Below are 87,205 nucleotides of genomic sequence, written 5' to 3'. Positions count from 1 at the left end.
CTCTGCTCAATGGGGAAAGGAACCCCGATGCGTTTGCACCGGCAGACAGCACAGAAACGTCCATCATGGAAATCATAATGCTTTACATTGAAGACCATTACAGCAAAGAATTGGACCGTGAGCATCTCAGGACGCCCCGGCCCAACGCTTGTCACAACCGGCACATGTTCGGGGATAACGCCAAAAAATGCAAGCGCCGATTGCAGACTCACATATGATCCCCGCTGAAGTTTGTTGGCAACAAGAAAGGGGTGCGGTTCCACCTTGCGCCATACAGGCGCAAGTGCATAAAGACCACGCCGAAGCTGTATCAGCCGGCCTGTCTGCACCCAGCGCGTCAGCTGCAAGCGCACCTGTGCGGCTGACACCCTGCCGGACAGCAACAAGGCTGATGAGAAAACCGCCTCATGGCCGACAATGGCAAGAAGACCTTCCCATTTCATGCTATCAAAATATCATAAATGATAAGTTAATGCAAAGATATTATTATTTGGGCCGGTTCAAGGTTTTTTTTCTTCTTCCCATCACGCAAATACGAATATTGTCTTTCCAAGGGGATGTATTACACTACCGGCCCGGATTTCTGCTCCTGCATGGGTGCGAGAAAGAACGTGACAAAAACGTGAAAGAATATATCTAAAACGGTAGAAATATATCGAACTATAAGCAAATAAAAAAAGGGGACAAGCCATTGTTTGGTAATGATAATTCAGTATTTTCAAGCACTTGTAAAATCCCTTTTTTACGAATGGCATTCAAGAGGTCGTCCCGACTTCTGTCGGGATCAGCTCTACCATAATCAATCAGAAAAAATGCTTTTTTCTTCTTGAAGTCGTGAAAGATTAGAACATCAACCCTATTTGCCCGCCGAATCTCCAGTTGTTGAAATCAACATCAGTATTTTTGAAATGCTCAGTCTGCTGATATTTTGCGTTGATGCCCATAAAGAACCTGTTAATTTTATAGTTACAATCCACAAAGAATTGCAGACCCCAAACCCAATCGTTGCCAAAGTGCTCTTCTTCAGCATAATTGTAAGACCCCCCTGCGCCTATGTCGATGATAAAATCAGGAGCAGCCATTATGGCATATTTGATGTTTAACTCAATCGGAATGAAAATATCCGGCTCACTGACAGAATCAGAGTAACCGATTTCCCCGCCGAGATATAAATTGGGTCTGATTTCACCATATCCTTCAAGTCCTGTATAGACGCCTGTATCTTCATCTTCAGTAAAGCTGATATAATTCAGCTTTACTGCGATATTTCCTGGGCCGAGAAGAGAATTATGCGCTGCACAGATTGAGGAAAATGAGAACACAAATGCCATGACTAATAACAAAATAATCGCCTTTTTCATATGCCTGCCTCCGTATTCCATGATTTAATCTAGATTAACCTATTTTTTTTATAACAATTATTTCCCGGAACCAGCGATAAATAACTCAAACGTTTGGTAAACAGGTCAATGCGTTTCGCTGGATTTGGGTTTATATGGATGGATTTTTGGAAATAAATGTATTTCCCCCCAATTGTTTTCAGCCTGAACGTGATATCCGTTTCTGATGACTTTATACCCCTGCATATGGATGAGTTTTTTTCTCAAGTGATAGCCTTAATCTACACATATATTGCGCTAAGGTCAAGCAAAATCTCCTTTTATCCGGAATCCGGCAATGTCAATTATTTCCATTCTCCGTCTTTCCATTTTCTCCCGTACTTATTTAACATAATGAACCCGAGCCAGAGTTTTTCCATGCTGTCAAAACCGTCAAAATATAAAGAATTGTCACTCATAAGGAGGTTGCTGAATGCTATGGCAAGATCCCATGGTGTGGCATGGTTTTCCATTACCATTTCCTGCAACTGGTCCTGTCTCGGGAGCCACACGGCTTTCAGGGTTTTCAGGTATGACAGCTGCGTTTCAAGGTCACTGCAAACAGTCTGGCAGGGAGAAGGGATATCCAGAGACATTGAGACATAGAAGTCCCCGAAATCAGGTCGCCACTGCCCCTGTATCTCGGCAGCACCCCCGCACATCCTGATATAACCGGGTGATATGTCCATACTATCCCCTCTAATGCATACTATATACCACATATTGGCAATCTCTGGAATTTCCAGTATGCTACAATTGAGAGAAATCTGACAGATTACAAATCATGAAGGCAGTGAATTATGATGAATCAGCAAAAGGATTTTGCACTGTGGATCATGCCCGAAGGAGCAGTCTATGACAGACTGAGAGGGCTGATTAAGGACCTGAGCGAGGAATTTTCCACACCCTTTTTTGAACCCCATGTGACCGTGTTGGGCAGAATAGCCGGAGACGAAACAGAGATGACTGACCGCATTGTTCGACTGGGCAGGCTCATAACGCCTTTTCGCATCCGCCTTTCTACCCTTGATTACACAGATGCATATTTCAAATGTCTTTTCATAAAGGTGGAAAAAAGCAAGGAACTGGCATTGCTGCATGAAACTGCAAGAGAGGTGTTCTGCGTGCATGACACTACCCCGTATATGCCTCATCTCAGCCTGATATACGGGAATCTGAATCCGGACAAAAAAAAGAAAATTGTCATGGAAACAGGAAGTGAATTTGCGTGTGAACTCGGCGTCAGGACATTACACCTGTTCCTTGCTTCGGTAAACACAGACCCAGGGGAATGGTGCAGCGTAAAGGAAATCCCTCTTGCCGGCGCCTGAAAATTTCGTGGCAATGGAACTTCAGGACATCGCAAAATTTCTGATTAATCCTGTCCTTTATCTCTTTATCGGGCTCGTGATTCTCTTGCTGACAAAAAAGCAGGGAAGAAAGCAGATACTTTTCCTGATGCTCTTCCTCTATACCATCAGTATTCCCTTTACGGGACATCTCTTTTCGAAAGTCTGGAAGGTCAATGATACTTTGTCTCCTCAGAAAACGTATGATGCGGTTGTGGTGCTCTCGGGAGTAAGTGATTCAACGTGGCACCTTGAACGTGCAGATATCCCCTATATTCCGGAAGATTTCTTTGCATCTCACGATGGTACTGACCGGATTCTTGCCGGGATATATTTTGTCCAATCAGGAAAGGCCGGTCTTTTGCTGATCGGTGATTCTGTTCGTGTATCGCACAAATACGGCATCTCCAGAATATACCGTGAAGGAAGATATGCGAAGAAACTGGCAGCCGATATGGGACTGAAAGAACGGCAGATTCATATTTACGGCGAGGTAAGAAAAACGTTAAACGAAGCGGAGAATGTGCGAAAATATGTACAGGACAACCACATAAAGAGGCTGCTTTTGGTCACATCCGAAATGCATATGCGAAGGGCTCATGCCATGTTCAGAAAGCAGGGAATGGAACCCGACGTTTTCTCTGTCAATAAAGGGAAGAACATTACCCCGGATTCATTTGTTCCGCAGGCACACGGATTCAGAAACACCGAAGAATGTCTTTATGAGCTAGTTGCATACATAAGTTATTTCTTCAAAGGCAACCTGTAAAAAGGAGCACGCATTTGGCGAAAAAGTTCGCCGTTCCATTGGATTCATATGAACAATACAATATGTCCGCACTAAAAGCAAATTATTGATATTAAACGAGAAAAAAGGAAAATATAATTGTTTCAATTATGCCTGAGGCTAGGCTATACTAATGGCAAAATTAGTTAAGTTTCATTGTGCAAAAGGAATAATGAAAACTGAATATTATCCCCGCCTCAAGGAGCTGTTCTGAGTGGAAACCCTGCAGTCCTTTGAAAAGAAATTCCTGATTCTTCAGGAAATATCAAGCATGATTGCTGCAACCAAGGATATTATCTCCCTTGCATATACCATACTTGACCGTGCGATCGAATATACCAATGCGGAAAAAGGCTCGTTAATGCTGAAGAACGAGATGAACGAATTGTATATCCTCGCTGCACGGGGATTCGATCCCCTCTTTATCAGAAATTACAAAATCAGAATCGGAGAGGGTATTGCGGGGATAATAGCGCAGGATCATGATGCGGTACTCGTGAAGGACATCGAGAAGGATGAGCGGTTCAGGCGGGCAAAAAGGGACCGGTATAAAACCAAATCGTTTATCTCATGTTCCATTGTCAGCGGGGAAAGCCTCCTGGGAGTCATTAACATCAACGACAAGACTGACGGCATGGATTTTACGGAAGATGAACTCAGACTGCTGAAAGCCATCGCATATCAGGCTGCCATAGCTTTTGAAAATGCCTTTCTTATCAGTCAGCTCAGAAAAAAGGCGGCTGAACTTGAAGATATCAACCGCAGGCTGATAGAAACCGACATGGATAAGAACGAATTTATTACCCGTATTTCCCATGAACTGCGTTCTCCTCTCAATTCAATCAAGGGATCGGTATATTTCCTTCTCCATTCGGAAAAATTGCACAGGAACAAAATTGACGAGTTCTGCAATATCATTCTCGATGAGACAAACGGCCTGGTGTCTATTGTGGAAAACCTCATTGATTTTCTCAGACTCGAAAATGAGGCGATGGTAATGAAAAAGTCCCTGATCAATCTCTCTGGATTACTTGATGACATAACAAAATCAAAGGGTCTCAATATTATCCTGAAAGAGAAGAATATCGACTTCAGGCTGAATGTCGACCGGCACATTCAGGACATCACGGGTGACAAAATCAAGGTAAGCAGTCTGTTTATCAATCTGCTGGAGGGAGTGTCGCATTATCTTGAAAACGGCGATTCGATTGAGATGTCAGTCAGCGATGACACGGTGTTGCATATTTCATTGTCTGCTTCGAGAAACATCTCTGAGGACGTGATAGCCAATTTGTCAAAATCCAAGTATTTCTTTTACAAGGAATGGTCTTTTGACGAAATGAGGCTGTACATCGCCAAAAAGTCCGCAGAGGCACACGGCTGGACATTTGAAGCAAAGAATTCCGCAGACAACTTTCTGGTGGTGATCAGGATTCCGAAGAGCATGCAGGAGACCGTCGAAACGTCTGTCAACATGATTATGGATCTCTTTGCGGATTTTGTTTCAGAACTGCTGAGCATCAATATATGCTCTATCATGCTCAAAGATGAGCTGACCTCTGATCTTACGATAAGGGGCGCGAAAGGACTGGATGATGAGATAGTCCGTCATACCAGAATCAATGTCGGAGAGCAGATTGCCGGATGGGTGGCAGCAGAGGGGAAGCCGCTCCTGGTGGAAGATGTTGAAAAACTTGACCTGAAGAGGAGGCATATCCCTCAGTATAATACGAAATCTCTTCTCTCTCTTCCGCTGAAGATCAATGATAAAGTCATTGGTATCCTGAACCTGAACAACAAGAAAACTTCCGAGGTATTCGACAAGAAGGATCTTTATATCGGTCAGGTCATTGCGGAAAGGATATCAGGCCTGCTCGCAAAGCTGTATTCCGGTGATTACAATCCTGATGAGCTGAACCGCATGATCGCATCCTTTGGAAATCTTGTTGATGTGACAAAAAAGTATTATAAAAAGGAGAAGCTTCTGTCTGATTTAGTATTTGGAATCATGGATAAACTCGGGGCAAGTGAGGCAGAAAAGCAAAAAGCCATGTACATCTCGATGGTCTATGATCTTGGACTGGTGAGCATGGATGACAGCCTTCTTGCCAAAAGGGAGCTTCTGAGCTCTGACCTGCAATCCCTGAGGCAGCATCCCTCCATGACAGTGGAACTGCTGGATGCTTTTGAGGGATCGGAAGAAATGAAGAAGGCGATTCTGCACCACCATGAACGATATGACGGCGCGGGATATCCTTCAGGGCTCAAGGGTGCGGAAATACCCTTGATTTCAAGGGTTATCTCAGTGGTGGATTCGTATCGTGCCATGATTTCCGAAAAGCCCTATCGCCGGTCTTTTTCTCCTGAAGAAGCTTTGCAGGATATAAAAACCGGAGCCGGTTCACGGTATGATCCTGATATTGTGAGGGCTTTTGAAGAGGTATTGAAGGAAGAGTTTCTTTAGGCATATTGGTCACTTAGGGGTTTCACGGGGAATTATTGCTCTTTCCGGCTTTTTCTTTCTTCAGGCATCCGCGCCTTTTAAAGGTTTGGAACGATTCTTGAAAATACAATACGGGGTAAGGAATTCTCCCCCTAAAAAACATTTATAATATATTGGAACCCTGTAAATCATGCCTGGCACCGGTTTAAAAAAATGAGACTGACGATATTCTCGAAACTTGTCATTGGATACATTGTAATCTTCATGATCACAATTGTCATGATCGTGTATATAAACATGCAGTTCAACAGGCTGGGGAAGATCACGAATTCGATAGTTTCTGTTCACAATCGTATTACGAACCAGAATAAGAAGATGATCGAAATGTTACTGACACTCGTGAACTACGAAAAAAAATACGTTATTATGAAAGATAAAGATATCTATGATCTTTTTCTCGGCACCAGAAACGATTTTGAAAAAACCCTGCGGGAAATGGCAACAATTGCAGGTGGAGAGGAATTCAGGAAACCACTGGAACTCATAAGCCGTTCCTATCAGAGTTATCTGGATATTTTTGAAAAGGAAGCTGAATTCCTTAAAAAGGGCAGTCGTTATCCTCATGACCTCTATGCCGGGGAAAAAGAGAAGGCTGTTGCAGACATAATAACCGGCCTGAGAGAACTGAGGAATCAGAATGAGAACAGCATCTATGAAAAACTTGTCAGGCTGGAAAAGTCGGATATCAATGCCCGCAAGGTAGTGCTGCTGGTAACGGTGTTGTCAGTGGCATGCTGCATAATCCTTTCGATTATCATCACAAGGAGCATCACCAGGCCTCTTGCGGTAATGAGAAAAAAGACGAAGGAGATAGCAGGAGGACATTACAGGGGAGGCGACATGCGAATCTCCTCGTCTTCAGAAATAGATGAACTGGTACAGGATTTCAATATGATGTGCCATAAACTGAGAGAGACGGATAAGATAAAGACCGATTTTTTTGCGTTCATGTCGCATGAACTGCGGACTCCCGTCACCTCAATAAGAGAGGGGACGAATCTCCTTCTCGACGGGATAGGCGGAGAAGCAAGCGAGAAGCAGAAAAGGATTCTGAAAATAATCGCTGCTGAAAGCAACCGGCTGATAGATCTGATCAATTCCATTATGGACCTTTCCAAAATGGAAGCCGGCAAGATGCAGTATCATTTTGTGGAGAGCGACATTGCGCCCCTCCTGCAAAGGGCTATTATTGAAATAGAGCCACTTGCAAAATCGAAAAACATCAGGACAGAACTGCATATTGAAGAGAATGTTCCACATATCAGAATGGACATTGACAAGTTACTGCAGGCATTAAGGAATCTGCTCGGAAACGCGGTCAAATATTCGCCTGAAGGAGGTCTTGTCAGAGTTTTCGCGCGGTCAAACAACAGTCACTTGGAAGTGGCTGTTTCAGATGAGGGGCCCGGCATCCCCAGAGAAAACCTTGGATCAGTGTTTGACAAATTCCGCAGCACGCATAAGGGAACGGGTCTGGGACTTGCTATCGTAAAGAGCATTATTCGAAGCCATGGGGGAAAGGTATGGGCAGAAAACAACTCCGGACAGGGAAGTACATTTATTTTTTTGTTGCCTGCCTGATGTGGGCAGGTTTGAGCGGTTGCGCGATTGAACAGGGTTTGAGAAAAGAGGCTTTGCACCGGGAACAGGCCTCTGAACAGCTTGCAGCTGCAAAAAAAATGCTGGAGAAAGGGAATTACGAGCGTGCCATGGAATTCGGCAACGCAGTGCTTGAAATATATCCGGAGATGCCCCTTGCGGATGAAGCATTGTTCAACCTGGGACTTGCTGCTGCGCATTTCAGGAATCCGAAAAAGGACTACCGGAAATCCCGTCTTTTTTTTGAGAGACTGCTGCGCGAGTATCCTGCAAGTCATCTGGCAGAACAGGCAAGGATATGGATAGGTGTCCTTGTAGTCATAGAGAGGTCAAAAGAGGTTGATGTGAAGATCCAGGAGATGAAGAAAGAGTTGCTCCGGTAGGAGGGATAAGCCTGTGTCCCGTCAGAAAATACTTGTCGTAGACGATGATGTAAACCTCCTGGAATTGCTGAAGATACGCCTTGAATCGTCAGATTACGAGGTTGTGACAGCTTCTGATGAAGAAAAGGCACTGAACAGGATGAGAGAGCATATCATCAATCTTGCGGTGGTCGATCTTCAGTTGGACAGCAGGGACGGTATAGTGCTTATGAAAGAGTTGCATGCAATAAACCCCGAAATGCCGGTTATCATTCTCACGGCGTACGGGAGTATCGACAGCGCTGTGGAGGCGATAAAAATGGGAGCGTATAATTACTTAACAAAACCCTTTGATCACCGCGAGCTCCTGCTGCAAATAGAAAATGCCCTGAAAAATACGATGCTTGCCAGGGAAATCAAGAGGCTCCAGGGACTTCTCTCCGAGAAGTATGATTTCAGGAATATCATCGGCAAGAGTGCAAAAATGCACAGCGTTCTGGAACAGGTATCTCTTGTCTCGCAGACTGACTCGACTGTTTTTATCCATGGAGAAAGCGGAACAGGGAAAGAACTGATTGCGAAAACCATTCACCTTGCAAGCTCCCGGAAAGATCAACCGTTTCTTGCCATAAACTGCGCGGCAATACCGGAGACACTTCTTGAAAGCGAGCTCTTCGGATATGAGAAGGGGGCATTCACCGGAGCATTCAAGAGTTCAGGGGGATTGTTGCTCCAGGCAGACAAGGGGAGTGTTTTTCTGGATGAGATCGGAGACATGCCGCTTGCGACACAGGTTAAACTGCTGAGGTTTCTGCAGGAGCGGCAGTTCTATCCTGTCGGCAGTCTGATACCGGTGGAAGTGGATGTCCGCGTTATTGTTGCAACAAATAAGGATCTGAAAGCAATGATGGAGGAGGGTACATTCCGGGAGGATCTTTTCTACCGGATTCATGTGATTCCTATTCTGATACCGCCTCTCAGAGAAAGAAAAGAGGATATCCCGATGCTCGTTGAGCATTTCCTGAAAAAATTCAGTCAGCAGACGAACAAGGCAATACAGGGCGTGAGCCATCCTGCCATGCAGAAGCTTATGCTTCATGACTGGCCGGGAAATATACGGGAACTTGAAAATACCATTGAATATGCAGTTGCTATGAGCAGGCACGATATTCTTACTGAAGAGCTGGTTCTGCCTTCAAGTCCTTCAGAACCGCTGCAGCCTCTCAGAGAGTCAAAGGCGAAATTTGAGAGGAAATACCTCATCAGCCTTCTTGAACTGACCAGGGGCAATGTCAGCAAGGCAGCGCAACTTGCAGGAAAATACCGGGCTGACCTCTATAACCTTCTGAAAAAATATAATATCAGACCCGAAGATTTCAAGAAATTCTAAGCCCTCATCTGTATCTGTGTCTTATTTATACACAGGTGTATGGATTATCATACATGTATTAATCTGTCTTTCCTTCTCTTCATAATTTTATAAATACTCTTAATCTCAAGTCCAGCGATACACATAGTCACTGTGAGTATAGCAAAGCAATCTTGTCTTATCATCTGAGATTGCCGCGCACCTTTCAGGTACTCGCAATGACCTGTTTGCCAAACGTTTGAGTTGTTTATGGCGGGATCTGGGATTATAGTGTATTCATGTTTCGTAGGTATTTCCATACAGTTCATTGTGTGTCAAAAGGACGCAAATCTCTCACACGAAATAATATCATTATAAATCAAATTGTTAAATCCGATATAGGTATGTGGTATGTATCTTGCTATTCTATTCCGGATGATTGTTTTATGAAAAAAACATGAGGATGGGTATAACAGGTATTGCATACACGACATAAGGGGTTCCTCACTGCATGTGCTTTAGTATTCATTTATTTGCTTGGTACAAGTGCCGCCTTTGCAGGCAGTACAACCCTTTCCTGGCATCCCCCGACTGTCAATGAAGACGGCACACCTCTGACTGACCTTGCGGGATACAAGATCTATTACGGAACTGTATCACGCAGCTATTCCCAAAGCATAGATGTCGGCAACAACACAATGAAGACAGTTTCCGGTCTTTCTGAGGGAGCAACCTACTATTTTGCGGTTACCGCCTACAATACTTCACAAAAAGAGAGCAAATATTCGAATGAAATCGGCAGGACGATTACTGGGCCGAATCCACCGCAGCCTCCACCGCCTTCAACAAATTTACTGACAGTCAGCAAAAGCGGAACCGGTTCAGGCTCGGTGAACTCCTCTCCTGCCGGCATCTCCTGCGGCTCTGACTGTTCGGAGATATACCTTGCGGCAGCTTCTGTAACCCTTTCTGCATCGCCAGATCCGGGTTCTTTCTTCACCGGATGGTCCGGGGCGTGCACCGGAACCGGCAGTTGTACTGTGACAATGGAAACGGCAAAGAGTGTTACGGCAAAATTCATAATCAAGACATATACCATTAAGGCCTCTGCAGGAAAAGGAGGAAGCATTGCACCCTCCGGCGCTGTTGCGGTCACCCACGGGTCAACGCAGGTATTCAGCATAACTGCAGATGTCGGATATTCGATAGCAAAAATCATAGTAGACGATACCCCTGCAGGAACTGCGGGCACCTATACTTTTTCCAGTGTTGCCGCCGGTCATACCATACGTGCATATTTCCTGAATATGTCTGACGGGACTATCGCAGACAGTTATTTTTCATTTTTGCCCGCAACAGGACAGACAGAAAGTTCTGCATCCGGTGATGACGGGGATATCAGGGCGGGAATTGAATGGCCTGAGCCGAGGTTCATTAATCACAAGGACGGCACAGTAACGGATACACTTACCGGGCTTATGTGGCTGAGGGACGGAGGGTGTCTCAAGAGAAAGAAATGGAGCGATGCAGTTGATGCAATTGCGCGTCTGAACAGTAATCCTGGAACGTATTCATGTACCGGGTACAGCGCCCAGTATGCTGACTGGAGAATGCCGAATATCAAGGAGATGAACAGTCTCCTGCATTATGGAGAGACTGATACCACTGCATGGCTGAACAGCACGGGATTCAGCAATATGCAAAAATCCTGGTACTGGTCGTCTACTACACACTCCGGAGCGATCCAGGCAAGAATGCTACATCTCGCCCACGGAATTGAAACCTCTTCCAGAAAATCGAAAAAGAACTACACCATGGCAGTACGCAGCACAACCCAGGGGAGTCCGTACGAAATACCCGTAACCGGACAGACCGAAAGTTTTGCCTTTGGCGATGACGGAGATATTGTGCCAGGGACCGCATGGCCCGAGCCGCGTTTTGTTGACAACGGCGACGGGACGATTACCGATTCACTCACCGGTCTGATGTGGATGAAGGACTGGGGCTGCTTACACAAAGAGAATTGGAGCGGAGCCCTGATTACCATAACAGAAATGAATGAAAACCCGGGCAGGTATAATTGCCTTGAATACAGTGCTCACTATACCGACTGGAGACTCCCGAATATCGTGGAGCTTGACAGCCTCATGCACTACGGGGAGACAGATACATCAGCATGGCTGGACAGGATGGGCTTCAGAAATATGAGCAATTCCTGGCACTGGTCATCGACCTCAAAGGCAGGGAAGGAAAAGACCGCTTATGGGGTACATATGAAAAAGGTCCGGAGAGCGGTCAGTCACAAAAAGAAAAAATTTTCCACGGTTCCGGTGCGGGGGATGGCAGTATCTGAAACAGAATAAGAAAATGCAATATTTGTGATACAAATCACAGAAATGATGCTACACATCATATACAATGTAGGCAAAAGAGCAGACATGCTCTGGAGATCTTTCTAAAGAGACATAAGAGAACTAAGGTTTCCGAAAGGGTAAACCCCGGGTAACCGGGGGGCACAAAGCCGCGGGTCCTGAAAGATTTTGATAAGGACAGCCGGGCTGCCGAAGAAACAGCGCTTTTCGAACCGAAGAAGCCTGTTTCCCTTTGAGGAAACAGGCTTTTTTTGTTTGAGCAACGAAAAAGGCAAACAACCCGAAAGGGTTGGACGCAAAGCTGCTGGCCTAAGTTCTGAACGGGATACGGCTGCAGGGCTGCCGGACGGATACAGTATTTCCTGAAACTGCATCTGGGACGGCCGGATAACTAAACAAAGGGAGATACTCTTATGAAAAAACCGTCTGTACTACATGCCGGGACTTGCCGGTCAGGATATTTCAGCATCGTTTTCTCAGTATTGCTTACCATTTTCATTATTCTTGGTTTTTCTGGTGTGGGCAGCGCAGCCCAGACAACACTTCTCTGGAATCCTCCTGCTGCAAACGAGGACGGCACACCGCTTACCGGGCTTGCAGGATATAAAGTCTACTACGGTACTTCCTCACGCAATTATACAAGTAGCATCAATGTCGGCAATGTCACGACCTTTACGGTTCCGAACCTCTCCGACGGGGTAACGTATTACTTTGCGGTTACCGCATTCAATACTTCACAGAAGGAGAGCAAATATTCAAACGAGATCAGCAGGACTATGGCGCAGCCGGCTCCGCCACCACCGCCACCACCGCCACCACCGCCACCACCGCCGCCACCGCCACCGCCGCCACCACCGCCGCCACCACCGCCGCCACCACCGCCGCCACCACCGCCGCCGCCACCGCCGCCACCATCTACACATGTACTTACCGTAAATATTAGTGGGACCGGCACAGGGGTGGTCACCTCATCTCCTTCGGGCATCAGCTGCGGAAGTGACTGCACAGAGGCATATAATTATGGCACAATCGTATCTTTGACGGTTTCGCCGGATCCAGCGTCTCGTTTTACGGCATGGTCAGGGGCATGCACAGGAAACGGTGCGTGTGCTGTTACAATGGATGCAGCAAAGGGCGTAACTGCGACCTTCACAGCAAAGACTTACACAATTAGCGCGACCGCAGATACGGGCGGAAGCATTACCCCATCCGGAGCCGTTGTCGTAACTCATGGGGCCAGTCAGGCATTTGCCATTACGGCATTTTCGGATTACCGGATTGCGGAGGTAATCGTAGACAACCAATCAGTCGGGACGCCAGACAACTATACGTTTTCCGGGGTCACCGCAGATCATACCATAAAGGCAATCTTCAGAAACGTCACCAGTCCCGATATCTCCGTAGCTCCTGCAGCATATGATTTCGGCGATGTCATTATGAATGAGAGTTCCCGGGCTCAAACATTCTCGATTACAAATATGGGGTCCCTTGATCTGTTGATGGGGACCGTCACGATTGCCGGCACAAACAGCACAGAATTTCTTCTCATGGATGACAACTGCTCAGGCCGTGTCCTGCAGCCTGCCGGCAGATGCACAATCGGCACGGTCTTTATTCCGTCATCCGCAGGCGCAAAGAGCGGATATTTGCGTGTCACCTCAAACGACCCTGACACCCCGGTTTTAGACGTTTCGCTCGAAGGCAAGGCTGTCGAGAAAGCAGAAAATATGATTAATCTCCCACAGACTGGTCAGGATACAAGTTATGCGTCCGGCGATGACGGAGATGTGCAGGCGGGGATTGAATGGCCTGACCCGAGGTTTATCGATAACGGTGACGGTACGGTAACGGATATGCTCACCGGCCTCATGTGGCTTCAGGACGGGTCATGCCTGAGCAAGGCGAACTGGGGGAATGCACTTGAAACGGTACAAAGCCTCAACGATGCGCCGATGCAGTACCGCTGCACCGGATATGCCGGAATCTATACTGACTGGAGGGTTCCCGACATCAGGGAGCTCGAGAGTCTCATACATTACGGAGTCGGCGATACCTCCGCATGGCTGAACAGCAGCGGCTTCATCAATATCAGGGCAGGTTCGTACTGGTCATCAACCGCACACCAGAATGAAAAGCAGGCCTGGATGATCAAAATGACGAACGGAACTGAGACCCCCGTATCAAAGGGAAAGAGCAATTACGTAACCGCAGTGCGCACCGCGAATACCGGTGCGGACAATCATTCGTACAGCGTACCAATGAGCGGGCAGACGAACAGAGATGGTGCCCGGAGCAGCGGACAGGTGCAGGCAGGAGCGCAATGGCCGGAGCCGAGATTCCTTGATAATGGAGACGGCACCGTGACTGACACGATGACCGGCCTGATGTGGCTGAAGGACGGTGCATGTCTGAACAGGAAGAACTGGAGCGGTGCCCTGATTACGATCGCGGAGATGAATGAGAATCCCGGCAGGTACAACTGCCTGGGATACACAGCCGACTACCCAGACTGGAGAGTCCCGAATGTCAGGGAACTCGAAAGCATGCTCAACTACGGGGCATACGATTCTTCAGACTGGCTGAATTCGAACGGTTTCCTTAATGTCAAGTCATCCTCGTACTGGACTTCCACTGTTGCGGCGTCAGCCGTTATACAGGGTTGGAAGATAGATATGAAGCAGGCAAAGGTTTTGCCGGTAAAGATGCGCGCGAAACTCTATATATGGCCGGTGCGAAATGCGCAGGCCGGCACTACCCAAACAGGAAAGTAACCCGCAGAAAGGGAAGGGGTACTGGGTATCCCTTTCCCTTTCCGATTCTTTTTCTCTGCTGTCAAAAAGACGCATGTTCAGTATTCCCTGAACACAGCCCACCCCTCCGGGATTCGTCTCAGATATTCCGCAGGTCTCCACAAAATGTGATGACTGTCACCGACAAATGGGGCATCCGCCGATTACACTAAAATCAGACGAACAAATTCTCTCGCACCATGTGAGAGGATATGCAGACAGTGTTTCCGAGAAAGGTAAACCCTGGGTAACCAGGGGGCACAAAGCCACGGGTCCTGCGGGGGGCGCGAACAGGATAGCCGGGTTGCCGAAGAAGCAGGAATCTTGAGAACGGAAAAGGCCTGTTTCTCTGCGGAAACAGGCCTTTTTTATGAACCGAAAAAGGCAAACAACCCGAAAGGGTTGGACGCAAAGCCACTGGCCTAAGTCCCTGAAGGGATAAGGCAGCAGGGTTGCCGGACGATAACAGCACTTCCAGTGCAGTGAATCTCGTGCGGCTTTGAAAATTCAGACAATGGAGGTGCGTTCATGAAGGTACAACGCAACAGAGCAGCAAAATCAAGGAACAGATTTTCTCCGATTCAGGCATTTGTATTTTTCTTCAGTGCACTGTGTATTATCTCGCTGGCAGTCATTGGTTCGAATGCATATCCGGCCCAGACGACTCTGGTCTGGAAAGCGCCCACCGCCAACGAGGACGGAACCCCGATAACCAACCTCGCAGGGTACCGGGTGCACTACGGTACAGCTTCCCGATCCTATGCGCAGAAAATCGACGCGGGTAACGTTACCACGCACACGGTAACTAATTTGGCGGAAGGAACGACCTACTATTTCGCAGTCACTGCGTACAATGTATCAGGCCAGGAGAGCAAATTGTCGAATGAGATCAGCAGGACTATCCCCAAACCGATTCAGCAGTATCTCCTTACGGTCAGCAAAGCCGGAACGGGTTCAGGAATGGTGACCTCTTCTCCTGCCGGGATAAGTTGCGGTTCGGATTGTACCGAATCATATAATTCAGGCGCATCGGTCACATTAACGGCTGCGCCGAATGCGGATTCCACATTCAGCGGATGGGAGGGTGCATGTTCAGGCATGGGTTTATGTACCGTCACTATGAATGCTTCAAGAACGGTTGCGGCGGTGTTTGCGGTAAAGACATATACTATGACGGCCAAAGCCTCGAACGGGGGTATCATATCTCCCTCAGGTACTTCGGTGGTCACGCATGGTGCGAGCAAAACCTACAGCATTTCCGCAAATGATGGATATCTGCTGTCGGATGTGAAAATAGACGGAATCTCCGCAGGGGCGGTTGCTTCCTATACCTTTACCAACATTACCGCACCCCACACCATCGAAGCGGTCTTTGAGAGCGATCCTTACGCCCTGAATGTTGTGGATAACGGAGACCCCGGCACTTCATATACCGGCACGTGGAGCATATCAGGAGGGAAGCATCCGTACGGGGCAGACAGCCTGTGGTCGCGCAACGGTACAACGTATACCTGGCAGATCAATCCCCCGGTACCCGGAATATACGAGGTGATGATGTGGTGGTCCGGCTGGCCATCCAGGGCGGCCAGTGTTCCGGTAACCGTTACCTATCAAGGGGGCACGGAAAGCATTACAGTAAACCAGCAGAAGGATTCAGGAATGTGGAACAGCCTGGGGAAATATTATTTTCAGGGACCCGGGAGTGTAACGGTCACCGCGGCAGACGGCGCAACCGTGAGCACCGCTGCGGATGCAGTGGCATTTCAGTTCATCTCGGATTATGCGGAGGAGATTGTGATAGACAATCGCGACAGCCGAACTTCCATGACAGGCGTATGGGATGTCTCGGGCGGGGCAAGCCCTTATGGAAACGATTCGGTCTGGAGCCGCAACGGGGCCACCTTTTCATGGCATTTCAGTCCGTCCTATACCGGTGCATATGATGTATCGATGTGGTGGACCGCATGGTCGTCAAGAAGCGCAAGCGTCCCTGTGGATATCGAGCATGCAGGCGGGAAAACACGGGTCAGTGTCGACCAGCAGAAGAACGGCGGCGTCTGGAACAATCTGGGGACGTATTACTTTAATGCGGGAGTACGGTATAAGGTAACGGTGCTGTCTCAACCATATCCGACGAGCACCAGTGCAGATGCGGTAAAAGTCACCCTGATTCCGTGAGGAAAAACGGATAGAAACGGTATTTTGTGAACAGGTATGAACAAGTGTACCTGTTCATATCGAAAAAATATCCCAGTCACCCCGGTTCCGGAGGTGATTGGGATATGCAGCACATTCCCATGCACATCTGCGGCAAAAGAACTACTCATCCCTGAAGCACAGACTTTGATTTCATGCCGTTACACATTATCAGTTCTGACCTTTGCGCAGCTTATCGGGCTGCCCTGTTTGAGCACGATGATAAAGGCTGCGGAAAGGATACCAATACCCGCCGGCTAATTAACCAGACCTCAAAAACTCAGAATCCATATCTGTCCAGCAGGTTCCTGAAATATGCGATTGTTTTGTCCAATCCTTTTTCTAATGACGTTTCCGGTTCCCAGAGCAGTTCCTGCTTCGCCTGTGTTATGTCAGGCTGCCTGCGTTGCGGATCATCGGGGGGTAGGGATTTAAAAATAATTTTGGATGAGGAACCGGTTAATCTGATTACTAACTCAGCAAGTGCTATGACGGACACTTCTGCAGGGCTGCCCAAATTAATCGGCCCCGTGAGATTATCAGCACTGCTCATAAGCTTCATTATGCCTTCTATCATATCATCAACATAGCAGAAACACCTTGTCTGCTGTCCGTCGCCGTAAACTGTGATGGGTTCTCCTTTCAGTGCCTGCATTATGAAACTGCTTACCACCCGACCGTCATTAGGGTGCATTCTCGGTCCGTATGTATTAAAAATGCGCGCTATTTTAATCTTCAGTCCATGTTGCCTGTGATAGTCAAAAAAGAGCGTTTCTGCGCAGCGTTTCCCTTCGTCATAGCACGCACGCGTTCCGGTAAAATTCACGTTTCCGGAATAATCTTCAGGCTGCGGGTGAACTTTCGGGTTTCCGTAAACCTCTGAAGTCGATGCCTGAAGAATTTTTGCCCTGAGCCGTTTTGCAAGCCCGAGCATATTAATGGAACCGTGGACGGACGTTTTGGTTGTCTGAATGGGATCAGACTGGTAGTGTATCGGTGAAGCAGGACAGGCGAGGTTGTAAATTTCGTCGACTTCCACATAGAGCGGAAATGTGATGTCATGCCGCATTATTTCAAAAAAGGGATTTACCAGAAGATGGGCAATATTGGATCTCCTCCCTGTGTAAAAGTTGTCGATACACAATACCTCTTCGCCTCCATTTAAAAGTTTCTCACATAAGTGAGACCCGAGGAATCCTGCTCCGCCTGTGACGAGAATTCTTTTGCCCAGGTAGTTTTTCATAATGAAATGGTATCTCTCCTTGAATCAGTAAGATATTTTGCCTGCCTCAGAGCTTTCCGAAAGGCAAATGGGCTCAGAGTCGCTCCCATCAATTCGTTCAGAATTAAACGTCTTGAAAACCCGTTTGGCCGAAGCAGACGGCGAACAATCCACCATCCGAGCCATTCGTAGATCGAAAAATGCAGGAGTGACAGGCGGCTCACGGTGCGATTGCGTGCGCATGTGAGTAAATATGCACCAAAGGCGCAACCGTTGGAATGAATTTGCCTTCTCAAAGATGAATTGGACCGCCTGTGGACATGCCAGACTACCGCGGCAGGCTCATACAACAACGTGTAGCCGTGTGCAAGAATTCTGTGAAACATTTCAATATCACCTCCGCCTTTACTGGGTGTCCCGACATCAAGTGCCACATCGAAGGGATGAATTACTTCGAAGAGTTGACGGCGGAAGGCCATATTGGCGCCGACCCCGAAGTTACTGGACCAGAGCAATTCGCGTGTTGTCAGTCCCTTTCTGTTGAAAATCCGGCGACGGAACCCCTTGCCCATTCCCCCATAGCCGATCTCAAAATTTATTTGCGCCGTGGTCTCCAGTTCAGCAGGGACTACCAAACCGGTTACTGCCATTACGTCTGGTTCGGCAAAAGCTGATGCAATGGCTCGCAGCCAATAGCGATCAGGCATTGCATCATCATCAGTAAAGGCAATAATGCCGTGACGTGCTTCGGAAAGTCCGCGGTTACGTGCCCAGTCGAGGCCGGGATGATCTTCGCGAACATAGCGGACCGGGAGGTCAACTGCCAGTTGAGCGGTTTTTTCATTTGATGGAGCGTTGTCAACTATAATGATCTCATAATCAGGATAGTCAATGGTCATGAGCGACTGAAGGCAGTTTGCAAGCTGGGCAGTTCGATCGCGGGTGCACACAACGACGCTGATCGGCGGAAGCCGGGAATTGTCGGGTGCTTTATAATGCATTTGATCCATTATTGCCGCAAAGCCCATTTTATTCCAGAGTTGCTCAATGATAGTCTCACGGAGGCTTTCTGCAGAGACTGAAGGCTGATGCGTGCCGTTATTGAAGTATAGCCAACTGAAAGGTTTTCCATGATAACGCACTAATATGTGGAGGCATTCGTATCTTTCGATTCCCCAGATTGGCTTCATATCTGCTGACAGCTCGAGATCAAGCACTTTTCTGGGCATTCTCTTCTCCTGAATATTGTCGGTAATGGTGCAACCGCTGACAAGAAGAGTTGTCGGCTCTGCTCATGACCTTCTCAGCGATAAGCGCTTTCAGCAATGGTGCAGCAAGTTCATTTGCCAATATTTGGCGCAGATGTTTGCCGGAAAGCCTTTCAGCACAGGGGTTTGGCGGTATGTGACCTATCGGACGCTTGCCATACAGGATATATGCGTGTTCAGGACGTTCCTGATCAAGTAGCTCCTCTGCTTCCTCAATACCATTGCTGAGATCTATTTCAATGCATGAATAATTTTTATCAGCATAACCCGGCCTGCAATGTGTGAAATTATCAAATGCCTGCACAGTATTTGATTCATCGGAAACTCCCCGCCAATACCAGTAATAATGCTGAATATTATGGAGCTGATGCCATCTGTTCCTCAGCTTCAGCCATTCCAGCAGAGCAGACACGGTCTTCAGTCGTACTGCGAATCTGTCAGCCAATCCTGGTAACCTGAAAGCAATTCTCAAGAGAGTTCTTTTAATAAAAGAGCCGGGCATTCTGAGACCTGAAAAAGGAAGAACAGGAAGGAGATTCGGGTAATAACGTCCGATAAGCACATCTGCGCGTCCTTCTTGATACACACGTGTCAAATGGCGAGACAGGTCAGACGTTTCATGGTGATACCCGATAGCGTTGGGTTCAAAAACAAAAGATGCGTCAATGCTCATCAGGCGTATGCCAAGTTCATAGTCTTCTCGGCACCGAAAATCCTGATTGAATCCATTTGCTTTTCTAAAGAGGTCGGTTTCGAGTGAAAAGTTTCCGCTCAAAAGATCAGAGTAGATAAACCGGTGCCCGGGCGTTTTCATGGATGCTAACTTGTCTTCCCACCATGAACGAAGTCCCATGCTGAATAAGTCGATCGGACCCTCAAGCACGGGGGGCGAATAGCCAATAACAACCTGCCTGGACCGGCCATAATGGCGGAGAGCATGCGTTTCAATCAAAGAAGGCGTTGACTCAATATCATCGTCCAGGAACAGCAATATCTGCCCCATGGCATTTGCTGCGCCATGATTGCGGGCGACAGCGGCACCTTTGGGCGATTGTTCAATAACACGCAGGACAAAAGGAGCTGCGTATCCCCTTAGCAGTTCTATTGTCCCATCAATGCAACCATCTGCGACAACTATTACTTCAAGATTTTTAAGAGGATACGTTTGATTGCAAAGTGCATCGAGTGTGCGCTTTAGCGAGGTTTTGCGATTATGGGTAGGAATAATTATGGAGACCCGGGTATTATTGACCATTGTTTCTGTCTTTTTCATATACTCGTCTGCGCGATGATAAATAAGCAAAAGGACCGGCAATACATCCACGTAATTCACTCAGAATAAGATCCATCGGGAGTCTGTCGGGCCGGAACAGGAAAGCGCGGACCACTCTGTGAATTTGCTCATGCAAAAACCAGTTCCGTGCCAGTCTGAATACGTTAAACTCGCCCCGAAGCAGACAGCTCGTCCAGAAAGCATATACCCCTGCTCCATACCCGTAAAGTGTCCTGCGCAGTTCCTCCATGGTGCGCCGGTGGCGGTGCCAGCAGAGGGCTGCCGGTTCATAGACGATACGATATCCATGACATAGAATTCGCGAAAATATTTCAGTATCGCCTCCCGAATGGGTTGGTGTGCCACAGTCAAGTGCCTCATCAAAAGGGCCAACCAGTTTCAGGATATGTGTGCGCAAAGCCATATTCGCCCCTGCCCCAACCCTTCCAGGCGCAAGAGGGTTTATGTTCGATTTCGTGAATACGGTGCGGCGGAACCCCCGTCCGAAAGGACTGTAACGTTCAAATAATTCTTGTGCTTCGGTGTGAAGCTCCCGTGGCATTGTAAGCCCTGTGACACACATGACTAAAGGATCTGCAAAGTTGCGCAAAAGAGCCCTTAGCCATCGATGATCCGCAACTGCATCGTCGTCGATGAAGGCAACAATTTCATTCTTCGCTTCACGGAGCGCACGGTTACGGGCAACATTGAGCCCAATACGGTCCTCCCTCACATAGCGGATATTGCTGAATCCCTGTACAAGATAATACGTATCGTCTGAGGACGGACAATTATCGACGATCAATATCTCTTGGCCATCGTCCGGTAACCTCATGAGGGACTCTATGCATTGCTGCAGATCTCCGGTACGATTTCTGGTGCAGACTGCAATTGTCGCTGATGGTGGTGCATAGCTTGCTGCATTCAGATTGTCAAATCCTATATAGTCGTTCAGCCAGTATTCCCAAAATGGCCAGTCAGACATGCCCATGAGAGCGTCGCACAGAGTAGTACTGCTGATCTTCCCGTTGATTAGGGGCAGTGAGAGCTGACCGACCGGCTGTCCCTTGAACCGGACAAGCACAAGTGCCCGGCTGTTGGGTTCCAGTCCGGTAATCTCAGGAGGAATCTGTGTGCATTCTATATCAATAACTGCGGTAGGCATAAGAAATTAGCCCAGATTTCATTAAAAAACGGGATGAGGCATTTCAGACAGATATGATTTTATCGCTGTGTGAAAACCCTTTGCAGGTTTCTTCTAATCAGGATCATGCCGACCATCTTGGGTTCACAGAAATTACACCGGTAATATTTGAGGCGTGTTCCTGCTTCTCAACGACGTGCAGGACATGCATCTGCCAGTGGTAGTCATAGACAAAATCCCAATTGCAGGGATAGATACCCACATTTATAAAATACTGTCCTGAAAGCAGGTGAAGTTCCGGTATATGACAAATGAAACGACCATGTTCTTCGGGCGTTCCGAACATGGCACTGGTGGAATTCAATGTCGCCTCAAAACATTTCACATTCTTGGTGCTGTAGATTCCCAGGGTAAGAGCCATGTCAGATACGGGCTTAACAAGTCGGTATTGAAGCTCGAGAGTGAGAGCTTCCCCGCTCAAGATACTGTCGGTTGCGGTACCCGAGTTGTCATAAATATTCACCGCATGTATGAACGCCTCCTGGGTGCCAAGACGGCTTCCCCTTTCCGGTAGAGCATGCTGTCGTATCTCACCGGAGAGGTTCTCTGCTCTTCGCTCAGATCTTTGTCGCATGAGATCATGATAGCAGCTGATGGCACTCTCAGGATCTCCCTGCATGGCAATGCGGCCTTCCTCCAGAACAATCACTTCGTTGCACAAAAAGCGTGCCTGTTCCATGTCATGGGTTGCGATAATGAATGATTTCCCCGCGTCACGGAGTGCGTAGAGACGGTCAAGGCATTTCTGCTGAAAACGGGAATCACCTACTGCCAGAACTTCATCGATGATCAGGTAATCCGGATCGAAATGGATAGCAGTCGAGAAGGCGAGACGAAGATACATTCCGCTGGAGTAGGTTCTGACCGGCTGATCGATGAATTTTTCAAGCTCTGCAAAATGAATTATCTTCTCCTCAACGGCTTTCACCTGTCGTGTGGTGAGGCCGGACAAAAGACCTCCCGTCATGAGGTTTTCACGGCCGGTCATGTCGATATGAAACCCGCTTCCCAGTTCAAGAAGGGTTCCTATATTGCCCGGGCGAAGGATATATCCCCTGGTGGGTTTTCCCAGACCGCAGAGAAGGCGCAGCAGGGTGCTTTTTCCCGCTCCATTATGGCCGATGAGACCTAAAACCGTTCCCTTTTTTACCGAAAAGGTGATATCACGCAGGGCCCAGAGATCGCTGACCGAGTCATGGTATTTATTGAACCTCTGAATTACCGCGTCTCTGATGGTGCGGGGACGGTTTTTTTGGATGCGAAAACATTTTGAAACATTCTCTACAACTAAGCCGTTCTGCATGGTTTGTATTTCAGAATGGTTTTATAATGCATCAAAAATATCAGGAAAACGGCGTTTATAGATGAGGAACCCGAACACGCAGATAATGACACTGATCGCAGCAGACAACAGGAGAGGACCCCATTCGGGAGCAGAGCCATAAAATATCACCGACCGGTAGCTCTGGATAAGAACTGCAATGGGATTCAGGGTAAAGAGCAGTTTAAAGTTGCTGCTAATAGCTTCAGACCGGTAAAATACGGGAGTCAGATAAAACAAAAGCATAACTCCCACGCTCACGATCTGCTGTATATCGCGGTAAAAGACATTCATTGTTGATATGATCATTCCCAGTCCTATTATCAGCAGGCCCTGTATGAGAATCAGCAGGGGAAAATATATGAGAGAGAGGGATACATAATGATCATAAAGGGCGAGCATCAGAAAAAGTACCGGAAGGAATATGAGATATGCGAGCAGATTCGAAAGAGTATCAACAACTATCAGAACCAGCGGGGCGAAGTTCGGCTTTCTTATCAGGTCCCGGTTTGCAATAAACAGGCTTGCAGATGAATTGAGGCAGGAGCTGAACCATACCCAGGGGAGCAGCGCACAAAAAACAAAGGCGGGGTACGCATCTATATTCAGAGGTACGACTTTCCCGAACAGGAACACAAGCACAAGCAGCTGAGAAAGCGGGAAAAGAAGATACCAAAGGATGCCTATAACGGAACCTTTGTAACGGAGATGGAAACTGCGTTTTACGAGATGCAGCACCAAATCAGCATTGTATTCAAGTGATCTCATGCCCCCCCGGTTTCTCTGATTAAGAACTGCACAATATTATTAACTGCTGTTATCCCGAATCAATGCAGAGAGATAATGTTTCATTCTTCTTATTCTTGAAAAATTGGCTTCGCCGCAAAGGGCGGAGCCAAGAAAAAAATAATTTCTTAATATGAAGGGATCAGCCCTGACAGCCTTTTTCAGCAATTTTATCCCGTTTTTCATGTCTCCAAGGATGCATAGCTGAACTCCGAGGGGCAGCAGACTGTTCCGATAGAAGGTATTGTTCAGAATGAAGTCGTTCCCGTATTTTTTTGTCAAATCCTCTATTCCCTTTGCCCTGAGCGGAGTATTGTTTGTGATCCTGTTCAGATGGACGTTATACCTTACAAGGCTCTCCCCTATGTAATCAAAATGAAAAAACTGTGCAATTCTTATCCACATATCATGATCCAGCCCGTACGCGATATCCTCATCAAATAACCCCACTTTTTCAATGCAGGCTCTTCTGATCAGCACGGTCGACGGAGTTCCAATGAAGTTTCTGCGTATGATGTCTTCATAGACGACACCCTTGTTGGAAGGAAGTTTGATCGACAGAACATTCTGACTATTTTTTTCTATGACCGAATAGCCGGTGTAGACAAGGCCGACGTTATCTGCAGCATTATCAAGAAGATCAACCTGCTTGGATAATTTCTCCGGCGACCATTCATCGTCATCATCAAGGAATGCGATATAGATGCCCTTGGCCTGCATTACCCCGGAGTTCCTGGAGAATGCCTCCCCTTTGTTTTTTTTGTGATTTACATAAATCAGCCTCTTCTCTTTAAACCCCTCTGTGATATCTCGTGTCGCATCAGTTGAAGCATCGTCAACTACAATTATTTCAAAATCCTGAAACGTCTGGGCTAAGACACTTGATATTGCCGAGTAAAGAAAGTCGGCACGATTATAGGTAGGTATAATTACGCTGACCTTTGGCATAGCATTTCTTGAGATACGATATTATTATTGTTCCCGGGAATAGAGAAAAGTTACCTGTCCTTGCAGTGCAATATCATGCAAAAAATCGGCTTGCACGTGCGCTTCAGACGGTAGCGTAAAAATGCCTTCTTGATCTTGGCGGAACGGGATAAATCTGCCTCTTAATGAAAAAAAATGGTAAGTAACCGATTATATAAAAAAATCATTCGGATGTCTGAATGACTCAACTCCTCACTCAGACATCCGGTGTGATCTGTTAGGGCAATAACTGGGGAGACCCTGGCGGAGGTACAGGTGCAGGATCAGGGGGTGGTGGTGGGGGTGGCGCCGGGGTGGGTGTGACACAATTTGGGCATACTGCACAATCACTGCACACAGGTTCCACAACTCTGAGTTTATTGAGTGGTATGGCACTTATGTCTCCAATTTGAGTACCCCAGGAACTCGAGATTTCTGCGAAAACATAATTATATCCAGGCCCGGTATTTTCAACAAAAATCATTCCATATGCCTGCAAAGCCTTACAAATTCTTTTTCCAAAAACAGTCAAATTCAGTGAATTGCAATCAACAGAAGGATCTAATTGTAATCGTTCCCCCAGTTTCATTGCATAGATTCTTGCGCTTATGCCCTTCCTATAATTTCCGCTAGGATAGATAGTCATATGATCTTTATCAGTTTCGGCATTATAGGAAAAAGCCAGTGCATGATTGATTGTATCTGTAGAAACTTCTTGATAGGTCAGTAGACCATGTAAAAGAGGGACCGATGCTGCTCTTTGGGAACTGCGATTATCAAATGGATAATTTATTCCATTCCCCTGCAAATCCCATTTTCTCATGGTTTTTGTTGACCATTTCCCATTGCAATAAGAAGCCCCAAAAAATTCCCATGACCATTTATTATCGCTGCTAATGACAACCATATGTCCATCCCGATATTGCCCAGCACAAGTGGCAGAATTGCCTGCTGGCATACAACCTTGAGGAATAGGAACCTTATCCCATCCCTGAGAACGAATATACTCACCATGTAGTGTGCTCTTAACCTCAACTGCAATAATTGGGGTATTCGCTGCTGCATAGCAGACGGGAACACTCCAATCCTGTCCCTGATTAACATACATTGTCGATGCATTCAAGAGAATATCTTTGACAATGTTTGCAGAATCTTTATTAAGGATTGGATTCGAAGGTACTTTTTCATGCCAGGTATTCTGAGTTTTAAAAAATTGCTCAGCGTATATTTCTTTGCCCGGAAGTATTATTAATAGAGCAAAAAACACTGCATAACATACTTTCAGAGCATTCATCCTATGGTATTTCTTTTTCATATAACCCTCCTTGGAAAAAACCTTATAAATATGTTATCAGAAATCCATGTAAATGCAATGTGATTATGCTCACACGGCTATTCATCACTCGAAACGAAAATAATTTAGCCCAATTTTCTGATTATTGCGAGATGGTGTGTACAAAGAATTGGCAGTTTTTCAAGAATATGGCAGAACGTTAATGAGACGGGGGCAAGAAGCCTTACCAGCGGGGGTGCTAATGTCAGGAAATATATCTGAATATCATACCCTTTGAAAAGACTGCGAACCTCCTGCTGCTTCACACCCCTTACATTCGGATTTCGGGGATTGTTTACAAAAAAATCATACCAGACAATGATGCCCTCATGCTTCAAGACCCTTTTCATCTCGTCGGCAATATTCTTTTTCATGTCTTGATCGAAGATAGAGGTGAATACTGTATATTGTAATACAATATCGAAAATTGCATCCTTAAACGGTAGACTCGATGCATCTCCGCATGTAAAATGGAGATTCGGAGATAGTCTGGAGGCTTGTTGGATTCTGTCAGGAAGGAGGTCTATCCCGAAGCAATTTTCTGGCGATGCTCCATATTGAATGAAATTCCTCAGTGTGTTGCCGTCTCCACATCCTATATCAAGTATCTTTTTATCTTTCAGGTCTGAGAATCCTTTCGATTTAAGTGTTTTCAATACTGCCTGCTCCCTGCTCTGTACGATAAAAAGATGCGAGGGCGAGAAATATGAATATCGATCAGGAGAAATCTCTTCTTTTCTGCGCGCATACGTTTTTTTGATACGATCGATTTCCTGCCGGGTCTCCATATGATTACCTTGACAGGGACATGTCCTTCAGCCTGTTCGCACGGTGTTTTTTCAATAGGATGAAATCCATAATTCCTTTGAGGTACCCCCATCCATAACTCAAATGGATCGCAAGAAACACAAATGGAAGAACTATCAGATAAACTATGCCTTTTTTGGTTGCGATTGATGCGGAAAAGAATATGTTGCAAATCAGATGGATAAGAAAAATCGACAAGAACACATAAAAGAAAAATATATGCACAAATGAGAGTGCACCGAAAGTAATCAGGCTCAGCATAAAAGCAGGTGGTACCAACTGCCTCAGGGTGAAAATTTTCCCAATTTTTTTTGCCGCCAGAGGCTTAAAGTACCCATATTGAAAAAACATTTTTGCAATTTTTCGGAGAGAATCCCGTGCATGATAGAAAGAGATTATATCGGGAGCAAGAAGTATCTTCCCCCCGTTCGCGATGAGTCTTGCATTGAATTCATCGTCCTGATTCCGGATCAGATCCTCGTCAAAAAGGCCGATTCTGTCAAATACCTCTTTCTTGTAGCATCCGAAAGGAACAGTGTCTACAAGTTCAGGTTTTTTTACGCCTAATCTGTAGTATGCGTTGCCTGCGCCAAAAGGGTGTGTGAGTGCCAAAGCGATTGATCGGGCAATAACAGTATCTGCACCGGGTAAGGTAATCCAGATGCCGCCTACATTATCGACATCGTATTCCTTCAGATATCGAACACTTTTTGAAATATAATCACTGTTATATATATTGTGGGCATCCATTCTGATGATTATTCTGCCCAATGCATGTCTGATGCCGATATTCATAGCCGATGGGACAATTTTCCGGTGGTTATCGAACACCCTGATAAAGGAGAACTTTTCCATATAAGTCTTTAACGCGGATTTGGTAGCATCTTCACTCATCCCATCTATCACGAGAATATCCAATTTATCCTTCGGGTAATCGTTTGCGAGAATCGAGTCAAGACATTTGCCGATAAACCTTGATTCATTTCTGCATGGAATGACGATAGATACTAAAGGGATATCCATAAAAGTGCCGTAATCAATTGATATTAAACAATATTGAATAATTACTTCTCATCTCAATACGCTCATCAAGCCGAACAACCAAAATAGCTTTACCCTGAGGGGTTTTTGGAATTTCCTGAACCTCAATTATATCTATAGCGAATTTCCCCACTCTTTCCGTAATGTCGGCTCGGACAGCTTCGGCGTCTGCAGACTTGTACTTTGATCCGGGACGCACAAGAAGGAAGGCATGCCCTGGTTTATCCTGAACAAGCTGCGCAGAATGAATGGAAGGACTTCTCCTGAATGCAGACAGCCGGCCAACTTTTCTGCCGTCGGCGGTGATAAGATAGTCATCCACGCGTCCTGTTAAATCAGTAATTATCGGGTTGGGATTCCCACATGAACAATGTTGATCCTCTGCCCATGCTGCGTAATCTCCTACGCGGTAACGGATTAACGGCATTGCGTCATTTAAAAGGCCTGTTGCGACAACTTCTCCAATCTCTCCGGGTTGGCAATATGATCCGTCTTGCCTCAGAATTTCTATAATCCCGATCATCGGAATGACATGTTTGCGACCGCTTGGGCATTCCATCGCCATTGCCACTCCTTCGCACTGTCCATAATGGTCGAAGCATCTGCATTGAAAATATTTTTCGATACTGTGGCGCATTCCAGGCAAAAGTGTGTCACCGCTCACTATAACCGCTTTGAGAGGATACGGCTCCAGACCCCTTTCCAGAGCGTTTTCAGCCAGCGCCGCAATCGCCGAGCCGTAGCCTGTTATCCATTGACTCTCATATTTTCTTAATGCGTCAATATAAGCCTGCGAAGATTTTTTTGAAATATGATAACTGGACAAATACAGTTGCTTCCAGTTTTTGTTATAACGCCAGTACGGAGGCTTGCATGTTTCGCCTTTTACAATAGGACGCCCCCCCATCATTGCACGTGGAATTTCCTGCGATACACCTGCAACATGTCTGACCATGAGTTCTATAATGGCCCACCATTGTGCAACCATCGACATCGGCCAATATATTCTGAGCGCTGTCCCGGTTGTCCCACTGGTTTTCTCCAGCCAGAGCGATTTGGGCGTGAGACCATTGGCGAGAAAATTCATCTCATTCTGCCTGATCGACTGCTTTTCCAGTAAGGGCAGCAGATAGAGATTATCTTTAGACTGCACGATATCCGTGTTATGATGCTTGTAACTTTCCCTGTAGAATGGTACTTTGCTGCTAATGGATTGAAGAATATAACGCACCCGATCATTCTGCCACGATTCAATCTCGGGAAAAGGAAGATTTCTAAAATCTGTCAGCCATTGTTTCCACGTATGATATTCGTGACCATAGTAGATTCTGTCCAGATGCTTTGCATATATGCTCAGCACCTTTTCCTGGAGGAATACCGGGAACCGCCAGTATAATTCCATTTTCCAATCGCGTAGCATTGCTCAATGGATCGAAGAGAAACTGATCAAAATTACACCTGAAGCATTCAAAATGCTTTTGAAGGAATCACTCATAAGCGCATTTAACTCAATTTCCCTTTCGAATACATATTCACCCAAAAAGCTGCTGTTCTCGTCGACATATCCGGGATGCACAACGATTTCAAGAATTCCCTGTGGCAAATCCTTAAATATCTGTTGAAGCTTCCTTAAGGCCGTATCATGATCAAGACCGAAAGATATTAATGAATCATATCTGTCAGCCAGATTAAAGCCGGATCGTCTGAGTCCTTTTTTCTGCACAAAGAGGTAGAGAGATATCAATGTTTTTCTGGGACTGAGCAGGCGGGAAAAGTCAAATTTCCTCTGCAGAAAGGACCGGAATGATTTTATGCCAAATTCCTGAGCTATTTCCACACCTATGTTTTTAAAAAAAGGATATTTGAGAAATGACTCGTGAGAGTTGATATGATCCGGCTGTATCCCCATATCAAGAAGACGGCTGATTTGAGCTCGAAGTTCAAAAGCCACCTCCTGTTTGGATACAGACCGGAGGTTCATTCGTCTTATCAGTTCCGGTAAGGGATGAAAATTGCCATTTTTATTGATGAGTGTTGGGATTTTGGCGGGCTCTGCAACCGGTTTCGCGAGAGTTAGGTTCAAATGTATTCCTACCCCTACCGTATCTCTGAGTTCAGTGATATCGGTATAATAGGGCATATTGCACATAACGGAAGTACTTGTGATGATTCCGGCCCCTGCAAGCCGGAATATGGCTTTGTTTACTCCATCGGTAATGCCGAAATCGTCAGCATTGATGATAACCCTGGGAGAAGATCGTGTACTTTTGCGATTCATGTGTATATCAGTTCATTGTAGAGCTTCAGGAGTTTCTCTTCTTCCTTATCCCAATTATATTTATTCAACACAAGGGATTGTCCTTTCATTCCCATCTCCTCAGCTCTGACCGGGTTGTCCAGCAGAAAAACAATCGCGTCTGCATATTTCCCGACATTGTCCGGCTCGACAGGGATCGCGCAATCCTCGCCTATAATGAATTGCCGGGAAGGTGGAAGGTCAGACAATACGACCGGAAGTTTACATCCCATGAATTCAAACAGTTTCAATGGAATATTCTTCATAAATTTCTCATATGGCGGGAGAGGAATGATGCCAATCCGTGCATTCATTAAATAATCATATATATTCAGGTAATCGGTATAGGGCAAAAAGTCGAAATTCGACGTTAATTTTCTCTTCATCAATGCCGCTCTCGCCCATTCCTTGACCGGTCCGTCTTTGGCAACAATCCCCCATTTGTTCGGAATATTGTCTGTAGTAAGCTTTTCTGCGATATTCATCATTCTTTCAAAATGGTATTGTGGCAAAGTGCCGTGATAGAAAAGATCATATTTTCTTTCTTTCCACGGAATCCTGTTGCCATCTTTAAAAAAATCCAGTGTGGGAAAGTTGAAGACAGTGATGTTATTTTTATGCCGGAAGCTCTCGGCAATATAATTATCATTGGGAATGATACCGTCGAAGAATTTCACAGCAGAATGCTCCAATATGAATATGAAGGAAGAAAGCAAGCGTCTCGTATATTTCGGGATATATGTTTTCAGTAACATATATTCAGGATATGCTTCATGAATGTCATATATGACTTTGGCTCTGGTAAATGCCTTCAGCAGGATTGCCCATGGAATGAAATCGATGTCATGGAAATGATATACCGCTGCCCTCTCTTTCACCGCACTCAGAAAAATACGATAATTTGTGGCAAGAAAACGGGCAAAGCGGTTTCTCGCTGGACCGAACCCGAGAATTCTGATGCCGTCAATTGTCATGTTGTTCCGGAAAGTTCCCATAATTACCACTTCAAATCCGGCCCTGGAAAGTGAACGTCCTTCCTTATAGAAAGAACGCGGATCCAGGGTGTCAACCTTATGAATGATACAGACCTTTTTATTCATGCCCCCGGGGAAATAAGAAGAAATAAAGAAGTGTCAGTGAGGTGAATGGTTGTTTTTGATCTCAACAAGCATGTCATAGAGCAAATTGACATTTTTTTTCACGTCGAAATTTTCATATACCAGTTTTTTTGCATTCGCAGTGCAAGTTTCCCTCAATGCACTGTCATCAAGCATCCGCGTTATGGCATCAGTCAATTTATCGACATTTCTTGCAGGAACTGAAAGGCCGGTAACTTCATTTTGCAGGACTTCAGGAATACCATCGACATTACTTGCTACAACCGGAAGGCCAATGGCCATTGCCTCCATAACAACATTCGGCAGCCCTTCAGCCCAAGTAGGGAGAACAAGGAGTTCCGCAATTTTCATATAATGTGCGACATCTCTGTGAGATACTATGCCTCTGAATTGAACTCGATCCTGTAACCCATTTTCTCTCAATGTCATCATTATATTTTCTTTTTCTATATCTTCACCAATCATTATTAAGTCACAGTGAGGATATTTACCCGCAATATTCGCAAAAGCAGCAGCGATATCATAAATGCCTTTATCACGAGAAATTCTTCCGACAAATAACAGGTATTTTTTTTGAGGATCAAGAGAAAGTTTATTGATAATTATATGTCTTTCAGGGAGATTTTGAAATGCCTCGATATGGATACCTTTATAAAAAGTTTTTACGTTTATTGATTTTTGAGTAAATGAACGAACTTTCATTTCAAGATCCTTGCTTTCGGTAATCACCAGATCGGAATTCTCAATGGATTTTTTTGACAGGAAATAATTTATTTTATTATGATGCGAATATGCATTGACATCAGATCCGATAGCCCAAAAAGCAACGGGTAAATTCAACTTATTTGCCAATCTTACAACTGTGATACCTTCGGGAATCATGTTATAGCCTAAAATGAGGTCAAATTGCTTTTTTATACTAAGATTTTTTACCAAGTGTAATAAGGAGTATTGCGTTAAAATACCATTAACCCCGTCGTAAGATACTCCTTTGAGATTCAACACATAAGGTCTGATGATCTCAATTGAACCTTCTTTAGAAAAAAGTGGATCAATAAACCACTTGTCCCAGTCTTTTTTGAATTTTAACAGAAATTTGGGAATATATGGCCGAGGAGTGATGACGACCAATTCATCCAGTTTGGTGGCCAGTTCTTTCAATAAATTCGCAATAAAAATACCGGATATCGGATGTCTTTTGCAGGGAAACATGTATGAAATGACAAGCACTTTCATGTTATTCACGCATTTTAATCACTTTTGCAGGAACGCCGCCTACAATAGAATAGGGTAGAACGTCTTTTGTAACCACAGCCCCTGCACCGATAATGGCATTTTTTCCGACACGTACCCCGGGCAAAATAATCACACGGTAGCCGATCCATACGTTGTCCTCAATAATCACCGGTTTTTTTATGAATCCCTCGAAGGTTTCCCGGGTATATTTATGGTTCTGCGTGACAATGATGACATCAGCTCCCATCATGACGTTATTCCCGATGATTGTGCCTGAGCCGACCCGGCAATTTTCACCTAGCCCGGAATTGTCCCCGACCGATAGATTGTGACCGAAACGTGCACGATTCTGTATGTTCACATTTTTACCGCATTTCATAATGATCCCTTTTCCGAGAACATATCTGATCCATTTACACCACCGGAATATATAAGGATCGGAATTCGGAAGCCATCGTGGGCCGAGATTATAGAAGAGGTAACAAACGTAAGCGATAAGTTTTCGCATTTGAGAAATCGTTATGAATTGCAGCGCGCTATAATGCTTGCCACATCTTGCTTTGATTTCCACAGACATAGAAATCGTAAAATCTGACAAGCGTATGGAGCTTATACAGTTCCGCCGGATATATACTTTTTTCAGTATACATTCTTCGTAGCAATCCGGAATCAAACAGGGGCGACTGGACTATTTCATCCAATATTTCTTCATGTAATTGATTCCAGACTCCCCTGTATTTTTGTGGTCTTATCGATGTTGATAATCTTTGTCCCTTTAACTTCAGGAGTCTCAGAAAATAGAGAAATTTGGGTACAAGAGCCTCCTGTGCAAGAGAAATAGGGTAATTACTTGCCGGATATTTTCTGAAATCCCTGACTCTCCGGAATCCAGCAAAACAGTGCGCCTTCTGATGTTTCAGGAAATCAAAGGGCAGGCTGAAATAGGAATTCAGCACCTTACTGTCCAGATAGGGAAAAAGATCTTGCACATACTGTTCGGCCGGTAGCATAGCTAACCGGACTCGCTTGTGATTCCGATTCGCAAATCCCTGCAATATGGAAATGTCAGACAAATGTTCACGGGGAGTGATTTTGGCAAAGCTGTCTTCCCACTCTGAAAACGTAACATCCGTCAGTCTAGTATCAGAAGTCAATAAGAGGGATTGGGCCTGGTCAAAAGAAAAGAGCTCCATCTGATTGTTGAGGGTGTATTGTGCAAGCTCTCTGATATTCTTCAGGTATGCCGGGTCAGGATATGTTAGAGAACCGCTTATTTTATCGCCGCTGAATCCGATAAGCAAACTCGGTATGTGACGATCATAACAAAGTTTTCCCAAACGTATGAAACCGAAAGAATTCAGATAATGCCCGTCTGAATACAAAAAGATATTTTTTTGAATGTCATCAAGTGCATTGACGTCAACGTCGTCAGCAATAATTGGTTCCTTATTGAGTAATGAACACAAGTTTAGCGCAATTCTGTCATTAAAGTTATTATCTCTCCAAAGCACAGGAACGAATGGCACTTTTCTGGATACAAGAGCATTAAGTATTACCCTCGAATCATGACCTCCTGATAGCGCAAGACCGAGTTTGACCTGAGATTTATTGTAGACGCGTTCAACATGATCCTCGACTGATTCCATAATCATTTCAACGCAGGCATTCAGAGAGATGCCCTGCATACGATGCGGAATATTCCAATATCGACGGGTTTCCTCGGAGGAATCCCTGAAACTGTTGGTCATACCCGGGGTATGAATCTGTATGTCTTTCAGCAGTGTCCTGTTGCCGATGGGAAAGCCGACCGTAAGGAACTGAAATGCTGCGATTTCATCGAGTGAAAGATTTTTCAGTTTTGAAAAACTCGCAAGATTTGTGGTCACAATGAGGTTGTTTCCTTCCCGCGACCAGTAGAGAATCTTCGTTCCAAGACGGTCTATGAATGTTGTCAGGTGCGTATTCCTGAAATCATATATAAAACCTCTGAAAGAACCGTTAAGTTCCTCGATCGCTTTGACATTCATGCGTCTGAAATTATCTATTATGTGTTTTGCAAGAAGAACATCTTCACCATCAACCGGTTGATGGTAAAGATACTTGTCATAAAAGACACCATCAATGAAGCAACAGCCTTCCTCATCTTCAAAATATGACCATGTTGTCAAAGGAAACGGGGATGCAGGAACAATAAAGCCGAATACAAAATGATCCTTTACTATTATGGTCTTTTTTGTGCCATAATCACCCATGAAGGAATTGAGCCCTACCTGCAGAATTTCTTTCAACTGTGCAGGGGGCGTGTTACCTTTTATTGCCATCCACCCGGTCAGATGACTTGCCGGATGTATTTCCCAGTTATAAGGAGTGGTCGAAGATGATCGGAATGAAGTATGCAATGTATTCGCAGGTTTCAGTGTTCTTCAGAATAAATATCAAATCCGTAAGACAATGCCCATGACAGCCCCCTTGCTACAGCCGTGGCAGCATTCTTCACGTCGACTTCCTCATCCGGAGGAAGTATTTCATATGCAGAACTGGTAGCAAGGTTTACCAGATATGGTCTTGAGTCATGCACTATTCCCAATGGCAGGTGGTGGGGTACGGAGTGCCGGGCGGTGACACGATGGGCTGAGAGAAAGCAAATGCCGGTGGGTGCCAGTAATATATGCGCGCGTACCTTATAAAGTCTTCTTCCTTCAAGAAGATGAGATCGGATGTATGGCTGGAATACTGGCTTCTGGTTTTCAACTGCAGAGTATATCCTGTTTATAAAACCTTTTCGGCGGTATGACTCTCCCGATTGCATTAAAAGTTCGGCTGCATGTTCTGCTGATGATGCTTTCAGAAACAGAATTCCCTTGCCTTCATCATGTCCGGGATATTTCATCACCATATTGGGAAATGGTTCATCCAGGAAGTTCCTGCTGATAATGGGGGAAGCTTCCGTTCGCGGGAGCAGAAGGGCGGGTTCAGGAGAATTCTGCTGATAGATTCTTAATGCCCTGCTGCTTGCGAGTTTGTTCTGCAGCAGATAATCGAGACTGGTGCGGTAAAATTTTGTACGTACCACTAAGGTATCTTCCGTTTTGAGAGAGGGGATTCCAAAACTTTGCCCATACTGTGCGTCTGGAATATATGCATCTTCGACAATACTCAGTTGGACATTATTGCGCCGGGCTTCTTTCTCAAGCTGAGCAGCCATGCGTCTGTTCATATTTGCATGGGTATTATTGACAAACATGAGGTTGCCATATCCCTTTTCTGTTGTGAATCTGAGAAGATTCTGTACGAATGGATCTGTATCATACAAGGAAGAACGGGTGGTGCTCATCCCAAAGTTGAGATTACTTTCAATGAACCAGCAGCCTTCCTGAGACGGAATAAGGTCTATCCCAAGGATAACCCCATACGAGTTATTGCGGGCGTGATCATGCCAGAATCCCCGATATGCTTCAAGCTGAGGGATATGCCGGGCAAAGCAGACCGCATAGTCTTTGATATCCTTTCCACGGGCATCAACGATAGATTGCATTGTTGAATCCGACAGAAGATTATCCCGGCAGCTTCTTTTGAGACGGTACAGGGCATATAGCATATGAGCCGGGCCGCTTTGAGCTGCTCTGGCCAGAATTTCTAATAACGTCTTAAAGCGGTTCATTTGATTGCCTGATATTTTTTTTCTGAAACGCCAGAGTGAACGGGTCAGCATAATATGAAGCCTCCCAAGCTCGTGCCCGGCCATGCTCATCCTGTCATTTATGATAATTGACTGTACAATACGCTTTTGCATATCGTCAGGAAGCGTATCAAACGAACTGAGCATCTGTCCCTGTTCAGAAAAAGAGGTCGGAGGATGGAGATTATGTTGGTGCATTGTCTTTACCCCGTATTAATTGCGCATCATTGCCTGATCTTGCCGGACAGGATCAGATGATTTATGAGGTGTTCCTTATCCACAACATTTCTGTACATCATTATCAGAATCCAAAGCATCCAGAATGTCTTTGTCCATATCGCATCAAGGAAGAAACATGAGACAAGCATCGCCCAGAACGCCGCCTTCAGCATCTGTGCGCTGGCGCTCTGATCGTAGGTGCGTATGGCCCGGTAATGAGTTATCATTCCCAGTAACAAAAGTAACAATCCGATGATGCCAAGTTCAATAAATGTGCTCAGATAGATATTGTGGGCGCCTCGGCCCATCTTCGTGCTGTAAGGTGTAAAACTTCCGAACTCGTTGTATACATAGGGGAAATTGTCGAGCCCTGCCCCGACCGTCCAGTATTTGTCTGCAGCAGCCAGCCCTGTGCTCCATATTATCAACCTTCCGGAGCCACCGGTTTCGACCGCCTGATCCCACCTTTTCGTAAAATAATTGGGGCTGAGAGAAACGAGCAGCACCGCCATGCAAAGTACCAAAGCCCATATGGACAATCGCTTCTTTTGCGATAGAATATAGGAAATAAATATGACACCTACCCCGATCAGGCCACCACGCGAACCGTTCAGGAGCAGGCAGAGAATAATGACAGATAATCCCGACAAAAGAAGTATTTTCAGCCATTTTTTCTTTTCATTAAGGAGCAATTCAATGCTTATTGAGACGGACAGCAACAGGCTGAACGCAAATTTATTGAGCTCCGAAGCCCGATCTCCCATTGTAAGGGATGTCCGGACATAATCTGTCGTATCATATACCATCCCGTAGGTTCTGAACTTATATATTGTAATGAGAGCAGCAGAGACCCCACCTGCCAAAAGAAAATATTTGATGAGTGCGAAATCATTTTTCTGTACTCCGTATGAAGCTACGACAAGATACAACAGCAGTAACCCGATTGCCGTCATGAATCTTGCCTGGACCACCTCCGGAACAATTGCCCAGAAGAAAGATGTGAGCGCATATATGATGAAGAGTATCCAGTACAATGTTGCTCTGTCAGGTTTTTCAAATTTCTTTTCAATCAGCGATTTGGTCAAAAAAACAAATATTGTAATAATTCCAAGCAGTTTTGTGATCGTTGCTCCCCCGGAACCTGAAATGGCAAGCACTGAATCGAATGGGAGAAGGAATACATATGCCCCGAACGGAAAAATGAATGGCTTGGAGATCGACAGGTAAATGAACAAAGGCGCAAATAAAACGCCAAGATAAATCAATTTGGCATTCGCAATAGAATATGACACAAATGCCGCAATGGATATTCCAGACAGTATCCAGAGTAATTTTTTCGACGAATATTTTTTATACAAACTCAGAGATTCAATTAACATGGCAGCGTATTCAAAACTTCTGCATATTGGCGTGCAATAGAAGGGTAAGTGTAATCGACAACAGTCTGATTGCCAGAATAACTGACCGTACCATCACCCATATATTCACGATAATATTGCAGAATGATATCACTTAATGACTTGTCATTGTCAGCGAACCTGCCAGTCTGGGTTTTTTCCAGAATGTCTTGCACAACACCTCCGGCCCCGATAGCAAGAATCGGTCTTCTCGCACCAAAATATTCAAATAATTTTCCCGGTATAATCTGTTCTTCCTTTTTGTTATTCCAACGTATTATGAGCAGCACCTGAGATTCTCTCTGAATCCTGAGTGCTTCCTCCCTGGGGATCATCCCCTGTATGCGGACGATTTTTTCCAGCCCGTAGGATTTCACTTCCTCTCTCAGCCACTTCTCAGAACATCCGATGAAATTTATCTCTAACCGGTCTCTGTCAATCTTGCGATCCTGTATTAATTGATCTATGACCCTGAAAAGCATCGACGGATCACGTTTCCCGGCATAGAGTATTCCGGTATAGGTTATTGAAAATTTCCCGGACAGCTGCAGCTCTGTCTCCGGATAATCGGCTGGATCATATCCGTTGGTAATGCATAAGGCATTCTTGTCCCTGTGCATTTCCCTTAGCATGTCAGTAAGAGGATGCACCGTCACAAGCAGATCAGCCCCTGAGAGTGTTTTCTTCTCCAAGAATTTCTCGGCAAGATGAATCAACCTGTATTTCCTGACGTAATGATTTTGTGTCCAGAGATCCCGAAAATCGGCTACCCAGGGGATACGGTATTTCCTTTTTAGTTTCGATGCTATTACATGTGATGTGACTGGGTAAGAAGTACTGATAATTGCATCAATTCGCACATTATCAAGCAATTCACAGGCCGATTCTAGCGCAAATTTTTGCCATCCGATGAAATCGTCGGGAAAGGCAATTATTTCTCTCATAATTTTTATGATTTTACTTTTCCATGCTGAATGGGAGTAATTTTTTGACTCCTGAATATGCATTTGTTCATGAATTCCCTTTTGTCTGTCAAACCCGAAGGATGACTTGAGGGTTCCGATAACATCCTTATACGGGGTTTCAATAATACGAATTCCATCAGGAGGCTTTCCCGGAAGTGTTTTCGTAAGAATTATTGGCTCCCATCCATTACTGGAAAGATATTTTGCAAGCCTGTATGGTCTCTGGGCTCCCATGTTTATGCAGGGTGGAAAGTAGAAAGCGATAATCAATACCTTTTTCATGTGAATAAGCGAAAAACACCTGATCTCTCAGGCAGATGAGTGAGTAAAAGTCTGCAGGGAAAAACTTACAAATACTTTTTGAGGATATTTATATGGTAATCTCTGGTCTGGATTGTCAAATCGTTTCCAATTGTCCTGAGAACATTTTGAATCTTATAGCGAATTACAAGTTGATTATATGCCGCATCGCAAATGCGCAAAGGCAGTCCGGCTATTTCCGGATTCTCTTTCTCAAAGGTTGTCTTATCGTCGAGCGCTTTGATGAGAAGTTCTCTGATGGGCTGGCCGGGCATATTGCCTGCCACATAGAGAATTCTGGACCTTGTGGGTGCATCGGCTGAGGCATATAATTTTAACAGTGTTCCAGTAGTGTCTTCAGGGAAGATTTCAAGAAATTTTCTTGAGATATATAATCTGTTCTCAGTTTCCGGCGTATTCTTCACTGACTGATGCTGCGCTGTCCTCAGAGCCTGCACAACAATGGCAATCGCATCCGATTTTCTGAATTCAAAAGCTTTGAATACTGCTTTGTGAAGGAGATCATCGTTTAGCATAAAGTCTGGCGATGTCAGATTGTTGAAAGCTTCTTCCGCACTGATATTGCTGAGATGATTTATCTTTGCTTCCCTGTCAAAATCGAACATACGGGACACGTCAGGCCTTACAGGCTCCTGAGCATGTGCAGCAGTAAATATCCCGACGAACAATAATGCGAACAATGTTTTCTTAATGTTCATGTACATAACCCTCCGCAATTGTATTAATTGACGTTATCAAGAATTTTCCTAACATAATATTACTGTTCTGACGGCGATTTATCGAAGTAATAATAATCGTATACCGGGTCGTATGCCTGCAGTATTGTCCATATCTCCTGATCACTTTTTCCCTCCAGATACGCCTTGAGATATTTATAGCTCCCATATGTCCTCGAGCCAATAACCGTGAAGAACATGGTTCCTCTCTGAAACGCCTCAAGGTAGTAGCTTCCTGTCGTGCATGCATCATACAGCATCCGCTTATATTTCAGTTTTTCCGGTTCTATTTCAAGCTGTCTCCTGAAGACGATCGACTTTTTATAATAATGTGATTTAGGGCAAAAAGAGTTATCTACCGTGATATCAATGCTTGGATTTGCAGAATTTGTTACCCGGATTGCATCAGCAACAATTTGCCCGGAGCCGGATTGGTCAGTTAGTACTACTGAATACTCACCGGTATTGAAAGAAAAGGTTCCGAGGTTGTTCCAAACGCTACCATTAACCTGCTGATTTTGCATCACTAACGTGCTGCCGGTGGCATGGTTCACAGTATACTTGGCTTGAGATGTGTTAAGCGGAGATGACGGCCACCATGCAGATACATTGTAACTGCCGCTGACAGGTATGGAAAAGCGCCATGAAGCCTGGCTGCTGCCCGAACCTGCGTTAATGCGGCAATAATGAAAGCCATAGAATCCGGTCAGACTGCCGGCATAAGAATTATTAGTCCAAAGCCATCTGCCAGCGGATAAGAAGGAATTATCAGGGTTCGTGATATAGTACTGACGGTGTGAAGGATTTGACGGATTCGGGCTTGAGCCGTCAGGTGAATACCATGCAGGCACTCCTGAATCCGGAAACCGCTCGCGTGCGCTGTTTCGTACGGTCTCGACTTTGTAAATATTCGGATCGCCGGGTATTTGATAGGTTAAATAGTAATTGTAAGGAGGATTCCCCCTTGGATCCCCAAAATCATATGGCATGATGCCGTTTGTGCCATCCTGCAGAATTGGCCACCAGTTTGGGAATGCGTGACTTATGATGCAGCTTGCAACATTTACGGAAATCCATGGAGAGGAGTAATTAAAAATCAGGTCATCATCGATATACCGAATATTGTTGAGCACTTGATGTTCATATGCGTAATCCGGGATAAAAACCCCACCCAGTCCGTAGTTGGAATGTCCTTTTACAATCACATGCGCATTTTCCGTATATAATGCCTGCTTCATGGTTTCTATATCTTCCACAATATGAATTACATAATCTTTCCCCAGTGCACTATTTGTATAAGTCCAGACATTACCCTGCTGAACCGCGCCAACATCCTGCAAGGTTGCAATCAACAAGGCTTTGTCATTTGCTCCAAAGAATGTTAGACAGAAATATATATGTTCGGTATTTGAGACCTGATTGCCGATATTCAGAGTATGGCTTATTTCCGGCGACCATACGCCGTTGTTGTCCTGAACCTTGAAATATATGGTGTGTATTCCCTCTGAGAGGGCCGAGGTGCTGAAAGACGCAGCGGTGCCGATTACGCCGTCTCTGCTGGAGCGCCAGCTGTAGCCGGTGATCGTACCGTCGGTATCCGAGCCTGACCCGGTGAAGGTTACGGTTTCCCCGGGAAGGGCAGGGTTGGGAGTGACAGAATCGATGGTGGCCACAGGAGGGGCATTCAGGTCAGATACCCGCGAGAATTTGACCGCATCTGCGCAGGTACTTGACGGCCCGGGCTGCGAGGTTATTCTTACGGTGTAGCTCTGGCCGGCGAGGAAGGAGAAGTTGCCGAGCAGGTTCCATTTGCCGCCGTTGAGCTGCTGGTTGATAACCACTCGTGAAGTTCCGCCGTAGAAGGTGATGTCAACAGGCACGGCTGTGCTCCGCGAAGGCCAGACTGTCCACCACATGGAGAGGTCGTAGTTTCCTGAAACCGCAGGAGTGAATGTCCAGGTATAGGTGGTGCCGTCGCGGCTCCAGACCGAATCTATTGCGTAAGGATTTGAAGCTCCTGAAATAGCCCATGTGCCAGTAAATGAGGTGCCTGCAGCACCATTGTCTATGATGTATTCGACTGGAGGAGCGCCTACCTGCAGTGTCTGGGCAACTGGTGCAGACCATGCCCCCTCATTGTCCTGAACCCTGAAAGAGATCGTATGTGTTCCTGCAGAGAGGGTTGAGGAAGAGAATGCGCTCTCTGTGCTGAGGAGACCGTTGATGTTTGAACTCCACTGATATGCGGCGATCGTCCCGTCGGAGTCGGTGCCATGCCCTGAGAATGAAACGGTCTGACCGGGGTTTGCCGGATTGGGAGTTATTGAGTCAATGTACGCGGTGGGAGGAGAGTTCGTTGAGACCGGGGCAAATCGTACCGCATCAGCACAGGTGCTTACTGTGGAGCCATTGGCTGCAATAATTGTTACTCTTCCACTTGTGTCAAAATAGTATTGCCCGAGGCTGTTCCACTGGCCTGCGTTCAACTGCTGATTTACCGTAACGGTGCTTTGCCCGTCACGGTGGTAGATGTCTACCGCTATGCTTGTTGCTCTCGTTGCGTAGCCAGACCACCACATGTACACTTCATATGTGCCTGCAGGTTGTGAAGAGAATTGCCAGGTATACGTGGCCCCGTCCCTCGACCAGAGGCTGTTTGTGCCATAAGGCAGGGTACCCCCGGAAATTCCCCATGTTCCGGTATAGGATGTGCCTGCCTGTCCGTTATCGATAATGACGTCCGCAAATGCATAGCCTGAAGATAAAAGAAAACATGTCAGAAGCAGGTTAATAAGGAAAAAAGTGATATGTTTTTTTCTCTTTTGCATGACTCCGTTATTCCCCCTTTTTGGATATGGCCGGCTGATTTACTGGTATTCCTATATATACATTAGTATAAGAAAAGCAGAATATTGTCAATCGCCAAATGGTTTTAATAAATAGCGCAGAAAGTTATAGATTCCATGCACACATAAGGTTGAAAAGACTTCTGCAACTTTAGTTGGAGCTGTTTCCCACTCATGATTGAGCAGAAAAATATTTTGAGGCCAAAATTTCGACTATCCTCGGTGCTGTCTTCCCGTCCCACAGTGCAGGGATACTTCTGATACTCTTTTCTCCCGGCGATATTGCGCGTATGAAGGCACCGGTTATTTTTTCCGGATCATTCCCCGTAATGGTATTTGTTCCCTCTGTGACGGTGACAGGTCTTTCGGTATTCTCTCTCAGGGTAATGCACGGTATCCCGAGGACAGTGCTTTCCTCCTGAATGCCTCCGGAATCAGTAAAAATGACTTTTGCCCTTGCCATCAGGGTAACAAAATCAAGGTAGCCGAGCGGGGGCAGACCATAGATATTACTGGCGTTTTGTCCGCGCATAATATGGTAATCAGCATCCAGCCACGTGATGTTCCGGCCAAGTCCAAAATCATTGATCTGCTTTGCTGTCCTCGGGTGTACCGGAAACAGCATCGGCATATCCCTTGAAAGTTCTTTGATACATCCCAGTACTTGCTCCAGTGTCCTTTTGTCGTCAACATTTGAGGGCCGGTGGAGGGTGATCATGGCATATCCTGTGTGATGGTCGAGGATTTTCCCGAGCATCGACAATATCCGTGATTTGTGGATGTGTTTCATGATAAGCATCAGGCTGTCCACCATGATGTTTCCGACAAAAAAGATTTTTTCAGCGGCGATACCTTCCTTCCTGAGATTCTCGTCAGCATCCCGCGAAGGCGTGAACAGGAAGTCACTGATCCGGTCGGTCAGTATCCTGTTTATCTCCTCCGGCATGGTTTTGTCGAATGATCTCAATCCAGCCTCAATATGGGCTACGGGGATGCTGAGTTTTGCAGCGACCAGGGCACAGGCGATGGTCGAATTCACATCGCCTGCAACTACCACGAGATCAGGATTCTGCGCCAGAGCCACCTGTTCAAACGCGATCATAATCCTTCCTGTCTGTTCCGCATGGCTGCCGGAACCTATGCCGAGATTGAAGTCCGGCTCAGGAATCCCAAGATCATCGAAAAAAATCTGGGAGAGTACCTTGTCATAGTGCTGGCCGGTATGCACTATGACCGGACTTATGCGTGCGTTGCGGGCATTCGATTCCCTTATTGCATGGATCAACGGAGCGATCTTCATGAAGTTCGGTCTCGCCCCCGCGACTATGAGCCATTTTGATGCAGGTGAGAGTTTTTTCATTAGAGAGACAAGTATGCCTTACACATGCTTTAGTATATCGACAAGCTCACGGTATTTCCCGGCAAGTGATTCCGGTGACCTCGATACTTTCACTTTCCGCATATTGAGAACCTGTTGTCTGTAGTGATCGGAATCGGTCCTGGTAAGAATAGTTTCTATCGTTCTGCTGAAGCTGCCGTTATCGCACAAATACCCGATGTTGCCAAATACAGTTTCGATATTTCTGAATATCGGAAGCTGCGATGCAATGACGGGTTTCTCCCATGCAATACTGTCCAGCAACACACCGGAAGCGCTGAACTCATAATGACGGTCCTGATAGAAGAGACAGGTAAAGTGAAGTTTATTGACGTGCTGCGCATATTCATCCCGGCTTAACCTCTCTGACCCCGGTTTTTCGCCAAGGAAATCAATCTCCGGAATGCGCAGATGTTTGTACTGATTCTGTACCCTTCCGATTACATGGAATTTCGCCCTTCCCGGATATTTCGAAGTTATCTCCCTGGCAACTGTCAGATATTTTGAAAACCCTTTATGTTCGTTTGCCAGACCCAGGAACCCGAATTGCACAGGAAAACTGAAATCATTTGCCTCGTGGGCATCCCCATCCAGGGGAATGGGATGGTCCAGCACCACCATTCGGTCTTTCAGGGAAGAAAGGCACCGCACTACTGCATCGCGGATCGATTCTTCAAGGACGATGTACTGGATTCTCCTGTGATTGAATTTGCTCAGAGATGCCCTGATATCGCAGTAACGCCTGAATGGCCTCAGAGACCTCCGGGAGCCGAGGGAAGAGAGTATCCCATGGAAAATGACCTGAATATTTTTGTCTCCGTGAACGGTGTGCACGAAAAACTTAAGAGCCCACAGGATAGAAGGATTGCCGGTAATTACCAGTACATGGTTTAAAGGATCCCCATTCATCTTGTCAAGTAGGCACCGTATCAACCTGATGTCCGCATGCAAACGGCTCGAGAAACCGGCATGTCGGGGGGGCAATACCAATGGCTCCCAGACGATGGCATGAGCAAATTGTGGCCCTATGTACCCCTTCACATGTTCTACATGAGATTTTTCACCAAAAAAGTGCACTCTTTCCGCAGGGAACGCAAGGCGTATTGTTCTCAGCAATCCGGCATTGAAAGGGACATGTTCCATCCCCCAGCAGATTGGTTCGGCGACTAAAAACATGGCGTTATGAAAGTTGTCATCAGCGAATTCGAAATGGGAGATAACTATTTATTTGCCATCTCGACTGTCAGCGGACTGGCCTTTGAATCCCCGGCAATTGTATCACGTTCCAGGAGGAAAACTTCGTCGGCAAGAACCTGCAGATATGCATGCCCGAATCTCATATCAGGTTCCAGGTAATTTCCTTCCGCCCATTCATTCCAGGATTTGATAAACACAAGCCTATGTTCTCTTGTTTTCTCCAGTGTTTTCTGCAATTGCCGGCGCACATGAACCCTGAATAAATCAGGCGTCGATTCATGCAGGACCACACCGTTACGGCCGCTTCTGGGGGTATTGTCCCAGTTTGGAAGAATACACGGATAAATGCCCGCACCGTTGAGATTATCGCAATCAAGAAATGGCAGTACATCCTCATAACGGTATACCAGAGGAAGATTGCGCACCCTTCTTTGCCACAACAGTCTCAGATGTCTGAGAGGATGTTTCCAGGAGAACCACTCGACCGGTGGCGCAATGGTCATTCTGAAAGAACCGTCAAATCCGTGTTCCTGAGGAAACCATGTCTGATGCCTGCTCGCTTCACCAACAAAATATAGGCCCTTGAGACCTTCTTTCGAAGCGAGCTCCCTCCACAAATCGGTGAATTTTCTTGACTCGGGGATGTCCAGTGGACGATAGACAATGAATAGCGGTTGTCCGTCGAGTTTCATATATCTGTCATCCAAAAACGCAGGCATCAGAGAGTAAAAATGCGCAATATGGTCATTCATCCCGGGGTATGTTTGTTCTATCAATATTCGGTCAGGGGCACCGTGCCATATGCCGGTCCATGACTGGTTCGCCCATCCGAGGCAGAAGGGAAAGTCAGGCTGCCGGGTTGCTATCATTTCACTAACCTGCCGCTCAAGAATCCGTCTGCCTCCGAACCAGTAATGCCAGTAGCAGAAGGATTCGATTCCGTATCTCTTTGCAAGGTCAGCCTGTGCCTGTCTTGTCTCCGGCACCCTGAGGTCATAAAAGCCGAGATCTGCAGGAATCTTAGGCTGATAATGCCCTTTGAAGAGAGGTTTAGCCTTTGCGACATTTGTCCACTCGGTAAACCCTTTTCCCCACCATTCGTCATTTTCCGGAATAGGGTAATATTGAGGCAGATAAAAGGCGATTAACCTGACTTTCGGCTGTGCAGTGAATGATCGAAAATCTTCCATCAGATAGTCTATGTGAAAATGCCTTTCACTTTGCGGTGAAGGCTCTTACGTCTTGTGTCGAGTAGTTTTGTCCCCCATGTTGAACGGCGCAACATGTCCCTGACGAACATTTTTAAAGGAGCCACATCACGGAAAGATTTTTGCACCTGTTTCCTTCTGCGCGCGAGCTTTCTGACTATCTCCTTGTCCAGACGATGCTTTTGTATCTGTTTGTCAATTGCCATCAGATAGCTCTTTCTCATGTCAAGTCTGTTTGAGCACCTTGAATTCTTCCTAACGCGGTAATATGCAAGGACCTTGTCGATATAAACTACCCTCGGATTCAATGCAAACACGTTCATCCAGCATTCCCAGTCCTCATTCGCTCTCAATGTTTCATCAAACGCTATCCCGCATTCTTTAAAAAAAGCTGCGTCGAAGATGAAGCAGTGTGAGGGTATGCTTATTTCATTCTCCCATTTCGTCAGTATATCATCAAACGGATTTTCATTCTGCAATACGGGACTTGTTCGTCTGTATGTTACAGTAATGTCATTCACGTCACAACGGGCATAATCGCAGTAGCTCAGAGCCTTATCCCGGATGCCGTGCAGGCTGCTGACCTGAATCCGTATCTTGTCAGGGGCCAGAAGATCATCGGCATCGAGGAACTGCAGATACTTGCCGGATGCGTAGCTGATACCCTTATTCCGTGCGCTACCCGGACCTTTGTTGTCCTGTCGTATGTATATGATTCTGCCTTTGTAGCGCTCTTCAAGCATTGCTCCGGTATGATCCGTGGACCCGTCGTCAATAACAATAATTTCTCTGTTTTCGTATGTTTGTTTCAATGCGCAGTCAATCGCCTGGCAGACTACGGAGCTGTTGTTATAGGTTGGGATTATAATGCTTACCAGTGGAAAGTTCTGTGTTTTCATAAATATTTCGTTGTTTCAGGCTGTACGGTTCAATATATCAGGCATTTTTTCGTGGAACTTATGCACTGTTTACAACGGAAATGCTTCATTACTCGTCTATTTGTGCAGAAAGACTTATTTTATACTGATATGCCATGCCTCGTTTGTACCAGTAGTCCAACCCGCATAAAACCTTGGATCTGTGATCTTTCGTGAGGGAGACATAGGTATAGACCAGAAATGCCTTTGCCATCTGGTACCACAGGGATTTCGAAATGCCGAATAGCGTACCGTCTTCTGTGACGCCTTTGAAAAAGACCGCACTGCGGCCTATCTTAAACGCTCTCTGATACAACCACCTGGTAGTAAGCTGCTCCGGTCGTATCTGGTGATACACAAATGATTTCGGCAGATATACGGGATGATAACCGGCTTTGACCAATCTCGCAACAAGTTCCACTTCACTTCCCGGGACATAGTCAGGACCACTCGGTCCCACTCCTGAATTGAATATCACACCGTTGTGAAATATCTCAGAACGGACAGCCATGTTTGCCCCCCATACCTTGTCGGCAGGGTAAACCCCCTCTTCCAGGTTCCAGTCTGCAATTGCGTATGCGCCGCGTATCATCCAATGAGAGGAGTCGGTAGGGATGTTATGGGTTTGTACAGGAAATTTCGGCAGTATCTTTCCCCCGAAAATTGCATGCTCAGGCCAGCGTTGTGTTCCCTCCCATATTTCCATGAGCCAGTCGGGGTCAGCAATGATATCGTCATCCGTAAACACAAGGATTTTGCCTCGGGCGATGGGAAGCGCATGATTGAGCGCATTATTCTTTCCTCTTTTCGGTTCGACGAAATACTTCACTGGCAATATATCCTGATATCCATCAATAATCTTTCTGGTGTCTTCGTCCCCGGCGTTGTCTATCACCAGAATTTCCCAATGAAGGCCATCTACTCGCAAAGATCTGAAACTGTCCAGAGTAAATGAAAGGATGTCGGGACGCCTGTAGGTTGCTATCAGTACAGAAATATCTTTCCGGGTGTTCATTTCATCTATGACAGGTGATACAAAGAGATCTATCCGAATATATTTTCGGATACGGTAGCAGTTGTACAGCATTATTGAATGTGATCAATACAATTATCAAAATCATATTTGCAATTGTCTCAGTATCCGGTTATACAGGATCAGAAATGATTTTCCTGCCAGTCTCGTGTAACTGAGCCCAACCCCGAGATCCTGCAGGCTTTTTTTGTGGTATTCCCAGAAGGATTTGTCTCTTTTTTTCAGAAAGCTGCTCGCAAGGAACAGATAATATTCATTCAGATGTTTTTCCACACGTCTGTTATATTCCTGTTCACTTAAATATACAGGCCCGTATTTCTTAAGAATGATCAGACTCCCGGAAAGGTATGTGTTCATCCTCTTTGCATATGATGATTCCGTCTCATTATGCCTCCGGGTGAATGAGAGAACCTGATGGACATAGCCGAAGTCACTGTCTCGCAGGATGTCATAGCATGCCTCGGTATCGGCATGCAGGTTGTTTTCATTGTAGAAAGGTTTTTTCTGACGGATCAGATCGGACCGGAACATGACTGTCGTCGGAGAGCCAAACACATAGGGACCGCCGAGAAGGGTTGCCCGGCATATCTCTCGTCCGGGAACGACGGTGCTCGGGTATTTGAGTCCGTCACAGTTCACGATGTCCTCGTCGAGCCGGTAGGATCCCACTATGCCTACAGATGCATATTGCTCTGCCACCTCAGTCATCCTCTGAATGCATTCCGGGAACAGCCAGTCGTCTGACTGGAGAACTTTACAGTATTTGCTTTTGTCTGAAATAAGACTAAATGCAATATTATGATTCTGGATTACTTTATGCAGCGTATCATTGGTATGGAGTATGATCCTCGGGTCTTTTTCAGCATATTGGTGAATGATCTCCGGCGTACGGTCTGTACTGCAGTTGTTCACGATGATATATTCCCAGTTTTGATATGTCTGGGCAAGCACGCTCTCGATACACTCAATTAGGTATTTTTCACCATTGTACACAGGGGTAAGAACGCTCACCAGAGGCTGACTACCACCGATCACCGGAGCACCTCTTTGCCGGTTTTCCCTCCGTCTTCAGACGGGATGCTGCTTCTCATCCCGATCACCTTCGCCGGCACACCGGCAGCAATCGCTTCGTCAGGGACGTCCCGGGTCACTACTGCACCGGCCCCAATAACCGCGCCTCTGCCAATGCGTACTCCGTCAAGCACAATTACCCCGACTCCTATCCATGCATCATCACCAATATGAATACCCCCTTTCGATGTCAGGGGTTGCCTGTGTATCGGTTCACATGGAGACATACGGTGATTGTAAGGATAGAACGCGCAGTTTGGTGCAATCTGGACCCCGTTTCCGATGAATATCGGGGATTTATATGCTGAGAACTGGCAGCGTGGCTGGATATGGGTGTTTTCGCCTATTGCGAGGCTTCCGCCTGATCCTGTCTCTATTATTGTGTCATTGTGCACATGTGAGCCCATACCGATTTCAACCCCTCCTCCTTCGTGAGCCTTGTATATCACAACTCTGTCACCAATGAAGACATGCCTGCCAAACGCCAGCCTGTCATGGTTAATAACCGCTGAAGGCGAAATATACCCTTTAACTGAGATGCGGGCGAGGGGGCAACGTGACTTATAGGCAGGGACAAAGAGAGCTGCAAGGCGTGTGCTCATCCTGCCAGTCCTGCCAAGCCCGGAACGTTTCATCCAGAAGCGTGTCCATGCAGAGACAAACCTGGAGCGTGCGTTATTCAGTATCATATGCTCATATAAATGTAGAGAACCGCATCACCCCCAAATGGGGAACTGAAAGATTCCCTTGCTCCCCCGGTTTCGATAACTCCCTTCGCTCCCGTGCGACCGGTAGACGGGTTGAACCATTCGAATTCATATCTGCCTGCCGGGAGTAGCAGGGTAAAATTTTTTCCTGCCTCAGGCTGGTAGACAATATATTCTTTCCCCGGATTTGCCAGACAGTATTTTGTCGATGACAGGTCGGTGCTCGGAATCATCGATGACAGGTCTATCCTGTTGGCATACTGAAGGACATGTCCCATAGCATTCCGGGCTGCGACATGCTTTGTATTGTTGTCCAGTAATTCAGGCAGTTCCATATAGTTCACAATGTTCAGACCCCTCGTAAAGCTTTTCCAAACCCAGGTATGGTCAAGAATGCATCCGCAGAGATGGTCGGAGTCAGAGATGATGATTTTTCGCCCGTCAGATGCGGGCGGATCGTCCTTATAGCCGCCATAGGGATTTGGTGAAATGCAATCTGCCGGACTGTCGAGCAAAACAGTGTTAAACTGCACGCCGGGGTCGGAGCGGACATACTGGGTGGACATCCATACGGGATGCTGTTTCGGTTTGTGGTTCTTTTCATAATCCCTGATATACGCAATCATATGGTATTGCCAGGCAGTTGAACCTTCATGGTCTTCGTTGCATATTTCGAACAGTACATTGTCGAGATCATTCAGCGTATCAATGACTTTTTTCACATACTGTTCCTGGATACGGGTGATTTCAGGTACCTGGAGAGTGTGTACCTCCGTTCCAAGACTGTCGCCGTCCACGTCCCCGTTCAGGTTCTGGATATTGTTCCGGGGATTGAACGGATGACCGTTCCAGTTCCATGGAGCCTCCATGTATCGCAATGACCATCCCTCGAACAGCATGACCGATACATAAAACCCTTTCTCCGCAGCCTGACTGACCCGGGCATGAAGTTCGTCGAAATAGGCCTGATTGAATTTTGTCAGATCGAATTTCGGTTTTTCGTCCAGGGCAAGTCCAGGGCCCGTTCTCATCCAGATTTCCTTACTTGTGTACCATGGAGCATCTGGCGCATGACGAAATCTGGTCAATTCATTCCATACCCATAATCTGATGAAATTGGTGCTATGCTTCCGGGAAGCTTTGAGGAATGTTTCCCATGATATGGCCTCGCGCGCAGGCTGGCCGTCGGCAAGAAGCACATCCCAGAACTCAAATCCGGAAAGAAGCACTGTTTTTCCGTTGCCGTCTGCAAAATACCGTGGATTTAACGAATCAACCATCAGAGGTCCCGAGACAGTAACGGTAGTGTGGGAACCTGCACTGCCCGAAGAACCCCCGCTGCCACTGCAGGCTCCCAATACGAGACAAATGAGACAAAGGAGAATAGATATCCTCTGTAATGGTCTCTGCTTCATCGTCATCTCCTTTCTTTACAAGAACCTGTCTCGTTACAATGATACGCCCGCTGGCATGTCATTCCGGATTGTCCGTCGCGCAGGCGCTTGGGCTTGCGGCAATGAGACTAAATACGCAAAACCGGTTGTGAGACGGGTTCGGTAGTGTGTGCGGCAGATCCCGGGACCGAATGAATTCATGACCGCGGGAACAGTTTAGCCGGCGGACCTGTTTTTCCCATGTGAAATGTTATTGTTCCAGCACCGCAGTAAAGTCCTGCATATACAGGTTTCTTTTGTCTATCGTGACATTTCTTTCAGTCGGGGTAAATGTATACCCTGTTTTTGACGGAGCGATAGTGAAATTACCATTCGGCAGCGACCTGAAGGTATAATTTCCGTAATTATCCGTGGTGGTGGTCCCGGTAGAATCTCCTGTTAATGATACCACGACGCCCGGTACTGGTTTGCCCGGAAACGCGCCGCTTGGCAAACGCACAGTGCCTGATATTGAGTATATCCCTCCGCCTGTCAAGGTTCCGGTAAAGTTCATTCCCGACATACTGAACCCGCTGATGGTGACTGTTCTGAATTCAGGCGCAAAAGTATAGCCGGCCATCCCGGGCGTGACGGTATAGTTCCCGTTCGACAGTCCTGAAAATGTGTAATTGCCGAGGATGTCTGTCTGTGTGGTGCCTGTTGCGCTTCCGTTCAGCGCTACGGTTACCCCGGATAATGGACTGCCCTGGGCCGTGAGAATTTTGCCGGACAGTGAATGGGTGCCACTCACAGAATATGTTCCCGTGAAATTCTGCGAGTACATATTCCTCTCGGATAATGCGACAGCTCTGGTCGCGGGGGTAAATGAATAATTGAGCATACTGGGGGTGAGTGTGTAATTACCGTTCGGCAATCCCGCGAACTGATAATACCCGTTTTTATCGGTTATGGCAGTGCCGCCGGCATCTCCCCCAAGGGTGATTGTTACGCCGCGGATAGGACTTCCCGGAGTTGAGCCGCTCGGCGTCCGGACAGTTCCCGATATGAAATACTTGCCATCAAACGAGGCGGTAACAGTAACTGCACTATTCATGATCACCGTGCAGTTTCCCGTGCCCGTACAGCCCCCGCCGTTCCATCCGGTGAAGTTTGAATCAGAGGATGCTGTGGCAATAAGGGTAACGGAAGTCCCGGTATTAAATGCTTCAGAACAATCACCACCGCAGTTGATTCCTGAAGGAATGCTGGTTACCGTACCGTTCCCTTTACCTGATTTTGCTACGGTAAGGGTGTAGGTGTTAATGGCGAAGGTGGCAACGACGGTATGGTTTGCGGTGATGTTGAAGATGGTGTACTGGTTATTGACGACCGAACCGAGGACATTAGTCCCGTTGTCAGTGAGCGCCGAGAGGTGATAGTTTGCATCGGGGGTCATGGTGCAGGTGGAGGAAGCGCCCGAGTTGACAGTAGAAGGCACGCAGGAGATAGTGCCATGTCCGCCGGGTGCGGAACCGGTGACGGTGAAGGTTGGCGTGCAATAGCCAAAGCCGTTCAGTCCGTTACTGTAATGCTGACTGATTTCTGCAAGGGGGAGGGCTCTGTTGTAGAGCGCAATTTCGTCGAGAGCGCCTGAGAAATGGTATCCTGTGGAAAGATTCAGCCAGCCGAAATTGAGAGCGGCGGTGGAATTAAAGGTTCCGGTATAGGCGGTGCTGACCGAATCCTCGAGCTGCCCGTCTACATAAAGAGATATGGTGTTTGCAGCCGCATTCCTGACAAAGACGAGATGATGCCAGCTGTTGTCGGTAAGGAGGGTAGTCCCCCCCACGCCGTAGCCGTTGTTGTTGGAATCGATGAGATATGCCTCTGCGATACCGTTGGTGCATCCCACCCACCAGTGAACCGGGGTGGCGCTGTCATCCCTGCCGACCAGCACGTCGGTTCCCGAGCAGCTGGCAGTCTTCATCCATACTTCCACGGAAAAGCTCTGGGAGTTGTCCCAGTCAAAGGTGCCGTCATCAACTGCAGACACATTGGTTGTCGCGGTGAACTGCTGGGCGCCGTTGACTCTCCCTGCTACGGGAGAAGGACAGACAGTACAGGTCGCATTGTTGGTGCCGTAAAAGTCGTCATATGGTGCACTGCCTTCATCGAGCTTCCAGTAGTGAAGCATCTCAGAAGGACACGGCGGCATAGCAGGTTCTGCACAGACAGGGAGAAATGCCCTGAGGGCATTAAACCAGACATTGGCCATCTTGTTGTATCCGGTCTGATTGGGATGAAGAACACTTGCCATGTCAGTGGAATAATTCAGCGCATTCTCGTGATCCACAACGACAATTCTGTCGCCGCTGGCAATCCTGGTCGTCGCCATTGCTCCCACAGCATTGTTAAAGAGTGTTGTTTTAACGGCCTTGTCGTCTGTGCGGCGGATGATTTTTGAAAGGACTACCACTATATCATTGCTCAAAATATCGATATTGTCGAGTATCTCGGCAACATCATTCGCATTTTCGAGCCCGTCAGACACATCATTCGTCCCGATATGAAGCAGCACGACATCAGCAGGATTTGTAGTGAGGATGCCCTGAACATAGGGTGCGATGCCGCCTCCGTAAGGCGGCCTTTCTCTTTTTGCAGCCCAGCCGCCGTGTCCCTCGTGGTCGATGTCAAAAAGGCTGATGTCTCCATCTTGCATGCTTCCGACAAAATCGAATGAATATCCGGCATCTGTCAATGACTGGTACAGTGGTTGCCTGAACCCTTTGACCAGTATGGGGTCATACGGTGGTTCTCCAAAGGTGATCGAGTCGCCAAGTTGCATTATTCTGACCGGAGAGGAGCAGGCACAATAGCCCCATCGTAACCCGATGGAACCATCTTTGTAATGCTGACTGATTTCTGCAAGGGGGAGGGCTCTGTTGTAGAGCGCAATTTCGTCGAGAGCGCCTGAGAAATGGTATCCTGTGGAAAGATTCAGCCAGCCGAAATTGAGAGCGGCGGTGGAATTAAAGGTTCCGGTATAGGCGGTGCTGACCGAATCCTCGAGCTGCCCGTCTACATAAAGAGATATGGTGTTTGCAGCCGCATTCCTGACAAAGACGAGATGATGCCAGCTGTTGTCGGTAAGGAGGGTAGTCCCCCCCACGCCGTAGCCGTTGTTGTTGGAATCGATGAGATATGCCTCTGCGATACCGTTGGTGCATCCCACCCACCAGTGAACCGGGGTGGCGCTGTCATCCCTGCCGACCAGCACGTCGGTTCCCGAGCAGCTGGCAGTCTTCATCCATACTTCCACGGAAAAGCTCTGGGAGTTGTCCCAGTCAAAGGTGCCGTCATCAACTGCAGACACATTGGTTGTCGCGGTGAACTGCTGGGCGCCGTTGACTCTCCCTGCTACGGGAGAAGGACAGACAGTACAGGTCGCATTGTTGGTGCCGTAAAAGTCGTCATATGGTGCACTGCCTTCATCGAGCTTCCAGTAGTGAAGCATCTCAGAAGGACATACTGCCACGGCTGATGCAGTGCCTGCAGCGATAATATTCATCAGCAGCATGCAATACACCAGATAATAGAGTGTTTTTCTTCTCTTCCTCATCTTTTTTTCCCCTCCTGTTATGGGTGCGATATAAATATCAAAATTTCGTAAAGAAATCTGATTTGCAGTGTGTACATAACTTCACTGACTGGCAAAGGAAAGGCAGTGAATAAAAAAATTATCTGTGACGCGCAAAATCACCGTATTCGGGAATTCTTCCCGAAGTGGTTGCCTGGGAAATATGCGAAATCACTTTTTTATACTCTTCAGCAAACCGTGTAACAGTATGATTGGTCCTTGCGAATGTCCAGGCATCACGGGCCATACGCTGCAGTTCATCGGGAGAAAGGTCGGAAATATGACGCACAGTCTGCTGTATTTCCTCAACAGAGGAAGTCTGAAGGGTTCTCCCGAATGCCAGATCGATATCAGATCCGGATTCAATGCTGAGAACAGGGATTATCCCTGTCTGCATGCATGTCAGTACGTTGCCCGCCCCGCATTCCGCACAGGAAGGGTAGACGGTTCCAACACATCGGTTCATGATATCGATGAACTGAGGGCTGCGTATATCAACCCATCCGATCGAATGAATATTGGGCATCTGGAAGAGTTCTTTCTGGTATGCAGAGGTGAAAGCTGGCTCACTGTCCAGCGGGCCGCAGACATATAAATGGAAGTCCGGCATTCCGGCAAAAGCATCCAGTGCAAGATCGAGTCCCTTGTGAACAAATCCGTGACTTCCAAACCAGACATAATTTTTTTTGCAGAGTTCAAAACTCTTTTCTTCCGGCCACGGATACACCGCGCAGGTTGAATGCGGAATCACAAATATCGGTTTTTTTGCATATGCATAAGTGCCGGCAGTAAAGTGATTGCCGACGATCGTGCCATAATCTGCGTATTCAATTGCCAAATTCTGTTCGATAATTCTGTTGCTATCCGGTATGGATATCCCCTTGCGTTGCTGTACCTCAAGGGACCTTCGGAATGTAGCATAATTATTGAATACCCAGTGTGCGGTGTCCAGATGCACAATCTTGATACAACCCCTGTTCAGTAATGTGGCGATTCTCTGGAAGTTTGTCCTCGCACCGACGAAGAACGCATAGTTTTTTTGGGGAATAAATGTGGTATTCCTGTAATGGATGACGTCCACGTCATATCCAAGATCCAGGAATATCTGGGCTATCTGTACCGAATCAACGGGATTGGTATGGGCCTGCGAAACATGACCACCTTCTTCGGTCATGAAGGGTTCGATAATAAAGGAAAGAAGCATATTCCCTCTGAACTCTTTTCCAGTCTTAAGGCTTACGCATGCATCACTAAACTTGAGGGGGTCAAATCTGCTCGGCAGATGCGGTCTGTATCGGGACACCTCTATGCCAAGACTTCTGAATGCCTTCTTAATAATTTTTTTCATCGTTATCAGGTTATATTCAGAATATCCTTCAGATTATCCGTTACATAGGCAATCTGGGACTTCTTCAGATTATTATGAAAAGGCAGAGCTATTGTCCTTGCCGATATCCGTTCTGTAATACAGTAGTCGCCTTCTGTGTAGCCGAAAGTTTCCCGATAAAACGGCTGGAGATGGATAGGAGGGAAATAGTTGCTGCATCCTATCCCCCTATCAGTCAGCTTTGCAAGAATATCGTCTCTTGTCTCCTTTTCGTACTCATCGGGAAGGCATATTACATATACAAACCAGCTTCTTTTTGAGCGGTTCTGCGTTTCGGGAGTTTTTACGAACCCGTTGAGCAAGGCATTATACATGAAAGCAATTTTTTCGCGTTTTTGAAGTATCTCTTCTATTCTCTCCAGCTGTGAAATTCCAAGTGCGCAATTGATGTCACTGATTCTGTAATTATATCCCAAGCGCCTGTGGGCGAGCCAGCCACCGTAGTGGTCTCTGCCCTGATTCCTGAGGCTTTTGCAGAGATTCGCCACATTTTCATTATTTGTCGTGATAATGCCGCCTTCCCCGGTGGTAATCTGCTTGTTCGGATAGAATGCAAACACCCCGACGTCGCCTATGCTTCCTGTCCTTTTGCCATGATACTCCGCACCGACTGCCTCACAGGCATCCTCGATGACTGAGAGCTTGTATTCCCGTGCAAGTTCCATGATCTGATGCATCTCACAGGGATTGCCGAAGACATGTACGGGAAGTACCGCCTTCACCGTTCTTCCTGATTTTCTGTGCACGGGCCTGCCCGATTTCCTGTCACGTCTGCATTCCTTTTTCAGAAACTGCTGAATCAGGTCTGAATCAATGTTGAACGTGTCCTCGTTGATATCGATGAAGACCGGCAATGCGTTTTCGTATAAAATGCAGTTCGCAGACGCGATAAAACTGAAAGGGGTGGTAATGACTGCGTCATTCCTGTCAATCTCCAGGCTCTTGATTGCCAGATGCAGGCCCGCCGTCCCGCTGTTTACTGCGACGGCGTACCGTGAACCGGTATACGCTGCAAATTTCTTCTCAAACTCCTCCAGTCGGGGACCGAAGCTCAGATACGGTGTCCTGAGCACCGCAAGGACGGTTCGTATTTCCTTGCCGGTAATGTCAGGACGTGCAAGAGGAACAGTAAATGCATTTTTTTTCGATTTAGCCATTATTATCCCTTCCTTGAATGGAATGCCCGGATTTTTTTATTTTCTGAAAAATGTGTTCTTAAGGAACTGTGATGATGGTTTGCCGGGACAGGAACACCATCTGGATATTCAGCCTCTGCCCGTCAGGAATTCTACGAGAGAAGCGCCTGAAAATCGCTTCCGCCTGGCCTGTTTTTCAGGAGCAGGAACTCTTATAAAGTTCATGGGAACGGTCCGGCCGGAACCCATGGCATTTTCCGCAGCAGCCGGCTTTGAGAGAAAAGTTTCCTCTTTAAACCACTGCCAGTCATCGTACCAGGTCCAGCATTTGTGCTTCTGGTAAAGACGCTGTATCCGGGCAGCCAGTTCTTTATTCGTCTGCAGTGTGATGTATGACAAATTTATGGCGTCCATCTGACTCGCCATCAGTCCGCATGATTTGTTACTGACATAGTTGGGGAACCACATGGTATAATGCCCTGACTTCTGTATATCGGTAACGGCCCTGTGTATCTGCACATGCTCATCACTCCCGTACTCTCCCCAGGGATTATGAGTAAACACGTTCTGATATCCTTCCAGTTCCGGTGTCAGCATTTTTATGAGACTCAAGTAATTTTCTCTGTACAGACGGTCAGGATATTTTTTATCGGCTATTTCGAGACCGTACTCGGTTGTTACAGGATTATCCCAGTCGACTCCGTAAAAGGTTTCTGACTCGTCGAGTCCGAGGCAATGAACATTTCTCAGGGGATACTCGTTGAGCGCTGATTGCCGTTCGATACGGCAATCCGGATCTGATCTTACACCCATGAAACAGATGATTACCTTGTCTACTTTCTCCAGCACAGAGCTGAACCAAAGCACTTCGTCGTCAGGATGTGCGCATATCAGAACTGATTGAATCAACATATCATTCATGAGTCTGTAAGCCAATATGGGGACTATCTAATCATTATTTGCCTGCGGGGTTCGGGCAACACACCGGAAGATGTGCTCATCCCTTATCCTTTAAGACGCCCAGCAGGTTTCTTATCCTCGTTCTTATTTTCAACTGTCTCCGGAGATTTTTCATGTATCCGATATTGCTGATCATAACGTTCCTGTTCAACCCTTCATGTCCGCCAAAGGAGTATTTGTATGTCTTATTGTGCACACCAAGATCGAATACCCGTAAGCCTTGTTCGATTGCATATCTGATACTCAGCAAACACATTACAGAACCCGGAGAAAATTTGTGATACGAGCCATTGAAAACATTCAATGAGGCAACCTTGTATTTTTTTTGTCTGTCGATAAAGCTTATGCTTCCCGCGATTGGAACGTTACCATCCCATAATATTCTTGACACCAGCAGATCATTTTTGAAGCAATACATGAATAGGGAACGAAACATATTTAAAGTTTCCTCGGATTGCTCTCCCCACTGTGCCTGCCAAAGTCCCAGCAGTGTCTCAATGCCTGAATGGATACTGTCACCGTCAAGATGGGAGATGTGAAATTCTTTCAGGTTTTCGATCAACCGGGTCCTGCGCTTTAACTCCTGACGGGTCTTTGACCCGAGCATTTTTTCCACGTAGTGTTCGACTGTTTCAGGCAGCGGAATGTATACCCATGGGGTTTTGTCGTATTCCCTGATCTGAAACTTCATCCGGCCAAAGCATTTCAGAAAAAAATCTAATCGGGGATCAGTGACTTCCTTCAAATGAAAAATATGCCAGTTCAAAGTATTCTTGATAAATGTGGCTAAGGCAGGTAACGCTTTTTCAGCATGCTCAGGTAAACAGATAAACCCTGTATGATATGAAAACGGATTGCCACCCATGTAAAGAATCACCTGTGGTCTGCCATTTATTTCTGCATGGTGCATTCCGACGATCATAAAAGCCACATAAGGCGATCCGGGCATCGTCTGAGCTGCCAATACTATCCATTTATAAGGGGTTGCTGCTATCCAGCCACGCAGCCAGGCCCAGGACAGAAAGACGGTGGTATTTGGGTCGGCTGAATACACGGCGTGCCAGTTTTCTCTAAGGTCTTCGAAGCGTTGGATATCATCACTGATAATATGTATCTTCATATGAGAGCATCAGGCCTGTGCATGTTCGGTGAGAAATCTTTCACGTATCCTTTTCGCAGGCTGTCCGGCAATATAGGAATTCTCGGGAAACGAGTGCATTACGAGCGAGTTGCTTACTACAAAGGAGTCTCTTCCGAGCCTGACCCCGGGCATTACGATGCCATGCAAGCCTATCCATACGTTCTGCTCGAGAACGACCGGGGCTATAAGAAAAGGCGCCTGCTCATATGGCATAATCGAAATCCTTTTCGTCCTGTTATCCGGATCATAAGCGAGATTGGTGATCGAATAGATTTTCGACCCCGCACTCAGAGTGCAGTTGTCCGAAATCATAATACCTCCCTCAGCAATCAGCATGCTGAAGGAGACGATGTGAATATTGTTTCCAAGGATTAATTCCCCTGCCGGGATGTCACTATCATTCTGAGAGATGATTTTCTTGCATGTTGTGAGCTTCAATTTTCCTGCTTCTATGATACAATACCGGTCAATATGTACATTATCTCCTACGGTAACATGCTCTGCACCCTCTATAATGACACCTTTCCCGATCCTCAGATTTTTTCCGCATTTCCTAAACTTCTTCCGGTAATACCATGCCCTCCATTTTGCCCCGGTATTCCCCGGCAAAAAAGTGAGAAACATGATCAACATATTTCTTAACGTAAGGAGTACAGATATCTTGTGAGGGTTTATTGTCAAATCGTACTTCCCGTCATCTGAGATGTCTGATTATGGATGGCTATTTCCCATTGGGACTGAATTTCGTGCTCCACGGAAGGAGGGGTCTGATGATTCCGGGAAGGTTTCTTGTATAGTCGCCCCGGGCAGAATTTCCCTCAAGGGTGTCGATTACCTGGAACGCAACCGCATACGGCTGGTCGCAATGGACCGTAAACGGCTGTTCGGTTGCGATGCCCCCTCCGACAAAAAACGTGCCCTCGGCCATCAGATTCCCGGGGATCCAGACGGTGCTTATGAACTTCCCTTTGGGACGCGGAATATTTCTCCATTCAGTGTCCTGATCTATTGTGACGAAGACGATCTGCCCGTCTTCGTTTAAAACCCCGAAGTTCGGGATGAGGGGATATCCTTCCCTGAGAACTTCGAATTCAATTTCAAGACCGATTTTCTTCCTGATATCGATCGCATCGGTCCCAACACCGTCCTCTGCAACAACACGGATCGCATGCATCCGGACGATATCGTTTCCAGGCGTAGTCGAAGGATCGTTCCACTCCCTGACGCCGGTCAATCCGTATTGCGACCGCAGGTATCCGGAAACGACCTGCTTTGTAGGGCCATCCTGGATTATACGGCCTTCTTCAAGGAGTATAGTGCGCTTGCAGAGACGGGTGACGGCGGGCATATTGTGAGAGACGAAGAGGACTGTCCTTCCCTCCCTGCCAATATCTTCCATCTTGCTGATGCACCTTTTCTGGAAACGTGCATCACCCACTGCAAGGACTTCGTCCACAAAGACGATTTCTGTTTCGAGGTGGGCTGCTACCGCAAAGGCAAGCCGCAGGTACATCCCGCTCGAATAATGCTTCACCGGGGTGTCAATGAATTTTTCGATTTCCGCAAAACCGACTATTTCATCAAACTTGTCTGCGATTTCAGTCCGCTTCATACCGAGTATTGTCCCGTTCAGATAGACATTCTCCCGCCCCGTCAGTTCGGGATGAAAACCTGTTCCCACCTCAAGGAGTGAACCGACTCTTCCACGGATCTCCGCGGATCCCTCAGTAGGCTCCGTGATGCGGGAAAGGATTTTCAGCAGGGTGCTCTTGCCTGCTCCGTTCCGTCCGATCAGTCCGACGACTTCACCCTTGCTGATTTCCATTGATATATCCTTCAAGGCCCAGATGGTCTCATTTAATTCAGAGGCTGCTGATGCCTGTCCCCGCATGAGTCTTACTGCACGGCGGAATGGTGCTAACAGGGAGTCTGCAATGGTATCCCGGAGAGTCCTGTACCCGGACTGTTGCTTCCCGATCCGGAATTGCTTACTGATCCGGTCCAGACGGATAGTGATATCTTTGTTTGAGGTATTCATGCGACATCCGCAAAAGATTTTTCCATACGGCGAAAATAGAATGCGCCGCTGACGAGAAGCAGGAAGGTTACCAACGATGACACAATAATTATGGAACCCGGCGCGGTAGTTGTTCCCAGCAGGGCCCATCTGAAGCCTTCGACCACTCCGACCATCGGATTAATGCCGTAAACAGTCCGCCAGGGCTCAGGCAGAAGACTGCTGGGGTAGACTATCGGGGTTGCGAACATCCAGAACTGGATAATGAACGGTACGATATAGCGCACGTCCCTGAACTGGACATTCATCGCCGACAGCCAGAGAGAGACACTCAGGGAAGCGCATAGTGCCAGCAGAAGCAGACAGGGCAACCAGACGATATTTATGGTGGGCGTAAGATTATAGTAGAACATCATCGCAATCAGCACCGTGAACGAAAGGAGGAAATCAAAGACACCCGATAATACGGATGCAATAGGGATACAGAGTCTCGGGAAATAGACTTTCTTGATCAGGTTCGCATTGCTGACGAGACTGTTGGAAGCTTTGTTCAGACCATTAGTGAAGAAAGTCCAGGGTACGAGGGCAGCATAGCTGAATATGGGATAAGGGATCCCATCGGACGGCATTTTCGCCAATTTGCCGAAGAAAAGGCTGAATACTACCATGGTAAAAAAAGGTTGTATGATTGCCCAACCAGCTCCAAGCACCGTCTGTTTATAACGCACCTTTACATCCCGCCAGATAAGGAAGTACAGCAGTTCTTTGTAATCCCACAGCTCGTTCAGTTTCAGTGCAACCCAGCCGGGTGAAGGCCTGAGGAGTATTACCGGTGATTCTGACACACTATAATTTTTTTTCATCAGATAATATTTCACTCCGAAATGTTTGTTTTGACATCAATATGGGTTCTCCTGTACCATTCAACCGTATGAGCCAAACCTGTTTGCAGTGAGACTACCGGCTTCCATGCTATCTTGTCGTAAGTATCACGGATATTTGCAGCGCGAATTTGTTCCATCGGACGATCGTTCAGGGCTCCGAATAGCGGCTCAATCTGCGGGCTGACGAGATGTCTGATGTATTCAACAACGGTCCGAACTGGTGCCAGGCTTCCCGAACCCAAATCGATAGTTTCCCCTTCTATTGCAGGTGCGGAAGCAATTGCAATAAGTCCCTCAACAACATCCGTCACATAGATCCAGTCGACCTTGCGTGTTCCACTGCTAAGACGCGGGACCTCGTTGCGCAGACAGGAGAGCGTAACATAGGGAACGAGCTTCTTGAGGTCACTTTGCCCGGGTCCATACACCATAAAAACACGCGCGATAACCACAGGTACTTTGTACAGCGCATGAAACATGCGTGCATAGCCGGTACATGCCCATTTTGAAGCGGCATAGGGAGAGGAGGGAAACCTCTCGTCGCAATCCATCGGTTCCTCCATGGAACCGGTGAGGATAACACGGATATATCGAGACGGTGCCGCAGCCGTCAGGAGGTTTATCGTGGTCACCAGGTTATTCCTGAATGTTGGCATTACCATGCTCAAATCACGTGAGCCGAATACATGGCTCGCAAGATGATAAATTATATCCGGCCGCACGGTATTCACAAGACTATGAACGAATTCGTATTCGGTGAGATCACCTTGTTGCCACTGAATACCATCATTCCTGTGGAGGATTTTTTTGCGGGTAACACTATATACTTCGGCACCGCTCTCGAGGAGAATTTTGCATAAATGCGAACCTATAAAACCACTTCCTCCGGTAACCAGAATCTTTTTCCCGGATACTCCTTTGCGAGTTTTTGACTGACCGGCAGGGAGACTCATGTCATTGAACCTCTTTCAGCAGAGAATGCGATAGAAGGATATCGACAACCTGTCGCAGATGTGAGAATCGGATGCCGGATCTTTCAGCGATATCAATTAGTGAATTGTACCCGTCTGACAGATTGAGTATCCAAAGCATAGCAATTTCCATGCTTTTCTTGTCATTTTCTCCGCCTATGGCCTGATATAATCCCCTTTTGCCAAGTTGTGGCTCACATTTGGGATTTTTGTTGAGAAATTTCCTGTTGTTTTCAAGAATATTCAGAATGGACAGAAGCAGTGCAAATGAGCCGGCAAGAGATGCAGGACGCACAAAATCGAGATTGTCAGCTGATGTATGATATTCAGGGTATCTGCTATACGGAGTTCTCATGAGACAGCCGACCGGAAGGTTGAATCCGGGGGAGCAATACTGGCGTTCATCATAGCCGTACGGAACAAAGTTGAGTATCCCGAAATCTTCTCCCGAGTCCCTCAATGTGCACAGAACGGCCCTGTCAATTTCTGCGTTGCCCAGACGGCTTTTTTTGTAGGTAAATTTCCCGGGGTCTCCCAGGCATGCTGCAACGAGGCCATGTTTTATATTTGCAATCCTGTGTTCATTGAGAGAAAGCCATGCTATCGAGCCGATGGTTCCGGGGATAAAGAGAAATCTGTAGGAGTATCTTGACTGTTTCCGGGTCAGGTATTCTGCAAGAAATGAAGTGACGGCAATTCCCGAAAGATTATCATTGCAAAGGGAAGGGTGGCAGATATGGCACGATATGAGAATTTCGTCTGCTTCCTGACCCTTAATGAAATATTCGCCATAGGTTAAATGGCCATTGTCGAGAGATGTATCGATGAATACCTCATACTCCGGGTCATTAAGATTCAGATACTGATTATGGCTTATGCAGAACCCCCAATTATTCTTGTAGTAAGAAGTCCGGTAGGGAATCCAGTCAGGATAATCAGGCAGCGTGAACAGGTGTTCCCTGAGTTCCTGCAAAGACACTTTTTTCTTTAAAGGGATGCTGTAATTGAGGATATGAAGATTTGTTGCCTTAAAATCGATGATTTTGTCACCCTTCGAATTTTTCACGTATGCATCTTCTATGTTCCATTCTTTCGGTACTGTCCAGTCGTATACCGGTGTGCCGGTGGGAACCTGATGAATTTCCAGCGGAATATATCTCCCCAGAATATCCAGTGTCTTTCGCACCCCTTTTCCTGTTATGCTTCGGCAGATGGGATATAATTCCGTTATGAGTGCATGCATTTCTCTCCCGGTCTTTTCAAAATTCATATCTGTTTTGCGACCTGTGAAACTCATATCGTTTTAACCGTGAAGATATAATGCTTGGTACAATTGTATGTCATCACGGCCTTTCCTGAGTCTTTCCTGTGGATCAGAATCATACGGGTTGTGCACGTTCGATATGATTATCCAAAAAATCCGGATATTGCATATCTTTCTCAGACATTGCCGCAATAGCAATCGGCCATTTGATATTGAAAGCAGGGTCGTTCCATCTAATGCCCCGTGCATAGTCGGGCATATAGAATTCGGACATCTGATAGCAAACCTCAGCATTATCTGAGAGCGTTAAAAAACCGTGCGCAAAACCTTCCGGAACATATAATAGCTTATGGGTTGATAAGTTGATGGGTGAATGAGAAGTCTCGATAGTCAATGGAGGGTGGTGAGCTGTCAGCTCGACTGATAACCATTGGCGGTATGTGGGAGAATCCGGACGGATGTCTATGATCACATCATAAATTGCTCCCCTTATGCAGCTGATCAGCTTTGCCTCCTGATATGGAGCAGCCTGATAATGCATGCCCCGCAGCGTGCCCTTTTTCTTATTGTATGAGATATTGCACTGCACAATATTGGGATTGAGTCTGCGGGCTTCAAATTCCCTGCGGCAGAAGGTTCGCGCGAAAAAACCGCGATTGTCCTGCAGCTTTTCAAGTTCGATGATATAGGCACCTTTAAGTTTGGTTTCGGTAAATATCATCAGTAATGTGTGTATGGGGAAATAAGTTTAAGAGTAGATTGGGAGATGGTTTTGAAGTGTATGCAGATTCCCTCCTGCATCCATTTATTCATACACTGTAACCTCAGGGATAAACACTACGAATTTCCCCCCCCATTCCCGGATATATGACATCTGTTCCATGATCTCATCCTTAAGATTCCATGGAAGTATCAAAAGGTAGTCGGGTGTCGTGTCACGAATTCTGTCTGGGTGATGAATGGGAATATGTGTTCCGGGGAGGTACAGTCCCTGTTTGTAAGGGCTCCGGTCGACAGTATAATCAACAAAATCCGTTCTGATACCGCAGTAGTTGAGCAGGGTGTTTCCCTTGGCTGGTGCGCCGTATCCCGCGACAGATTTTCCTTCCTGTTTGGCTGATATTAAGAAACTCAGTATTTTTCGTTTCGCTTCCAGTACCCTCTCTGAAAAGGAATGATAGTGACTGAGATTTCTGAATCCGGCAGATATTTCCCTTTCCTTCAGGGCAATCACCTGATTGCTCACTGGTCTGGATATGTCTTCTGTATGGCGGCAATAAATACGGAGGGAACCTCCGTGTGTGACAAGTTCATCAACATCGAAAAGAGTCAGTCCGTATTTTGCAAAAATGGTTTCGACGGTGAGAAAAGAAAAATATGAGAAGTGTTCATGATAAATTGTATCGAACTGGTTGCCTTCCATTAAACGCATGAGATGAGGAAACTCAAGGGTGAGAATGCCCTGTGGTTTTAACACTATTTTCAGTCCCTTTACAAAGTCGTTGATATCCGGGACATGAGCGAGTACATTGTTTCCTATGAGCAGATCTGCAAGAATGTTGTCACTCGCCATCTCCTCAGCAGTCTGAACCCCAAAAAACTTGACCAGTGTAGGAATGCCTGCAGCCTGTGCGGCCATTGCCACGTTTTTTGCAGGTTCTACCCCGAGTACAGGGAACCCCAAATTTTTAAAGTATTGGAGGAGATACCCGTCATTGCTTGCTATCTCAATAATCTGGTGATCTGAGTGAAATCCGAAACGTTTGACCATTCTATCTGTATAGTTTTTGGCATGCATAAGCCACGTGTCGGAGTAGGATGAAAAGTATGCATAATCGCTGAAAATATTCGCTGATGATTGAAATTCCGGTAACTGGACCAGATAGCATTTCTCACATACATGAGTATGAAGCGGGTAAAAAGGCTCCATCCTGTGAAGTTGTTCTTCCTTCAAATATGCATTTGCCAGCGGAGACATGCCAAGATCAACAAAGGAAGACGTCAGGGCATTGCTGCAAAACCTGCAGATATGCTGAGTGTTATTATGCTGCTGAAGCATGATTGTATGTGCCTGAATATTATTCAATTTGATCAAGTTCGTAGCGGGTAATCTGGTTTTTGAGTAGCTGTAAGACATCTTCTTCACGATGATATTTGCGATAGAATTCCATAGTCCATTCCAAAGCTTTTTGCACGTTCAGTTTGGGCGACCATCCAAGAATATTCCTCGCTTTGGAGCAGTCAAGCCTCAGGCAGTGGGCTTCGTGTGGATTTCGGGAAGAATCGAATTCCCATCTGGCTCCATCTCCCCAGAGATGACTCAAGAACTCGGTAATTTTCAATACGCTTATCATATCATTCTCATCAGGACCAAAATTCCAAGCCTGGGAAAATTTCCTGCCTTCTGTCCATAATTTTTCTGCAAGAAGCAAATATCCGGACAGCGGATCTAACACATGCTGCCATGGTCGTATCGCATTTGGGTTGCGAATTACAACAGACCTTTTTTCTATGAACGCATTCATGATATCGGGAATAAGCCTGTCTTTAGACCAGTCTCCGCCACCGATGACGTTTCCTGCCCTGGTGCTTGCCACCGCAAGGCTGCGAGACGTATCATCTGAGGAAAAAAATGAATTGCGGTACGCTGACACTATCAGTTCAGCACATCCCTTGCTGCTTGAATAAGGGTCATGTCCTCCCATGGGATCGTTTTCGCGATACCCCCAGACCCATTCCTTGTTTTCATAGCACTTGTCACTCGTAATGATAACGGCAGCGCGAACACTGTCTGTGTGGCGTATCGCTTCAAGTACATTCAGGGTTCCCATAACATTGGTGGAATATGTTTCAACGGGATAGCTGTAAGAGTGACGGACCAGCGCTTGTGCAGCCATATGATAAATAATTTCAGGACGATGTTCAGCCACAACAGACTGCAAAAAATCCAGATTCCGGATATCACCGATAATCGATATCATTCCGTCCGCTATTTGCGCTGCATCAAACAGATTCGGGACGGTATGTGGCGGTAAAGCATACCCTGTAACAAGTGCTCCTTTGGACTGCAGCCATAAAGACAGCCAGCTTCCCTTGAATCCCGTATGTCCTGTAATCAGGACTTTCTTTCCCTTCCAGAAAATCTTATTCATAGCAAAGGCTGGTCCGATCTTTGATAAGTGAATTTATTGTTCCCGATTGCTGTGAGTCTTTCCGGCTGAACAAGACAGGTCAGAACAAGCCGTAACCACGGCAGAGAAAATCTTGAAGCTTTTCAGAAACGGTTGCATTGTTCCAGATTACCATATCTTCCAGGGTGACTTGCCGGAATTCCACAGTTCTTCCAAATAGTTTTTTTCCTTTAATGTGTCCATGCATGACCAGAAACCATAATGCCGGAACCCCATTAATTGACCATCCTTGGCCAGGGTTTCAACAGGGTCTCGTTCCCAAATAGTGCTATCATTATCGATATAGTCAAAAACTTGAGCATTGAGAACAAAATAGCCACCGCTGATCCATCCCTCTCCGGATTCGGGTTTTTCATAGAATTCTGCAATCCTGTCCCCATCAAATCCGATCCGACCAAATCGGGCTGGTGTACGCACTGTGGTAACGGTAGCCAGTTTGCCATGGGATCTGTGGAACGAGAGAAGATCGTTCAAGTCTATGTCTGCAACACCGTCTCCATAGGTGAACATGAATATATCTTCATTTTCGAGCCATTTGCCGAGGCGTTTAAGGCGTCCGCCTGTCTGCGTATACAATCCGGTATCTATTATATGAACTTTCCAGTTTGGCTGATTATTACCATTATGTACAGTAGTCTTGCCATTTGAAAGGTCTATGGTAATGTCATTGTTGATTGAATAAAAATTGAGAAAATATTCCTTGATAATTTCAGCTTTGTATCCCACTGCTATCAAGAATTCATTTACTCCGTGAAAAGAGTAAATATTCATAATATGCCAAAGTATCGGTTTTCCGCCAATTTCTATCATCGGTTTGGGACGTGATACCGTTTCTTCAGAAAAGCGGGTGCCGAATCCACCTGCAAGAATAACCGCCTTCATAAAAACCTCCTCAGATATGATGAGACAATAGATACATGTCCGTTTGCAGATATATGTCTATAAGAAAACCTGGAATGAGGTATTGTGATATTGTATCCAATGACTACAGTATACATTATGATTATGTTTCCTTCGGATACATCGTAGGAGTAAAATTAAAGAGGAGAGCAAAATACCTCCTCTTCGCATTGCCAAAAGATATTTATAGTGAATATATGGCTGATATTGCAAATATCATGTAGCACATTACTAAACGGTGATATCTTTGAGACGCTTGTAGAACGCTTTTCTCGATATTCCGAGAATCTTCGCAGCTTTGGACTTGTTTCCGTTGCATTCCCGTATTGCATCCTGTATTGCCTGTGTCTCCAGTTCCCGAAGGGTTTTCACATAATTGTTTCCTGCTTTATGCGGATTTTCAGAGAAAATTTCCTCCGGCAAATCCCTTATTGTAATGTTGTTGCCTTTTGCAAGGACTATTAGCATCTCGATGATATTCCTCAGTTGTCTGACATTGCCAGGCCATGAATAGTTCTGCAAAACTTGTATTGCCTGATCAGATACCGTGATTTTTTTATTCTCCCTGGCACAGAAATCCTTGGTAAATTCGGAGATAAACAAAGGTATGTCTTCCTTTCTCTCCCGCAGCGGTGGCAATTGAATCTCCACAATGTTAATCCGGTAAAGCAGGTCTTCCCTGAATCTTCCTTCTCGCACTTCTTTCGTGAAATCACGATTTGTTGATGATATGAGCTTGAAATCTACCTTGATCTTTTTGTTGCTCCCGATTCTTTCAATTTCTCGCTCCTGCAGCACTCTCAGGAATTTCGTCTGCAATGAAAGCTCAAGTTCACCTATTTCGTCAAGGAAAAGGGTGCCGCCAGAAGCCTCTTCAAGCTTTCCTATTCTTCTTGAAACCGCACCGGTAAAGGCTCCCTTTTCGTAACCGAAAAGCTCGGACTCAAGCAGTTCCTTTGGGATGGCTGCACAGTTTATTGTGATAAAGGGCATATGTTTTTTGCAGCTCTGATAGTGCAGAGCTTTGGCAACCATCTCTTTGCCGGTACCTGTTTCTCCCTTAATGAGAACGCTGCTTGGAGAATCTTTTACTGATTCAATAGTGTCCAGTATCCTGCATATCTCGTGATTGTTTCCGATGATCCGGTGATGATTGTCCCTGAATGCAAGTTTTTTCCTGAGTATTTGAATCTCTCTCTTGAGAAATCGCTGTTCCACTGCCCTTGCGATGATACCTTTCAGTTTCATGTAATCGGGTGGCTTGATAAAATAATAGAATGCTCCCTGAGCGATGGCGGAAACAGCGGACTCAACGGTTCCATACGCTGTAAGAAAAATTACCGGGATGTCAGCAAAATTATTGCTCACGTATTTGAACAGGTCAATGCCGTCTCTATCCTTCATTCTGAGGTCAGTTACCACTGCATCCAGATCTTCATGATGCAGCAAGTCAATGGCATTTTCGACATTTATGGAATCAAAAACCCTGTAACCTTCCTCGGAGAGAATGGCAGAAAGCACCCTTAGCGCATTGGGTTCGTCGTCGACTATCAGGATATTGCCTTTATTGTTCATTGTCCGATTTGCGGAAAATAAGATGCCGTTTCATGTCAGGCACAGTCTATATTTCTGTGTGCACACCCATAAATTGAGGGGCAGGAGTACCTGCGTTATCCTGTCTGATGTAATTCGGCACGATATGTTGAATTACCTGCAATGCATCGCTGACAGAATAACACTGTATGCAGCGTTCTAAATTCATCATATGCTGTTTCAGTGATGCCATCGAAGGAACTTCAGGGACAGCCATCAACAGCTTTTTATGGGATGTTGTTATGGCTTTTTCTGAAATATCAAAGAGCTCTTCATGGAGTTTTTCTCCCGGTCTGAGACCAATGAAGTCAATCTGAATTTCCCTGTAGGGAATGAATCCTGACAGACGAATGAAATTCTCGGCCATGTCAATAATCCTGACCCGCTCCCCCATATCCAGGACGAATATTTCTCCCCCTTTTCCCGATGCAGCTGCCATAAGCACAAGATGTACTGCCTCAGGAATGAGCATGAAGAAACGCTCCGCATCTGGATGGGTAACGGTGAGAGGCCCTCCCTTCTTGAGTTGTTCCTTGAAGATCGGGACAACGCTGCCATTGGTACCGAGCACATTGCCAAAACGCACGGTAGTGAATTTCGTTTCGGATAAGGCGTCCATATTCACTGTAAGGAACTCGGCGACCCGTTTGGTTGCTCCCATGATATTCGTCGGATTGACAGCCTTATCAGTGGATATGAGGACAAAATTCTCTGCCCGGTATTTTGCAGCAGATTCAAGGAGGTTCTTTGTACCGAAAATATTGTTTTTGACCGCTTCGATCGGATTGTATTCCATAAGCGGGACATGCTTGTATGCTGCCGCATGAAATACGATATGGGGCGTGTTCTTAGCAAAGATACGTTCCAGGCTCATAACATCCTGTATATCTGCGATTATTGTAGAAATAGTTGATCCGTTTTCCCTGGTTCTGAGTTCGAGGTCGATATCAAATAAACTGTTTTCATACCTGTCCATCAGTATAAGATGAGAGGGACAATATCTCAGTATCTGCCTTGAAAGTTCTGATCCGATTGAACCGCCGGCTCCTGTCACCAGGACACGCTTGCCGTGAATGAACTCTCTTAATGAGGTGATATTAGTGTCGACAGGTTCGCGCTGAAGCAGATCTTCAAGTGAGATAGGCGTGATATGTGAGATGCCATAATGCTTATTGAGAAGGGAGACCAGCTTCTCCTCGGTGATGTAGCCGAGCTTTACAAGCTTCGCTCCAAGCCTGCCTCCCTCATTTTTCTGCAGTGAAAGAGCTTCCTGCACCTGTTGCTCTGTCACCAGATTTGCCTTTACGAGTATCTGGCCTATTTTGGTCGATACGGAAATATTGCCGCCGAGGATGTCGTTTATGCCGGGTAGTTTCTTGATGGTAATGTTATGCGGTTTGCATATTTCGTATATTTCTCTGATAGTCTTCTGGGTATCGGCTTCAGTGATAAGTACTTCATCAGGTTTGTGTTGCTGTATGATCTCGTCGAGCATGCTGTATGTCCCGAGGATAGGTATGCCATGGATGGTGCTTCCTCTTTTTTGTATATCGTTGTCGATAAATCCGATGGGACTGTATGAACTATCGCGTTTATACATCATTTCCCGCACAAGCATTTCTGCAGCATCACCTGCTCCGACAAACAATATCTTTTTCTTCGACGGGTTGTGTGTCATATATTCCCTGAAAACCCTTATGAACAGTCTGTTCCCGCCTGATATCGAAATGAAAATAATCCAGTCCAGGAAAAAGATTGATCGCGGATAATCTTCCTCGCCTATCACAAATCTTACAATGAGAAGAAAAAGTATGCTTCCGATTGTCGTAGAATGAATGATTTTCATCAGATCGCTGACACTTGCGTATCGCCATAAGCCTTTGTGCAGACCCGACTGCATGATAAAGACAAAACGTATGAATACGAGCAAAGGGAGGTAGGTGAGAAACTGATTCAGATAAAAGGGAGAGAGCTTTGACTCGAAACGGATGATAAATGCCAAATAGTTGGCAACAATTGCCTGAAGAAGAAGCACGAGAACAATAAACAGACGACGATGCTGTATGATCGCTTTTTTCACGTCCCTGTATATTCTGGTGAATGTTTTACCCATCTTTCCCTGATCCTGATTTGTCTAAATTTCTTCTAGGTTATTTTCAGAATTGTTTTACAGATAAGCTTCAGATCCGTTGAGAGGTTATGGTGATCAACGTAGTGCAAAGACAACCTGATTTTTTCTGGAAGAATTTTTTTTTTGTATGCCTCTTCCCAGTTGTCTGCGGATGCTAGGATAGTTTCCTCATTGGAATATTGAATCGACGCCGGATCAGTAATCCCCGGACGAATCCTGAGCAGTCTCGAATAATCTGATTTATAGATATTCACGTATTCCTCAACTTCAGGCCTTGGCCCTACAAAACTCATGTCTCCCTTCAGGACATTGAATAACTGCGGCAATTCATCAAGTTTGTACCTTCTCAGATATTTCCCTGTTCTCGTAATACGCTTGTCGTGTGAGGACGTGATCTTTGGTCCATTTTGTCCGGAATTATGAGCCATGGTACGGAATTTGTAAATTCTGAATGCCTTGAAATCTTTGCCGATTCTTTCCTGCCTGAAAAAGACTGGTCCTGCATTGTCCATTTTTATCGCAAGGGCAATACCTGCAAATAAAGGCAGTAACACAATAATGCCAAGAGAGGAAAAAACAAAATCAAACAGACGTTTCAATTGCTAAAATTTTTTGCGATATCTGCCACAGCATCTGTTACTGATCGTACATCCTCATTTGTCATGCCGGGATAGATCGGGAGCGAGATGACCCTCTCATAAAACCATTCAGACATTGAAAAACCATTCAGGGAATATCCATGGGCATTCCTGTAATACGGGTGCCTGTAAAGGGGAATAAAATGGACAGATGTCAGTATCCCCCGTTTCTTTAGCTCTTCAATGAACTGATTCCTGTCAATTCTGAGTTTCTCAAGATTGAGCTTGATCACATACAGGTGCCATGAGCTTTTCCTGTCAGATTTTACGTAAGGAGTGATGAGCTCATCACATGGCGTAAAAGCTTCTGAATAGAGTGCGGCAATGTTTTTCCGTCTCTGCCACATCCAGTCGGCTTTTCTGAGCTGGGCCAGACCGAGAGCTGCCTGGAGGTCAGTCAGGTTATACTTGTATCCTGCCTCCATGACCTCGTAATACCATGATCCTTCTTTTGTATATCTTTTCCAAGCATCTCGAGAGATTCCATGCAACCGTAGCATTCTGAGCCTGTCAGCCCACTCATCATTTTCGGTAGTCACCATGCCACCCTCACCTGTGGTGATCGGTTTGGTTGCGTAGAAACTGAAGCACGTCATATCGGAGAGTGTCCCTATTTTTTTATTTTTGTACCAGGCGGGGACGGCATGTGCAGCATCCTCAATGACTGAAAGACGATATTTTTTGGCTATCGCGGCAATTTCGTCCATATCGCAGGGCTGCCCTGCATAATGTACGGGGATAATTGCCTTCGTTTTCCCGTTAATATGTTCCTCGATATTTCTATAATCGATATTTCCCGTTTCCTTTTCTATATCTACCAGTACGGGTTTTGCCCTGAAGTAGGTGATGACTTCGGCTGTTGCAGTGAAAGTCATGGCGGGTAGTATAACCTCATCATTTTCCTTGAGCCCGATTGTTTTGAGTGCCAGATGAAGACAGGCGGTGCAGGAGTTCATTGATACGGCATTCCTCGTACCGATGTATTCCCTGAAAGTATTTTCGAAATTCACCGTGGTTGGTCCCATGGTTATCCATCCTGAACTCAGTGCATTGACAACTCCTGATATTTCGTCTTCAGTAATGTACGGCTTGTGAAAAGGGATTTCCATATGTTCTGAGAATTATTTCAGCAGGATAAAGATTAGTAGGCTCAAGAAAGCCAGCGAGACGGCGGTGATGACAATTATTGTCGGAAGATGCCGGAGATACTTATAATGACGGGATAGCAGCGATTGGACATGCATATTCCCCCCTGCAGCATAACTGGCAGTGAAAGCCGCTGATTCATTGGTGTTCCGATCTTCATGGCTGTAACTCGGAACGTCATTTGGCCCCAGATTTGCAATGTTCCTGTATGCCTCATTTATTCTCCGGGTCATTGTCTCATTTCCCTTGAAGGACGGTGACCTGTCAGGGTGGATCAATAAAAGGAGTCTTTTCCACCTGTGCTTGACATCGGCTGCTGTTGCCTGATCTGGTAACCCAAGGGTGAGATAAGGATTCTGATTTCTATTGAACATGAGCAGATGAATGATCTTCAATGCGGCAGAACGGATTTTTTCAGGCGGTATTTTCGTAAGGCCTGAAAGGCTTTCGACAGCGTCCGGGTTTTCGAGAAGATGGAGCAGGATATCATAATATCGTACGCCCTTATCGTAAATTTCGTTTACGGGGCAACCCTCATAGAATCTGCTTATAAGGCCGGCAGCAGAAAAAAAAACATGCTTCCTGTTTCCATTGAAGGGCATCTCTCTGCAAGTCTTTCCGAATGCATTTGAATGGTAATCCGGATAAAACTACTTTTCCTTGTCGCCAAAATAAGACGAGTAGTATGCAGAATGATAGTAGTTATATGAGCCGTATTTAAGGTCGCTTTCCTTTACTCCGTTTAGCACGACACCAAGGATCCTTGCATCGATTCCCGTAAATACCTTTTTGGTTTCCTGCAGAACCTTTATCGGGGTTTCATTTGCTTTTACCACCAGCACGGTACCGTCAACAATCTTGCTGAGATAAATCGCATCAGGCAACCCCATAACAGGAGGAGAGTCGATAAGGACAAATTCAAAGAATGGCTGGAGTGCATAAATGAGGTCCTGCATGCGTGTGGAACCTATAAGTTCGGACGGATTGGGTGGCACGGGACCTGAAGTCAGAACGCTGAGCCCGCGCATGCTCGAAGGCTTGATGAGACCGTTGTCAGCAGAATCAAAATCTACATGACCAGCAAGAAAAGAGGAAAGTCCGACTGAGTTATCGAGGCCGAACGCACTATGCAGCATAGGCCTTCGCATGTCGGCGTCAATAATAATACCTTTCCCGAGTGATTCCAGCAAGGCATTGGCGATATTGATACAGGTCGAAGTCTTGCCTACTTTCGCATCGGGACCAGTAATAAGCATGGTTTTCGGAGGCTTCGATGAAGAAGACAAGAGGATAAAAGCGCCGATTGAACGGAACGCTTCCAACACCGGGCTGACCTTTTTATTGTTGACAACTACAGGAGTATGAGAAGTTGGTGGATTCGACTCCAGATGAATAATTTTTGGCCGTGAGGAAACAGATACATGCTTTACGTCATAGACGTCAGGAATAACACCGAGGATTGGAAGGCGGGCTTTTCTTTCAATATCATCTGTGTCTTTGATACTGCTGTCAAAATACTCGGCCAGAAATGCGAGACCGACTCCGCCCGCGAGACCGAAGATGATAGAGAGGATGATATTAAAAGGGATATTCGGCTGGAACGGATATTTGGGCAAGATGGCCTTATCAAGAAGCTGGATATTCGTAGCTTTGTTGCTTGCAGAGACGCTTACTTCATTCAGGCGTTGAAGGAGGCTGTTGTACAAGCCTTTGTTCACGTCAACATCCCTCTTGAGTACTTCATATTGCGCAGCAGAGCCCTGAAAGGAGAGTACCTGCTGTTTTTGAGAATTCAGCGCCCTTGTGAGATTTTCTTCCTTTTTCAGTGCATTCTTGTAATCTAGCTCAGCTGATTGGATGATTTTTGTGGTTTCCTGAGAGATTCTGTTAACTACAGAATCCATCTGATTTTTGAGACTCTTCATCTTCGGGTACTCGGGAGTGTATATTTTCAAGAGATTATCATATTCTGCTTCAAGCGATGCATGCTGTTTCCACAAACCCTGTATCATAGGGTTGTTCAGTATGATTGGATTGTTGGGTCCGGAGTCCTTTACCTCGCGGTATAACGCCTCTTTCTGAATTCTCTCCGTGGTAACGCTGTTCAAGGCAGCAGAAATATCGGACAGCTTTTGTGAATAGAGGTTGTTATTGTTGCTGTTAAATACTATTCCATTTTTTGCCGCATATGCGTTAAGTGTCTGCTCTGATTCCTCCACTTTCTGTTTCATTACTTCAATCTGCGACTGCAGGAAATTTTTTGCTTCTTTGCTGGCATATATTCTGGTCTCCAGATCGAAGGTTATATAGGTCTGTGCAACTGCATTTGTCACATCCATAGAAAGTTCCGGATTCTGTGATATGAAACTCACTTTAACGAGCTGGGAGTTTTTTACGGGAGCTACCACAATACGTGAGATAAGAGAATCTATCATGTAATCTGGTATTTCATATAGTCCCTCTGAGGTGTTGCTGTTTGCTTGTGGCTCTTTTTCGGGTTTTGGTGCGGTAAGAAAACGGTAAAAATCTACAAACAGTCCGACAGTATTGTCAAAGATGAACCTTTTCAGTCTGGTCGGGATGTCTGCGGGGGGAAGGAAATTCTCATTCTTCTGCAGTTCCAGGTTAGCTATTACTCTTCCAGCAAGGCTTCTGCTTTTCAGGATTTCATACTGGGTCTGATAATAGTTGGCGCCAAGAGCATCGATCTGAACTCCCTGAAAGGAAAGGACTCTCGGGGTCTCACTCTCGATTTTCAGAACGGCGGTTGCCCGGTAAAAAGGAATCTTCAGAAGGGAAAATATCAAGGTGATGACAATGACGGAAACCAGGAAAATGAGTACCATCGATTTCCGCTTAAGGATGATATTGAGATAGTCCCTCAGATGAAACTCCTCTTTGTCTTTATTTTGGAGATACTCTATGTACGTGGAAATTGAGCTATCCTTGGGCTCAAACTGTTTCAGTTCATATTTGTTATCCATAAGTTTCCCTTTATGCAGTCGTTAAAACCCAATACCTGGACGAACACCGCTGAACCCGAAATAGCCGAAATTGAAATATCCTGCCAGCCCGCCCAGAAATCTTTTGAAACTGCTGCTCGATACGATAATAACATCCTTGTCTTTTATTTCAACATCCGGGATTTTTCTTTCAAGGATTTCATCATAATCAATAATAATAACATCTCTTTCCTGCTTTCCGGAATCACGGTATATCTTGATATCTGACTTCGTTGCATCCATATCCAACCCCTTAGCAATACTGATGGCCTGTGTGAACGTCATTTTCCCCTTCAGTGGAAAAGATCCCGGACTTCTGACTGCACCGTCTACAAAGAAAATACCGCTCTTCGGAACGAGAATTACGTCGCCGGCGTGCATCGGAATATTGAATGCAATCTGCCCTTTTATCAATAGCTGGTCCAGATCAACAACGATATTGTTGGTTGTCTGCTGATCGCCTGTATCCGGTAGAGTGCTTCTCTGGACTATGCAGATGTCACCCGCATCTCCGCTGAGACCTCCGGCCAAAGAAAGAAGCTCCAAAAGGGATCTCTGGCCAGAAACATAGTATACCCCGGGCTTCTGTACAGAACCGAGCACGGTAATCTGCTGGCTTCTGTACTCTTTAATGAATATCCCGACCACCGGTTCTGAGAGGTACGTCTTGTATTTTCCGGCAATAATGTGCTCAAGTTCTGATGTGGTGTGGCCAGAAGCTTCTACCTTGTCAATCAAGGGTAATTTTATGAAACCCGAAGCGCTGACACGCGCTACAGTATCCAGTTCCTTTGCCTGAAAGAGGGTTATTTCAAGTAGATCTTCAGGACCGATTATATAATCAGCTGCAGAGGACATTTTTTGAAACGCAGTGCTTTTCTGGAGTATCTCTGCATTCAGTCTTTCAGTTTTTGTCTCAGAGGTGTGCTGCGCGATCAGTGCTTCGGGACGTATGTCACGTCCCGCACAGGAAGAAAGAAGCAGCAGGAGAAGAAATGCCGTTAGCGCCAGCAGACTTTGTATCATTTCATTTCTCAGTAATCTGACCATATTCTCATACACCTTTTTTGTGTGAACAAATTATTTCAGAAAACAGAATAACCCTCTAAGCCGGAAACACCCTGAAGCGCTATTTCGTTTACCAGAAACCTGAACTTTTCATAGTCAAGAGGCTTTACCATGCAGAATGATTGCGGAAGATTATCAAGAAGGCGCAGTATCTCCCTGTCCACATGGTCGGTAAGGATGATTGTCGGGAGGTTAATTGTTTTCACTTTCTCGAGCATGACGGCATCGAGAGGATAACTTGTTATCAGCAGGCAAAAAGTTTGATAATTGAGCTTTTCGGGCAAGCATTCGCTGCTGCTGAAACTTTTCGTCTTGTATCCTTCAAGTTCAAGGAGTGCGGAACATACCCGCGAAAACGTGCTTTCATCTATTATCAGAACCCTTTTCATGTGTTTTTCGGTAGTGCTGGCCATACAGTATCCGGGCGGTGCTCCGCCCCCTCAGTTACAGAAACAGTACCGAGAAGGTAATGATGATACTTGGACGAAATATTTACCGTTGGTTACTGAAAGAATGCACTGAAATATCAGGCATCTTCTACGTCATCAGAACTGATATTAAGTCCGATGCTTCTGCCAAGGAGATTGATATTGACGATAAACATATAATTGGCTTCTTTTTTCAAGAGAAATCCGTCAGCTCCCTTGAGGGGTCCGCGCCTGATCCTAATATGGCTTCCCTCCTTGAGATGGGGATAAATGTCCAGTTCTTTGCCGCTTTCTATCATGAGTCTCAGGGAAGAAAATTCCTCATGATTTACCGGCGTAGGAACTCCCGAGTCTAATGAAACGAATGTGACCGCCCCTTTTGTCTTGAGCACCTTCATGAATTCATCAGAACGCGGCTGAAGATGAACAAAAAGATACCCGGGAAAAAGAGGAAACTCGACTGTTTTTTGCCTGTCCTTCCATTGTCTTCGCTTTGGTATTGAAGGGAGAAAAGTCTCGATGTTTTTTTCCTTTAATGCACTGTCAGTGACAAATTCGTGTTTTGACTTCACATACAAAGCAAACCATTCCTGCATTGATTCCCCCTCGGACGTATTGTGTCCCCCCAGAGACATCCTTTCATAAAGCATAATCAATGCCAGATAGGTCTTTTTTGCAGAAAATAATTCATATGTATTAAACAACAACTTGAAGAATACGGGACAACTAAAACAAATTAAAGGGATATGAAGAAAGGTTACGTCGAGTTATCTGAATTTTTTAATAGAGGTAATGCATAAAAAGACGATACTCAGAAAGTAAAAAATGTGCCCAAAGTAAACACTTGTTCCGGGAACTGTATCCATTGGAAACAGATTATTTAACGGAATTATCTCTCAGCCTTTTGTAGAATGTCTTCCTGGAAATGCCGAGCATCTTTGCGGCCCTAGATTTATTGCCATTACATTCAGCCAGCGTTCTTGTGATGACCTGCATTTCCAAATCCTTCAGGGTTTTCTTTGTATCTGTTCCGGAGGAGTCTTTCTGTGAAGCAATATCCTCAGGCAGTTCTTTGATCGTTATGGAGCGGTCTTTTGCAAGGATTGTTGCTCTTTCTATGGTGTTTTTCAGTTGCCTGATATTGCCGGGCCAGTGATATTTCTGCAATATCTTCACTACGTCATCGGTAATGGTGAGCGATTTATTCTCCCGGCTGCAGAATTCACCGAGAAACTCCGTTACTAACTGGGGTATGTCATCTGCCCTTTCCTTCAGCGGGGGTAAATGTATCTGTATGACATTAATCCTGTAAAAAAGATCTTCTCTGAATGCCCCTTCGGCAATCATCTTTTTAATATCGCGGTTAGTCGAAGAAATCAGACGGAATTCGACCCTGATTTTTCTGTTGCTGCCGAGCCTCTCAATCTCGTTTTCCTGAAGAACTCTCAAAAGTTTTGCCTGAAGCGGCAGTTCGAGGTCTCCGATTTCATCAAGAAAAAGGGTGCCTTCAGAAGCTTCTTCAATCTTTCCGGTCCTCGATGAAAGGGCACCGGTAAAAGCGCCTTTTTCAAAGCCGAATAGTTCTGATTCAATAAGGTCCCGCGGTATAGCGGCACAGTTGACCGCGACGAAAGGCTTTTCTTTCCTTCTGCTTGTGCAATGAAGCAAACGTGCAACAAGTTCTTTTCCCGTTCCTGTTTCACCACAAAGGAGCACGCTGCTTGCTGAATCCCGTACGGTTTCGATCGTGGTAAATATTTTTTTCATCTGTGGTGTAGAACCGATCATCTGAACGCTGCGGTTTTCCCCTTGCGGAGTTTTTTTCTGGAACATCAATTCCCTTTGAGAATGTCGCTGATCCAATGCCTTCTTGATGGTATGCTTGAGCTTTATGTAGTCCGGAGGTTTAATGAAATAATACGACGCTCCCTCGGTCATCGCGGTAACTGCGGATTCAACTGTTCCGTATGCGGTAAGAAAGATAACCGGGATATCAGAATGGTATTTAGTAATGTTATCGAATAGTTGCATGCCATTCATACCGGGCATTTTTACGTCTGTAATTACCAGGTCCACATCGCCCCTTGAGATGCGTTTCATTGCTTTTTCTGCATCCATGGATTCAATAACCCGATACCCGGCGTCCGAAAGGATGGCAGAAAGCACTTTTCTCGCATTCGGCTCATCGTCAACAACAAGAATATTGCCTTTTGCGGCCATCATGACATTACTGGGAGATAGAGCTGTACCGTTGTCCCAATCCCTTTCCGGCTCTTGATTTCAAGATGACCACCGCTTGACCGGAGTATCTCACGTGTGATGAAGAGCCCCAGTCCTTTTCCTTTGCTTTTTGACGCTGCAGGGGCCTTCTCAGATATACCTTCCGGCATCCCTCCGCCCGAATCAGAAACCTCGATTAATGCAAACTCACAGTTCGAACGGACTACGGGAATGGATCTCACCCGCAACCTGCCACCGGATGGCATGGCTTCCAGAGCATTGTTGATGATATTCAGGATGGCATGTTCAAAATAGAAAGGGTTCATCATAACCGGAGAAATGTTCCCGTATTCGAACACAGCCTCTATCCCGTGAGATTGTGCAGCAAGAGATATCATGATGGCGGTTTTTTTCAGAATTGCGTTCAGATCAGCTTTGTGAAGAGCCTTATCGACCAGGGAGGTGCTGAGAAAATTCGCGATGAACTGGTCGAGCCGTGATATCTCGTCTTCAATAATTTGGGTAAACTCCGTCAGCTTTTTTTCCCGGGAATACTTTTCCCGCAAGTAAATAACAGCGCCTTTTATTGCGTTTAACGGATTTCTTACGCCGTGCGCAAGGGTTGCTGCAACCTTTCCTATCTCAGTGAATCTGTCCTGCTCAATGTCCCGGTACGTTTCACAACTGAGGCGGGGCCTGACCGTTATTCTTGCACTGGAAACTTTGCCGTTTTTGTCTTTCAGGGGCGAAATCTGGATATCTGCACGGGCTTTGTCACAAAGGAAAAAAAGCTGATGATTATTGAGCCTGAGCGGTTTCCCGTTTTTGATAGCCAGTTTTACCGCGTCTTCTCCGGATTTGTAAACAACCGGCATCACTATACTATAGTGCAGGCTTTTCGGATTGGAAAGAAGACCTTTGTATATTTGCTCAAATGCACTGTTCCACGAAGTAATTCTGAGTCTATTGTCTACAGTCAGTGCAAGACGGGCACTTTTTCTCTTTTGCATGAATATCTCGTTTTCCCCTCAAACTAAAATTTTAATCCCGACAATATTATTTTAACGGTTTTTGTTAAAGAGTCAAGAGTTAAATTTGTAGGAGATTCCTGAACTTCTATCGTAAACTCAAAGAATAACTGGAGGTTACAGGTATTATTACCCCTATTAAGGAAGAGTCATCAGCCTGAATACCGTACTGACAGTATACTTTTTGTAAAGTTCACTTGACCATCACTGCCGGAACATGCTGCGTAACCATGTTTATTCCGGAACATCCCTGAGTTTTTTGCATTCAAGAAGATCGTTGCCGCAGTATCCCGACTCATCGCTTATTTCACATTTCCTGCATATGTCCCAGTGGATGCAATGCAAGGTTTTGCTCAGCGGCTTACCACACTCTGAACACCACAGGAATCCGCATCTCACACAAAGTCCTACGGTGAAATCCTCTATCCCCTCTGCCTTCTCACAATTTTTTGTCTCACTGCTACCGCATTCCGGACACTTTCCTGTCATTACTTCTGCCAAAAATTGTTCTCTGCTGACCGCCGATGACTTCTCCCTGGCTTTCTTGAGCAGAATCTTTATGTCTTCGGGAAGAGATACATATCTATTGAATAAATCGATATTTTCTCCCATTTCAGGTCTGTTTTCCATTGTTATTTAGGATTTCTTTCCATTCTGCTTTCTATTGGTTCTCTCCTCATGATAATGCAAAATAAATGCCATGAGAGAACCCTTCAAATTACCTGAATGCGTGAAAAATGCGGCACAGATGCTCCTTTACCTGAACCTTTCGGGATACCCCCAAAAAGCATTCCGGTCGTCTCTGAGCAGCATATCTGAGGCTTCAGCGATGATACGCAAATGGGTGCGAAAAACTAGTCCCCGGGTCGCAAGATTATCAGGAGGTGAAACAAAGTGAGTTAACTGGTACCCAGGAAATCTTCAGGGTTTTACCCGATTACCGGAAAGGATATTTTTTTCTGAACTCGCCAATCCGTGTTTTGTATTTCCTGACAAGATATTCAATCGCTTTTTTCTCCCTTCCTGCGCGGGTTCTGAACATCTCGTTCCAGTAAATCAGGAACACCTTGAAGAAGTAGAACAGGAAAAAGGCAAACCATTTTCTGTATTCGTCGTGGGTCTGTTCATAATCGAAATAGTGAGCGCCCAGTCTCTTCTCGACCTTATCCATGAAATATCTGTGGAGAATCCCTTCAGGGTCTGCATGGGCAAATTTGCTGCAAAGGTCATGGATTTCCGGCAACCCTGCTGCCAGCGGGAATGTCTTCTGATTCATCTTGATGGTCGATTTAATGTTCCTGAAAAGTTCCTCCCACCGGGAGGGATTTCTGCTTTTTTCAAGGTAGATTTCAGATGCCTCCGGATTCTTCAAAAGGTAATAGGCAGTGAAGGTGCTGTCGAGGGCAGATCTCAGACAGCGGAAGGATTGAGTTTTGTGAAATCTCAGGAATGCGGCGATGCCAGCATAGAACTCCTGGTGTGATATCAGGGAGAGAAATGCGGATACCCGGAGGTTCGGAGTATCGGGCAGAGTGATCTTCAGGCAGAGATCAAATAAATTGTCCAGATCCATGACGAGCTGGTAATCCTCATCCAAAAGTTCGATGCTTCTGGACAAATTGGCATCTTCTATCGAAAGATAATGTTCAAACCCTTTAAGCGGTTTCATCTCAATGGCTACTTCGGATAGATGTGCAGATCTCTTTGCGGAAAGGGTATGGTGATCCCGGACGCATTGAAGTTTCTGTAAATCTCACAGTTTATTTCATGGAGTGTGAGACCCCTCAATGCCGGCTCCTTTGCCCAGCAAAGGAGCTCAAAATTCAGGGCGGAGTCTCCGAACGCCCTGAACCTGACACGGGGAGCAGGATCAGAGAGAATGTTGCCGTTTTTTATTGCAATCTCCAGCAAAGTCTTTTCAACGAGGTCGATATTACTACCGTAGGCGACCGATACGGGTATTCTGACCCTGAAATTAGGGATCGGAGCGCTTTCATTGACAATTTTCGAGTTTGCAATGATCGAATTGGGGATCGTGATAAGTATGTCGTCCCTTGTCTGTATCCTCGTGCTCCTGATTCCAATTGCAACAACTTCACCTCTCTCTCCTGTTTCGAGCACAATATAGTCTCCTATCTTATACGGTCTGTCCATGAAAATGCTTATTCCGCCAAAAAAATTGGATAGAGTATCCTTTGCAGCTATGGCGATTGCAACCCCTACAATGCCGGCAGATGCCAGAAGGGGAGTGATATTCACCTCCCAAATGGTCAGTATGCCCATAAGCGCAGCAGCGATTATGAATATCTTGAAGACATTTTCTACCAGAGGAACAACATCTTTTCTTAATCCTGTTGCATCAGAAGTCCTGTCGAGGGAGTTATCAATGATAATGCCAGATATTTTGATGACAGTGATGGCCCATATTATGGCTATCAGGGAGTATACGATGTTATTGGTGTAGAAAATGATGTTTGGAGAAGTGGTAAGGTATGCAATGACAAAAGGACATCCAATCAATACAATGGTCAGATAGACGGGTTTGTGGATCACGTCAATTATCCTGTCGTCGGCATCATTTTTTGTAAACCTTGTGAATTTCCGGAAAACCTTGTCGATCAGGATATCGGCGATTTTGGCAACTATGAAAATTACACACAAAGATATTGCAGCATTGACATATGGTGATTCAGAAATATTAAGGGACTCTATCAGTCCTGTCATGTGGAAAACCTGTGAAAAAACATGATTGTTCAATTATACCAGAAAGAAAAGAAGGGGGTTTCTGTTTTCAGAAAAACAAATATGGTATATGAGAGTGCGTCGGCTGCTGATGCTGCATTCCCGCAGACGTCCTAAAATTCCGATATATCAATTGAAAGATTTATGGTTTTTCATCAGGGGTTCCTTGATTCGGCTATCTATAGGCTACTGTCGGCATTTCAAAATCGAGAGCTATCCGGATCCCGCCAATCCTTCAGCAGGGGAAATCCTCTTTCCTGAAGGAACTGTCTGATTTCATTGAATGTCGGGATACCTGCTCTCCCTCCGATTTTCCTGCATTTCATAGCAGCTATAGCGGATGCAAACGTTACAGTGTCCCTGAGGTCCCACCCCTGCAAAATACCGTAGATGTATCCTCCGTGGAATACATCGCCTGCTCCCGTGGTGTCAAGGGCATTCACGTGGAAGGCGGGTACATGAAATGACTGATTATCTGTAACCGTTATACTGCCAAGATTTCCCTGTGTGACTGTCAAAACCTTTACCCCAAGTCTTTTCTTTTCCTCCTGCAAAGCCTTCTGGGTCAGAGACCAACCGAGATCCACTGCGAACTCCTCTGCGGTTACCAGATAGTCAGACAATCTGGCTATTTCAAGCATACCTGGACGTGCCCGGCCTGCATCAAGCATGACCGGTATTTTCCGTTTCCTTGCTTTTGCTGCCGCGTAAATTGAAACATCGCTCATGAGACCGTCAAGAATCAGGAAACTGCAATCATCCAGAAAATTATCGTCAAGTTCTTCAGGTTTCAGAGGCTCCCCGGAAGGTCTTTGCCAGAATATCGTTCTTCCGGCAGTTCCCTTCTCAATTACGATGAATGCGAGCTGGGATATTCCGGCTGATCTCCTGAGAAGACCTTGCGTGTCAATTTTTTCAGCTGCCAGTGAGTCCCTGATTTTCTTTTCAGTATCATCATCCCCCGTAATCCCGAAAAACCTGCATTGCATGCCAAGCCGTGAAAGGGCAACAAGGGCGGTGGCTACCGGACCTCCGCTTTGTTCATGCCATTCAATCACCTCTTTCTTGGTGTCCGGGCGGGGGTAGGAATCAACAATCGCAAGATAATCGAGGGAACACTGTCCAATGCCGACGACGTGCATTGAGTATTATACATTCAACACAGGGAAGGGTGCGCATGTGTCATTTGCGCCTCAGTGTGAGGGAGGATATTTCGTGAGACAAAAGCAGGGGGATTGTTCTATGATAAACAGCATACGATATTGTCAAATGCGTTTAGTATAATGTAATTATCACTGTATATTCTGACACTTGGGATATTCCGTACCACCGTGAAAGCGGTAGGACTGAATATACATGAACAAGAAACCTGTGATCATGAAAGATACCATAAACCGGAAAACAGACAAGATCTGGTGTCCTGAAAAAGAAGGGTTTCAATATATAAACGCATGCGCTTCAAACTGCAAAAAGAACTACCTCTGCAAAGCGTATGAAGATTACCTTCAGCCAAGGCTTTTCTGAGCGCCGGAAACAAAGGCTCCGCTAATGCTGTTTTACAGTCGTCTTTACCTCAAAAGCAGGCGGTTTCATAATTGTTTTTTTCACTGCACACTGTTCGGCGACTTTTACAAGTGCCTTGTGATATTTCTCAGGGAAGTCCGGGGGAACAAGAATTTCGATGACGATTTTTTTGATATATACCTTGCCATCATCCGTTTTTCCGTATTCGAGACGCTGAACAAGCGAGATATCCCCGGCAGGGATCTTCCTTTCTTCACAGAAACTGAGGACATAAATACCCGCACATGTGCCGATAGACGCAAGAAAGTGTTCGAATGGTGAAGGGGCTGATCCCTCACCGCCATATTTTGGCAACTGGTCGGTGTGAATTGTGAATCCGTTGAGTTCAGCATCGACTTTTTTCTTCCCGGGAAAGGTAATCCTGATCTCTATTCCAACCACCTCCGTTCTCTTGCACTTTGAATGCGTAATTATACATTATACGAAGACATTACTGTCCGGTTAAAATAGAGCCCCTTGGATAGGAGTGTCCTCGCTTATTTTTAATCTATCAGGCTTTAATGTAAGGATATCTATGATAGCCTTTCTTTCGAAAAGCATTTCTCGTATAACACG

The 87,205-nt window shown here is 45.9% G+C and carries 73 protein-coding genes and 4 riboswitches; of the genes, 11 read left to right on the top strand and 62 right to left on the bottom strand.

Features of this window, described 5'->3' with window-relative positions:
* The 3 genes from AB1552_07920 to AB1552_07910 form a co-directional block, all read right to left on the bottom strand.
* A partial coding sequence (locus AB1552_07920) for a hypothetical protein (protein ID MEW6053699.1) occupies positions 1-443 on the bottom strand: 443 nt, incomplete at its 3' end.
* Positions 444-842: 399 nt separating this feature from the next.
* A complete protein-coding gene (locus AB1552_07915) occupies positions 843-1,361 on the bottom strand; it encodes a hypothetical protein (GenBank protein MEW6053698.1) in 519 nt (172 codons plus the stop codon).
* 323 nt (positions 1,362-1,684) lie between these two features.
* Entirely contained in the window at positions 1,685-2,068 is a 384-nt protein-coding gene (locus AB1552_07910) for a hypothetical protein (GenBank protein ID MEW6053697.1), read from the bottom strand.
* Positions 2,069-2,179: 111 nt separating this feature from the next.
* Here AB1552_07910 and AB1552_07905 point away from each other — a divergent pair, with 111 nt between their 5' ends.
* From AB1552_07905 to AB1552_07865, 9 genes are all read left to right on the top strand, one after another.
* Positions 2,180-2,710, top strand: a complete 531-nt coding sequence (locus AB1552_07905; GenBank protein ID MEW6053696.1) for a 2'-5' RNA ligase family protein — start codon at positions 2,180-2,182, stop codon at positions 2,708-2,710.
* On the top strand, positions 2,697-3,497 hold the full coding sequence (locus tag AB1552_07900) for a YdcF family protein (protein ID MEW6053695.1): 801 nt from the start codon (positions 2,697-2,699) through the stop codon (positions 3,495-3,497). Before AB1552_07905 ends, AB1552_07900 begins: the two co-directional genes overlap by 14 nt.
* 232 nt (positions 3,498-3,729) lie before the next feature.
* Positions 3,730-5,979: a GAF domain-containing protein gene (locus tag AB1552_07895; GenBank protein MEW6053694.1), complete on the top strand. Its 2,250-nt coding sequence runs from the start codon at positions 3,730-3,732 to the stop codon at positions 5,977-5,979.
* A 192-nt stretch (positions 5,980-6,171) separates the two neighbouring features.
* A complete protein-coding gene (locus AB1552_07890; GenBank protein MEW6053693.1) occupies positions 6,172-7,599 on the top strand; it encodes a HAMP domain-containing sensor histidine kinase in 1,428 nt (475 codons plus the stop codon).
* Complete coding sequence (locus AB1552_07885) at positions 7,542-8,000, top strand: hypothetical protein (GenBank protein MEW6053692.1); 459 nt, start codon at positions 7,542-7,544, stop codon at positions 7,998-8,000. The genes AB1552_07890 and AB1552_07885 overlap by 58 nt, the downstream gene beginning before the upstream one ends.
* Before the next feature lie 13 nt (positions 8,001-8,013).
* A complete protein-coding gene (locus tag AB1552_07880; GenBank protein ID MEW6053691.1) occupies positions 8,014-9,369 on the top strand; it encodes a sigma-54 dependent transcriptional regulator in 1,356 nt (451 codons plus the stop codon).
* Positions 9,370-9,806: 437 nt separating this feature from the next.
* Entirely contained in the window at positions 9,807-11,690 is a 1,884-nt protein-coding gene (locus AB1552_07875) for a DUF1566 domain-containing protein (protein MEW6053690.1), read from the top strand.
* Positions 11,691-11,807: 117 nt separating this feature from the next.
* Positions 11,808-11,893: riboswitch (cyclic di-GMP riboswitch) on the top strand.
* A 66-nt stretch (positions 11,894-11,959) separates the two neighbouring features.
* Positions 11,960-12,046, top strand: a riboswitch (cyclic di-GMP riboswitch).
* 66 nt (positions 12,047-12,112) lie between these two features.
* Complete coding sequence (locus tag AB1552_07870; protein ID MEW6053689.1) at positions 12,113-14,470, top strand: DUF1566 domain-containing protein; 2,358 nt, start codon at positions 12,113-12,115, stop codon at positions 14,468-14,470.
* Between the two features lie 243 nt (positions 14,471-14,713).
* A riboswitch (cyclic di-GMP riboswitch) is annotated at positions 14,714-14,800 on the top strand.
* A gap of 61 nt (positions 14,801-14,861) precedes the next feature.
* A riboswitch (cyclic di-GMP riboswitch) is annotated at positions 14,862-14,948 on the top strand.
* 68 nt (positions 14,949-15,016) lie between these two features.
* Entirely contained in the window at positions 15,017-16,666 is a 1,650-nt protein-coding gene (locus tag AB1552_07865) for a fibronectin type III domain-containing protein (protein ID MEW6053688.1), read from the top strand.
* Positions 16,667-16,964: 298 nt separating this feature from the next.
* Here the strand turns inward: AB1552_07865 and AB1552_07860 are convergent, their stop codons facing one another.
* The 43 genes from AB1552_07860 to rfbF all read right to left on the bottom strand — a co-directional run bounded on the left by AB1552_07860 (position 16,965) and on the right by rfbF (position 69,052).
* Positions 16,965-17,927 carry a UDP-glucuronic acid decarboxylase family protein gene (locus AB1552_07860; protein ID MEW6053687.1) on the bottom strand — a complete coding sequence of 321 codons (963 nt, stop codon included), beginning with the start codon at positions 17,925-17,927 and terminating at the stop codon, positions 16,965-16,967.
* A complete protein-coding gene (locus AB1552_07855; protein MEW6053686.1) occupies positions 17,924-19,135 on the bottom strand; it encodes a glycosyltransferase in 1,212 nt (403 codons plus the stop codon). The genes AB1552_07860 and AB1552_07855 overlap by 4 nt, the downstream gene beginning before the upstream one ends.
* The gene (locus tag AB1552_07850) at positions 19,116-20,447 is read right to left on the bottom strand and encodes a glycosyltransferase (protein ID MEW6053685.1); all 1,332 of its coding nucleotides are present in this window, start codon (positions 20,445-20,447) and stop codon (positions 19,116-19,118) included. Before AB1552_07850 ends, AB1552_07855 begins: the two co-directional genes overlap by 20 nt.
* The gene (locus AB1552_07845; GenBank protein ID MEW6053684.1) at positions 20,419-21,612 is read right to left on the bottom strand and encodes a glycosyltransferase; all 1,194 of its coding nucleotides are present in this window, start codon (positions 21,610-21,612) and stop codon (positions 20,419-20,421) included. Before AB1552_07845 ends, AB1552_07850 begins: the two co-directional genes overlap by 29 nt.
* 103 nt (positions 21,613-21,715) lie before the next feature.
* A complete protein-coding gene (locus AB1552_07840) occupies positions 21,716-22,954 on the bottom strand; it encodes an ABC transporter ATP-binding protein (GenBank protein MEW6053683.1) in 1,239 nt (412 codons plus the stop codon).
* A gap of 21 nt (positions 22,955-22,975) precedes the next feature.
* On the bottom strand, positions 22,976-23,740 hold the full coding sequence (locus AB1552_07835; protein ID MEW6053682.1) for an ABC transporter permease: 765 nt from the start codon (positions 23,738-23,740) through the stop codon (positions 22,976-22,978).
* A 39-nt stretch (positions 23,741-23,779) separates the two neighbouring features.
* Entirely contained in the window at positions 23,780-24,706 is a 927-nt protein-coding gene (locus AB1552_07830; protein ID MEW6053681.1) for a glycosyltransferase, read from the bottom strand.
* 256 nt (positions 24,707-24,962) lie between these two features.
* Positions 24,963-26,039 (bottom strand): hypothetical protein, encoded by a 1,077-nt coding sequence (locus AB1552_07825; GenBank protein MEW6053680.1) that lies wholly within the window; start codon positions 26,037-26,039, stop codon positions 24,963-24,965.
* Between the two features lie 104 nt (positions 26,040-26,143).
* Complete coding sequence (locus AB1552_07820) at positions 26,144-26,713, bottom strand: class I SAM-dependent methyltransferase (GenBank protein MEW6053679.1); 570 nt, start codon at positions 26,711-26,713, stop codon at positions 26,144-26,146.
* A 136-nt stretch (positions 26,714-26,849) separates the two neighbouring features.
* On the bottom strand, positions 26,850-27,887 hold the full coding sequence (locus tag AB1552_07815; protein MEW6053678.1) for a glycosyltransferase family 2 protein: 1,038 nt from the start codon (positions 27,885-27,887) through the stop codon (positions 26,850-26,852).
* Positions 27,888-27,900: 13 nt separating this feature from the next.
* On the bottom strand, positions 27,901-29,265 hold the full coding sequence (locus AB1552_07810) for a hypothetical protein (GenBank protein MEW6053677.1): 1,365 nt from the start codon (positions 29,263-29,265) through the stop codon (positions 27,901-27,903).
* A 63-nt stretch (positions 29,266-29,328) separates the two neighbouring features.
* Complete coding sequence (locus AB1552_07805; GenBank protein MEW6053676.1) at positions 29,329-30,183, bottom strand: ChbG/HpnK family deacetylase; 855 nt, start codon at positions 30,181-30,183, stop codon at positions 29,329-29,331.
* Positions 30,180-31,301: a glycosyltransferase family 4 protein gene (locus AB1552_07800; protein ID MEW6053675.1), complete on the bottom strand. Its 1,122-nt coding sequence runs from the start codon at positions 31,299-31,301 to the stop codon at positions 30,180-30,182. The genes AB1552_07805 and AB1552_07800 overlap by 4 nt, the downstream gene beginning before the upstream one ends.
* Positions 31,302-31,334: 33 nt before the next feature.
* A complete protein-coding gene (locus AB1552_07795; protein MEW6053674.1) occupies positions 31,335-32,555 on the bottom strand; it encodes a glycosyltransferase in 1,221 nt (406 codons plus the stop codon).
* A 1-nt stretch (position 32,556) separates the two neighbouring features.
* On the bottom strand, positions 32,557-32,934 hold the full coding sequence (locus AB1552_07790; protein ID MEW6053673.1) for an acyltransferase: 378 nt from the start codon (positions 32,932-32,934) through the stop codon (positions 32,557-32,559).
* A 157-nt stretch (positions 32,935-33,091) separates the two neighbouring features.
* Positions 33,092-34,876, bottom strand: a complete 1,785-nt coding sequence (locus tag AB1552_07785; GenBank protein ID MEW6053672.1) for a hypothetical protein — start codon at positions 34,874-34,876, stop codon at positions 33,092-33,094.
* Between the two features lie 92 nt (positions 34,877-34,968).
* Positions 34,969-36,381, bottom strand: a complete 1,413-nt coding sequence (locus tag AB1552_07780; protein ID MEW6053671.1) for a hypothetical protein — start codon at positions 36,379-36,381, stop codon at positions 34,969-34,971.
* 77 nt (positions 36,382-36,458) lie between these two features.
* Positions 36,459-37,718, bottom strand: coding sequence for an O-antigen ligase family protein (locus AB1552_07775; protein MEW6053670.1), 1,260 nt, complete (start codon positions 37,716-37,718; stop codon positions 36,459-36,461).
* Positions 37,719-37,825: 107 nt separating this feature from the next.
* Positions 37,826-39,097, bottom strand: coding sequence for a glycosyltransferase family 4 protein (locus AB1552_07770; protein ID MEW6053669.1), 1,272 nt, complete (start codon positions 39,095-39,097; stop codon positions 37,826-37,828).
* 65 nt (positions 39,098-39,162) lie between these two features.
* Positions 39,163-39,834 carry a hypothetical protein gene (locus tag AB1552_07765; GenBank protein ID MEW6053668.1) on the bottom strand — a complete coding sequence of 224 codons (672 nt, stop codon included), beginning with the start codon at positions 39,832-39,834 and terminating at the stop codon, positions 39,163-39,165.
* Positions 39,835-39,893: 59 nt separating this feature from the next.
* Positions 39,894-42,680: a PKD domain-containing protein gene (locus tag AB1552_07760; protein ID MEW6053667.1), complete on the bottom strand. Its 2,787-nt coding sequence runs from the start codon at positions 42,678-42,680 to the stop codon at positions 39,894-39,896.
* Between the two features lie 190 nt (positions 42,681-42,870).
* Positions 42,871-44,058, bottom strand: coding sequence for a UDP-N-acetylglucosamine 2-epimerase (non-hydrolyzing) (gene wecB / locus AB1552_07755; protein ID MEW6053666.1), 1,188 nt, complete (start codon positions 44,056-44,058; stop codon positions 42,871-42,873).
* An 18-nt stretch (positions 44,059-44,076) separates the two neighbouring features.
* Positions 44,077-45,252: a hypothetical protein gene (locus AB1552_07750; GenBank protein MEW6053665.1), complete on the bottom strand. Its 1,176-nt coding sequence runs from the start codon at positions 45,250-45,252 to the stop codon at positions 44,077-44,079.
* Between the two features lie 44 nt (positions 45,253-45,296).
* Positions 45,297-46,463 (bottom strand): glycoside hydrolase family 99-like domain-containing protein, encoded by a 1,167-nt coding sequence (locus AB1552_07745; protein ID MEW6053664.1) that lies wholly within the window; start codon positions 46,461-46,463, stop codon positions 45,297-45,299.
* Between the two features lie 8 nt (positions 46,464-46,471).
* Positions 46,472-47,380 carry a glycosyltransferase family A protein gene (locus AB1552_07740; GenBank protein MEW6053663.1) on the bottom strand — a complete coding sequence of 303 codons (909 nt, stop codon included), beginning with the start codon at positions 47,378-47,380 and terminating at the stop codon, positions 46,472-46,474.
* Positions 47,381-47,468: 88 nt separating this feature from the next.
* Positions 47,469-48,413 carry a glycosyltransferase gene (locus AB1552_07735; GenBank protein MEW6053662.1) on the bottom strand — a complete coding sequence of 315 codons (945 nt, stop codon included), beginning with the start codon at positions 48,411-48,413 and terminating at the stop codon, positions 47,469-47,471.
* Between the two features lie 102 nt (positions 48,414-48,515).
* Positions 48,516-49,466 carry a glycosyltransferase family 2 protein gene (locus AB1552_07730; protein ID MEW6053661.1) on the bottom strand — a complete coding sequence of 317 codons (951 nt, stop codon included), beginning with the start codon at positions 49,464-49,466 and terminating at the stop codon, positions 48,516-48,518.
* Positions 49,463-50,191 carry an acyltransferase gene (locus tag AB1552_07725; GenBank protein MEW6053660.1) on the bottom strand — a complete coding sequence of 243 codons (729 nt, stop codon included), beginning with the start codon at positions 50,189-50,191 and terminating at the stop codon, positions 49,463-49,465. The genes AB1552_07730 and AB1552_07725 overlap by 4 nt, the downstream gene beginning before the upstream one ends.
* A complete protein-coding gene (locus AB1552_07720) occupies positions 50,188-51,624 on the bottom strand; it encodes a DUF6298 domain-containing protein (protein ID MEW6053659.1) in 1,437 nt (478 codons plus the stop codon). Before AB1552_07720 ends, AB1552_07725 begins: the two co-directional genes overlap by 4 nt.
* A gap of 229 nt (positions 51,625-51,853) precedes the next feature.
* Positions 51,854-55,201, bottom strand: coding sequence for a LamG-like jellyroll fold domain-containing protein (locus tag AB1552_07715; GenBank protein MEW6053658.1), 3,348 nt, complete (start codon positions 55,199-55,201; stop codon positions 51,854-51,856).
* A gap of 118 nt (positions 55,202-55,319) precedes the next feature.
* Complete coding sequence (locus AB1552_07710) at positions 55,320-56,567, bottom strand: glycosyltransferase (protein MEW6053657.1); 1,248 nt, start codon at positions 56,565-56,567, stop codon at positions 55,320-55,322.
* Positions 56,568-56,572: 5 nt separating this feature from the next.
* Positions 56,573-57,763, bottom strand: a complete 1,191-nt coding sequence (locus AB1552_07705; protein ID MEW6053656.1) for a DegT/DnrJ/EryC1/StrS family aminotransferase — start codon at positions 57,761-57,763, stop codon at positions 56,573-56,575.
* Positions 57,764-57,871: 108 nt separating this feature from the next.
* Positions 57,872-58,654, bottom strand: a complete 783-nt coding sequence (locus AB1552_07700; protein ID MEW6053655.1) for a hypothetical protein — start codon at positions 58,652-58,654, stop codon at positions 57,872-57,874.
* A gap of 85 nt (positions 58,655-58,739) precedes the next feature.
* Positions 58,740-59,822 carry a GNAT family N-acetyltransferase gene (locus AB1552_07695; protein MEW6053654.1) on the bottom strand — a complete coding sequence of 361 codons (1,083 nt, stop codon included), beginning with the start codon at positions 59,820-59,822 and terminating at the stop codon, positions 58,740-58,742.
* A gap of 9 nt (positions 59,823-59,831) precedes the next feature.
* The gene (locus AB1552_07690; GenBank protein ID MEW6053653.1) at positions 59,832-60,467 is read right to left on the bottom strand and encodes a DapH/DapD/GlmU-related protein; all 636 of its coding nucleotides are present in this window, start codon (positions 60,465-60,467) and stop codon (positions 59,832-59,834) included.
* A gap of 97 nt (positions 60,468-60,564) precedes the next feature.
* A complete protein-coding gene (locus AB1552_07685; protein ID MEW6053652.1) occupies positions 60,565-61,881 on the bottom strand; it encodes an ABC transporter ATP-binding protein in 1,317 nt (438 codons plus the stop codon).
* Entirely contained in the window at positions 61,878-62,723 is an 846-nt protein-coding gene (locus tag AB1552_07680) for an ABC transporter permease (protein MEW6053651.1), read from the bottom strand. Before AB1552_07680 ends, AB1552_07685 begins: the two co-directional genes overlap by 4 nt.
* Before the next feature lie 11 nt (positions 62,724-62,734).
* Complete coding sequence (locus AB1552_07675) at positions 62,735-63,697, bottom strand: NAD(P)-dependent oxidoreductase (GenBank protein ID MEW6053650.1); 963 nt, start codon at positions 63,695-63,697, stop codon at positions 62,735-62,737.
* 1 nt (position 63,698) lies between these two features.
* A complete protein-coding gene (locus AB1552_07670; protein MEW6053649.1) occupies positions 63,699-65,012 on the bottom strand; it encodes a DUF4910 domain-containing protein in 1,314 nt (437 codons plus the stop codon).
* Between the two features lie 82 nt (positions 65,013-65,094).
* On the bottom strand, positions 65,095-65,700 hold the full coding sequence (gene rfbC, locus AB1552_07665) for a dTDP-4-dehydrorhamnose 3,5-epimerase (protein MEW6053648.1): 606 nt from the start codon (positions 65,698-65,700) through the stop codon (positions 65,095-65,097).
* An 84-nt stretch (positions 65,701-65,784) separates the two neighbouring features.
* Positions 65,785-67,038 (bottom strand): class I SAM-dependent methyltransferase, encoded by a 1,254-nt coding sequence (locus AB1552_07660; GenBank protein MEW6053647.1) that lies wholly within the window; start codon positions 67,036-67,038, stop codon positions 65,785-65,787.
* A 19-nt stretch (positions 67,039-67,057) separates the two neighbouring features.
* On the bottom strand, positions 67,058-68,131 hold the full coding sequence (gene rfbG / locus AB1552_07655) for a CDP-glucose 4,6-dehydratase (protein ID MEW6053646.1): 1,074 nt from the start codon (positions 68,129-68,131) through the stop codon (positions 67,058-67,060).
* A 147-nt stretch (positions 68,132-68,278) separates the two neighbouring features.
* The gene (gene rfbF, locus AB1552_07650; protein ID MEW6053645.1) at positions 68,279-69,052 is read right to left on the bottom strand and encodes a glucose-1-phosphate cytidylyltransferase; all 774 of its coding nucleotides are present in this window, start codon (positions 69,050-69,052) and stop codon (positions 68,279-68,281) included.
* A gap of 53 nt (positions 69,053-69,105) precedes the next feature.
* Here rfbF and AB1552_07645 point away from each other — a divergent pair, with 53 nt between their 5' ends.
* On the top strand, positions 69,106-69,294 hold the full coding sequence (locus tag AB1552_07645) for a hypothetical protein (GenBank protein MEW6053644.1): 189 nt from the start codon (positions 69,106-69,108) through the stop codon (positions 69,292-69,294).
* 7 nt (positions 69,295-69,301) lie between these two features.
* Here the strand turns inward: AB1552_07645 and AB1552_07640 are convergent, their stop codons facing one another.
* The 15 genes from AB1552_07640 to AB1552_07570 all read right to left on the bottom strand — a co-directional run bounded on the left by AB1552_07640 (position 69,302) and on the right by AB1552_07570 (position 86,208).
* Positions 69,302-70,645, bottom strand: a complete 1,344-nt coding sequence (locus tag AB1552_07640) for a sigma-54 dependent transcriptional regulator (GenBank protein MEW6053643.1) — start codon at positions 70,643-70,645, stop codon at positions 69,302-69,304.
* A gap of 46 nt (positions 70,646-70,691) precedes the next feature.
* Positions 70,692-72,776: a polysaccharide biosynthesis protein gene (locus tag AB1552_07635; GenBank protein MEW6053642.1), complete on the bottom strand. Its 2,085-nt coding sequence runs from the start codon at positions 72,774-72,776 to the stop codon at positions 70,692-70,694.
* Positions 72,777-72,808: 32 nt separating this feature from the next.
* Complete coding sequence (locus tag AB1552_07630; GenBank protein MEW6053641.1) at positions 72,809-73,393, bottom strand: sugar transferase; 585 nt, start codon at positions 73,391-73,393, stop codon at positions 72,809-72,811.
* Positions 73,390-74,541, bottom strand: coding sequence for a DegT/DnrJ/EryC1/StrS family aminotransferase (locus AB1552_07625; GenBank protein ID MEW6053640.1), 1,152 nt, complete (start codon positions 74,539-74,541; stop codon positions 73,390-73,392). Before AB1552_07625 ends, AB1552_07630 begins: the two co-directional genes overlap by 4 nt.
* Before the next feature lie 12 nt (positions 74,542-74,553).
* Positions 74,554-75,180: a J domain-containing protein gene (locus AB1552_07620; protein MEW6053639.1), complete on the bottom strand. Its 627-nt coding sequence runs from the start codon at positions 75,178-75,180 to the stop codon at positions 74,554-74,556.
* A gap of 48 nt (positions 75,181-75,228) precedes the next feature.
* On the bottom strand, positions 75,229-77,562 hold the full coding sequence (locus AB1552_07615; protein MEW6053638.1) for a polysaccharide biosynthesis tyrosine autokinase: 2,334 nt from the start codon (positions 77,560-77,562) through the stop codon (positions 75,229-75,231).
* A gap of 21 nt (positions 77,563-77,583) precedes the next feature.
* Entirely contained in the window at positions 77,584-78,630 is a 1,047-nt protein-coding gene (locus AB1552_07610; GenBank protein ID MEW6053637.1) for a polysaccharide biosynthesis/export family protein, read from the bottom strand.
* A gap of 35 nt (positions 78,631-78,665) precedes the next feature.
* A complete protein-coding gene (locus tag AB1552_07605; protein ID MEW6053636.1) occupies positions 78,666-79,061 on the bottom strand; it encodes a DNA-binding response regulator in 396 nt (131 codons plus the stop codon).
* A 113-nt stretch (positions 79,062-79,174) separates the two neighbouring features.
* A complete protein-coding gene (locus AB1552_07600) occupies positions 79,175-79,672 on the bottom strand; it encodes a UpxY family transcription antiterminator (GenBank protein MEW6053635.1) in 498 nt (165 codons plus the stop codon).
* A 280-nt stretch (positions 79,673-79,952) separates the two neighbouring features.
* A complete protein-coding gene (locus AB1552_07595; GenBank protein MEW6053634.1) occupies positions 79,953-81,299 on the bottom strand; it encodes a sigma-54 dependent transcriptional regulator in 1,347 nt (448 codons plus the stop codon).
* On the bottom strand, positions 81,296-82,306 hold the full coding sequence (locus AB1552_07590; protein ID MEW6053633.1) for an ATP-binding protein: 1,011 nt from the start codon (positions 82,304-82,306) through the stop codon (positions 81,296-81,298). The genes AB1552_07595 and AB1552_07590 overlap by 4 nt, the downstream gene beginning before the upstream one ends.
* Positions 82,307-82,558: 252 nt before the next feature.
* The gene (locus tag AB1552_07585) at positions 82,559-82,954 is read right to left on the bottom strand and encodes a hypothetical protein (protein MEW6053632.1); all 396 of its coding nucleotides are present in this window, start codon (positions 82,952-82,954) and stop codon (positions 82,559-82,561) included.
* Positions 82,955-83,261: 307 nt separating this feature from the next.
* The gene (locus tag AB1552_07580; protein MEW6053631.1) at positions 83,262-83,993 is read right to left on the bottom strand and encodes a hypothetical protein; all 732 of its coding nucleotides are present in this window, start codon (positions 83,991-83,993) and stop codon (positions 83,262-83,264) included.
* An 8-nt stretch (positions 83,994-84,001) separates the two neighbouring features.
* Positions 84,002-85,048, bottom strand: coding sequence for a mechanosensitive ion channel domain-containing protein (locus AB1552_07575; GenBank protein ID MEW6053630.1), 1,047 nt, complete (start codon positions 85,046-85,048; stop codon positions 84,002-84,004).
* A gap of 218 nt (positions 85,049-85,266) precedes the next feature.
* Complete coding sequence (locus AB1552_07570; GenBank protein ID MEW6053629.1) at positions 85,267-86,208, bottom strand: sugar kinase; 942 nt, start codon at positions 86,206-86,208, stop codon at positions 85,267-85,269.
* A gap of 214 nt (positions 86,209-86,422) precedes the next feature.
* Here AB1552_07570 and AB1552_07565 point away from each other — a divergent pair, with 214 nt between their 5' ends.
* On the top strand, positions 86,423-86,590 hold the full coding sequence (locus tag AB1552_07565) for a hypothetical protein (protein ID MEW6053628.1): 168 nt from the start codon (positions 86,423-86,425) through the stop codon (positions 86,588-86,590).
* Positions 86,591-86,611: 21 nt separating this feature from the next.
* Here AB1552_07565 and AB1552_07560 read toward each other — a convergent pair whose 3' ends face one another.
* On the bottom strand, positions 86,612-87,031 hold the full coding sequence (locus tag AB1552_07560; protein ID MEW6053627.1) for an OsmC family protein: 420 nt from the start codon (positions 87,029-87,031) through the stop codon (positions 86,612-86,614).
* Positions 87,032-87,205: the final 174 nt, after the last annotated feature.

It is taken from the genome of Nitrospirota bacterium, assembly GCA_040754395.1.
Taxonomy (GTDB): domain Bacteria; phylum Nitrospirota; class Thermodesulfovibrionia; order Thermodesulfovibrionales; family SM23-35; genus JBFMCL01.
This window is presented reverse-complemented; position numbering and strand designations above follow the sequence as displayed.

Coding starts and splice junctions, on each gene's coding strand:
- AB1552_07915 (MEW6053698.1), bottom strand. CDS start 1,361: ATGAAAAAGGCGATTATTTTGTTATTAGTCATGGCATTTGTGTTCTCA.
- AB1552_07910 (MEW6053697.1), bottom strand. CDS start 2,068: ATGGACATATCACCCGGTTATATCAGGATGTGCGGGGGTGCTGCCGAG.
- AB1552_07905 (MEW6053696.1), top strand. CDS start 2,180: ATGATGAATCAGCAAAAGGATTTTGCACTGTGGATCATGCCCGAAGGA.
- AB1552_07890 (MEW6053693.1), top strand. CDS start 6,172: ATGAGACTGACGATATTCTCGAAACTTGTCATTGGATACATTGTAATC.
- AB1552_07885 (MEW6053692.1), top strand. CDS start 7,542: ATGGGCAGAAAACAACTCCGGACAGGGAAGTACATTTATTTTTTTGTT.
- AB1552_07870 (MEW6053689.1), top strand. CDS start 12,113: ATGAAAAAACCGTCTGTACTACATGCCGGGACTTGCCGGTCAGGATAT.
- AB1552_07865 (MEW6053688.1), top strand. CDS start 15,017: ATGAAGGTACAACGCAACAGAGCAGCAAAATCAAGGAACAGATTTTCT.
- AB1552_07860 (MEW6053687.1), bottom strand. CDS start 17,927: ATGAAAAACTACCTGGGCAAAAGAATTCTCGTCACAGGCGGAGCAGGA.
- AB1552_07855 (MEW6053686.1), bottom strand. CDS start 19,135: ATGCCCAGAAAAGTGCTTGATCTCGAGCTGTCAGCAGATATGAAGCCA.
- AB1552_07850 (MEW6053685.1), bottom strand. CDS start 20,447: ATGAAAAAGACAGAAACAATGGTCAATAATACCCGGGTCTCCATAATT.
- AB1552_07845 (MEW6053684.1), bottom strand. CDS start 21,612: ATGCCTACCGCAGTTATTGATATAGAATGCACACAGATTCCTCCTGAG.
- AB1552_07840 (MEW6053683.1), bottom strand. CDS start 22,954: ATGCAGAACGGCTTAGTTGTAGAGAATGTTTCAAAATGTTTTCGCATC.
- AB1552_07835 (MEW6053682.1), bottom strand. CDS start 23,740: ATGAGATCACTTGAATACAATGCTGATTTGGTGCTGCATCTCGTAAAA.
- AB1552_07830 (MEW6053681.1), bottom strand. CDS start 24,706: ATGCCAAAGGTCAGCGTAATTATACCTACCTATAATCGTGCCGACTTT.
- AB1552_07825 (MEW6053680.1), bottom strand. CDS start 26,039: ATGAAAAAGAAATACCATAGGATGAATGCTCTGAAAGTATGTTATGCA.
- AB1552_07815 (MEW6053678.1), bottom strand. CDS start 27,887: ATGGATATCCCTTTAGTATCTATCGTCATTCCATGCAGAAATGAATCA.
- AB1552_07805 (MEW6053676.1), bottom strand. CDS start 30,183: ATGAATCGCAAAAGTACACGATCTTCTCCCAGGGTTATCATCAATGCT.
- AB1552_07800 (MEW6053675.1), bottom strand. CDS start 31,301: ATGAATAAAAAGGTCTGTATCATTCATAAGGTTGACACCCTGGATCCG.
- AB1552_07795 (MEW6053674.1), bottom strand. CDS start 32,555: ATGAAAGTGCTTGTCATTTCATACATGTTTCCCTGCAAAAGACATCCG.
- AB1552_07790 (MEW6053673.1), bottom strand. CDS start 32,934: ATGAAATGCGGTAAAAATGTGAACATACAGAATCGTGCACGTTTCGGT.
- AB1552_07785 (MEW6053672.1), bottom strand. CDS start 34,876: ATGGCAATAAAAGGTAACACGCCCCCTGCACAGTTGAAAGAAATTCTG.
- AB1552_07780 (MEW6053671.1), bottom strand. CDS start 36,381: ATGCTCAGTTCGTTTGATACGCTTCCTGACGATATGCAAAAGCGTATT.
- AB1552_07770 (MEW6053669.1), bottom strand. CDS start 39,097: ATGAAAAAGGTATTGATTATCGCTTTCTACTTTCCACCCTGCATAAAC.
- AB1552_07765 (MEW6053668.1), bottom strand. CDS start 39,834: ATGAACATTAAGAAAACATTGTTCGCATTATTGTTCGTCGGGATATTT.
- AB1552_07760 (MEW6053667.1), bottom strand. CDS start 42,680: ATGCAAAAGAGAAAAAAACATATCACTTTTTTCCTTATTAACCTGCTT.
- wecB (MEW6053666.1), bottom strand. CDS start 44,058: ATGAAAAAACTCTCACCTGCATCAAAATGGCTCATAGTCGCGGGGGCG.
- AB1552_07750 (MEW6053665.1), bottom strand. CDS start 45,252: ATGTTTTTAGTCGCCGAACCAATCTGCTGGGGGATGGAACATGTCCCT.
- AB1552_07745 (MEW6053664.1), bottom strand. CDS start 46,463: ATGGAAGATTTTCGATCATTCACTGCACAGCCGAAAGTCAGGTTAATC.
- AB1552_07740 (MEW6053663.1), bottom strand. CDS start 47,380: ATGAAAACACAGAACTTTCCACTGGTAAGCATTATAATCCCAACCTAT.
- AB1552_07735 (MEW6053662.1), bottom strand. CDS start 48,413: ATGAACACCCGGAAAGATATTTCTGTACTGATAGCAACCTACAGGCGT.
- AB1552_07725 (MEW6053660.1), bottom strand. CDS start 50,191: ATGATACTGAATAACGCACGCTCCAGGTTTGTCTCTGCATGGACACGC.
- AB1552_07720 (MEW6053659.1), bottom strand. CDS start 51,624: ATGAAGCAGAGACCATTACAGAGGATATCTATTCTCCTTTGTCTCATT.
- AB1552_07715 (MEW6053658.1), bottom strand. CDS start 55,201: ATGAGGAAGAGAAGAAAAACACTCTATTATCTGGTGTATTGCATGCTG.
- AB1552_07710 (MEW6053657.1), bottom strand. CDS start 56,567: ATGAAAAAAATTATTAAGAAGGCATTCAGAAGTCTTGGCATAGAGGTG.
- AB1552_07705 (MEW6053656.1), bottom strand. CDS start 57,763: ATGGCTAAATCGAAAAAAAATGCATTTACTGTTCCTCTTGCACGTCCT.
- AB1552_07700 (MEW6053655.1), bottom strand. CDS start 58,654: ATGTTGATTCAATCAGTTCTGATATGCGCACATCCTGACGACGAAGTG.
- AB1552_07695 (MEW6053654.1), bottom strand. CDS start 59,822: ATGAAGATACATATTATCAGTGATGATATCCAACGCTTCGAAGACCTT.
- AB1552_07690 (MEW6053653.1), bottom strand. CDS start 60,467: ATGTTTCTCACTTTTTTGCCGGGGAATACCGGGGCAAAATGGAGGGCA.
- AB1552_07685 (MEW6053652.1), bottom strand. CDS start 61,881: ATGAATACCTCAAACAAAGATATCACTATCCGTCTGGACCGGATCAGT.
- AB1552_07680 (MEW6053651.1), bottom strand. CDS start 62,723: ATGAAAAAAAATTATAGTGTGTCAGAATCACCGGTAATACTCCTCAGG.
- AB1552_07675 (MEW6053650.1), bottom strand. CDS start 63,697: ATGAGTCTCCCTGCCGGTCAGTCAAAAACTCGCAAAGGAGTATCCGGG.
- AB1552_07670 (MEW6053649.1), bottom strand. CDS start 65,012: ATGAGTTTCACAGGTCGCAAAACAGATATGAATTTTGAAAAGACCGGG.
- rfbC (MEW6053648.1), bottom strand. CDS start 65,700: ATGATATTTACCGAAACCAAACTTAAAGGTGCCTATATCATCGAACTT.
- AB1552_07660 (MEW6053647.1), bottom strand. CDS start 67,038: ATGCTTCAGCAGCATAATAACACTCAGCATATCTGCAGGTTTTGCAGC.
- rfbG (MEW6053646.1), bottom strand. CDS start 68,131: ATGAATAAGATTTTCTGGAAGGGAAAGAAAGTCCTGATTACAGGACAT.
- rfbF (MEW6053645.1), bottom strand. CDS start 69,052: ATGAAGGCGGTTATTCTTGCAGGTGGATTCGGCACCCGCTTTTCTGAA.
- AB1552_07645 (MEW6053644.1), top strand. CDS start 69,106: ATGTCTATAAGAAAACCTGGAATGAGGTATTGTGATATTGTATCCAAT.
- AB1552_07640 (MEW6053643.1), bottom strand. CDS start 70,645: ATGAACAATAAAGGCAATATCCTGATAGTCGACGACGAACCCAATGCG.
- AB1552_07635 (MEW6053642.1), bottom strand. CDS start 72,776: ATGGGTAAAACATTCACCAGAATATACAGGGACGTGAAAAAAGCGATC.
- AB1552_07625 (MEW6053640.1), bottom strand. CDS start 74,541: ATGGAAATCCCTTTTCACAAGCCGTACATTACTGAAGACGAAATATCA.
- AB1552_07620 (MEW6053639.1), bottom strand. CDS start 75,180: ATGCCCTTCAATGGAAACAGGAAGCATGTTTTTTTTTCTGCTGCCGGC.
- AB1552_07615 (MEW6053638.1), bottom strand. CDS start 77,562: ATGGATAACAAATATGAACTGAAACAGTTTGAGCCCAAGGATAGCTCA.
- AB1552_07610 (MEW6053637.1), bottom strand. CDS start 78,630: ATGGTCAGATTACTGAGAAATGAAATGATACAAAGTCTGCTGGCGCTA.
- AB1552_07605 (MEW6053636.1), bottom strand. CDS start 79,061: ATGGCCAGCACTACCGAAAAACACATGAAAAGGGTTCTGATAATAGAT.
- AB1552_07600 (MEW6053635.1), bottom strand. CDS start 79,672: ATGCAGGAATGGTTTGCTTTGTATGTGAAGTCAAAACACGAATTTGTC.
- AB1552_07595 (MEW6053634.1), bottom strand. CDS start 81,299: ATGATGGCCGCAAAAGGCAATATTCTTGTTGTTGACGATGAGCCGAAT.
- AB1552_07590 (MEW6053633.1), bottom strand. CDS start 82,306: ATGCAAAAGAGAAAAAGTGCCCGTCTTGCACTGACTGTAGACAATAGA.
- AB1552_07585 (MEW6053632.1), bottom strand. CDS start 82,954: ATGGAAAACAGACCTGAAATGGGAGAAAATATCGATTTATTCAATAGA.
- AB1552_07580 (MEW6053631.1), bottom strand. CDS start 83,993: ATGAAACCGCTTAAAGGGTTTGAACATTATCTTTCGATAGAAGATGCC.
- AB1552_07575 (MEW6053630.1), bottom strand. CDS start 85,048: ATGACAGGACTGATAGAGTCCCTTAATATTTCTGAATCACCATATGTC.
- AB1552_07570 (MEW6053629.1), bottom strand. CDS start 86,208: ATGCACGTCGTCGGCATTGGACAGTGTTCCCTCGATTATCTTGCGATT.
- AB1552_07565 (MEW6053628.1), top strand. CDS start 86,423: ATGAACAAGAAACCTGTGATCATGAAAGATACCATAAACCGGAAAACA.